Source organism: Mycobacterium sp. AZCC_0083 (genome assembly GCF_014202335.1).
Classification (GTDB): domain Bacteria; phylum Actinomycetota; class Actinomycetes; order Mycobacteriales; family Mycobacteriaceae; genus Mycobacterium.
Map to the genome: position 1 here is coordinate 57672 of NZ_JACHGP010000003.1, position 113157 is coordinate 170828.

Annotated in this window: 114 protein-coding genes and 2 tRNA genes (1 of these 116 cut by a window edge); 52 read left to right on the forward strand and 64 right to left on the reverse strand. The window is 64.5% G+C overall.

Annotated features, from left to right (window positions below):
* Positions 1 to 428 carry the 3' portion of an oxidoreductase gene (locus HNP02_RS07300; protein ID WP_184436721.1) on the forward strand. Its footprint begins 517 nt before the window's first position, so the window shows 428 of its 945 coding nt (coding positions 518-945); its start codon lies off the left edge, out of view; it ends in the stop codon at positions 426 to 428.
* A gap of 1100 nt (positions 429 to 1528) precedes the next feature.
* Here the strand turns inward: HNP02_RS07300 and HNP02_RS07305 are convergent.
* The 13 genes from HNP02_RS07305 to HNP02_RS07365 all read right to left on the reverse strand — a co-directional run bounded on the left by HNP02_RS07305 (position 1529) and on the right by HNP02_RS07365 (position 16138).
* A complete protein-coding gene (locus HNP02_RS07305) occupies positions 1529 to 3010 on the reverse strand; it encodes an MCE family protein (protein ID WP_184436724.1) in 1482 nt (493 codons plus the stop codon).
* Between the two features lies 1 nt (position 3011).
* Positions 3012 to 4178: an MCE family protein gene (locus HNP02_RS07310; RefSeq protein ID WP_184437696.1), complete on the reverse strand. Its 1167-nt coding sequence runs from the start codon at positions 4176 to 4178 to the stop codon at positions 3012 to 3014.
* Positions 4178 to 5575 (reverse strand): MCE family protein, encoded by a 1398-nt coding sequence (locus HNP02_RS07315; RefSeq protein WP_184436725.1) that lies wholly within the window; start codon positions 5573 to 5575, stop codon positions 4178 to 4180. The genes HNP02_RS07310 and HNP02_RS07315 overlap by 1 nt, the downstream gene beginning before the upstream one ends.
* Positions 5572 to 6963, reverse strand: a complete 1392-nt coding sequence (locus HNP02_RS07320; protein ID WP_184436726.1) for an MCE family protein — start codon at positions 6961 to 6963, stop codon at positions 5572 to 5574. Before HNP02_RS07320 ends, HNP02_RS07315 begins: the two co-directional genes overlap by 4 nt.
* Positions 6960 to 7943 (reverse strand): MCE family protein, encoded by a 984-nt coding sequence (locus HNP02_RS07325; RefSeq protein ID WP_375373651.1) that lies wholly within the window; start codon positions 7941 to 7943, stop codon positions 6960 to 6962. The genes HNP02_RS07320 and HNP02_RS07325 overlap by 4 nt, the downstream gene beginning before the upstream one ends.
* Positions 7944 to 8059: 116 nt before the next feature.
* Positions 8060 to 9634 (reverse strand): MCE family protein, encoded by a 1575-nt coding sequence (locus HNP02_RS07330; protein ID WP_184436728.1) that lies wholly within the window; start codon positions 9632 to 9634, stop codon positions 8060 to 8062.
* A gap of 5 nt (positions 9635 to 9639) precedes the next feature.
* Positions 9640 to 10491: an ABC transporter permease gene (locus tag HNP02_RS07335; RefSeq protein ID WP_184436732.1), complete on the reverse strand. Its 852-nt coding sequence runs from the start codon at positions 10489 to 10491 to the stop codon at positions 9640 to 9642.
* Positions 10488 to 11198, reverse strand: coding sequence for an ABC transporter permease (locus HNP02_RS07340; protein WP_184437698.1), 711 nt, complete (start codon positions 11196 to 11198; stop codon positions 10488 to 10490). Before HNP02_RS07340 ends, HNP02_RS07335 begins: the two co-directional genes overlap by 4 nt.
* 1034 nt (positions 11199 to 12232) lie before the next feature.
* Positions 12233 to 12964 (reverse strand): SDR family NAD(P)-dependent oxidoreductase, encoded by a 732-nt coding sequence (locus tag HNP02_RS07345; RefSeq protein ID WP_255506311.1) that lies wholly within the window; start codon positions 12962 to 12964, stop codon positions 12233 to 12235.
* A gap of 15 nt (positions 12965 to 12979) precedes the next feature.
* On the reverse strand, positions 12980 to 13396 hold the full coding sequence (locus tag HNP02_RS07350; protein WP_184436734.1) for a MaoC/PaaZ C-terminal domain-containing protein: 417 nt from the start codon (positions 13394 to 13396) through the stop codon (positions 12980 to 12982).
* Positions 13393 to 13899, reverse strand: a complete 507-nt coding sequence (locus HNP02_RS07355; RefSeq protein WP_184436735.1) for a MaoC family dehydratase N-terminal domain-containing protein — start codon at positions 13897 to 13899, stop codon at positions 13393 to 13395. The genes HNP02_RS07350 and HNP02_RS07355 overlap by 4 nt, the downstream gene beginning before the upstream one ends.
* Positions 13899 to 15158 (reverse strand): acyl-CoA dehydrogenase family protein, encoded by a 1260-nt coding sequence (locus HNP02_RS07360; protein ID WP_184436736.1) that lies wholly within the window; start codon positions 15156 to 15158, stop codon positions 13899 to 13901. Before HNP02_RS07360 ends, HNP02_RS07355 begins: the two co-directional genes overlap by 1 nt.
* The gene (locus HNP02_RS07365) at positions 15155 to 16138 is read right to left on the reverse strand and encodes a hydroxymethylglutaryl-CoA lyase (RefSeq protein WP_184436738.1); all 984 of its coding nucleotides are present in this window, start codon (positions 16136 to 16138) and stop codon (positions 15155 to 15157) included. Before HNP02_RS07365 ends, HNP02_RS07360 begins: the two co-directional genes overlap by 4 nt.
* Positions 16139 to 16435: 297 nt before the next feature.
* Between HNP02_RS07365 and HNP02_RS07370 the strand changes: the two genes are divergently transcribed.
* From HNP02_RS07370 to HNP02_RS07400, 7 genes are all read left to right on the forward strand, one after another.
* Positions 16436 to 17764: a TetR family transcriptional regulator gene (locus tag HNP02_RS07370; protein ID WP_184436740.1), complete on the forward strand. Its 1329-nt coding sequence runs from the start codon at positions 16436 to 16438 to the stop codon at positions 17762 to 17764.
* Between the two features lie 374 nt (positions 17765 to 18138).
* Positions 18139 to 19572 carry an OB-fold domain-containing protein gene (locus tag HNP02_RS07375; RefSeq protein ID WP_184436748.1) on the forward strand — a complete coding sequence of 478 codons (1434 nt, stop codon included), beginning with the start codon at positions 18139 to 18141 and terminating at the stop codon, positions 19570 to 19572.
* Between the two features lie 2 nt (positions 19573 to 19574).
* Entirely contained in the window at positions 19575 to 20786 is a 1212-nt protein-coding gene (locus HNP02_RS07380; protein WP_184436750.1) for an acetyl-CoA acetyltransferase, read from the forward strand.
* Positions 20787 to 20929: 143 nt separating this feature from the next.
* Positions 20930 to 21625 (forward strand): hypothetical protein, encoded by a 696-nt coding sequence (locus HNP02_RS07385; protein WP_184436752.1) that lies wholly within the window; start codon positions 20930 to 20932, stop codon positions 21623 to 21625.
* The gene (locus HNP02_RS07390) at positions 21609 to 22223 is read left to right on the forward strand and encodes a cytochrome c oxidase subunit 3 (RefSeq protein ID WP_309241459.1); all 615 of its coding nucleotides are present in this window, start codon (positions 21609 to 21611) and stop codon (positions 22221 to 22223) included. The genes HNP02_RS07385 and HNP02_RS07390 overlap by 17 nt, the downstream gene beginning before the upstream one ends.
* Positions 22224 to 22233: 10 nt before the next feature.
* On the forward strand, positions 22234 to 22491 hold the full coding sequence (locus HNP02_RS07395; protein WP_375373646.1) for a cytochrome C oxidase subunit IV family protein: 258 nt from the start codon (positions 22234 to 22236) through the stop codon (positions 22489 to 22491).
* Positions 22492 to 23013: 522 nt separating this feature from the next.
* Positions 23014 to 23184: a hypothetical protein gene (locus HNP02_RS07400; protein WP_184436756.1), complete on the forward strand. Its 171-nt coding sequence runs from the start codon at positions 23014 to 23016 to the stop codon at positions 23182 to 23184.
* 236 nt (positions 23185 to 23420) lie between these two features.
* Here HNP02_RS07400 and HNP02_RS07405 read toward each other — a convergent pair whose 3' ends face one another.
* Together HNP02_RS07405 and HNP02_RS07410 are read right to left on the reverse strand one after the other, a co-directional pair.
* Positions 23421 to 24515, reverse strand: coding sequence for an AAA family ATPase (locus tag HNP02_RS07405; RefSeq protein ID WP_184436758.1), 1095 nt, complete (start codon positions 24513 to 24515; stop codon positions 23421 to 23423).
* Positions 24516 to 24562: 47 nt separating this feature from the next.
* Positions 24563 to 24647 (reverse strand) — tRNA-Tyr (locus tag HNP02_RS07410).
* Positions 24648 to 24856: 209 nt separating this feature from the next.
* Between HNP02_RS07410 and HNP02_RS07415 the strand changes: the two genes are divergently transcribed.
* Both HNP02_RS07415 and HNP02_RS07420 read left to right on the forward strand, forming a co-directional pair.
* Entirely contained in the window at positions 24857 to 25900 is a 1044-nt protein-coding gene (locus HNP02_RS07415) for a hypothetical protein (protein ID WP_184436760.1), read from the forward strand.
* Positions 25901 to 26016: 116 nt separating this feature from the next.
* Positions 26017 to 27990, forward strand: a complete 1974-nt coding sequence (locus HNP02_RS07420) for an AAA family ATPase (RefSeq protein ID WP_184436762.1) — start codon at positions 26017 to 26019, stop codon at positions 27988 to 27990.
* A gap of 53 nt (positions 27991 to 28043) precedes the next feature.
* Here HNP02_RS07420 and HNP02_RS43985 read toward each other — a convergent pair whose 3' ends face one another.
* From HNP02_RS43985 to HNP02_RS07440, 5 genes are all read right to left on the reverse strand, one after another.
* On the reverse strand, positions 28044 to 28118 hold the full coding sequence (locus HNP02_RS43985) for a hypothetical protein (RefSeq protein ID WP_375373652.1): 75 nt from the start codon (positions 28116 to 28118) through the stop codon (positions 28044 to 28046).
* 78 nt (positions 28119 to 28196) lie between these two features.
* Positions 28197 to 29417 carry a hypothetical protein gene (locus tag HNP02_RS07425; protein ID WP_184436764.1) on the reverse strand — a complete coding sequence of 407 codons (1221 nt, stop codon included), beginning with the start codon at positions 29415 to 29417 and terminating at the stop codon, positions 28197 to 28199.
* Positions 29418 to 29551: 134 nt separating this feature from the next.
* Entirely contained in the window at positions 29552 to 29866 is a 315-nt protein-coding gene (locus HNP02_RS07430) for a hypothetical protein (protein WP_184436766.1), read from the reverse strand.
* Between the two features lie 182 nt (positions 29867 to 30048).
* Positions 30049 to 30741, reverse strand: coding sequence for a hypothetical protein (locus tag HNP02_RS07435; RefSeq protein WP_184436768.1), 693 nt, complete (start codon positions 30739 to 30741; stop codon positions 30049 to 30051).
* Positions 30738 to 30911 carry a hypothetical protein gene (locus tag HNP02_RS07440; RefSeq protein WP_184436770.1) on the reverse strand — a complete coding sequence of 58 codons (174 nt, stop codon included), beginning with the start codon at positions 30909 to 30911 and terminating at the stop codon, positions 30738 to 30740. Before HNP02_RS07440 ends, HNP02_RS07435 begins: the two co-directional genes overlap by 4 nt.
* Positions 30912 to 31189: 278 nt before the next feature.
* Here HNP02_RS07440 and HNP02_RS07445 point away from each other — a divergent pair, with 278 nt between their 5' ends.
* On the forward strand, positions 31190 to 31822 hold the full coding sequence (locus HNP02_RS07445; protein ID WP_309241460.1) for a hypothetical protein: 633 nt from the start codon (positions 31190 to 31192) through the stop codon (positions 31820 to 31822).
* On the opposite strand, the gene HNP02_RS07450 is transcribed toward HNP02_RS07445, so the two are convergent.
* A complete protein-coding gene (locus tag HNP02_RS07450) occupies positions 31819 to 32418 on the reverse strand; it encodes a recombinase family protein (protein WP_184436772.1) in 600 nt (199 codons plus the stop codon). The two genes, HNP02_RS07445 and HNP02_RS07450, sit on opposite strands and share 4 nt — an antisense overlap.
* A gap of 354 nt (positions 32419 to 32772) precedes the next feature.
* On the opposite strand from HNP02_RS07450, the gene HNP02_RS07455 reads away from it, so the two are divergent.
* The 3 genes from HNP02_RS07455 (at position 32773) to HNP02_RS07465 (ending at position 34633) form a co-directional block, all read left to right on the forward strand.
* Positions 32773 to 33015 carry a hypothetical protein gene (locus HNP02_RS07455; RefSeq protein ID WP_184436774.1) on the forward strand — a complete coding sequence of 81 codons (243 nt, stop codon included), beginning with the start codon at positions 32773 to 32775 and terminating at the stop codon, positions 33013 to 33015.
* Positions 33016 to 33036: 21 nt separating this feature from the next.
* Positions 33037 to 34059: a hypothetical protein gene (locus HNP02_RS07460; protein WP_184436776.1), complete on the forward strand. Its 1023-nt coding sequence runs from the start codon at positions 33037 to 33039 to the stop codon at positions 34057 to 34059.
* Between the two features lie 334 nt (positions 34060 to 34393).
* Complete coding sequence (locus HNP02_RS07465) at positions 34394 to 34633, forward strand: hypothetical protein (RefSeq protein WP_184436778.1); 240 nt, start codon at positions 34394 to 34396, stop codon at positions 34631 to 34633.
* Between the two features lie 146 nt (positions 34634 to 34779).
* Here HNP02_RS07465 and HNP02_RS07470 read toward each other — a convergent pair whose 3' ends face one another.
* The 4 genes from HNP02_RS07470 to HNP02_RS07485 form a co-directional block, all read right to left on the reverse strand.
* A complete protein-coding gene (locus HNP02_RS07470) occupies positions 34780 to 36312 on the reverse strand; it encodes a PIN domain-containing protein (protein ID WP_184436780.1) in 1533 nt (510 codons plus the stop codon).
* A gap of 108 nt (positions 36313 to 36420) precedes the next feature.
* Positions 36421 to 36690: a helix-turn-helix domain-containing protein gene (locus HNP02_RS07475; RefSeq protein ID WP_184436782.1), complete on the reverse strand. Its 270-nt coding sequence runs from the start codon at positions 36688 to 36690 to the stop codon at positions 36421 to 36423.
* 599 nt (positions 36691 to 37289) lie between these two features.
* A complete protein-coding gene (locus tag HNP02_RS07480; protein ID WP_184436784.1) occupies positions 37290 to 37427 on the reverse strand; it encodes a hypothetical protein in 138 nt (45 codons plus the stop codon).
* An 861-nt stretch (positions 37428 to 38288) separates the two neighbouring features.
* The gene (locus HNP02_RS07485; protein WP_184436786.1) at positions 38289 to 38897 is read right to left on the reverse strand and encodes a hypothetical protein; all 609 of its coding nucleotides are present in this window, start codon (positions 38895 to 38897) and stop codon (positions 38289 to 38291) included.
* Positions 38898 to 38954: 57 nt separating this feature from the next.
* Here HNP02_RS07485 and HNP02_RS07490 point away from each other — a divergent pair, with 57 nt between their 5' ends.
* The gene (locus tag HNP02_RS07490; RefSeq protein WP_184436788.1) at positions 38955 to 39470 is read left to right on the forward strand and encodes a hypothetical protein; all 516 of its coding nucleotides are present in this window, start codon (positions 38955 to 38957) and stop codon (positions 39468 to 39470) included.
* A 138-nt stretch (positions 39471 to 39608) separates the two neighbouring features.
* Here the strand turns inward: HNP02_RS07490 and HNP02_RS07495 are convergent, their stop codons facing one another.
* The 5 genes from HNP02_RS07495 to HNP02_RS07515 all read right to left on the reverse strand — a co-directional run bounded on the left by HNP02_RS07495 (position 39609) and on the right by HNP02_RS07515 (position 43072).
* Positions 39609 to 40451 carry a hypothetical protein gene (locus HNP02_RS07495; RefSeq protein ID WP_184436790.1) on the reverse strand — a complete coding sequence of 281 codons (843 nt, stop codon included), beginning with the start codon at positions 40449 to 40451 and terminating at the stop codon, positions 39609 to 39611.
* A gap of 250 nt (positions 40452 to 40701) precedes the next feature.
* The gene (locus HNP02_RS07500) at positions 40702 to 41622 is read right to left on the reverse strand and encodes a hypothetical protein (protein ID WP_184436792.1); all 921 of its coding nucleotides are present in this window, start codon (positions 41620 to 41622) and stop codon (positions 40702 to 40704) included.
* A 201-nt stretch (positions 41623 to 41823) separates the two neighbouring features.
* A complete protein-coding gene (locus tag HNP02_RS07505) occupies positions 41824 to 42222 on the reverse strand; it encodes a hypothetical protein (RefSeq protein WP_184436794.1) in 399 nt (132 codons plus the stop codon).
* A gap of 2 nt (positions 42223 to 42224) precedes the next feature.
* Entirely contained in the window at positions 42225 to 42875 is a 651-nt protein-coding gene (locus tag HNP02_RS07510; RefSeq protein WP_184436796.1) for a hypothetical protein, read from the reverse strand.
* Positions 42872 to 43072, reverse strand: a complete 201-nt coding sequence (locus HNP02_RS07515; protein WP_184436798.1) for an AlpA family transcriptional regulator — start codon at positions 43070 to 43072, stop codon at positions 42872 to 42874. The genes HNP02_RS07510 and HNP02_RS07515 overlap by 4 nt, the downstream gene beginning before the upstream one ends.
* 106 nt (positions 43073 to 43178) lie before the next feature.
* On the opposite strand from HNP02_RS07515, the gene HNP02_RS07520 reads away from it, so the two are divergent.
* Both HNP02_RS07520 and HNP02_RS07525 read left to right on the forward strand, forming a co-directional pair.
* Positions 43179 to 43718 (forward strand): helix-turn-helix domain-containing protein, encoded by a 540-nt coding sequence (locus HNP02_RS07520; protein WP_184436800.1) that lies wholly within the window; start codon positions 43179 to 43181, stop codon positions 43716 to 43718.
* Positions 43715 to 44956: a site-specific integrase gene (locus tag HNP02_RS07525; protein ID WP_184436802.1), complete on the forward strand. Its 1242-nt coding sequence runs from the start codon at positions 43715 to 43717 to the stop codon at positions 44954 to 44956. Before HNP02_RS07520 ends, HNP02_RS07525 begins: the two co-directional genes overlap by 4 nt.
* A 6-nt stretch (positions 44957 to 44962) precedes the next feature.
* Here the strand turns inward: HNP02_RS07525 and HNP02_RS07530 are convergent.
* Positions 44963 to 45045: transfer RNA gene (locus HNP02_RS07530), tRNA-Tyr, on the reverse strand.
* 108 nt (positions 45046 to 45153) lie between these two features.
* Between HNP02_RS07530 and HNP02_RS07535 the strand changes: the two genes are divergently transcribed.
* The gene (locus HNP02_RS07535; protein ID WP_184436804.1) at positions 45154 to 45645 is read left to right on the forward strand and encodes a YajQ family cyclic di-GMP-binding protein; all 492 of its coding nucleotides are present in this window, start codon (positions 45154 to 45156) and stop codon (positions 45643 to 45645) included.
* Between the two features lie 4 nt (positions 45646 to 45649).
* On the forward strand, positions 45650 to 45868 hold the full coding sequence (locus HNP02_RS07540) for a hypothetical protein (protein ID WP_184436806.1): 219 nt from the start codon (positions 45650 to 45652) through the stop codon (positions 45866 to 45868).
* On the opposite strand, the gene HNP02_RS07545 is transcribed toward HNP02_RS07540, so the two are convergent.
* Positions 45865 to 47106: an acyl-CoA desaturase gene (locus HNP02_RS07545; protein WP_184436808.1), complete on the reverse strand. Its 1242-nt coding sequence runs from the start codon at positions 47104 to 47106 to the stop codon at positions 45865 to 45867. The two genes, HNP02_RS07540 and HNP02_RS07545, sit on opposite strands and share 4 nt — an antisense overlap.
* Before the next feature lie 181 nt (positions 47107 to 47287).
* Here HNP02_RS07545 and HNP02_RS07550 point away from each other — a divergent pair, with 181 nt between their 5' ends.
* The 3 genes from HNP02_RS07550 (at position 47288) to HNP02_RS07560 (ending at position 52035) form a co-directional block, all read left to right on the forward strand.
* Complete coding sequence (locus HNP02_RS07550) at positions 47288 to 48313, forward strand: NAD(P)H-dependent glycerol-3-phosphate dehydrogenase (protein ID WP_184436810.1); 1026 nt, start codon at positions 47288 to 47290, stop codon at positions 48311 to 48313.
* 76 nt (positions 48314 to 48389) lie between these two features.
* Positions 48390 to 51176, forward strand: a complete 2787-nt coding sequence (locus HNP02_RS07555; RefSeq protein WP_184436812.1) for a LuxR family transcriptional regulator — start codon at positions 48390 to 48392, stop codon at positions 51174 to 51176.
* Between the two features lie 22 nt (positions 51177 to 51198).
* On the forward strand, positions 51199 to 52035 hold the full coding sequence (locus HNP02_RS07560) for a DUF5995 family protein (RefSeq protein WP_184436814.1): 837 nt from the start codon (positions 51199 to 51201) through the stop codon (positions 52033 to 52035).
* On the opposite strand, the gene HNP02_RS07565 is transcribed toward HNP02_RS07560, so the two are convergent.
* The 4 genes from HNP02_RS07565 to grcC1 form a co-directional block, all read right to left on the reverse strand.
* Positions 52032 to 53729: an FAD-dependent oxidoreductase gene (locus tag HNP02_RS07565; RefSeq protein ID WP_184436816.1), complete on the reverse strand. Its 1698-nt coding sequence runs from the start codon at positions 53727 to 53729 to the stop codon at positions 52032 to 52034. The genes HNP02_RS07560 and HNP02_RS07565 overlap by 4 nt on opposite strands.
* Positions 53730 to 53761: 32 nt before the next feature.
* Positions 53762 to 54304: a hypothetical protein gene (locus tag HNP02_RS07570; protein ID WP_184436818.1), complete on the reverse strand. Its 543-nt coding sequence runs from the start codon at positions 54302 to 54304 to the stop codon at positions 53762 to 53764.
* Positions 54305 to 54461: 157 nt separating this feature from the next.
* A complete protein-coding gene (gene htpX / locus HNP02_RS07575; protein WP_184436820.1) occupies positions 54462 to 55343 on the reverse strand; it encodes a zinc metalloprotease HtpX in 882 nt (293 codons plus the stop codon).
* A 75-nt stretch (positions 55344 to 55418) separates the two neighbouring features.
* Positions 55419 to 56426, reverse strand: coding sequence for a nonaprenyl/(2E,6E)-farnesyl/geranylgeranyl diphosphat synthase (grcC1, locus tag HNP02_RS07580; RefSeq protein WP_184436822.1), 1008 nt, complete (start codon positions 56424 to 56426; stop codon positions 55419 to 55421).
* A gap of 20 nt (positions 56427 to 56446) precedes the next feature.
* Here grcC1 and menJ point away from each other — a divergent pair, with 20 nt between their 5' ends.
* Complete coding sequence (gene menJ / locus HNP02_RS07585) at positions 56447 to 57664, forward strand: menaquinone reductase (RefSeq protein ID WP_184436825.1); 1218 nt, start codon at positions 56447 to 56449, stop codon at positions 57662 to 57664.
* 79 nt (positions 57665 to 57743) lie between these two features.
* On the forward strand, positions 57744 to 58235 hold the full coding sequence (locus tag HNP02_RS07590; protein WP_184437704.1) for a hypothetical protein: 492 nt from the start codon (positions 57744 to 57746) through the stop codon (positions 58233 to 58235).
* Between the two features lie 15 nt (positions 58236 to 58250).
* Here HNP02_RS07590 and HNP02_RS07595 read toward each other — a convergent pair whose 3' ends face one another.
* The 9 genes from HNP02_RS07595 to HNP02_RS07635 form a co-directional block, all read right to left on the reverse strand.
* A complete protein-coding gene (locus tag HNP02_RS07595) occupies positions 58251 to 59753 on the reverse strand; it encodes an MCE family protein (protein WP_184437706.1) in 1503 nt (500 codons plus the stop codon).
* The gene (locus HNP02_RS07600) at positions 59753 to 60883 is read right to left on the reverse strand and encodes an MCE family protein (protein ID WP_184436828.1); all 1131 of its coding nucleotides are present in this window, start codon (positions 60881 to 60883) and stop codon (positions 59753 to 59755) included. The genes HNP02_RS07595 and HNP02_RS07600 overlap by 1 nt, the downstream gene beginning before the upstream one ends.
* Complete coding sequence (locus HNP02_RS07605; RefSeq protein ID WP_184437708.1) at positions 60880 to 62133, reverse strand: MCE family protein; 1254 nt, start codon at positions 62131 to 62133, stop codon at positions 60880 to 60882. Before HNP02_RS07605 ends, HNP02_RS07600 begins: the two co-directional genes overlap by 4 nt.
* A gap of 32 nt (positions 62134 to 62165) precedes the next feature.
* Positions 62166 to 63248, reverse strand: coding sequence for an MCE family protein (locus tag HNP02_RS07610; RefSeq protein WP_184436830.1), 1083 nt, complete (start codon positions 63246 to 63248; stop codon positions 62166 to 62168).
* Positions 63241 to 64257, reverse strand: a complete 1017-nt coding sequence (locus HNP02_RS07615; protein ID WP_184436832.1) for an MCE family protein — start codon at positions 64255 to 64257, stop codon at positions 63241 to 63243. Before HNP02_RS07615 ends, HNP02_RS07610 begins: the two co-directional genes overlap by 8 nt.
* The gene (locus HNP02_RS07620; RefSeq protein WP_309241461.1) at positions 64254 to 65459 is read right to left on the reverse strand and encodes an MCE family protein; all 1206 of its coding nucleotides are present in this window, start codon (positions 65457 to 65459) and stop codon (positions 64254 to 64256) included. Before HNP02_RS07620 ends, HNP02_RS07615 begins: the two co-directional genes overlap by 4 nt.
* 6 nt (positions 65460 to 65465) lie before the next feature.
* A complete protein-coding gene (locus HNP02_RS07625; RefSeq protein ID WP_184436834.1) occupies positions 65466 to 66323 on the reverse strand; it encodes an ABC transporter permease in 858 nt (285 codons plus the stop codon).
* A 5-nt stretch (positions 66324 to 66328) separates the two neighbouring features.
* Positions 66329 to 67138: an ABC transporter permease gene (locus tag HNP02_RS07630; RefSeq protein WP_184436836.1), complete on the reverse strand. Its 810-nt coding sequence runs from the start codon at positions 67136 to 67138 to the stop codon at positions 66329 to 66331.
* 181 nt (positions 67139 to 67319) lie between these two features.
* Positions 67320 to 67925: a TetR/AcrR family transcriptional regulator gene (locus HNP02_RS07635; protein ID WP_184436838.1), complete on the reverse strand. Its 606-nt coding sequence runs from the start codon at positions 67923 to 67925 to the stop codon at positions 67320 to 67322.
* A gap of 118 nt (positions 67926 to 68043) precedes the next feature.
* Here HNP02_RS07635 and HNP02_RS07640 point away from each other — a divergent pair, with 118 nt between their 5' ends.
* The 3 genes from HNP02_RS07640 to HNP02_RS07650 are packed head-to-tail and all read left to right on the forward strand — an operon-like array spanning position 68044 to position 70295.
* Complete coding sequence (locus tag HNP02_RS07640; protein ID WP_184436840.1) at positions 68044 to 69615, forward strand: NAD(P)/FAD-dependent oxidoreductase; 1572 nt, start codon at positions 68044 to 68046, stop codon at positions 69613 to 69615.
* 1 nt (position 69616) lies between these two features.
* Entirely contained in the window at positions 69617 to 69961 is a 345-nt protein-coding gene (fdxA, locus tag HNP02_RS07645) for a ferredoxin (RefSeq protein WP_184436842.1), read from the forward strand.
* Positions 69962 to 70007: 46 nt separating this feature from the next.
* A complete protein-coding gene (locus HNP02_RS07650; RefSeq protein WP_184436844.1) occupies positions 70008 to 70295 on the forward strand; it encodes a hypothetical protein in 288 nt (95 codons plus the stop codon).
* Here the strand turns inward: HNP02_RS07650 and HNP02_RS07655 are convergent.
* A complete protein-coding gene (locus HNP02_RS07655; protein ID WP_184436846.1) occupies positions 70292 to 70978 on the reverse strand; it encodes a demethylmenaquinone methyltransferase in 687 nt (228 codons plus the stop codon). The two genes, HNP02_RS07650 and HNP02_RS07655, sit on opposite strands and share 4 nt — an antisense overlap.
* Positions 70979 to 71078: 100 nt before the next feature.
* On the opposite strand from HNP02_RS07655, the gene HNP02_RS07660 reads away from it, so the two are divergent.
* Positions 71079 to 71903 (forward strand): SDR family oxidoreductase, encoded by an 825-nt coding sequence (locus HNP02_RS07660; protein ID WP_184436848.1) that lies wholly within the window; start codon positions 71079 to 71081, stop codon positions 71901 to 71903.
* Here the strand turns inward: HNP02_RS07660 and HNP02_RS07665 are convergent.
* Positions 71900 to 73027 (reverse strand): glycosyltransferase family 1 protein, encoded by a 1128-nt coding sequence (locus tag HNP02_RS07665; RefSeq protein WP_184436850.1) that lies wholly within the window; start codon positions 73025 to 73027, stop codon positions 71900 to 71902. The two genes, HNP02_RS07660 and HNP02_RS07665, sit on opposite strands and share 4 nt — an antisense overlap.
* Positions 73028 to 73134: 107 nt before the next feature.
* On the opposite strand from HNP02_RS07665, the gene HNP02_RS07670 reads away from it, so the two are divergent.
* Positions 73135 to 73827, forward strand: a complete 693-nt coding sequence (locus HNP02_RS07670) for a thioredoxin domain-containing protein (RefSeq protein ID WP_184436852.1) — start codon at positions 73135 to 73137, stop codon at positions 73825 to 73827.
* On the opposite strand, the gene HNP02_RS07675 is transcribed toward HNP02_RS07670, so the two are convergent.
* The 9 genes from HNP02_RS07675 to HNP02_RS07715 all read right to left on the reverse strand — a co-directional run bounded on the left by HNP02_RS07675 (position 73788) and on the right by HNP02_RS07715 (position 84031).
* Positions 73788 to 74285 carry a DUF3592 domain-containing protein gene (locus HNP02_RS07675; protein WP_375373653.1) on the reverse strand — a complete coding sequence of 166 codons (498 nt, stop codon included), beginning with the start codon at positions 74283 to 74285 and terminating at the stop codon, positions 73788 to 73790. The genes HNP02_RS07670 and HNP02_RS07675 overlap by 40 nt on opposite strands.
* Positions 74286 to 74323: 38 nt before the next feature.
* Entirely contained in the window at positions 74324 to 75973 is a 1650-nt protein-coding gene (gene menD / locus HNP02_RS07680; protein WP_184436854.1) for a 2-succinyl-5-enolpyruvyl-6-hydroxy-3-cyclohexene-1-carboxylic-acid synthase, read from the reverse strand.
* A gap of 23 nt (positions 75974 to 75996) precedes the next feature.
* Entirely contained in the window at positions 75997 to 76779 is a 783-nt protein-coding gene (locus HNP02_RS07685; protein WP_184436855.1) for an alpha/beta fold hydrolase, read from the reverse strand.
* A 71-nt stretch (positions 76780 to 76850) separates the two neighbouring features.
* Positions 76851 to 77591, reverse strand: a complete 741-nt coding sequence (locus HNP02_RS07690; RefSeq protein ID WP_309241497.1) for a DJ-1/PfpI family protein — start codon at positions 77589 to 77591, stop codon at positions 76851 to 76853.
* Positions 77592 to 77599: 8 nt separating this feature from the next.
* Complete coding sequence (locus HNP02_RS07695) at positions 77600 to 78568, reverse strand: GlxA family transcriptional regulator (RefSeq protein ID WP_184436859.1); 969 nt, start codon at positions 78566 to 78568, stop codon at positions 77600 to 77602.
* Positions 78569 to 78637: 69 nt separating this feature from the next.
* Positions 78638 to 79783, reverse strand: coding sequence for an LLM class flavin-dependent oxidoreductase (locus tag HNP02_RS07700; protein WP_184436861.1), 1146 nt, complete (start codon positions 79781 to 79783; stop codon positions 78638 to 78640).
* A 75-nt stretch (positions 79784 to 79858) separates the two neighbouring features.
* A complete protein-coding gene (locus tag HNP02_RS07705) occupies positions 79859 to 80821 on the reverse strand; it encodes an o-succinylbenzoate synthase (protein WP_184436863.1) in 963 nt (320 codons plus the stop codon).
* Positions 80822 to 80827: 6 nt separating this feature from the next.
* Positions 80828 to 82393 (reverse strand): long-chain-fatty-acid--CoA ligase, encoded by a 1566-nt coding sequence (locus tag HNP02_RS07710; protein WP_184436865.1) that lies wholly within the window; start codon positions 82391 to 82393, stop codon positions 80828 to 80830.
* Between the two features lie 30 nt (positions 82394 to 82423).
* Complete coding sequence (locus HNP02_RS07715) at positions 82424 to 84031, reverse strand: amidohydrolase (protein ID WP_184436867.1); 1608 nt, start codon at positions 84029 to 84031, stop codon at positions 82424 to 82426.
* A gap of 150 nt (positions 84032 to 84181) precedes the next feature.
* Here HNP02_RS07715 and HNP02_RS07720 point away from each other — a divergent pair, with 150 nt between their 5' ends.
* The 11 genes from HNP02_RS07720 (at position 84182) to HNP02_RS07765 (ending at position 94199) form a co-directional block, all read left to right on the forward strand.
* A complete protein-coding gene (locus HNP02_RS07720) occupies positions 84182 to 84607 on the forward strand; it encodes a YciI family protein (RefSeq protein ID WP_184436869.1) in 426 nt (141 codons plus the stop codon).
* Between the two features lie 135 nt (positions 84608 to 84742).
* Complete coding sequence (gene fadD8 / locus HNP02_RS07725; protein ID WP_184436871.1) at positions 84743 to 86347, forward strand: fatty-acid--CoA ligase FadD8; 1605 nt, start codon at positions 84743 to 84745, stop codon at positions 86345 to 86347.
* A 213-nt stretch (positions 86348 to 86560) separates the two neighbouring features.
* On the forward strand, positions 86561 to 87319 hold the full coding sequence (locus HNP02_RS07730) for an SDR family NAD(P)-dependent oxidoreductase (protein WP_184436873.1): 759 nt from the start codon (positions 86561 to 86563) through the stop codon (positions 87317 to 87319).
* A gap of 81 nt (positions 87320 to 87400) precedes the next feature.
* The gene (locus HNP02_RS07735) at positions 87401 to 89035 is read left to right on the forward strand and encodes a GMC family oxidoreductase (protein ID WP_309241463.1); all 1635 of its coding nucleotides are present in this window, start codon (positions 87401 to 87403) and stop codon (positions 89033 to 89035) included.
* Positions 89032 to 89514 carry a hypothetical protein gene (locus HNP02_RS07740; protein ID WP_184436875.1) on the forward strand — a complete coding sequence of 161 codons (483 nt, stop codon included), beginning with the start codon at positions 89032 to 89034 and terminating at the stop codon, positions 89512 to 89514. Before HNP02_RS07735 ends, HNP02_RS07740 begins: the two co-directional genes overlap by 4 nt.
* A gap of 152 nt (positions 89515 to 89666) precedes the next feature.
* Complete coding sequence (locus tag HNP02_RS07745; protein ID WP_184436877.1) at positions 89667 to 90398, forward strand: GntR family transcriptional regulator; 732 nt, start codon at positions 89667 to 89669, stop codon at positions 90396 to 90398.
* Positions 90391 to 91044 (forward strand): cyclic nucleotide-binding domain-containing protein, encoded by a 654-nt coding sequence (locus HNP02_RS07750; RefSeq protein WP_255506317.1) that lies wholly within the window; start codon positions 90391 to 90393, stop codon positions 91042 to 91044. The genes HNP02_RS07745 and HNP02_RS07750 overlap by 8 nt, the downstream gene beginning before the upstream one ends.
* Positions 90941 to 91321: a putative nucleotidyltransferase substrate binding domain-containing protein gene (locus HNP02_RS42570; protein ID WP_309241465.1), complete on the forward strand. Its 381-nt coding sequence runs from the start codon at positions 90941 to 90943 to the stop codon at positions 91319 to 91321. Before HNP02_RS07750 ends, HNP02_RS42570 begins: the two co-directional genes overlap by 104 nt.
* Positions 91318 to 91962, forward strand: coding sequence for a 3'-5' exonuclease (locus tag HNP02_RS07755; protein ID WP_309241466.1), 645 nt, complete (start codon positions 91318 to 91320; stop codon positions 91960 to 91962). Before HNP02_RS42570 ends, HNP02_RS07755 begins: the two co-directional genes overlap by 4 nt.
* Before the next feature lie 189 nt (positions 91963 to 92151).
* Positions 92152 to 93045 carry a dihydrodipicolinate synthase family protein gene (locus HNP02_RS07760; RefSeq protein WP_184436879.1) on the forward strand — a complete coding sequence of 298 codons (894 nt, stop codon included), beginning with the start codon at positions 92152 to 92154 and terminating at the stop codon, positions 93043 to 93045.
* Between the two features lie 116 nt (positions 93046 to 93161).
* Positions 93162 to 94199 (forward strand): proline racemase family protein, encoded by a 1038-nt coding sequence (locus tag HNP02_RS07765; protein WP_184436881.1) that lies wholly within the window; start codon positions 93162 to 93164, stop codon positions 94197 to 94199.
* Here the strand turns inward: HNP02_RS07765 and HNP02_RS07770 are convergent.
* The 4 genes from HNP02_RS07770 to HNP02_RS07785 are packed head-to-tail and all read right to left on the reverse strand — an operon-like array spanning position 94196 to position 99578.
* The gene (locus HNP02_RS07770) at positions 94196 to 95629 is read right to left on the reverse strand and encodes an aldehyde dehydrogenase (RefSeq protein WP_184436883.1); all 1434 of its coding nucleotides are present in this window, start codon (positions 95627 to 95629) and stop codon (positions 94196 to 94198) included. The genes HNP02_RS07765 and HNP02_RS07770 overlap by 4 nt on opposite strands.
* Positions 95630 to 95673: 44 nt before the next feature.
* Positions 95674 to 96807 carry a mandelate racemase/muconate lactonizing enzyme family protein gene (locus HNP02_RS07775; RefSeq protein ID WP_184436885.1) on the reverse strand — a complete coding sequence of 378 codons (1134 nt, stop codon included), beginning with the start codon at positions 96805 to 96807 and terminating at the stop codon, positions 95674 to 95676.
* A 28-nt stretch (positions 96808 to 96835) separates the two neighbouring features.
* Positions 96836 to 98083: a D-arabinono-1,4-lactone oxidase gene (locus HNP02_RS07780; RefSeq protein ID WP_184436887.1), complete on the reverse strand. Its 1248-nt coding sequence runs from the start codon at positions 98081 to 98083 to the stop codon at positions 96836 to 96838.
* Positions 98084 to 98114: 31 nt separating this feature from the next.
* Positions 98115 to 99578, reverse strand: a complete 1464-nt coding sequence (locus tag HNP02_RS07785; protein WP_184436889.1) for an APC family permease — start codon at positions 99576 to 99578, stop codon at positions 98115 to 98117.
* Positions 99579 to 99891: 313 nt separating this feature from the next.
* Here HNP02_RS07785 and HNP02_RS07790 point away from each other — a divergent pair, with 313 nt between their 5' ends.
* On the forward strand, positions 99892 to 100590 hold the full coding sequence (locus HNP02_RS07790) for a GntR family transcriptional regulator (RefSeq protein ID WP_184437719.1): 699 nt from the start codon (positions 99892 to 99894) through the stop codon (positions 100588 to 100590).
* 67 nt (positions 100591 to 100657) lie between these two features.
* Here HNP02_RS07790 and HNP02_RS07795 read toward each other — a convergent pair whose 3' ends face one another.
* Positions 100658 to 101047 (reverse strand): DUF1801 domain-containing protein, encoded by a 390-nt coding sequence (locus HNP02_RS07795; protein WP_184436891.1) that lies wholly within the window; start codon positions 101045 to 101047, stop codon positions 100658 to 100660.
* A 247-nt stretch (positions 101048 to 101294) separates the two neighbouring features.
* Between HNP02_RS07795 and HNP02_RS07800 the strand changes: the two genes are divergently transcribed.
* From HNP02_RS07800 to HNP02_RS07810, 3 genes are read left to right on the forward strand one after another with little or no spacing between them, the layout of a single operon-like run.
* Positions 101295 to 102506 (forward strand): RNA polymerase sigma factor, encoded by a 1212-nt coding sequence (locus tag HNP02_RS07800; protein WP_184437721.1) that lies wholly within the window; start codon positions 101295 to 101297, stop codon positions 102504 to 102506.
* A complete protein-coding gene (locus tag HNP02_RS07805; protein WP_184436893.1) occupies positions 102503 to 103189 on the forward strand; it encodes an HAD family hydrolase in 687 nt (228 codons plus the stop codon). Before HNP02_RS07800 ends, HNP02_RS07805 begins: the two co-directional genes overlap by 4 nt.
* Before the next feature lie 9 nt (positions 103190 to 103198).
* Positions 103199 to 103654, forward strand: coding sequence for a nitroreductase/quinone reductase family protein (locus tag HNP02_RS07810; RefSeq protein WP_184436895.1), 456 nt, complete (start codon positions 103199 to 103201; stop codon positions 103652 to 103654).
* 4 nt (positions 103655 to 103658) lie between these two features.
* Here the strand turns inward: HNP02_RS07810 and HNP02_RS07815 are convergent, their stop codons facing one another.
* On the reverse strand, positions 103659 to 103934 hold the full coding sequence (locus HNP02_RS07815) for a hypothetical protein (protein WP_184436897.1): 276 nt from the start codon (positions 103932 to 103934) through the stop codon (positions 103659 to 103661).
* A gap of 102 nt (positions 103935 to 104036) precedes the next feature.
* On the opposite strand from HNP02_RS07815, the gene HNP02_RS07820 reads away from it, so the two are divergent.
* The 5 genes from HNP02_RS07820 (at position 104037) to HNP02_RS07840 (ending at position 108874) form a co-directional block, all read left to right on the forward strand.
* Positions 104037 to 104951, forward strand: coding sequence for a 1,4-dihydroxy-2-naphthoyl-CoA synthase (locus HNP02_RS07820; protein ID WP_184436899.1), 915 nt, complete (start codon positions 104037 to 104039; stop codon positions 104949 to 104951).
* A 71-nt stretch (positions 104952 to 105022) separates the two neighbouring features.
* Positions 105023 to 105598 carry a helix-turn-helix domain-containing protein gene (locus HNP02_RS07825; RefSeq protein ID WP_184436901.1) on the forward strand — a complete coding sequence of 192 codons (576 nt, stop codon included), beginning with the start codon at positions 105023 to 105025 and terminating at the stop codon, positions 105596 to 105598.
* A 227-nt stretch (positions 105599 to 105825) separates the two neighbouring features.
* Positions 105826 to 106509 carry a M24 family metallopeptidase gene (locus tag HNP02_RS07830; protein WP_184436903.1) on the forward strand — a complete coding sequence of 228 codons (684 nt, stop codon included), beginning with the start codon at positions 105826 to 105828 and terminating at the stop codon, positions 106507 to 106509.
* A 53-nt stretch (positions 106510 to 106562) separates the two neighbouring features.
* Positions 106563 to 108071, forward strand: coding sequence for an APC family permease (locus HNP02_RS07835; protein ID WP_255506318.1), 1509 nt, complete (start codon positions 106563 to 106565; stop codon positions 108069 to 108071).
* A gap of 38 nt (positions 108072 to 108109) precedes the next feature.
* The gene (locus HNP02_RS07840) at positions 108110 to 108874 is read left to right on the forward strand and encodes a type 1 glutamine amidotransferase (RefSeq protein ID WP_184436905.1); all 765 of its coding nucleotides are present in this window, start codon (positions 108110 to 108112) and stop codon (positions 108872 to 108874) included.
* A gap of 35 nt (positions 108875 to 108909) precedes the next feature.
* Here the strand turns inward: HNP02_RS07840 and HNP02_RS07845 are convergent, their stop codons facing one another.
* Together HNP02_RS07845 and HNP02_RS07850 are read right to left on the reverse strand one after the other, a co-directional pair.
* On the reverse strand, positions 108910 to 109419 hold the full coding sequence (locus HNP02_RS07845; RefSeq protein ID WP_184436908.1) for a pyridoxamine 5'-phosphate oxidase family protein: 510 nt from the start codon (positions 109417 to 109419) through the stop codon (positions 108910 to 108912).
* Positions 109416 to 110447 (reverse strand): AraC family transcriptional regulator, encoded by a 1032-nt coding sequence (locus tag HNP02_RS07850; protein WP_184436910.1) that lies wholly within the window; start codon positions 110445 to 110447, stop codon positions 109416 to 109418. The genes HNP02_RS07845 and HNP02_RS07850 overlap by 4 nt, the downstream gene beginning before the upstream one ends.
* 72 nt (positions 110448 to 110519) lie before the next feature.
* Between HNP02_RS07850 and HNP02_RS07855 the strand changes: the two genes are divergently transcribed.
* From HNP02_RS07855 to HNP02_RS07865, 3 genes are all read left to right on the forward strand, one after another.
* Positions 110520 to 111518, forward strand: a complete 999-nt coding sequence (locus HNP02_RS07855; protein ID WP_184436912.1) for an SDR family NAD(P)-dependent oxidoreductase — start codon at positions 110520 to 110522, stop codon at positions 111516 to 111518.
* Between the two features lie 70 nt (positions 111519 to 111588).
* Positions 111589 to 112074, forward strand: coding sequence for a hypothetical protein (locus HNP02_RS07860; RefSeq protein ID WP_184436914.1), 486 nt, complete (start codon positions 111589 to 111591; stop codon positions 112072 to 112074).
* A 20-nt stretch (positions 112075 to 112094) separates the two neighbouring features.
* Positions 112095 to 112979 carry an SDR family oxidoreductase gene (locus tag HNP02_RS07865; protein WP_184436916.1) on the forward strand — a complete coding sequence of 295 codons (885 nt, stop codon included), beginning with the start codon at positions 112095 to 112097 and terminating at the stop codon, positions 112977 to 112979.
* The last annotated feature ends 178 nt before the right edge of the window (positions 112980 to 113157 follow it).

Genomic DNA, 113157 nt, shown 5'->3' on the forward strand with positions numbered 1-113157 from the left:
TCGCTCTCTCGCGACGCTACCGGCCGTTCGCGGCCTACGCGCAGTCCAAGCTCGCGCTCGTGTCGTTCACCATCGAACTCCAGCGCCGCCTCGACAAGGCCCAGGCCCCGATGAGGGCGCTGGCCGCGCATCCGGGTGGCGCACGCACCGAGCTGGTGCGCAATGATCTGCCCGGCGCACGCCAGGCGATGATGCGCAGGGTGGGGCAGTTCCAAAGCGCCGCGATGGGAGCGCTACCGACGCTGCGGGCCGCTACCGACCCCGACGCCCCCGGTGGTGTTTGCTTTGGTCCCGGTGGGTGGATGGAGCTCAAGGGCCATCCCGACGTCGGCCGCGTCAGCAGACGATCCCGGGACAAGGAACTTGCCGCGCAGCTGTGGCTGACGTCCGAGATGGCTACGGGGGTGGCTTTCCCGCTGCCGGCATGACGTGCAGTGAGCGTCAGCAGACGAGCACGGGACGACCCACGCGGCAACGGTGACCGCGCTCCCGCCCAGAGGGCGCAGGCGCGAGACACTTCGCCCGATCGACTTGGCCAATACCCGTACTCGCATTCGACAGGCTCGAGTCCGACCGCTTTCCGTGAAAACCATCCCGTAATACCCAGGTTGGACATTTGTCTGTCACGAGATCTCTGGCCCGCCTGTCACGCAGTTTTCCAAACCATTTTAGATTCCGGTCGTTGCGCTACCGATAATGGCGATACGATGCTTGCATGATTCGATTGCTCGCCATTTTGTCGGCATCTCTTGGAATCGCACTGACCGGCGCCTATCCCGCGAGCGTCTCGAATGCTTCGCCTTCGGACGAAGGAGGTCAATGTGCCTTCGTCCTCACACCACCAAAAGTGGTGCAGACTTCTGGCGTGAGCTACGCGAGGGCGACTATGGAACCGGGAGTGTGCGGCGAAGTCAACCCTAATTTCTCGGAGGTATGTCTTTCCATAGAGGGAGAGGACACGGCCGGGCAGTGTGCGTCTAATAACGGTCCAGACCCGGCGATACTCGACTACATCTACAAGCCGGGCGCAACATATGTCGTGAAGGGCGAAGGATGCGTGGACAAATTCACGCCCCCGTACACGATCTGTCAGAATTACGGTCCATCGCGAGTCACCCTTTAGAGCTCGCAGCAAATCCGACCCGGATCCGGCGCCGAACTACATTGGGTGAGCCCCGGAGATCAGATTACCGACCTTGACCGGGGTGATCCGCACGCTGGGAGTCGTAGCCGCGGGCAGATCGGTGCCGATCACGGCGGTCTCGTTGACGAAGGTCAAGGCACGGCCACGACTTGTTTGAACAGGCCGTTACCGAGGCAGCGGGCACGGCGGCGACCGCAGGTCAGTATTTCCCGCTGTGCGCCCCTGGAACGATGACGTCAAGGATCAGCCGGTATAGGACTCCCGGAAGATGCCGGCCAAGCGGTCTCGCGCCGCCTCCGAGTTGACGTTCGCGTGCTATGCAATTCTGAAGAACGCGCGCCAGCGTGATGCCGGTTTCCGACGAATCCTTCTCGGCATACTGACTCAATTCCCCGGCGCCGGGAACAGCATCTCCTGCCATGTTGGTTTGGTGTCGGCACCACGGGCCAAGTTCGATTGCGTGTACACCTTCCCGTCCGGTCCCACGTAGGTGCCGGTGTTGGGGTCATATTCAGCCGCCGCAATTGGCAACGGCGCCTGTTCATTGCGCGGCGGCGGCGGGGCAGGTGAACCATCCGGCAAGGGGTCCCCCTGGTCGAACTGCGGGACACCTTGCCCCGTCAATGTCGCATTGGGATCGCCCTTCCAGTTGAAGCCGTCGTTAAGCGGAATGTAGGGCTCGTCGCTTTCGCATTGCTTCACCGTGGCAGCACGCCTGCCAGGCCGAGTCTCACACGGAAGATTGCGCGCGCCACGCACGGCGGTAAGAGTCGAGTCCTGCGGTATCCGGCAGTACACGTTGCCCTTCGGACGATCCGGGTAGTCCTGGAAACTGGGGGCTCGCTGCTGCTGGATCGGAAAGAACCCCGTGGTGCAGGGTGGCGGATAGTTGAGGTTGAGATTGAAGTCCAGGAAAGCGCCCTTGTAGTCCTGTTCGGTGTTCTTGTTGGGCACCTGGATCCCCTGGATGGCGGCCGCACCCTGTGGCAGCAGCACCAGGAGTGCCTCAAGATTGTCACGGTAGGTAACGGCAACCTCGCCGACGCTGACCAGATTGGCCAGCATTATCGGCAGCGTCGGCTGTAACCGATCCAACAGCGCCCCCGTCTCGGCCAGGGCCTGCGGACCGTTCTGCAGGATGCCCTTGACGGCGGAGTCGTTGGTCTGCAGCTGCTTCGTGACGACCGCCAAGTTGCCCGCCCATGCTTGAATCGAATCCGATGAATCGGCTTGGCTGTCCAAGAGGGGCTTTGACTGGTCGATCACGGTGACGATTGAGTCGAGGTTCTTGCGGGCATCGCTGGCCAGAGTGGCAGTGCCGCTCACGAGCCGGGACAGGTCCGGGCCCAGGCCCCCGACGGCTGTATAGGCCTCATCGACCACGGTTCGAAGGTTGTCGCGCGGAATCGCGTCCAGGCCGCGGTTGGCTGCGGCCAACAGCGAGTTGATGTCCGGCGGAAAGGTGGTGCGGTCGGCAGGAATCACGTCGCCGTCCTTCAGCGGTGCGCTGCTGCCGTTGCGCGGCAGCAGCGACAGGTACTGCTCGCCCACCGCCGAGACGCTGTGGACCTCGATGTTGAGATCAGAGGGGATATTGGTATCCGAATTTAGCTGAAGTACCGCCTCGGCGCCCGTGTCAGTTAGCCGCACATCGTTTATCCGGCCGACATCAACGCCACGATAGGTGACGTTTCCTCCTTCATACAGAGTGTTCGCCTGGGATAACTCCACCTTCACCGTGTACACGCCAACGTCGAAGAATCTGCTCTGTAGTTGATAGTAATAGCCAAATACGGCCCATAACCCAACCAGAATGATGATCGCGAAAATCCCCAACTGGATTTTGATCCGCCTAGTCAGACGCATGTCACGGCCCCTGGTTGAAATGGTAAGGAATGACCAGCGGATTACGCGCGGTGTAGGGACTGGGAAGCTGGCCAATGGTGCGGCCCCACTGCAGCTCCAGCTCTGTCAACTCGCCCTCCAGAGCAGTGCCGGTGAGGAAAGCCGCGTCAAGCCGGCTCAGCGTCAAGTCGAAGACACCGGTCAAGTTCCCATAGTCGCCCCTGTTCCATTTTGCGAGCGTTGGCTTGGGGAAGGGGAAGGTCGCGTAGAAGTCCAGCGAACGGGTCAATGCCGGTCCGGCATCGGCGAGTGATTGCAGTACTGGACCGAGATCTTTCAGTTCCTTGACCAGGTTTTCCTTGGTCTGGTTCACCGAGTCTGCCGCAAGCGCGCTGAATTTGCCCACCTGACCCAACGCGTCGGCGAGGTTTTCGCGCTCATCGCTTAGCACCGCCAGTGCGTTCGGAATGGTTTTCAGCGCCTTGTCGATGACCGGCTTCTGAGCGGCGAATTGACCAACCAGATGATTCAGGCTGTCGGTCGCCGCGATGATGTCGTCTTTTTGGTCGTCGAGGTAGGCGGTGAACTTGTCGAGTTGATGGATTAGGCTCTTCACTTCCTCGCCTCGACCCGAAAAGGCTGTGCTAAACGCGTCGGTAATGTCCTGGAGCTGACTCACCCCGCCCCCGTTGAGGACCAGCGAAACCGCACTCAGCGTCTTTTCGGTGGACGGATATGCGCCCGCAGACGACAGAGGGATCACTGACCCGTCGCGAAGCGTCCCTTCTGGCGGAACGTCTTTGGGTGACGCCAGTTCGATGTGCAACGAACCCAGCAGGCTGGTCTGCCCGAGCGTGGCAGTCGCATTGCCCGGCAGGTGGACGCTGCCGGGCAGGACCATGGTGACCAGCGCATGCCACCCTTGGCGTTCGACCTTGGTCACATTGCCGACGGCCACATCGCCGACTCGGACCCGAGAGTTCTCTTGCAGGTTCTGGACGTCGGGCATCTGCGCCTGAACGGTGTAGGAATCTGGCCCGCTGCCCTTGGTGCCCGGCAGCGGCAGCGAGTTCGCGCCCCGGAAATCACGCAGGCCAGCGCAGCCGGACAGTGTGACCACGGCCAACACGGTCAGAAGTGCCGCGCCAGCGCGGCGCAGGTACCTGGTTCGGGTCACCGAGCGGCTCATCATCCTCCACTACCTTCAGGTGGCACCATCAGTCCCGGCAGGCCGGTGGCCGGATCGGTTGGAACTGGGTTCTCTGGCCTGCCCGGCACGAACGGGGGGTCCCCGTGATTCGGATCGGCGGGCTCACCAAAATAGGTGTAAATGTCGTTCGGTTGCGGGAGCGGCCCGCTGGGGGGCGGTGCCAGGGTCCCGGACGGCGCGTCAGTCGGCGTGCCCGCCGGCGGCGGGATGTAGTCCGGCCGCAGCCAGTCCTCGCTGTAAGTGATTTCGTTGGGACGCGCACTGGCACCGACGAACGGGTTTAGCCCAAGCGGCGGGAAGTTGTATTGACGGTTCTTGATGATCGGCGCCAGATACTGCGCGCACAGTTTCGCCGATTGTTCGGCGCCCATGCGTGATGCGGCCTGTATCGACGAGCACAGGAACTGGGTCGTATCGGCAAAGTTGTTGAACGCCAACGCACCGGAGAGGGCTCCCTGCGCGGGTTCGTAGATGTTGATGAAGTTCTGGAACGCCGTCGGGGCGATGTGCAGAGTCTGCTTGAGGTCATCGAGGCTCTCGACGACTGCATTGGACACCGAGGCGAGTTTGTCCGAGGTGGTCCCTAGCGACTCACGGTTGTCGGCCACGAAACTCGTGAGGTCGCCGACCAGGCCGTTCAGATCCTTGACGGCGTTCCCCACCTCGTCGGGGTCGTTGGCCAGCTGCCCCGTGACGTCCGCCAAGTTCCCGTTCAGTTGTTGTAGCAGGTCGCTGCTGTCGTGCAGCGCCGACACCAGAACTGACAGGTTCTTGACCGTGCCGAACAGGTCGCTGCTGTGGTCGCCGAGCGCCGAAATCGCCTGCGACAGTTTCAGGATGGTGTCACGGATGGTCGCACCCTGGCCGCGCAGATTGTCGGCCGCGGTGTTGACGAACGCCCCAAGCGTGCTGACGCCGCCCGGCTGGGTCGGCTGCAGTGTCTGCGTCAATTTCTCAAGCTGTTCGCGGAGATCGTCCCATTCCACCGGGACCGCAGTGTGTTCCCGCGGGATCACCGCGTTGTTCTGCATCACCGGGCCGTCCGTGTACACGGGCGTCAGCTGGATGGCCCGAATCGTCACCAGTCTCGGGGACAGGGTCATCGCCTTGGCGTCTGCGGGCACCTTGTATTTGCTGTCGTACCAGAAGGAGATCTTGACGCGATCTGGTTCCGCTTCGATCTTGTCGATCTTGCCGACGGGTACGCCGAGAATGACCACGTCGTCGCCGACGTAGATCCCATAGCTGTTGTCGAAATATCCGACGACGTTCGTGTGGCCTACACCGCTTGCGGACCGCACTACCGCGACGACGCCGCCGATCAACACGAGCACCAGCCCCAAGGCGAGGCCGATTTTCACCGTACGGCTATTCACTGTCCATCACCTTCAGCTGGCTGATTGGGGCCGGGCGGCAGAGGAAGAGGCGCTGGCGGTGTGTTCGACGGCGTCTCCCCCGGCGCCGGTCGCGCGACCGGATCCGACGGCAACGGGATTCCAGGTCCCGGACCCACCGCGGGCGGTCCGGGTGGTGGCCCGCCCGGCGGTGGCGCCGCTGGCGGCTCACGGTAGGGATAGCAGCCGGTGGGGCCGGGCAGTGGCAAGCCAGGCGGACCGCACCCCGGATCGCCGGGATTGCCGGTGATGGCGTCCGGGATGGTCAGCCGCGGTTCGCCGCCCTGGCCAGTCCGCGGAAAGGGCACCGGCAGCGGCGGGGTTCCCGGCTGGCCGACCTGCGGATCGGAATTCTGCGACGGCAACCGGGTGCTTGGATCCACGCCGAGGTCGGAGAAAGCCGCGTCGATGAACGGTTGCACGAACTGCCCGGGCAGCAGGTTGACGATGTAAGCCTTGAAGAACGGTCCCGACGCCACCGCCTCACCCAACCCACCCGCATAACCGTTGAGCCCTTTGATCGCCTTCTGTATTTGTCCCTTGCGGTTGTCGAGGATGGTTAGTACCCCGTTTAGCTTGTCCAAGGCGGGCTTTAGCGCTTGGCGGTTCTCGCCGATGAATCCCTTCAGCTGCTGTGCCGCCGCGGAGAGATTGTTCGCGATCTGGTCCAATGAGCCGCGTTCGCTTCTCAGTTGGACAAGCAGCGCGTTGGTGTTGGTGATGAGCTTGACCACCTCGTCGCTGCGCTCAGCCAGCACCTTGGTCGCCTTGTTGGCGTTGCTCAACAGGTCTCGCAGCTGACGGTCGCGTTCATCCAGCGTCTGGGAGAACTGAGAGACACCCTTCAGCGCAACCTTGAGAGCCGGTGGCGTACCAGAGAACTCGTTGGCAAGCACCGCCAGCGACTTCGACAACTGGTCGGTGTCCAACCCTTCGATGGTCGACGACAGATCGCCCAGCGCATCAGGCAGCTGGTAGGCCGGGGTCGTCCGGTCCAGCGGTATTGGCCCAGTCAGCTGTCCCTCTCCGCGTGGCGTGACCTCCAGCAGCTTGCTGCCGAGCAGCGTCCGCAAGTTGACTGCCGCCTCGGTGCGGTCGCCGAGCCGGACGTCACTGTCGACCTTGAACTCGACGAGTACGCGCGTTCCGTCCAACGCGACACTGGTCACCTGACCGACCTTCAAACCGTGAACCTGAACGGGGTTCCCCGATGCCAAGCCGCCCGCCTCGGCGAAATACGCCTGGTACTCCTTGCCACCGTTTATGAACGGCAAGCTGTTGGCGTTCAAGGCCACGAAAAGCAGACCGACCGCCACGACGATGCCGATGGCGCCGACCTTTAGGGGATTGCGATCCGCGAAGGGTTTCATCGGGGCGCGCACCTCCCCGTGTCCTGACCGGCCACCTTTACGTACACCGGCTGTCCGCCTTTTCCATTCAGTTTCAGCACCACCTCGCACAAATAGAAGCTGAAGAAATCGCCGTAAAGGCCCTGCCTTGCGAGCATTTGGTAGGCGTCGGGCAAGGTGTTGAGCAGGTTGTCAACAAATTCGTGATCGGCCATCACTTGTCCCGCGGTCCGATCGGCCTCGTGCACGACCTTCGTGAGCGGCGGCCGGGCCTGAGTCAATAGATCCGCGATCGACCCGGCAGCGGCATTGGCATACGCAACCCCGTTGCTGATGTCCTGTTTGCGGGCTTCGAGTCCGCTCACCAGTTCAGATAGAGAGTCAACTGCCTTGGCGAATTGGTCGCTTTGACCGCCAAGCGAGCCGAGCAGGGTGTTCAAATTGTTGATGACGTCACCAATTAGTTGATCCCGGTCGGCCAACGTACTGGTCAGCGTGGCGGTCTGATTGAGAAATGATCCGATCGTCGCACCTTGACCCTGGAAGGCGGTGATCAGCTGACTGGTCAGCGTATTGATCTGGTCGGGGTTCAGCGCACGGTACAGCGGCCGCAAGCTGCCGATCAACGTGTCTAGGCTCAGCGCCGGCTCGGTCTGACTCAATGGGATGGTTCCGCCGGGATTGATCGTCTTCGATCCCCCGGCGCCCTCCTCCAGCGCCAGATATCGTCCGCCGATGAGGTCGTCGTAGCGGATGAGCGCTCGGTTGCCTTCGGTCAGCACGACCGACTTGTCTGCTGAGAATTCGACGCGAACGGTGTCGTCGGGTTGGATGGTGATGCTTTTGACCTTGCCGACCTCAGCGCCAGCGATGCGTACGAAGTTTCCGCCCTTAAGCCCGGAGACATTCGAAAATACGGCGTTGTAGGTGTTCGAGTTTTCGAAGCGAATCTGGGCTATCACCATGAAGAGAAGTGCCATTGCCGACAAGCACACCGTCATGTAGATGGCGAGACGCGTGAGAGTACCTTTCCTGGTTGCTCGCATGTCTGCCTTTCGTCATCGCTTCGTCAGCGCTCGTAACGCTTCGTATCGGTTCGTATCGGTTCGCCAAAATCTCAAGGTGGCGGTGCAGTGTCCGCCGGTAGTTGTGAAGGCGGCGGTGCTGTCTCCGCCGGTAGTAATGAAGGCGGCGGTGCCGTGTCCGCCGGTAGCAGTAGTGAAGGTGGCGGTGCATTTTGTGGCGGTAGTGGGAGTGGCGGCGGTTCCGGTGTCGGCAGCGGAGTCGGTTGCGCCCCTGGGTACGCGGGGGTGAACGGCTCCGACCCTGCCGGCGCCGGGCCGACTTCCCGTGGCCTCCCGGGCGGAGGTGCCGGCGGCAGCCCTGGATAGAGCGGCGTCCCGTCTGGGGCGTACCTAGGCGCACCGTAGGGTGGCGCTCCCGGGTATGGGACGGGACCGGGCGCCGGGCCTGATGGGTGGCGAATGCTCGGTGGTTCGGGTGTACCGCGGGTGGCGGGGAGGTAATTGGCGTAGCCCGGGAAGCCAATGCCCGGGTTTGGCCTCACGTCGATTCCAGTGCCATATCCGGAATTGGTAACCATGTACCGCACCGGCCAGTTCTGGGTGACGTCCGGCAACGAACCACAGCTGGGCGTTCCACCTGGGCCGCCCTTGATCCCGTTGATCGGCAGATTATCCGGGTATCGATACGCGTCGTCGCCGAACAGTAGGGCGGCGTCCACGATTAGCGACTTTCCGTTGTGACCGCCAGCCTGATCGACGAAGTCATCGAGGGCCTTTTGCCCACCGACCAACATGCAAGTCAATTCGGGATTGTATTTCATCAGTAGGCGCGTCGTGGGCTCGAGCACGTTGATGGCGTGGGTCAGGTTGTCCTTATTCAGGCCGAGCAGTTGAATACCGCTGTTGGATAGCCCGACAACGTTCAGCAGCAGCGAATCAAGTTGCTTTGAATTGTCGGTGATGGTCGTGCTCGTCGTGTTAAGCGCGTCCAGCACCTTCACTAGGTCCGGCGCTGCGCCGCTATAGGCATCCGCGAAACCCTTCACCGCGCGGAAGTCACTCCGAATCGTCTCGCTGCGAGGGTTAATCGCCATGAGGACTTGATTGGCATCGGTTATGGCATGGCCGAGAGCCTCACCCTTTCCGCGAAAGCCCTCACCCAACGCTGAAAGCACTCCATTGAGCTTGGCAACGTCGACTTGGTTCAGTACCCCGACCAGGTTCTGGAATACCGTGTTGACTTCGATGCTCACGTTGCGCGATTGCAGCACCGCCCCCGCAGCCAGCCGCGTCGGACTTGGGTCGCCGTGGGTGGACAGCTCCACGTACTTGGCACCAAACGCGGTGGGTGCGGCGATCTCGGCGTCGACATTCGCCGGGATGTACTTGAGCTGGTCCGAATACATCTCCAGCTGCAGTTTGGCGGTACTGTTCGGCTGGACCGCCAGCGACGAAACCCGGCCGACCTGGACGCCGCGAAATTTCACCTTCGCGAATGGCTCCATCACCAGACCTGCACGCTCTGACGTCACGGTTACAGGGGTGTACGACCTCAGGTTCTCGTTGAACGCACTGATCGTCACTATGAAGGCGACGACGGTGAAGACCACCAGGATCAGGGTCCACCACCCGGGATGCAGGCCGGCGCTCCGCCGTTTCGATGGCATCGCCGCTATCCCGACAGGTGAAATCCGCCGGAACGGCCGAACAGAGCCAGTCCCGTCATGAAGCCGACAACGAGCGTCACGGCCAACGACAAACGCACCGCACGACCGGTCGCCTCACCAACGCCAGCCGGCCCGCCCGAGGCGTTGTAGCCGTAGTAGACGTGGATCAGCATGACGACAATTGTTTGAAAAATCACCTGTACAAATGTCGTGACCGAATCCATCGGCCTCAGATAAGTGTGGAAGTAGTGGTCGTAGCCACCGGCCGACTGACCCATAGCAAAGACAGTGAGAACGTAACCAGCTATGAATGCTGCGACCATCCCAGTGCAATACAATGGGATCACGACGATCATGCCGGCTATCACTCGGGTGGCACCCAGATAAGCGACGGTGTCGATCCCAATCACTTCGAGCGCATCGATCTCTTCGTTGATGCGCATCGCGCCGAGTTGCGCGGTAATCCCAGCACCAACCGTGGAAATGATGCCCGCGACACATATGAACGGAATGAGTAGGCGTGGGCTGGCATAAGCGGAGAAAAACCCAACCAGCCCCTCTATGCCGATGTTGCTCAATTGGTCGTAGCCGAAGATGCTGACGATGGCGCCGCCGTTGGCAACGATGACGGTGATCACCGCGATGGAGCCCCCGATCAGAGCAATCGCGCCGACGCCCAAGGCCATTTGGATGACCTGTCGCATCGTCTCCGTCCGGTATGTGGTGACAGCCAAACCGATATTGCGGAGGATTTTGGCGTAAAACGCGGTTTGTTCCCCGATGCGATTCCATCCGTCGATCCCGGACCGCACGTTGCGGGTTAGCCGCGGAAGTCGTGAGCTCGCTGGCTGGCTCATCGCTTCACCGCATTGCCGACGGTAGTCAAAATAGTACTGAGCAAGAAGAGGGCCATAAAGGTGAAGACCACTGTCTCGTTGACGGCGTTGCCAACCCCCTGCGCGCCGCCTTTCACGTTGAGACCCTTGTAACAAGCAATCAGACCGGCGGTTACACCGAAGATCAAAGCCTTGACGATTCCGATGATCAAGTCGGTAAGGCCGGTCAGCAACGTCAAGCTGGCCGCAAAGGAGCCGGGGCTCACTGCCTGGAAATAGACGGAGAACAGATATCCGGTAACCAGACCGACTACACACAGCAACGCGTACAGCAGTACTCCGTTGAGCGCGATCGCCGCCACTCTCGGCACCACCAACCGCTGCACTGGATCGATGCCCAATACCCGCATGGCGTCAATCTCTTCGCGGATGGTTCGCGAACCGAGGTCGGCGCACATGGCCGTGGCTGCGGCACCGCCGAGGACCAGAGTCGTGGCAATCGGCCCAGTCTGCGAGATCAAGGCGAGCGCCGCGCCCGCGCCGCTGAGATCGGCGGCTCCGATCTCCACCAACAGAACGTTGAACATGAAGACTGCGAGTACGCAGAAGGCGAGCGTCATCACGCATCCGGGCAACGTCGACACTCGAGCAACGAACCAGGTCTGGTCGATGAACTCCTGAAAGGCGAAACGCCTTCGGACTAGTGCTACCAGGGCGTCCGCCGACATCGCGAAGAAACCCCCGATTCCACGGACCGGCGTCGCTAATCGTTCTGTTGTGGCTGTTGCGATCACTTTCGCTTCTCTTTGCGTCTGACGCTGGTCGGCATACCGGTGAACTCCCTTACGTAGGACGCCTCGGTCGCTTGTCCGATCGCGCCGCAACACCTGGGCTGGTCTTGCCGGTGCGCATTTAGATTCTGCATCGGATTAGAACCACGCTGTTTGTATCGTGCTCCCGCTGTGATGTCAAGCACTTCACGCACGCGCGGCTCCACTCGCGCAAGACCGGTGCGAGGGCCACCCGTCGAGGTTGCCACCGGCGGATGGCGGTCCGCTACCGCCTGAGGCGGTTGCGACACGGCGGTTGCGCGAGGGTCTTGACGTCGCTCGAGGAGATTGTTATAGCTGAGAATCATTGCACCACTGCGGAATTGACTCATCTACCGCCGACATGTCGCCAGAAGCCGAGGACCGCTGTGGAAGGTGGTCGACGAGCCCAAGCCACTGCCCCTTCCAGTGCCTGCGGGGCGTGGATGGAGACTGGGAATTACCTTCGAGCGATTGCCCTCTCCACGGCATTCCGCCCGTCCGCTTTTGCCGGACCCCCGGTAGTCCACTTGTCGAAATCGTACCTAATTCTTATCAGAAAACCTTGAACCCGCCTCACCTCGCGGCGGGTTCATCTATACTCCTCGCTCTGGACGGCCCCGACGTTCTCGCGCTCGACTGGCGGCAGCGTTCCGGCGCCGGTTGTAGCGCCCTCTTGAGCCAGGGCCTTGGCGGTGGCAAACGATGTGGCGCTGACATCTCTTGTGAGACTCGGTGGCGACGTTGTCGATCCGCGACCCGACGCGGCCGTCGACTCTCGGATCCGAGCTTCTACCTTAATTTCGCGAAATCGCCTGCGGCGGAGGTCGATCCGCGATCGAAGTAGCAGATCACCTCGTCGGCACCGCGGGCCGCGCACATTTTCATACGTCGCCATGCGTCGGTGTGGGACGCGGTCGCCGAGTCGATGAACCCGTGGACTGACCTCTGAGTCAGACCGAGTATCCGCCGTCGACCCGCAGGGTCTGGCCAGTGACGTAGGACGACCGGCGCCCGGCCAAAAACGCCACCACGTCGGCGAGCTCCTCCGCCGAGCCGAACCGTCGCATCGGAATCGCCCGCCGGGCCGCCTCGAGCGCCTGTTCGTGGTAGTCGCCGCTGTCGATCAGATCGTCCATCATCCCGGTCGCGATTACCCCGACGCCCACGCAGTTGGCGCGCACCCCGTTCTTGGCCTCCTCGGCGGCGATGGCCCGCACCAGTTGTTCGACGGCGCCCTTGGGCGCTGCGGACAGTAGGTCGCGGGTGGCATAGCGCAGCAGGGCGGTGGTCACCAGCGCGACGATCGAACCGTGGCAGGTCCGCACCCGCTCGATCGCAGGTTGCAGAAGGTTGAAGCATGCGCCGGCGTCCGCCAAGAGCTGATGGGAAAACTGCTGTGAGGTGAGTTGGGCCGTGTAACCCATCGGGATCGGTGGTCCGGCGGCATAGACGACGGCGTCCAGTCTGGGCAGCGCGCGGACTAGGGCCGCCGTGGCCTCGGCGTCGGTGAGGTCGAGCTGATGCATCCACGCCTTGGCACCGACATCGCGCACGGCGTCCGCTGCGCGCTCGGCGGCCTCCGCGTTGTGCCGGTAGGTCAGCGCCACGTCGAAACCGTCCTGGGCCAGCGCCAGACAGATTGCTGAACCGATACCCCCGCTGCCGCCGGCGACTAGCGCCAACTGTTCCGCCATCTGCTACGCGAGCTCTCGCAGCCGGGCGTAGCCGGTCATCACCGGTTCACCGTTCTGATTGACCGTCGACACCTCCAGCTCGACCATGCGCGCCCCCTCCTGGTCTTCTACGGCGCTGACGGTGGCAGTCGCAGTCAGGGTGTCACCGGGCCAGACCTGGCGCTTGAAGCGCACTCCGAAACCGCTGAGCTCGCCGTCGTCGATCCAGTCGGTGATCACTTTGGCGGTCAGTCCCATGGTGAGCTGGCCGTGGGCGATGACGCTGGGGTAACCGGCCACTGTCGTGGCGTACACCTCGTCGGTGTGCAGCGGGTTGTAATCACCGGAAGCGCCTGCGTACATCACCAGCTGGGTTCGGGACAGTTCCTCCACCACGGGTATCTCGTGGCTGTCGCCGATCGTGAGTTCGGCGAGCTTCATGGCGTCACTGCCCGCTCGGTGACCACCCTCACCCGCCGAGCCGTCACGGCAAGCTCACCGCGCTGATTGACGAAGCGCGTGATCTCCTCTGAGAACTTCAACACGCCCCCGCGTGCACTGTCCTTCTCCCACGTCTTGCCGGCTTCCCTGGAGACGGTCAAGACGTCGCCGGGACGCAGCGGGACATGGAATTCGTAGTGCTGCTCAGCATGCAAGCTGGTGCCGCCGCCAGAGGAAGGCGGGGCGAAGCCTGGCCCGCGGCCCGAGCCGTTCCACGCAATGCCAGGCCTGGGCCGGTAAGGCCACTCGGGGTCGAACTGCGCCGCGCTGGCCACGAACGTCGGCGGTGCAACAACCCCGCCACGTCGGTGGGTGTTGTCGTCGCCCTCATCGAAGTAGATCGGATTCTCGTCGCCCAGCGACCGCGCAAAGGTCAAGATGTGCCCGCGTTCAACGGGGAAACGGAAGGTGTCAACGGCTGACGACGAAGCAGCGGGGGCCATCAACTCTTCCCTTCGAGCACGCGGGGTTCTCGGGGCAGACCAAGCACATGCTCCCCGATGATGTTGCGTTGCACCTCACTGGTTCCGGCATAGATCGTGCCGGAGTGAGCGACCAAGAATGCGTCCTGCCACGGCCCGAGTGGGTAGCCGGGACCGGGTGGACGCAGCGTCGCGGACGGACCCGCGATCCGCAGGGCAAGTGCCGCCAGCCGCAGGTGGTATTCGCTCCACCCCAGTTTCCACGTCGACATTTGCCGTCCAGGTTGCAAGCCAGCGGCGACCTCGGCCACTGTGCGTTCCCAGCTGCTGCGCATGATGGTGACCTGCGTCTTCGCCCAGGCCAGCTCGCGACGCACCACTGGGTCTCGATGAAGTCCTTGTTGTCGCGCAAATTCGACTAGCTGTTCGAGTTCGCGTTCGCGGCCCTGAAGCACCATCGTGGTGGCGCGGCCAGCTCCGCCGCGCTCGAACCCCAACGTGGACTGCACGACCTGCCAGCCCTTTCCGAGTCCTCCGATGACCCCGGACAGCGGGGCCTTGGTGTCGCCGAAGAAGATCTCGGCGAATTCCTCGGCGCCGGTCATCTGCCGGATCGGACGGACCTCGATGCCGTTGTGTCCCGGTGTGAACTCCGTGATCGCATACGACAGCCCCCGATGCTTGGGCGCGGCCGGGTCGGTGCGGCACAACACGAAGATCATGTTTGCCGTGGTGAAACGCGACGTCCACACCTTCTGGCCGGTGATCAGGAGATGATCATCCTCGATGACGGCGCGCGTCCGGACTGAGGCCAAATCCGATCCCGATCCAGGCTCGGAGAATCCCTGGCAGTAACGGTGCTCTCCGGAGATGATCCGTGGCAGGTAGTACGCCCTCTGTTCCTCCGTGCCGTGCAGAATGATCGACGGACCGACCATCGACTCGCCCTGCACGCGGTCGACACGCGGCACGCCGGCTCGGTAGAACTCTTCGTCGAGGATCGTCATCTGCGGGGCGTCCCAGCCGCGTCCGCCATATTCGGTGGGCCATGCCGGGCAGATCAGCCGCGCCGACGCACACCGCCGCTCCCACTCCTTGAACAGCGGGTCGGCGTGAGCGCTGGCAAGCTCTGATTCACTCTGCAGACTGCTCACCGAACCGGGCAGATCCGCCCGAAGACGCCAGTCGATCACATCCGTCAGCCCGGGCGGTGCGTTGTCGCTGATCCAGTCGCGCACCCGAGGCCGCAGCTCCTCGAGCGCGACGTCGAGCCCGCTCATCGGGCGACCGCTGCGGTTTCGCGGTCCTCTTGTATCTGTGGAGAAGACCTCCCGGCCAGCGCCTGCACGGTGCGTGACACACACGGCTTGCCGAGTCGTTCGGACATCCACACGCTGATCGACACCAACTCGTCGAGGTTGACGCCGGTGTCGATGCCCAGGCCCTCCAACATCCACACCAGATCCTCGGTAGCCAGGTTGCCGGCCGAACTTTCCGCGAACGGGCACCCACCAAGTCCGCCCGCCGAGGAGTCGATGGTGCTCACTCCCGACTGCAACGCCGCAAGCACGTTGGCCAACGCTTGTCCGTAGGTGTCGTGAAAATGCACAGCGAGCGAGCCGACGTCGATGCCCGCGGCCAATACCGCCTCGATCAGCGCTTTGATGTGGCCGGGCGTGCCGACCCCGATCGTGTCCCCGAGTGCGAGCTGATCGCAGCCCAGATCCATCATCCGCATGGCAACGTCGACGACCTTGGCGATGGGTACGGTTCCTTCCCAGGGATCTCCGCAGCACATCGAGACGTAGCCGCGCACGCTGACCCCGGCCTCACGCGCCCGCGTCACCACCGGAGCGAACATGGCCAATGACTCGTCGATGGTGCGGCCGAGGTTGCGCTGCGAGAACGTCTCGGTGGCGCTGCCGAACACGGCGATATCGCGCACGCCACGACTGAACGCTCGGTCCAGCCCACTGATCGTCGGCACGAGCACTGGATAGCGCTGGCCGGCATCGAGGTCCAGGCCCTCGATCACCCTTTCGGCGTCGGCAAGTTGGGGTACTCGTCCCGGATGCACGAAGCCCGCCGCCTCGATGGTCTTCAGCCCAGCGGCTCCAAGCCGCTCTATGAACGCCACTTTGACGTCCGTAGGGATGACGCCCTTTTCGTTTTGCAGGCCATCTCGAGGTCCCACCTCATAAATCGTCACCCGAGAGGGCAGCCCGGCGACCGGCACGCGGCTTGGCAGATGCATCACCATGGCCGCCTCCCAAGCTCCACTACACGGACGCCCTCTAACAGCTTGCTCATGTGGCGTAGGAATCCTTCCGACTGGGACCCTTCTGGGCCTGTTGATCCTAACCAAATTTAGATTAGAGTCAACGGAGCAGTCAATCCTTTGCCGCTGGTGCCGGGAGTTCAACGCTTGAACACAAAAGCCGCTCGATGCGGTAGCGGTCACACCGCATGTGATCCGTGTACCGGCCAAAACTCGCATAGAATCGGCGACAATGTGGTGACGGCCGTGTTCGGAAGGACTGTAGCGTGAGGTTCGCTGATGGCTAACAAACCCGCTCGGACCGGCAAGAAGGGCGTTGCCACTCGGGCACGCATCCTGGATGCGGCCGCCCTCACCTTCCGTAACAAGGGGTACGCCGGTACTCGGTTGTCCGATGTCGCCGCGGCCGCTAATACCCAGGCAGGAAGCCTTTACTACCACTTTCCGTCACGCGAAGAACTTGTGGAAGAAGTGCTGCGGGTCGGTCAGGAACGCACCAGCGGATTTGTCAGACGACGCGTCGCCGCCCTTCCCAAGGACGCCACTGATCTCGACAGGCTGCGTGAGGCGATCTCCGCACACCTCGACACGGTTCTGGAAATCGGCGACTACACCGCCGCGACAATCAGGATCATCGGCCAAGTCCCCGAAGAGATCCGGGTGCGCCGGATTCACGAACAGCGCGAATACGGTGAGTTCTGGCGTTCCCTGGTGGATAACACGCAGGCATCGGGTCAATTCCGCACCGACCTCAACAGTTCCGCGCTGCGGATGCTCCTGTTCGGAGCGATGAACTCGGTACCCGATTGGTTTAGGCCGCGCGCTGATGGCATGTCGACCGCCGAGCTCAAAGCGCAGTTCGATTCTCTGTTCCTCGATGGCCTTGACGTGCATCGGAGAGCGATCCGGTCGATCGACGACAATCTGGCCGCCATCGCCGTAGCGGAGGAGAAGGTTCTCCACATGAGCCAGGACGCCCACGCCAAGGCTGGAGGCGCCCAACGAATCCTCGACGCCGCCGCCAACGTTTTCCGGGAGAAGGGCTATGCCGGCACACGGTTGGCCGATGTGGCGGCAGCCTCGGGCATCCAGACCGGCAGCATGTATTACTACTTCAAGTCGCGGGAGCATCTCGTAGTCGAGATGGTGCTGGTCGCCTGGAAACGCACCGATGACCTGGCACGCTTCAGCGTCGACGCGCTGGCCGCCGATGCCACAGCGCTGGACCGGCTCTCCACCGCGTTGATCGCCCACCTGCTGTCGGTGCTCCGCAACACCATGTACACCTCCGCACTCGTCCGCATCCTCGGTCAAGTCCCCGACAGCGTGCGGGAGCAGACCGATACCCATCAGCGGTCCTATCTGGAGTACATACGCGGCCTTCTCGAGGATGCCATGGCCTCCGGTGAGCTCAGAGCCGACATCGATCCGTCGGTCACCACGATGCTGATTTCCGGCGCTCTGAACTGGGCCGTCGAGTGGTACCGGCCCGATGGCGCGTTGAGTCCTGAAGACCTGGCACGTCAAGTTGCCACCCTCGTTTTCGATGGGGTCACCAAGCTCTCCGCCGATGAACGCAGCCAGCAGTCCTCGGTAACACCCGCCTGATTACACGCCGGCGACGAAGCGCCGCCGTTCAGCGGTCTTTGGACACTTCGCCGGCCTTGAAGACCCAGGTTGCGCCCGATTAGGTCTTTCCTGATCGCGGCGATACCCGAAGATGGTCTGAGTTTGGTCGTCCACATAGTTCCTTGGCCGTCCGTCCGGTCCACCCGTGCATCGAGCACCTGCGCCATCAGCACCGCACGACGAACCACCGCTAGCCCACGGTTGTGCTTGCCGATAGCGATCGTACCGACGCCACGATTCGGTCCTCGGCCATGTCTACTCGTTGCCGTCACGCATCGTCCCCGAATCCCATCCTTGAAGTCTAACCAGAATTAGATTAGATTTCGTGGTATGTCATCTCAGCATGGAGCGCAATGACCGGTGTGATGGCGTGCGCGGCGTACCTTCCCAACCACCGTCTGCGGCTAAGCGAAATCGGATCTTTTTTGGGCGGCGCGCAGCCCTCCGGCGCCCGTTCGGTGGCTTCCTACGACGAGGACACCACGTCGATGGCGGTTGAGGCCGCCCGCGCAGTTCTGCGCGGGATTCCCATCGCATCGACGCCGCAGCGGTTGTACTTCGCCACGACCCAGCCGGCCTACGTCGACAAGTCCAATGCGGCGATCATTCACGCCGCACTTGGCCTTCCCCGAGGCGCTTTGGCAGTCGATTTCGGCGGGGCACCCAGCTCAGCGGTGGGTACGCTGCTCGCGGCCGCCGACTGCCCCGAGGGGGCGCTCGCCGTATTGGCCGACACGCGCACCGGCCTACCCGGCGGCGCCGACGAGAAACAGGGCGGCGATGCCGCCGCGGCGGTCTTGTTCGGTCCCGGAACCGCCGAAGCCCCGATACTGGCCGAACTCATCACCTCTGCCTCGGTCACCGACGAGTTTCTCGATCGCTGGCGGTCCCCAGGCGCCCCGACCTCGAGGGTGTGGGAGGAGCGATTTGGCGAACACGTCTATGTCCCGTTGGCCATGGAGTCGTTCTCCGCTGCACTCAAGCAAGCCGATCTGAGCCCGTACGAGGTCCATCACCTAATCGTCTGTGGCCTATCGCCGCGAGCCAACCGGCAGTTCGCCACGGCAAGCGGCGTGCCGCGCGAAGCCGTCACTCCCGACCTGACGAAAGCGATCGGCAACCCAGGAACTGCTCAATCCGGTGTCCTTCTCGCCGATGTACTCGAACGTGCGGAACCCAATCAAGTGATCGCCCTTGCCGTGCTGGCCGACGGCGCCTCGACCCTGATCCTGCGTACCACCGACGCCGTCGCAACCCGCCAACCTTCGGCGCTGACGGTGGCCAATCAAATCGCCACCTCCGACGACTCACTCAGCTATGGCACCTTCCTCACCTGGCGGGGCATGTTGCCGCGTGAGCCACCACGCCGACCCGAGCCCGACGCTCCCGCCGGCCCGCCGAGTCATCGATCGGAGAACTGGAAGTACGGGTTCGTCGGGTCTCGCTGCGAAGAATGCGACACCGTCAGCCTGCCGCCGGTTCGAATCTGCTTCAAGTGTGGCTCCGACGATCGGATGCATCCCCAACCGATGGCTGACACTCCCGCGCGGGTGGCAACCTTCACCTTCGACCGTCTCGCCTACACGCCTAGCCCGCCCATGATCGCGGTGGTCGTCGACTTCGAGGGCGGCGGCCGTTTCCGCTGCGAACTCACCGACGCCGGTCCCGAAGTCGCGATCGGCGACCAGGTCGAAATGACGTTCCGGCGCCTGACCACGTCGGAGAGCGGCGTGCACAACTACTTCTGGAAAGCCCGCCCGGCGCGCCAGACGACCGAAGGGAGCTGACCATGGCCGCACGTGGAATCTGTGACCGTGTTGCCATCGTCGCGATGGGCTGCACCGACTTTGGGGAACACTGGGACCGCTCGGCCGACGATCTATTGATCGACGCGGTGAGCTCCACGACCTCAAGCGCCGGCGTGACGCCCAGCGACATCGATGCCTTCTGGCTGGGGACGTACTTGTCAGGCATTTCTGGGCTCACCTTAAGTCGGCCACTGCGGTTGCACGGCAAGCCGGTCACCCGCGTGGAGAACATGTGCGCAACCGGCTCGGAGGCGCTGCGCGGCGCGAGCTATGCGGTAGCCAGCGGCGCCTGCGACATCGCAATGGCGGTGGGCGTCGAAAAGCTCAAGGACTCGGGCTTCTCCGGTCTGCTGCGGCCCTCCGTACCATCCGACGGCACCGGCGGCACCCTCGGGACCACAAGCGCGCCAGCCAATTTCAGCTTGCTTGGTCCCGCATACGCCGACAAGTACGGCGTCGACCCCGCGGAAATCAAAGAAGTCATCACCCGTATCGCGTGGAAGAATCATCAGAACGGCGCACGAAACTCCCGCGCGCAGTTCCGCAAAGAGGTGTCCACGGAAACGATCGCGTGCTCACCGCTGGTCGCCGGACAACTCGGGATCTTTGACTGCTCGGGGGTTTCGGACGGGGCCGCCGCCGCCATCGTCGTACGTGCCGAAGACGCCCACAAATACACCGACAAACCGCTCTACATAAAGGCACTCTCGTTGGTTTCGGGAGCAGCGGACGGAAACGTCGACCCAGCCTACGACTTCACGACGTTTCCAGAAGTCGTCGCTTCAGCGCGCAACGCCTACGCCGAAGCCGGGCTCGTCGATCCACCAGCGCAGATAGCCATGGCTGAGGTCCATGACTGCTTTACCGTCACCGAACTGATCCTCATGGAAGATCTCGGCTTCGCCGAGCGCGGCACCGCCTGGAAGGCCGTGCTCACAGGCACGTTCGACCTCGACGGCACCTTGCCGGTCAACCCCGATGGCGGACTCAAGGCATTCGGTCACCCCGTGGGCGCCAGCGGCCTGCGAATGATCTTCGAGTGCTGGCTGCAGCTTCGCGGCGAAGCCCCGGAGGACCGAAGGATTCAAACAGTCACAGCCGGCAAGAACATTGGCCTCGCCCACAATCTCGGCGGCGGACCCGGAGAGTGCGTGTCCTTCGTATCACTCGTCGGCACCGAACCCAACTCCTGAGCGATGAGAAGCCTTCGCGCAAAGACAACGACCCCGCCGCGAGATGGCACATGTCGAACCCACATTTCATCGCAAGCTCAAGGCAAGGACGAGAGACCATGAACGCGAAGACTCAGCGCATTTGTCTATGGTGCGGACCCTTGTTGACCATCGTGTTCTTCATAGGATTCGGGCTGATCGCTCGCTACATTCCTCCACCCGACCCTGCACTGAGCGCCGCCGATATTGCTGACATGTATCGGCAGCACTCCGTGCGTATCCGCCTCGGAATGCTGCTGTCCATGTGGGCGGGCGTCCTCTGCGTTCCGTGGGTGATCGTCATCGGACTGCAGATGAAGCGGATCGAGGGCCAGTTCGCGCCGCTGGCCTACGTGCAGATGGCCCTCGGGTTACTGTTGCCAATGGAATTCATCGTGCCGTTGTATTTCTTCCAAGTCGCGGCGTACAGGCCGGGCCGATCCGTCGAGGTTGTGCAGGCGCTCAACGACCTTGGATGGCTGCCGTTCACCGGGTTGGTCTACACGGTGGTCGGCCAGGCAATCGTGATCGGCGTTGCCATATTGACCGACAAGCGCACGACACCGGTCTTCCCTCGCTGGGCCGGTTACTTCAGCATCTGGGCCGGTCTGCTGATGACGCCGGCCAGTCTTGACGTCTTCTTCATGGATGGCCCTTTGGCGTGGAACGGTGCGATTGCCTGGTGGGTACTTCTTGTCACCTTCTTCGTGTGGCTGATCGTTCTGACAGTGGTCACGTTTCAGGCCATCGGCAGCCACGAGACGGAGCATTCAGCGCCAAATCTCGAATCGAGTTCCGGGGCGCGTGCAGCTAACGCCTAGCGACCAGGGCGGACCACTGACGGCAACGACGAGTCGCGGCCCGCGAAAGATCCCCGGGGAGGCCGGGATCTGGGTCTTCATCTTCGGCGATCTCCTATTCTTCGCCTACCTGTTCCTGCTCTACCTCTATTACCGAGCCGGCGACCCTGAGCTTTTCGCACGTTCACAGCGACACCTCAACACCGGCTTGGGCGTCGCATACACGCTCTTGCTGCTGACCAGCTCGCTGTTTGCGGTGATCGCGCTGCGGCTGATCCGTGCCCGGAGCGCCGGGGCGGCAACGTATTTCGTCCTGGCCGCGATGGGTTGCGGTGTCGCCTTCGTCGGCATGAAAGTCGTCGAGTACTACACCAAAGTCAATGCCGGAGTCACACCAGGCACCAATTACTTCTACCTCTTCTACTACGTACTGACCGGCCTGCACTTGGCGCACGTGGCGATTGGACTCGGCGTCTTGGTCTTCATGTGGTGGCTGGCGCGGCACGCACCACACCTCTCGGCGCTGCAGCTCTCCTTGGCCGAGGGGTGTGCTTGCTTCTGGCACATGGTCGATTTGTTGTGGCTCGTCATCTTCCCACTCCTCTACCTAGTGAGGTGACATGCGCATAATGCGGACGGATCCAGCCGTCGTCGTTTGGTTGGTGCTGGTGCTGGCTACGTTTCTGTCTTGGTGGTTGGCGACCGAACGTTGGCACGGTGGCGACCTCGGGGCGGTGGCCATCTTGATCGTCGCCGCCGTCAAGATCCGGCTCGTGGGATTGCACTTCATGGAGCTTGCAGATGCACCACCTCTCCTTCGCGCAATGTTCGAGCTCTACGTGGTTGCTCTGCTCGCAGGTTTGGTGGGATTCGTCCTAGCAGCGTGAATGCCGCGGTTGGTTAGGGGACGTCACCAAATGCGAGTTGACTTTGGGGGCGGGGTCCCTCGCCGTGAGCCGGACGCGAAATTGGTTACAGCTGGAGGACATTCGTCGACACCAAGCTCGTTCGCCCACCTCAACATCTGCGGCACCTACCACTGTTGCGTGTCTTGGCCACCACCCACGCCATCGGTGTTAGTACGTGAGTCGCGCACGCAAGTAAGCCGGATTGACTGTCGCCGACAACGGGTCACTCGGCAGCTGACAGTCGATAACCGCGTCCGCCCGACGGCCGAGGACGGTCAAATGACAGAACAGGACGATGATGGCGCCAGGCGGCTCATTCGAGACGAAAGCAGGTCAACGATGGCCCGTGCGCTACCGGACTCCGGATGGGGGCCAAACCGAAAAGCGGGGATTCACGACCAAGCGCGACGCAACGAGTTGCAGCGGCAGTTGAGGTCCTCAAGGCCACTGGCGATTTTGTGTCGGCGTCGGCGGGGCGCGTTACCGTCCCACGCGCCGCACGTGTGCTTTATCGGGTCCCTGTCGGGTCAACGGTGCGCTCTCAAGCGCACACTCGGCCACGGCAGTGCCAAGGTGATACTCGACGTCGACGCCAGCCTGTTCGACGCCGACCTCGACGAGGTCGCGATCGATCTGCACACCACGTGCGCGCGGGACAACGTCGGCGCATAGTTGGTACGGGGCGCCTGAACGCGTTCGGTGAATTGGGTCCATGCGCTTTATCAGCGGCGTTGCGTCGGCAGCGGCCATGACTTCGGATGAATGGAAAGTCGGAGTTAACGGCGCCATGATGGACACAGTGGCCGGCAGGCCTAGCAGAGCACCTTGAGGTTCGTCGGCGTCACGTGCCGCGGACCTGGCCCACGCCCGCGCTGGAGAAGCACCGGTCGATGTCGTCGTCGGACGATCTACAGGTCGAGTCCACCAATGTGGCGGCCACGTTGCGCGATCAGCAAGTCGGCGGTGATGCGTTCGTAGGCGGTGCGGAAGTCTTCTGTGGCGGCGGCGTGTTCCCGCCACGCGTCTGCTCGGGCGGTCAGGCGTTGGTCGTGGCGTCCCAGGACGCGGCGAATGATGTCGCGGAGGTGTTGGGCTGCCGAGTATTTGGTGCCGCGACGCGGGTGGTGGATCTCGCCTTTGGCGAGCGGATCTTGGTGACTTTGCTCGGCTTCTGTGGTGTCGGGGGTGTAGATGTAGGCGTGGTTGCTCTCGCGGCCGCGGGTCATGGCGACGTAGGCCATGGACCGGGTGGCGCACTCGCTGATGATGGCGTGGGCGGTGTCGGTAGTGACGCCCTGGGCGGAGTGCACGGTGACCGCGTAGCCCAGGGTGACGTGCTCGGCGAAGTAGTCGGTGTCGAAGACGACGCGGGCGTCGTCGGTGAGGCGTTCTGCGGCAATCCGATTCGCGTTTGAGTCGATGGCGGTGACGCGCCACCGGTTGCCGTTGCGGACCTGCCCGGCCGCGTCGGTGTGCCGATGTGCGGCACTGGGTCGCACAACAGTGGTGGCGTCGTTGTGCCGGCTGATGACGAGGTCACCCACCCGAACCTGCTGGCCGCGTGCCGCTCTGGCGGTGGGGCCGTCGGTGGTGAGACTGTCGTGCAGCCGGCGGTTCAGCGCGTCGGCCATCTCCCAGGTGTCGCAGATCAACAGGGAATCCTTCCCGGTCTTCTGGTCGGTGAGGTACCCGGCCAGAGCGTCGGAGGCCATCGCGACCGGATCCCCGGTGTGGAGGCGGTCGTGGGTGCGGTACCAGCCAATCGCCTTGCGGAGGTGGTTGCCGCGCCCGGACCGCAGCGCCAACGAGGCGTCGCGCTCGCCAGGATCGCGCATGCGCCAGACCTCTGAAAGGTGTTGGGTCCAGGGCAGCTCGTCGCAGAGCTGCTCGAAAATGCCGCCGCGGGCCTGCACCGGCCTGTCGAATCCACCGAGATCCGGCTCCGACCCCGAGTGTGGGCGCGCAGAGTTACGCGCGACCTGTGACAATCCGTGACAATTCACTGCCCTTCGAACAAGTCAGGCCCCCTCGAAAGGGGGCCTGACCAGCGTGGCAGGTACAGGATTCGAACCTGTGTAGGCGTAAGCCGACGGATTTACAGTCCGCTCCTATTGACGTTTGCAGCGATAAGCTGCGTTGGTAGTTCGATGACATTGCAGGTCAGGCAGTTGGCTGTGTTGGTGCCAACAAGGTCCGGTTAGCTCTACTGCGGACGGTCTGCGGACGATTCATGGACGCAAGGCCCAGGGACGAATTAGATAGTGCACTTCGTTGTGTCGAACGCATTCGGTGATGCGCGCGAAAGCCCGGGAGGGATAGTGGTCGGTCGATAAGGTCGAAAGCCGTGCCGTACGACGAAGGAATCTCAGACTGGCGCGTCTACTCAGCCGAGCACGCTGTGGGCCACGATCGTCAACTGGATGCCGAGGAGTGCCAGGCCCTTGTCGAGAAAGCCATGTCGAGCGACTGGTTTCATGACTGGTTCCCGGATGCTCCGCCCATCGAGATGATCGTCGGCGGCCAGGAGACGCCAGAGATCGAGCACATCTGGTCTTACGCGCAGCCGCATGGCTACCCACGCCCGACGAAGTGGACGATCTCGCTGCACCCCAGAATGCTCACTGCCCGAGTCGTGCTGCACGAACTCGCGCATTGCGTGGCACCGATCTACGTCGAGGAAGAACTCAAGAATCCCGGACGTCGTCGGGGCGTGCCTGATGCCATGATGCGGAGGAAGCACCGAATTCACGGCGAGTTCTTCACGGCAGCCCTGGGCGTCATTACCGACAACATGCTGCCGGGCGACGACGGTCAACTCGCCAGGGCCTACCGCCATTACGAAGCGCCGATCTCGACGCTGCACGCGCTGCGCGAGCAGCTCGCCGGTCAGCCCGCGATCCTCCAAGACGAAGAGGCGTTCCACGACGAACTCGCCAAGGACAGCGCTGAGATTGACGCCACGTACGAGGCGGAGCACGGCGAGCCACCGAAATGGGTCATTCCGAAGACGCCCTGGGGGTTCAACCTAGAGATGCTGCGTCGGGATCGTCGCCGTCGGATAGACGGTCGGCTGATCTCCAAGAAGCTCGTCGCCGAAGGAATCGCAAAAGTCACGCCGTGCACGCCCGCCCACATCACGGCTCTGGAGAAATCCCGCGAACGTCCCGAGGACCCCGAGCAACTGAAGCGCGCCATGCTGATGGCGATCTTCTTGGCGACCGACCCAATCTGGGTCCGGTACAACATGCGGCTCACCAGATGGGACTGCGGCGGCATCACAATGAAGCAGGCGCGGACGGTGAACTGGCGCTGGGCCAAGATGGTCACCCACATGAACAAGCTCCAGCGAGAGATGCCGCCCCGCTGGTACGTCGAGGGCGAACGTTAGCTGGGTCATCCAGATTCAGTAGGCATGTCGTCCGCCACGCCGGAGTGTCAGGAGGGCATGCTAGGTCTTTAATGCCCACGGGGTCGTTAGAAATCACCAGGGTCTAGGGAGGAATCGTGAAACTAGATGCCGTTACGGTGAAGCTGTTCCGGAACATCGTCCATGCGCAACGAGTCGTCATTGAGTCGGACGTGACCTGCCTAGTCGGTAAAAACGAGTCAGGAAAGACAACAGTGCTGACAGCACTTCATCGACTCAATCCGGCGAACGCTGACGAAGCGGAGTTCGATCTCACAATCGAGTATCCCAGGTGGCGACTTGCCCCGGATCGCCGATCGAATTCTGATCTTGGCCGCACTGAGTCCGTTGTGGGCGAGCTTGCCCTCGACGAGCAGGATCGTGCGGCTCTCGACGAGGCATACGGCATCGCTATCCCCGAGTCTGCAATCTGCTGGGTGTCCTGCGACTACACCAACACCCGTACCGCTTGGCTTCAGTGTTCAGTTGAGGACGCAGTCAAAGTCGTTGCGGCGAAAGTCGCGATAAGCGGACAAGACCTGGCAACGATCACCACTGACGGGTCGATCGGTGATGGTGTAGCCAGTGCGAAGGCGCTCGCGAAGGAGCATCGCGAATCTGGGGAAACAGCCCAAGCCAAGGTCGCCACTGCATTCGCGAATGAACTGGAGAAGTACGAGGTAATCGTCGCTCGCGGTGTTGCCACCGATGAGCAGACCCAGGCGCTGTGGGAACGGATTCCGAAGTTCTTCTACTTCTCGAACTATGACACCCTGCCGGGCGAGATCAACCTCACCAAGCTCGCCGACAGGATTGCGAACGGACAGGCCCTTCGTCGCGGCGAGCGCACTGTCGTTTCACTCCTCGCTCACGCGGGCGAAGAACCCGCCGACTTCCTCGACGACAACTACGACAGCCGAAAGGCCGAACTCCAGTCAGTGAGCATCGACCTCAGCCAGCAGGTGTTCAAGTATTGGAAGCAAAACACCGATCTTGCAGTGGTGTTCGATACGGACAACCGCATCGTCCAAACCGATCCAGACGGCAATCACACTGCCAACCGATTTCTCAAGATTGAGCTTCGCGACGGACGCCACGGCGACGTCGAGACCAACTTCGACACCCGGTCCTCGGGTTTTCAGTGGTTCTTCTCCTTTTTTGCCGCATTCAGCGAGTATCAGAACGCTTCGGATTCCGTGATCGTGTTACTCGATGAACCGGGGACCAGCCTCCACGGTGATGCTCAGCATGAGTTCGTGGAATACATCTTCAACGAGCTAGGCGCGTCCAAACAGACCATCTACACCACGCACTCGCAGCACATGGTCGATCCAACACGCTATGAGAAGCTGCGCGCAGTTCACGATCGCTCCACCCGGAGCAATCCCGACCTTGGCGTGAGCGTGACCCTGCCGAACCTCGCCGCAGATCGAGCGACGCTTCTGCCTATTGAGTCGGCACTCGGGTATTCGGTGAGCCACCATCTATTTCTGGGTTCTGGGCAGCACCTCGCCGTCGAAGGTAGTAGCGACTTCGTGTATCTGCAACGGCTCACCGAGTTCCTCGACAACAAGGGGCAGGTCGGTCTCGACCCGCGTTTGGCCATGATCCCGGTCGGCGGTGTCGACAACATGCCTGCCTTCGTAGCCCTTCTTGGCCGTCGCCTGAAAGTGTCTGCACTCGTCGATGGCGCTCGCACCACCACACGCCTCGCACGCATCAAGTCTGCTGCTAAGGACAACGGCGTTCCGGAGTCATCAATCGTTGCGTGCTCCGATGTTGACGGCCTGCCATCAAACGCCGATATCGAGGACTTGTTCGCAACTGCCGACTATCTCAGGCTCTACAACTGGACCTTCGGCGAGAACGTCAGCGCGAGCGACCTCCCCGATACCAGCGAACCCATCCTCAAGAAGCTCATCTCCTACAAGGGTGGCACCGACTTTGATCACGCCTTACCCGCCCACGAACTGACCAAGCGGCGTGGCGAGTTCTTCGGGCAGATTGACCCCAAGACGGAGCAGAACTTCGTTGCGCTGTTCAAGCTTCTGAACGCCACGGTTGACCCGTAGCCTCATCGCGATAGGCCGTGTTCCAGGCGCGTGGATGAATATGCGCTACGCGGCTAGTTCGTCCGAGAGGCACGGTAGACGGTTGCCCGGGAGACCCTGAGCATCTCGGCGATGTCGGTGGTGTTTATGCCCTATGTCCCGCAGGCTCCGTGCCTTGCCCAATGCTCGTTGGCCCCCCTTACACGCTACGTGGCGCGCCCCCAGGGTCAGGCGCTATCAGATTTTTCTTCTTTCTCCGTGAGTACCTTCAGTTCGGCGCGCAGCCGTTTGGCCTCTCGCTCCACCTGCCTGAGGCGGGCAGCCTTCAGCTCCTTTGGAGACTTGTGCTGACGCGGCTTGCGTGGGGGCTTCGGTGGTGGCACCAGCCAACCCAGCGGTTCGTAGACCACCGGCTTGCGCACGATGGGGCATAGGCTGCAGTCCATTTCGAGCGCGTCATCTGGCCACCCTGCAGCGAGTGACTTGGCGATCCACCCGCTGGGCTCTACGCCCCGCCTGGCGTGCCGCGCACGTATGTCGGCCACCGTTTCGGGCGACCGGATGACGCCCTGGTCCGGTGTCCAGTGGAGATCCTTCTTCGTCTTCATGCCATGGCCACACGTCAATGTCGCCGTCCACTCGGCGACGATCTTCGGTTCGGCTTGCCGAACGTCCGCCCAATTCTCCTCCGGCTCGGCGTCGAACTTTTCGCCCGTGGCGGCCTTCTTGGCGATGATCGCGCCCCACCAGTCCGGTGGTTCGACAGGGTCAGCGGGGATCACCTTCTCGCCGAGGCGCTCGTCCCAGGATGCAACCTCACGCAATGGAAGATCCGGCCTGGAATGCGAGCCCTTGCAGAGGTATTCGCCCGGCGGCAGCTTCTTCTTGCCATCCAGGAAGTCGAACGGGTTGTGCCGCGTGGCATCGAGCAGCGATTGCGGGTTGTCGGAGGTGTTCAATCGTTCTTCGATGCAGCCGCAGTCGAACTGGACGCGCCACCGGAATAGGTCCTCGGGCGAGGTGTGATAAAGCGAGTACATCGGGCTCCTCGCCAACCCCTCCTCCCACTCCGTGCGCACCGATGCAAGCACCTCCCCGTTGGAGCGTTCCGGCGTACCAGACAGGCTGCGCTTGGTGAGCCCCGACGGCGGCGGCGCGCTTGCCGGATGGGGTTGGCGTTCGGACCGCTTCTTGGCTCTGCTGCCCTCGACGTCGAAGATCCGCGCTATTTCCAGTGCCTGCTCAGGCGACAACGGCGGCATGTCGGTTTTGGCCACGTAGTCTTCAAGCGCGCGCTTCTGTTCATGGTCACTGCACCAGGTCTTCGCCTGCGACAACTCGGCGAACATCCCGCCGTTCACCGGCATGTCCACGTGCCACTTATCATCCTCGGCGTGAATCCGGTACAGGCCGGATACGTAGTCAGGGCCTGTTTTCGTCCACCTCATCGTCAGATTCTCCGTCCCCGGAGCAGTTTCGTCGCGGCACCGGTGGACCTCTTTCGTCACGCCGTCGTCGCTGACTGTGCGTCGCCTGTACTCACGGCTTGCGAGCCGCACGTGGTGCGGGACACGCTGCGGTCCTATCCGAGCTGATCCAACTGCATCGCGGGCAATTCGGCCAAGGTCGCCACGATGTCGCGTCGCCATTCCTCATTGATTTCGGCCAGCGTCGCGAGGAACTCCTGTCGCTCCGGGCTAGCTTCAATCCCGCGCAGTATCTCGATCAACTCGGCGTTGGACTTTTCCACCGCATCCCAGAACGGGGCCATCCGCTCATTTTCCTCGGCCTGCATCTCGGACAGCGCCTCGGCGAGGCCGTCATCGTGCGCTTCGGAAAGCAACCCAACCAACTCGGCGTTAGCAGTCGCGATCAGGGCGGCATCCTCTGGGTCCATGCGTCCATTCTCCTCAGGGCGTGACAGGTGGCGGGATCGACACACCGGAGATGAAGAAGCCCTGGACCTCCGTCCGGTCGAGGCGTCCACGAAGCTCATCCTTCGACACGCCTAAGTCAGCCCTGAGTCCCAGTCCGCTGCTCGGCGCTTTTCAAGCTGGGCTGAGCCGCTGCCCGGCGCTTCTAGAGTGCCTGCAGCGTGCCCAGGTCTCCCTTCGCACGGAAGAGCGCGCACTCGACGTCCTCGGGCCGGACATCGAGTTGAGCAGCGCAAAGGCGGACGTCCTCAACGTACGCTGCATACCTCGCTGCCCGGCTACGGTTCCCGCCTGCAGCTTCAAGGCTGTTCCAGCCGAACGTACCTAGGCTCTTCCACACCAGGAGATCGAGGACAAGGCAGCATTTTTCCGGCGTCGAAGCCGTTGCCGCCCATAGCCATTTGGTGAAGAACGCCGCCTGCAGGCCCGGCAGATTCCAGGCCTTGTATGCCTCCGCGACTCTGCCAGCTTGCGCAAGCTCAGCGGTCTTGGCGAGCACTTCGTCGCGGCGATCATGCGTGAGGGTTCTCAGGATCGGATCGCGCATCCGGGCGTTGCTCTTGCCCCTGCCCCAAACGAGCACAGCGATCAGCAGAGCAAGTCGGTCATCGGGAGTGGCCGTGCTCGACGCCATCACGCGAACTTGTTCGCGGGGGACCTGGTTGGGACCTACCGATGCGAACACATGCTCGACCAAGTTGGCGTCGATGTTGCCGAGGTCGAGCCATCTGCGCCATGTCGACTCGATGAACGGGACGGACTGTCTGTCGGCGCAGCCTGCGATGCGGTCGCGGTGCGGTGCCAGTGGCTCGACGAGCCGATCCTTGAGCGCAGTCATGACTGCTCCTCGTGGTTGACCATCAGGTCCCCCCAGTTGTCGAGGCCGCACGCGCCAAAGAACCACTCGTAGCTGAACGCAGGGTCGTCGGCACGGAAGATGTCGGCGGCCTTCCGGCTAAATGCAGCGACCTTCTCGCGTCTCGGATGCGCGGGTTTTGAGTCCGTCATCGTCGCCCTAATGGTCTCTGCGCACTCGCGGTATAGATCGCGCATTCTCGGTGCCCTCCCCCGTCAAGAGCAGCGTCTCACGGATCACCGACAACATCCGGACCGGACATGGCGCAGGCGCATGTTCCCTCGGTCGACGCCAACAACTCTTTGTTCGATGCGTCGGCCCGCCGTCACCGGCGATAACCGCAGTTGCGGAAGGAGGCGCAGTTTGCGATGCGGCTCGCCGCGCGGGAATGAGACAACATGTCGACGCCACCCGATGCCACACTGGATCGGTGGTACGGACCGGCGCTCGGGCGAACGCACTGCAAATTCTCTTTAGCCAGGTTGGGCACAGTGCGATGTCAGATGCCCCTCCTGTGCCGAGGCTCGATACCCTTCCACCGAACGCTCGCGAAGAAGTGCTCGACCTTTTTCGAGCGCTGGGCGGACAGACCCCGATGCCGCCACTCCGGCCCGGCGCATGGGATTTGGTCTTCGCTGATGGGCTGGTGGTGGAACTGGACGAAGAATTGCACTTCAACCGATACCGGGCGCAGAGTTTGCAACCCACCTGGGCGACCGACCTGCCTTGGTATGACGTCTATCTCGGCCTGTGTCGTGACCGCGAACAGGAGTGCCTTGCCGCAGGCAAGTGGGGAAAGCGCTGGACGAACCCGTCATGCGAAACCATGTTTGGCTCACCATCGCCGCCGGGTGTGCTGGACGAACATGGCTCTCCACGCTGGAAGCAACGCGCGCTCTACGACACGATCAAGGACATCGCCGCGCTACACTCCAGCGTCTTCCGACTGTGCCGACTATCGGTGTGGGACTCCGTCGGCGACACCATGGTCGGCGACGCACTGGCCGGAGCAGCCATCGAGCGTGAACACCTCGCTGACTTCATCGGACGGCGCACGATTTAAGCCGCTTGGTCACCCAGATACCGGTACAGCGTCGCCCGGCTAACCCCGAGGTACTTGGCGATGTCCTTGGCAGCGTGGCCGTCGATTCTCATGCGCTTGGCGGTGGCGATGTGCTCGGCGTCGGTGACCTTGCGTGGTCGCCCGAACTTGACGCCACGTGCGCGAGATGACACCCGCTTTAACGCAGTTCGCTCTTTGGTCAACTCACGTTCGTACTCGGCAAGTGAGCCGAGGACTCCGATCATCATCCGCCCGGCGGGTGTGGATGAGTCGATGCCGTCTGACGTCGACACCAGGGTCACGCCACGCTCGGTGAGCGACTTGACCGTCTGCAAGATGTGCCACAAGTTGCGGCCAAGGCGGTCGAGCTTCCAGACCACGACGGTGTCGCCGTTGCGAACGTAGGACATCAGCTCAGCGAGTCCGGGCCGGTCATCGCGTCCGCCCGACATCACGTCGGAGAACACCTTCGTGACTCCTGCTGCGATGAGTGCCTCGTTCTGCTGATCGAGAGTCTGGGCCACGGTCGAGACCCGGGTGTACCCGACACGGCTACCGGTGGTGGGTTGGGCGATGCGCTCGGCATTGTGTCTCATAATGGCCCAGAACGCAGATACGAGACAGTCCATTCCGAGACGGACATTCGAGACAGGGCAACCTCTGCGAATCGGAGCGTGGCTGCCGCCTCACCAGGGGTCTCGTATGTGGTCACATCTGAGACTGTGACGATGGCGTTCGTACGGCTTTTGGGTATCTCGTACGCCTTGTGAGTATGTCCCCCAACGGGCGGCAGGCCAGCACCGGCGAGTGGCATGTCGTCAAGCCATGGACCGTACGGCATGGTTAAATACGGCAACTTGGCGCGACGGAGATATCCGTGACAAGTAGGGGAGGGCTGCAGAGTGACTGCACTGTCGTCAACGGTCGAAGTCGGGGTCGGGATCGCCCTGATGATTCTCGGCGTGGTCGTGCTCTTCTTCGGGGTTGGCGGCGGGATCGCGAAGATGATCAGAGATCTCAGGACCGAACCATCGATTGCAGAGAATTTTGACCCGTTCGCCGGACTAGCGAAGCTGCTGAAGGCGCTCACTGCGTTCTTGAAGGCCGCGACCAAGGCGCCGATCTGGATTTTTTTGATCTTCGTCGGGTTCGGCCTGGTTGGATTCGGCGCTTGGCTCATCGGCCAGGCGTAGACGAGGAGATATCTTCTAGCCATGTTCTTTGCCAACGAGTTCGGCCAGGGGAAGCGCGGGTCGCTTCGCGAGGCTCTTGAGTGGGCAGAAGTGCTGGAAGAAGCGGTGGGCAGGTGGGCCAACTTCGGCGGTTCAGACGAAGATCGACGTGCCGTTGGCGACCAAGAACCCGGACAACACTGGATTGGCACGGGAGTTGCGTCCCGGAGTGGATCGCCGGATCCTCTCAGGGACGAGTGGACGGCGGTCGTGATCGTCGAGCACCTACGTGTGTTGAGAACGCCGAAGGGCCGTAGATTCAAGCAGCTCGCCGGCGCTTTCATGAAAGCTCATTCAGCGTCGTTTTCGACTCTTGTCGTGGGTTCCGTGCTAGTTGCAGCGGATGCCGCCGTCGTTGGTGGCTCAGTGAGCGTGCCCGGCGGCCCCGGCGGCACACTCGGCGGCACTCTCGCCGCTGGAAGTGGGCGCACCGCAGTGACCGCAGGGCACATTGTTTGGTCAGGACTGAGGGGCGGAATTGCAGAGCAATCGGCCCCGTCCATTGGCGTTTCACAGCGAGAAATAGGTCACGTCATAGGGTGGTCGCACATCCGTCGGAAGCACAACAAATCCGACCTCGGCCTGATTGACCTGCACCCTCAGTGCGACGATGGAACGCGGACTGGGTTCAGGGAAGTTGATCCTGACGACCTAGCTGGATTGCGGGTCCGGAAGACGGGATCGAGGACCGAGACTACCTTTGGACACGTAACGCTCATACGGACGAAGGGAATCGGCGTTTCCTACCACGGGAAGCGCAGACTTTTCGATGGGTTGTTTGCCGTCGAAGGTGAGCAGGAGAAATTCGCGTGGTACGGCGACTCTGGGGCGCTCATCTATCCCGGCGAAACACCTTCAGACGGCGACGTGGCGATCGGAATGATCACCGCAGTGTCTATGACCTCAAGAGGGTCTGGTAAGCCCGTGTGTTGGGCAGCAGGTTCGACGGCGTTGTCGGATACGATGAAAGAGATCCTACAAGGCAGCGGTCGATCGAAAGCGTGACGGAATGCCTGGTCAAAGTATTGCCGACGCCGAATCGGCGCGGGATCAGCTAATGAAACTGATGAGCTGGACTCAACGGCGCAAGATGAACGGTACTGGGCTTGAGCGGCTTCCCGACGGGGGCTGGGGCATCGTAATTCTGCTCGATCATCGGCTGCGGAGGCCGCTCGAGGTGCCGACACACGTCTCAGGTATCCCTATTCGCGTAAAGGAAATCGGACCGACCGAGGCGCTTGCGTAGAGCCGCGCGGGTAGGTCGGGATTGCTGAGCCGTATCTAGCGATCAAAGAGTTACTTGGCGGCGGCTGCGTCGACGGCGTCTGGGGAGCTAGTGGTGACGAGGAGCACTGACCCCCTGTGCATCCCCGGTCGTGGCCACATTCACCTGGTCATGCCCGACGACGGCGATGGCGACAGCAACGGCGGCTACAGCGAAAATCGCCACGATCAGCGCCCATTTCCGCCCGATCCCAGCTGCCGTAGGACCCTGAACCCGGCGAACGTCTCCCCGATCGTCAGCGGCATGAGTTCGGATGCTAGCCCGTACATGTCGACGGAGAGCGGGTTCGGATAGGCGGAGCTTGCTGACTCTCAGTTGTGATGATCGCGACGGATGTCGTTAGGCCACATAATCTGGCCGAGGCCGCGCGTCATACCCGCCGAGTCTCTTCAAACGATCGTTTCGCGACGGATGAGCGATGGCCCTGCTGAGCTGTTGCTCTAGGGCGACGCCACTGGCCCTCCGTTGTCGAGGGCGTCCGCGTCTTCGCCTAAGTCGGAGTCGCCATTACCCGGGTCCGCATCTCTGGAAGCTCCGATCATCTCGGCGGTACTGGGTTTGCCGCCGAACAGGACGCGACGCATGGTCTCGGCGGTCTCATTGGCCTGGGCGTTGAGGGCCTCGACAATGTTCGGTGAGCCGCTGAAGAGGATCTTGCGCATGGTCTCGGCGGTCTCATTGGCCTGCCGGCTGATCATCTCGGCGGCACTGGGCGAGCCGCTGAAGAGAGTCTTGCGCATGGTCTCGGCGGTCTCATTGGCCTGGGCGTTGAGGGCCTCGACAATGCTCGGTGAGCCGCTGAAGAGGATCTTGCGCATGGTCTCGGCGGTCTCATTGGAGTGAACGCCGACTAGTCCGGCGATGCCGGAAAGCGGTGGGTCGACAGAGTGTCGTTCCGCCCTTCGATCCCGGCGGGCGCGCATGGGATCTCCAGGCAGCGCTACGGCGGAATCGACGGTCATCTCAAGCACCTCGCCGCTTGGTGAGACTCTGACTTGGCCGGACAGTCGCAATTCCTTGGTGTACTCATGGCCGGCGAACTGAGTGTCTAGCGCAGCGATGTCGACCTCTGCGTCAACGCTGAATCGTCCTGTCCAGCCGGCGTCGCCTCGCCTAGCCCCTTCGGTGAAGATCCACCCGCCGACTTCCTCACGTGCGCCAGCGACTTCGGCGACTTGTACTTCCAATGGAAGGGCGGCTTGGTCGGGATCCAGCACCAACCCGGCAAGGACCTCGATCAACTTGTTGTCCAAAGCGTCATCGTCGAGTATGTCGACCAGCCGTTCAAGCGTCTCGGCATCGATCGGTGAGAACTGGCTGGCGAAGTGTTGCTCGATTCGGTTCAGACTGAGCACGTAGAAGACTCTTTCGGAGAGCCTCCGCTCGGTCAGCTCCGCAACCAACTCCTTGTGGAACAGGATGGGGCAAGCATCGCGTGTTCCCTTGCCGTCGCTGGTCCAGTTACCGGCTTTGGGTCCGAAATCCGTGTGGTTATCGCTCACCAACCACACTTCGGTTTCGGGGTTGGCTTGCGCTGCTGCCAGGACCGAGTGCCAAACCAGCGTGTCGCGAAACCCATCCTTGTCGCCGCCTCCATATGGCGCGCGACTGCCCGACGCGCGGCGGGCGATGTCCATGTAATCGATCGCCGGCGTCGGCCAGACCTTGACACCCATGGCGTTCAACCTGGTGCGCAGCGACATCTCGTATGCGCTAGACACTTCGTCAATGCGTGACACGATCGCAGCCTTTGCGTCGTCAAGGCCGAACACGCCGAGGTTCAGGTCGACGACTTTCTGACGGCTGCTTGCCCAGCCGCGCTGAACGACATTCACCGTTTCCATCACAACGACTTCTGGGACGACCACTTCGATGTCCCACTCTGCGGCGTGATCCGTCAGGGAGCGCCACGCTCGGCTCTCTAGAAGGGGTGATGCAACAAGGATGTTCGTGTCGACGACGATCACTGCCACCCGCGCGATTGTCCTCCTTGGTGGCACGATCCGTCCGCCAGGGGGACCGTTATTGAGACGGGGAGCGCGTGCACCCCCGACGGCACTGTCACCAGAAGCGCACGGTGGTCAGCCTCCGGCTGATGATCCTGGAGGGACTGGCAAACCGCTCACCAACTCTCCCGCATCGGTGGCGAGGCCGTCGGCGATCTTCACGATCGTCTCCAGGCGCAAGCTGCGCTGACCACGCTCGACCTTGCCCAGCTGCGTCCAGTGGATGCCACATCGTACGGCGGCGGCCTCCTGGCTGAGGCCCAACGATTGCCGACGATCACGCACACGCTCACCGAAGACACGGGTGGTCTCATTTAGGGCGGGCTTGGATCGTTCGTCGGACATGATGCCCAACCACATACGGCCAGTGCGCAATGGGCCAGAGTGTCAAATACGCATGTGCATCGCACCCATGTCTAATCGGCCTAGTATTGTCGAGCTGTTGCCAGCCGGAACGCGGGAGACCGCTTGGTGGCGGATCTGTAGCAGCGTCGCAGGTTTGAGGGGGCACCATGCTTGAGCGCGTCGGCGCGTTTTGGAGTCGGCTTAGCACCGGGGGCCGCGTAGGCATTGCGACTGCTGCAGGCGTGGTGATCATCGGGATCATCGCGGCTGTGATTACACAGGTTGGACACAGCGACTCATGGAAGTACGGCTACGACCACGCTGGTACAGCAATATCGTTGGTGAGGCAGGGAGTGTCAGCCGAGTCAGGTTGCAGATCGGTGGTGGGAATCGCTGCGGGCTACGCCACCGAAGCCCAGAGCAAATCGGACGACTACGGCGACATGTACGACGGGTGCATGGCGGCGGTCAAGGACAATTCCGGGTAATCGATCTTCCGGACGACACCCCCGATCGGTCGGGCAAGGATCGGTCAATTCCCTCTGAGACGTGGAGGTCAGCGACTGCCTCGGCGGACTGGTTCGGTGAGAACCCAGCCTCTACAAGTCGTCTAACCGCTTCTGCTGCATCTTGATGCGGCCCAGATGTCCGAACTTCTGCTCGACGCGGTGAATCTCCCTCGCCTGCGCTAGTGAGATGAAGGGGTTGGCGTGCCGCGACCCGGCGCGGCCACTCATGAAGCTCAGGCAGGTCAACGACGGTCACGTACTCGAAATTCCAGCAGCCACAGCCCGCTTGACATCATCGCCTGACGCCCTACGCGACGTCAGAGCTGACCCTAAGAACCTGGTGTTGGTTAATGACGATTCACCGAGTACCTCAGAAGCTGAACTGAATACGCATTCGCCGTGGTTGAAGTGTCGACGCATGGCGCAAGTGCGAGGCGGTAAGCCGATTCAGACCTTGGAACAACTCAACAATTTGTCATCCTCTACAGGCTGATCGGACCAGCCAATCTTCTTGATCTGCAGTCAGTTAGGAAGCCGCGTGCGCGCCCCGCGACTCCTAGCCCAGTCCTATGCGACCCCGTGACTGCCAGTGGCTTCGACCGGACCATCTGGTGCTGTCACCGGCTTGGTGCGTGACCGCCGCTACCTTCGCCAGAAACCCAGCTCGTAGCTTCACCCGCGAGTACAACCGCTGGCGTGAAGCCGCTGCTTTGACAGCCGAGAGCACCTGTTGTTTCAGTGAACTCAGAATACACCACGACCGCAACCAATCTGCAGATCGATTATCAACCTATAGTGTTGCTACAGTATATATTTCGATGCTCACCAGCGTCGTTGCCACGCGGACTGGGCGCGAGACCGACCACTGCTCCTTGGTTGTCGGATTTGCCTAGGCCATGCGGAGATTCTCTGGTCACGGTGTGCGCGTGCGAGAAGGCCGACCATGGCGAGGTTCAGCCCGTCGGACTCCAGGGATCTGAACCCCATACCGGGGTCACTTGGCCGAGTCGGCGAGGATCCGTAAGTTAGCTTGTGCGCGTGAAAGTTTCTTCACCACTGCGTGAGCCGCTATGAATGGGGGAACCTTGTCTAGTCTCCGGGCTCGTTGACGTCCGGAAGCTGTGCGAGTGGGCCGGGTAGGACATAGAAGAACCGTTGGGACAGGCCGAGGTAATGCTGGATCGGATAGCCTTGGAGTTCCAAAGCGCGACCGCGTATCTTGCTCAGCTCGCGCCCCAGTGTCAATTGCGTCTTCCAGGGACTCCAGGCCAACCGAGACAGAACTTCAGCTGTGTCGCGGACGAGAGTGTTGAACGCAGTCGGGGGACTCCCCCAGAACTCTTGATCGACTGGATCGAAGTCCACTGCGTCGCCGCTCAAATAGCGGGCGGCGCGAGCGAAGACCACGTAATGCTGCAATGCACGTCTAGGGATGCGGGCTAGTAGGCCAGCCGTTTCCAGGTCACGGATGGCAGTGACGAACTCGGGGAAGTCCTCGCCATTCGCAGTCCTTGAGAAACGTGCCTCCTCGACCGCTGCCACTGCTTTCAGGAACTCGCTGCGGATCTCGCGGCGTGCTCCGGCTGCTCCAACGTATTGCCCGATCGCACCGCCAACGCCCAGTGCAGCAATCAATGAGGCGAGCGTCGACACATCCACCGCGCCAACATATCGGTTGGAGCAGTCGAGGGTCGGCATCCGGGGCACTTGTGAACTGGTACGGCTCAGAGGCACGCCTGGGGCAAGCTGATCACCGTGACTGACGATGTGTTTCCACTGCAGATACCCGAGGCTGGCTACCTGAACAAGGTCGGCCTGGTTGTGTTCCTTGTGGCCGAACTCGAAGGGTTAATCATTACCGACCTGGTGCGGTTCCATCCTCTGCTTCCACCGCAATTGGACTTCGCGACGTTGCGAGGCATGAAGGTGGCTGGCATGACCACATCCAACATGGGCCAGTACTTCCTGGCTCACGCCCCGCGAAGCACCGACGAGGGGGTCGCTGAGTATTACCGCGCGGGTGGGCAGGCGCTCATCGAGATCGGGCCGAAGCGCAACGCGATGTTGCACGCTCGCCCTGGTGTCGATGGCAATGACCCCCAACAGAAGCTGAGGCTGCTCAGGTGGCGGCCCGACACGGATCATGAAAAGTCCGAGGCCCACATGATCGACGACGAGTGGATCGATGACCTCATCAGCACGATCATCGAGATCCGGACCAGTGTGGTCGCATCAAGACCACGGCAGCCACGGCTCGACGGCCTTCAGTAGATCGATCCACGGCGCGCGTCTTTTTTGAAATTTAACAACTGTCCTGCACCTGCTGTGGACATAATCCATTGAAGCGCAGTGGAATTCGACTATAGGCACACTGTAGGGCGACAACCACGTATCCGCAGGCTCTGCTGGTCAGATTGACTCTTCGTTTCCCTCGGCCCAGCTGTCCCATTCGCTGACGGCTAGTAGCAGGCTGGTTGCAAGCATCACTGCGATCGTCGCGTTGCGTTCGGTCAGTTGCTCAGGCGACACAAAGTGCGCGGTGCAGTGACGGCGCAGTCGGGCCGCTGGAGGATCACCCGGATTCCAGGGGACGTAGAACTGCAAAACGGGTCGAAAGGCCAGAGAAACACTGAGCAGCTCGTCGCCTAAACGAGACTCGTCGATCGTCTTGACCATCTGCGAGTACGGACGTCGTGGCGGCATCGTGCCACGAATGATGGTGTCACACAGGTTCGCAGCCAGGCTCTGCGCGCCTGCGAATCGACGTTCGGCGAGAAGCGTCAGAGCCTCCCTGACGAAGTCGCCGAGGTCGGCCACCGAAGGGTGAAGCTGCGTCGCGTTGATCGCTGTTCGGCAGTCGTCTATGACGTCATCGCGCCTTCCAACGAGCACTCGGACGCGATCGGCATAGTTCTCTGCGTCGAGGACGGCCTGGACGATCTCAGCACGCGGAACGTAGACGAGCGGAAGGCCGTCTTCCGTCAGTACCGCCCAGACGCCGTTCAGCCTGCCGTCGCGGGGCCAGTTGATCGGAAGGCTCTCGCGCAAGCGGGTGCTCATGTACGCAGCCGCGCGGATGGCCTGGTCGATCAGTTCTTGAAATCGTGGTCGCGATATCAGAAGGGCGTCGACGACCTGCTGACTGGCGGCGTCGACCTCGTCTTGCAAACGCTGCATGACCCCGACCAACGAGCTGATTGTGGTGAAGTCCAGATTGAGGCCCTCGGAAGGACTGTCGGAAGCGTCGGCCATGAGCACAAGGTATCCCGATGGGGGAGCGCACTCCGTTTTCAGTCGTCGTTTCTGGGGCCTCAGCGCCACGCTGAGCGACTTTGAGGGCTTCTGGCTCCGATCCCCCTGGCCACGTCGGTCATGTTGTCCCTGAAGACGTTCCAGCGGAGATCTGCTGCCTGAGTCTGAGTCTGCTCAGAGATCTGGTCCAGGCAAGCACGCTCGGCCTGAAGCTGAGCGGGACCGATCTTCTCGTTCCAAGGACGACGCCTCACCGGTGCTCCTCCAGACGGCGGCGAAGATTGATCAAGTCGATGTTCCACGAAGGAGTCTCGGGGAGCTGAGGAGGGGCAGGCTTGCCGAGCTTCGTGGACTCCAGGAAGTACTCGTACTCATCGCGGATTTGCTTGAGGTTGGTGATCTTCTCGGGACCGTGCCTCTTGTCCATCAGGCCCTGACCGAAGACGTAGCCGATGACCTCAAGGACCTCTTCAAGGGAATGGCCGTCCTGGAGCAGCACTCTGGCACTGGTGTGCCAGCCCCTAATCCGCTGCTGGTTCTTGACTTCGCGCTGAGTCGCTTCCTCGATGGAAGCGTGGAAGGTCTCGACGATCTCGTTGGCCTTCGTGAACCTGGAGAAAATGTTGTCTCGTCGCATGCGAGCGGAGCGAGCACCCACAGGGACTGCCTGCTGACTGCGAGCGGAGCGAGCGCCCCCAGGCTGATCCAGGTCGGCCAAGGTGATCACGGTGTCCCGATCCCTATCGACTTTCCCTGGCTCCACCGCTTGGAGATCCGTTGCTTCCTCGCGCAGCGAGGCCCTGGACTCGCCCCCAAGATCTGTATCTGGATAACTCTTCTTCGGAAGAACTACTTGGTTATCTACTACTTCTTGGTTCTTCTTGTCTTTATCTACTTGATATATATAACTATTCGGCTGCTCACTATGAGCAGGGGGCTGCTCACTGCGATCAGGCTTGGCGGAGGTCGGAATCTGATAGAGGTTGGCTTGCTGCCAGTTGTCCTGGAAGACCGCCTCGGCCTTGAGTAGACCAGCATCACGCAATGTGTCGATCGCCCGGCGGACCTTGATGACGGGCATGTTGGTCAGTTTGGCGAGGCGCTTGTGGGTCAGCTGCATGCCGTCGCCGATGTCATGGGCCACCAGGACGGAATGGACGATGGCTGGCACCGGTCCGACCTCTTGCAGTATCTCTGGGTCGATGACGTAGGCCTTCGGCGTCCTCTGGTGAATCTCATTGCGAGGTACCATCAAAAGGTCCTCCTGTTCTTGTGGGGAATGGTTGTGGTAGTCCTTCGTCGGGACTCTTCCCGTGGCGGCAAGCGATGGGGGCCTCGGTTTCCCGCGCCAAGGCCCCCATCGCATTCGCGGTCATTTGGCCGAGCGGCGCTCGATCGGATACTTGGTTCCGTCGACACGTCGGCAATAGTCGAACTTCGCTGCACAGTCCTCGACCTCGTTCTCCGACTTGGCGTTCGGCATCTGCCTGCGTTGCAGCTCGAACCCGGCGATGGCTTGGCGGAGCATGTGGATGTCGACCTCGCTGAAGTCGTACGGGCCGATCTCCAGTCCGAGGCCGATGCACTCGTTGAACACCAGCCGGATGGGTAGCCGCACAAAGGTGCCCTCGGGGTTCTTGTGCGGGTACGGAGCCGGATAGTCGTCGAGTACGGTCCTGCTGATGTCGAAGCCGTCGACCCTGGGGGCGTCGTCGATGGGCGAGTTGTCGTAAGCCACGCGAAACATCGTGTTGTCGTCGAAGTTGGTCATGGTCAATCAGGCCCCGAAACTTCGCGATCAGCCAGAAGCTGCTCGATCCTGGCTCGCATCTGCGGCGTCACGGCGGGGCCCTTGTCGAGGATCTCGGCCACTTTGTGGACGACGGACGCCTCACACATACCGTCGGACCCGACGGAACTAGCAGTGCACAACGTCGAATCAGGTCCGGTAACTGCATGGCTGCTGGCGTGTGCGCAGTTCAGCGTCGCCTCATCGCAGTCGAGATCCACCAATCGGTGCTCAACCGGCTGACGACCCAGCCGCTCAGCGCCAGCGAGGACGTGAACATCCTTCTCAGGCGTTCGATTAGTCTTCGGGCGGCCACTGTTAATTGCCGCAACAGCAGCGTCGGACGACTGCCGCTTGATCTCATCCCGTCGCTTGAAGTCAGCGACGCTTCGATCGATCTGCTGCTGTCGCTGTTCGGAGTGGTGGGCTTCTTGCTCGGCCCACCACTGTGCGATACCGGCAACTTTACGGCTGCGCCGCCTTCCGCTGGCGTTTCGCGCTTCACGATGGCACCAGCTGGTCGCGGTGCTGACATGGGGGTCGTTCTCAACGCATTCGTCGAGCATGGGCAGTCCGATGTCCTCCATGGCATCGCGCTCGTTCTGACAGACCTGCGGGCGGCGGGAGGTGATCACGCAGCGTCACCGCCCGTGCTCGTCGCGGCCTCCTGCGCGGCAATCCACGCCAGTGCCTCTACCTTGCGCCAGACCCTGCGCCTGCCCAACTTGAAGCTGGCTGGTCCGGTTCCAAGCATCGCCCAATACCGCCAAGTGCTCGCCTTGGTCCCGGTCAGCTTCTCGAGATCGGGCGCGCCGACAAGTTCACTATCCACTGTTCCCGCCTCCTTCCTATTTTCGTAGAACTAACTTTTCTGGTACTACGCCTAGTATCAACCGTGTTGGTTGCGTCGAGCAATACCAGAAAGTAAAGTTGCGAAAATGGGAATTCAAAAGTGGAGTGATGACCGTTTCGGGGAACGAGTTAAGCAGGGGCGCACCGACGGCGGCTGGTCGCAGGCGGAAATGGCAAAACTTCTGGCCGACAACGGTGTCCAGCCGATGCACGCCACGACGATCGCCAAGATCGAGGCGGGCGATCGGTCGGTTCGCATCAACGAGGCGGTCGGTATCGCTGACCTCTTCGGTGTCTCCCTTGACACGCTAATGGGGCGGTCGGTGGGTCCTGCGGACGCCGACTTTGCCTTCGCGTTGCGGGTACTGCGCGACACCGCCAGGCGCTCATCAGACCAGGCGCTGGACGTCACTCGCGAAATCCAACAACAGGCACGTCACATCGCAGCCGCCTTCGATTACGACGGCCTCCAAGGTCTGCAGAAGCTCGCCGACACGGCGTGTCGCCGCCTCAACAGCGCATACGACGCAGTCGAAGAACTGGCACTGGAGACCGAGGAAGCGTTGAGGGCCAAGACAGCAGCCGCGCGTAAGCAGCCGAAGGTCGCGAAGGTGGTGAAGGCATGAGCGGTGCCGTGAAGCGTAAGAGGCGGGCCGGTGTCGAGGACAGATGGAACAAGTCCCTTCGGGACCTTGAGGGCAACGAGCAGAAAGTGCCCAGTGCAATGCACGGCAAGGGCAGCCGCTGGCGCGCGCGGTACGTCGATGACCATGGCCACGAACACGCCAGAGGGTTCGCCCGCAAGGTCGATGCGCAAGCCTGGCTCAACCAACAGGTGAGTGATCAAGTCACTGGCACCTGGACCGACCCCGCGCTTACGGCGGTGACGTTCGGAGTGATTGCCGAAAAGTGGCTGTCCACCAAGGCACATCGGTCGGCAAAGACGGTAGCGGGCTATCAGTCGTTGCTCGACACCATCGTGCTCCCACGGTGGAATGGCGTCCCCTTGCGCGAGATCCGATACGACGATCTTCAGGTGTGGATCACCCGGCTGACCACAGACGGGTCAGTGCGATTCGTGGGCGCGGGCTTGAGCGCCTCCAGAGTGCGGCAGGCACACCAACTCATCGGTGCCGTGCTGAAGTTCGCGGTACGTTCCAAGCACCTGGCAGCCTCCCCCGCCGACGGTTTGGAGCTACCAACCCTGCCCGAGACCGAGCAGCGATACCTCACTCACGAACAGCTGCACCGAGTGGCGATAGCGTCAGGTCGTTTGCGGACTCTTGTATTGGTGCTTGGCTACTGCGGTCTGCGATTTGGGGAGGCCGCCGCGTTGCGCGTCGGCGACATCGACATCGACAAGCGCCGGATTCGGGTGCGACGGTCAGTCACCTACGTCCGCAAGACCGGCCTCGTCGAAGGCCCGACGAAGAATCACACCTCTAGGACCGTGCCGGTGCCCCTGTTTCTGTCCCGGTTGCTCACCACCGAGATCGACGGACGGGGCGACACGGCGTTGGCCTTCCCGTCCGCTCGGGGTGGCGGGTTTCTCACCGTCGGTCAGGCGAGGTACGGGTTCCAGAAGGCCACGGCGGCGGTCGACGGGTGCGACGGCGTCCGCCTGCACGATCTGCGTCATACGTGCGCATCGCTGGCGATCAGCGAGGGGGCCAACGTGAAGGTGGTCCAGAAGCTCCTCGGACACAAGACTGCCGTCCTGACTCTGGACCGATATGGCCACCTTTTCCCGGACGATCTGGATGCCGTGGCTTCTGCGTTCGACGCGGCTGCTGCAACTACTGCGGACGCACTGCGGACGATCAGCCCCCACAACGCAATCAGGCCCCCTCGAAAGGGGGCCTGACGTGCGTGGCAGGTACAGGATTCGAACCTGTGTAGGCGTTAGCCGACGGATTTACAGTCCGCTCCCATTGGCCGCTCGGGCAACCTGCCGGGGTTTTGACCTCCCCCGAGGTGGTACCCGGGTTTGGTGCGATAAGCAGGGTACAACGAGGATGGTCCCAAGACGAAAACGCACACAACAGAGGAGGAGGGGGTCCAATGGCGGATTCAAGCTTCGACGTCGTCAGCAAGGTCGATCGCCAGGAGGTCGACAACGCGCTCAACCAGGCCGCCAAGGAGCTGTCCACCCGCTTCGACTTCCGCGGCACCGACACCACCATCGAATGGCAGGGCGAGGAGGGCATCATCCTGGTCTCGTCCACCGAGGAGCGGGTGAAGGCCGCCGTCGACGTCTTCAAGGAGAAGTTGATCCGACGGGACATCTCGATGAAGGCCTTCGACGCGGGCGATCCGCAGGCCAGCGGCAAGACCTACAAGGTGATCGGCAGCATCAAGCAGGGCATCAGCAGTGAGGACGCCAAGAAGGTCACCAAGCTCATCCGCGACGAGGGACCCAAGGGCGTCAAGGCTCAGATCCAGGGCGACGAGATCCGCGTCAGTTCCAAGAAGCGCGACGACCTCCAGGCCGTTCAGGCACTGCTCAAGCAGGCCAGCCTCGACGTCGCATTGCAGTTCGTCAACTATCGGTAGGTACATGGCTACGAAGAGAACCATTCTGACCGTCGCCGCGGCTGCGGCGACGCTGCTGGGGTTGGGCGTCGTCGCGGTGCTGGTGCGCGAGACGCTGACCAAGCAGCCCACCACCCGGGACCGGACCGACGACGTACGGGGCCGGCATCCAGAAGTACCCGCCACCGAGTTCGCCCCGCGGTCGCACGGCACCCAGAGTGGAGACGCCGGCGGGCCCAGCTAGAGCACGGTGGTTCTGGCGCGTCGAACGCTTCGGCGAAGGCCGACACCGTGGCGCAGCGCCGTGCGGAGTCCGCTTCGCTGCCCCGCGATCGAGCCCAGCCGGACGGCCGACCCTGCCCAGAACTTCCGCTCCGACGCGGTTTCCGGAGCGTCGTCGGACGTCGCACGCAGGAGGCCGTCGGGTAGCGCCAACTTGTGAATGGTGCGCAGCGTCAAGAAGTACTGACGCACCAGAGAACCACTCGTGTAGGGCAGGTCGTACTTGTCGCACAGCGCCCGCACCCGCACGGCGATCTCCCGGTAGCGGTTGCTCGGCAGGTCGGGGAACAGGTGATGCTCGATCTGGTAACACAGGTTGCCGGTCGAGAACGCCAGCAGCGGGCCGGCATCGACGTTCGCGGCCCCCATCATCTGGCGCAGATACCATTCGCTGCTGGTCTCGTCCTCGAGCACGGCCTCGGTGAACTTCTCTGCGCCATCGGGGAAGTGGCCGCAGAGGATCACCACGTTCGTCCAGATGTTGCGCAGCAGGTTGGCAGTGGCGTTGGCGCCGAGGGTTCGGCGCCAGCGACGCCCGCTCAGCGCGGGCACGAACACGTAGTCCTTGGCGGTCTGGCGGGCGATCTTCTTGAGCAGCAGCTTGCCCTCGGCGGACTTCTTCTCCTCCGTGTCGGCCCGGTCCCGCTCCGAATAGAAGTCATGAAGCGCGATGCCCCATTCGAATGTGACTGCCAGCAACAGGTTTCGCAGCGGCTGCATGAGGTGTTCGGGTTTCCACTGTTGATCGCGGGTCACCCGCATCACGCCGAAGCCCAGATCGTCGTCCACTCCGACGACATTGCTGAACACGTGGTGGCGGTAGTTGTGCGAGTACCGCCACTGCGACGACGGCCCCACCTGGTCCCACTCCCACGTCGTGGAGTGGATCTCCGGATCGTTCATCCAATCCCACTGCCCATGCGAGATGTTGTGCGCCAGTTCCATGTTCTCGACGCACTTCGCGTACGCCAGCGACGCGGTCCCCACCAGCCAGCCCGTCCTCGAGCGACTACCGGCGATGAGCAGTCGCGCCCCGATGTCGAGCGCCCGCTGAAACACGATGGCACGCCGAATGTAGGACGCGTCCTTCGCCCCGCGCGATTCCTCGATGTCGCGGCGAATGGTGTCGAGTTCGGCCCCGAGGGCCTCGATGTCCGTTGGGCTCAGATGCGCGTACGCCGCGATATCGGTGATGGCCATCTAGTTCTGTTCCCTCGGCTCGTCGCGTCGTACAGCGGCAGAGTCTGGGCCACCTTGATAGACCCCTCCACCCTAGCCTCGCTGGCAAGGTGCGGGCGTCTGCGCTTCACACCAGGGTCGACGTGCACGCAGTTCGCCAACTGCCGGTGAAACGGCAGGTGTCGGACCTACCCTGATCGGCATGGCATCCGCTCAACGCGAACCCAACGTCGTCGTCCTCGGTGGAGGCTCCTGGGGCACGACCGTGGCTTCCATCTGTGCGCGGCGCGGGCCGACGCTGCAGTGGGTGCGTTCCGAGGACACCGCCAAGGACATCAACGACAACCATCGCAACTCCCGTTATCTTGGCGACGAGGTCGAGCTGTCGCCGACGTTGCAGGCCACCACCGACTTCTCCGAGGCGGCAGGAACGGCCGACGTCGTCGTCATGGGCGTGCCGTCGCACGGCTTCCGCGGCGTGCTGGAGCAGCTGAGCAAGGAGCTGCGGCCCTGGGTGCCGGTGGTGTCGCTGGTGAAGGGTCTCGAGCAGGGCACCAACAAGCGGATGAGCCAGATCGTCGACGAGGTGCTGCCAGGACATCCGGCGGGAATCCTGGCCGGGCCGAACATCGCCCGAGAGGTCGCCGAGGGCTACGCCGCCGCCGCGGTGCTCGCCATGCCCGACACGAAGTTGGCCGCCAATCTCGGAAAGCTGTTCCGCACCAAGCGGTTCCGCACCTACACCACCGACGACGTGGTCGGGGTGGAGATGGCCGGTGCGCTGAAGAACGTCTACGCGATCGCCGTCGGCATGGGCTACTCGTTGGGCATCGGGGAGAATACCCGGGCCATGGTGATGGCCCGCGCCGTGCGCGAGATGTCCAAGCTTGGCGAGGCGATGGGCGGGCACCGCGACACGTTCGCCGGCCTGGCTGGCATGGGTGACCTCATCGTCACGTGCACCAGCCAGCGCAGCCGCAACCGCCACGTCGGCGAGGAACTCGGTTCTGGCAAGACGATCGAGGAGATCATCGCCTCGATGAACCAGGTCGCCGAGGGCGTCAAGGCCGCCAGTGTGATCATGGAGTTCGCCAACGAGTACGGGTTGAACATGCCGATCGCCCGCGAAGTCGACGGCGTGATCAACCACGGCGCCACCGTCAAGGACGCCTACCACGGCCTGGCCGCCGAGAAACCCGGCCATGAGGTGCACGGTTCCGGCTTCTAAGCCAGCAAACGCAGAACGCCGACGTATCGGCCATTCGATCGACACATTCGGTCGTTCGCTGCCAAGATCAACAACCATGACGGGTGGTGGACTCGGCCGGCCGGCCGAACGAAACGCCATCGCTGACTTCCTGACTACCGCCGAATCGGGCCAGGCCGGCCTGATCATCGAGGGTGAGGCAGGCATCGGCAAGACCAACCTGTGGTTGGACGCCGTCGAGCAGGCCCGCACGCGCGGGTTCCGCGTCCTCGCCGCTCAGGTAGGCGAAGCCGAAACGGTCCTCGCCTACGCCGCGGTCGGAGACCTGCTCGGCGACATCGAGACGGCCACGCTCGACGGACTGCCCGAAGTGCAGCGACTGGCCGTCGACCGGGTACTGCTGCGGGCCGCAGGCGACGGGCTCGTCACCGACCAGCGGGTGGTGGCAGCGGCGCTGTCCTCCATCGTCGACGCGCTGTCCCCTACGACGCCCGTGCTGGTGGCCATCGACGACGTGCAGTGGCTGGACCCGTCGAGCCACGCGGTCGTGGCGTTCGCGGCGCGTCGGCTCCGCGGCCGGGTGGGCGTGCTGCTCAGCGAACGGTGCGAACCCGACAAGGGCACCGCGTGGTTGCGGATCGGCGAGCCCGACGACTTCACCCACATCCGGCTGGGTCCGATGAGCCTGGGTGGCCTGCATTCGATCATCATGGCGAATCTCGGCAAGCCGCTGTCCCGTCCGGTCATGGTGCGCATCGCCGAACTCTCGGGCGGGAACCCGTTTTACGCGCTGGAGCTGGCGCGGGCGATGGGCGGGCGACCGTTGCAACCGGAGCCAGGACTGCCGCGCACGCTGGCCGAGCTGGTGCGTCTGCGGATCGGGCGCCTCGACGGCGACGTACGCACCGTGCTGCTCGCGGTCGCATCCGTCTCCGCCCCGACCGTTGATCTGCTGGCCCGCGTCAACGACACCACCGCGGAACGGATCGTCGACTTGCTGGAGGGTGTTGAGGCGGACGGCATCGTCGGCATCGTCGGCAACCGAGTCCGGTTCTCCCATCCACTGCTTGCCCGCGGCGTCTACACCGACGCGACCCCGGCGAGCCGCCGCGCCATGCACCGGGCGCTGGCGGCCATCGAGGCCGAGCCCGAACTCAGGGCCCGCCACCTCGCCCTGGCGACGGCCAGCTCGGACGACACCACCTTCAAGGCGCTCGACGCCGCGGCCGACGCCGCGCGGGGCCGTGGCGCACCGGCCGCCGCTGCCGAACTGCTCGACCTGGCGATCGGGCTCGGCGGCGACAAGCCGTGGCGCCGGATTCGGGCGGCGGGAGACCATTTCTACGCAGGCAACACCGACCACGCCGAGAGCGTGCTCACCCCGATGGTCGATCAGTTGCGACCGGGGATGCTGCGCGGTATCGCGCTGAACCTGCTCGCCGCGATCCGCATCTACGACAACAACTTCGTCACGGCCATGGATCTGCTCGCCCGCGCCGTCGACGACACGCAGGACGTTGCGCCCATCCTCGTACAGACGTTGTTGAACCTCTCCTTCACCCAGGGCATGGGCGCCTTCGCGGAAGGCACACCCGCGCACGGCACGTTCGACGAATCGATGACCAACGCCCGCAGGGCTGCCACCGTGGCGGAGACCACCGGCATCCCCGGGTTGGCGAGCCAGGCTCTGGCCCATTGGGCCCACACGCAATTCATGTACGGCCACGGCATCGACGAGGCGAGCCTGACCCGCGCGCTCGAGCTCGAACAGGTCAACGACGACGTCCCGATGCCGTTCAGCGCCAGCGCAGTCGAGGCGCTCATCCTGGCGTACACGGGCCGGATCGACGAGGCCCGCACCCGAATGCGCGCCGTCTACGAACGCTGCGTCGAACGCGGCGCGGACCGAAACGTGTTGGTCGTGGCCGAGTATTGCGCCCTGATCGAGATGTGGAGCGGCAATCTCACCGAGGCCGCGGTGATGGCCGACGCGGCCATCGAACGTGCGCAGCAGCTCGGTGGCGGGACCGTCGACGTCATCGGGCTCAGCATCCGCGCCGCGGTGCACGCCCACGCCGGCCACGGGACCGAGGCGCTGGCCGATGTCGACGCGGCACTGCGGGCCGCCCAGGCGTGCGGGGCGCCCCGAATGACCGAATGGCCCTTGATGGCAAAGGGATTCATGGAGGTGTCACTGGGCAGGTACGACGACGCAGTGGTCACGTTCGCGCCCATGGTCTCGCGGCTCGGCATCATCCCCGGTACCGAGATCATGAGCGGCTGGTACCTGCCGAACGCCGCGGAGGCAATGGTGGCACTGAGCCGGCTCGACGAGGCCGAACCGCTGATCGAGGCACTGGAGCGCAACGGAGCAGAACACGACCGACCATGGATGCTCGCGGCGGGCGCCCGCTGTCGCGCGTTGTGGCTGGCGGCCAACGGCGACGTCGACGCCGCCCTCGAGTCGGTGAACCGCGCGATGGCCGAACACGACCGCACGCCGATGCGTTTCGAGCGGGCCCGCACCCGACTGCTCCTCGGCAAGCTGCAGCGCAGGCGTCGGCTCAAGGATGCCGCCTCCAAGACCCTCGCGGAAGCGCTCGCCGAGTTCGAGGAAGTGGGTGCGCCGTGGTGGGCCGACCACGTTCGCGCCGAGCTCGCCCGTACCAACGTCCGGCCCAACTCGGCTGTTGCGCTCACTCCGTCCGAACAGCGGGTGGCCGACCTGGCCGCCTCCGGCATGACCAACCGCGACGTCGCCGCGACGCTGTTCATCGGGATCAAGACCGTCGAGCACAACCTGAGCCGGGTCTACAACAAGCTGGGCATCCGCTCCCGCGCCGAACTCGGCAGGCGGATGGACCAGTTGCGCGACGCCGAGTGACGCCGGACGCGATACTCCCAGCATGCCGCCGAAGAACGTGCCGCCGCCACCGCCGCTGAAGACCGCGCAGACCCTGCAAGAGTCCATCGCGAACTTCGATGCGGTCGTCGCCTGGGCGATCAACGCCCCGAGCGGCATCGGCTACTTCGCGACGATCTACAAGCGGGCGACGATCGCGGTGAGCAACGCGATCGACACGGGCAAATTCCAGCACCCCGAGGTGATGACGCGATTTACCTTGACCTTCTCGCAGCGCTACTTCGACGCCCTCAACGCCCACTTCCATCCGAGCGACTACACGGGGCCGACCCACGTGTGGCAGTGGGCGTTCGACGGCGTCGACTACGCCGAACCGATCATCTTCCAGCACCTGCTGACCGCGGTCGACGCGCACATCAACCTCGATCTGGGGATCACGGCCGCTCAGGTCGGCGCTGGGGCCATGGACGATCTGCATCACGACTTCGACATGATCAACGCGATCCTGGGCAGTCAGGTCCAGGGTGTGTTCGACGCACTGGCGGAGGTGTCGCCGCGAACACACACCATCCGTAATCTGCTGCCCGGCGACGAGGTGGACGAGATCAACGCGCTGCTGATCGTATTCCGTGATCTCGCATGGAAGTTCGCGAACGTGCTGGCCGATTCACCGGACGACTTCCAAGAGTTGGTCGACCTCCAGGATTCCAGGGCATGCCTGTTGAGCACCTGCTACCTCTATCCGCCGGACAAGATCCGCTCGGTGGTCGACTGGATCGCCGACAAGGAGAGCCGGGACGTCGCACGGAACGTTCGCGTGCTCGACGTCGCCGCGGCGATACCGAACGAGCTGAACGAAGCCTTCCTCCGTCCGCTTTAGCGGTTCGCCAGCTTGACGGCGGTGAGTATGCCGCGCGCGGCGAGATCGGTCCCCTCCAGCTCGCCCGACTCCGTCACGCGCACAGGTGATTTCTTCGGGCCGCGGCAACCCAGCCGCCACTGCACGGCGTCGGCGAACCTGAAGGGCGCCAGGATGAGTGGTTCCTTCAATTCGAACACCCGACAGGGCTGATGCGGTGAACCCTCTTTCGCGAGGATGCCGTTCACGGCCCTGCGTGCCCCTTCGTTGGCGCCCTCCATCGTCGCGAGATCGGTGTTGGTGCGCACGAAGTCGGCGGCCAGCACCAGGTTGGCGATGGCCGTCACCGCCTCGGGCCGGTTCTTCCACGACCCCGCGGTGTTGATCAGCAGCGGCTCGGCGTTGGTCGCCTCGGACGGATTCGGGAACTGGATGCCCGGATCGAGAAACTTGTGAACCACGTTCTCCTCGTTGATCTCTCCGTTGTCGAAGTGGACTTCCATCTGCTTCCAGACCTCGGCGAAGATCTCCTCCTGTGTGCACGCGTTGGCGGCCTTCTGGTAGATCAGGCCGGGCTGATCCCAGTCCGAAACGTCCACCGAGATGATGTCCCTGACGAGTCCGTCGGCGCGGTTCTGGAGGTCCTCAGTCCAGAACTGCTGCTGTGCGAGCGCGGTGAGCGCCCACGGCGCGTCGATGAAGATGATGTGACCGTTTGGCAGATTCGCAGGCACGTCCAGGTAGAACATCGCCCCGTTCATCCACCGCGTGGTCAGGCTGTCGATGTGGGCCAGCTGCGGATCCGCGGCACGGATGTCGTTGGTGAGCAGGTTCTGCAACCGCTCGACCGGCATAGCCGCGAGGTAGTAGTCGGCCTCGATCACCGTCGGACCGTCCGGGCCCACGACGGTCACACCGGTGATCGACTCTCCGTCGCACTGGATTCCGGCGACCGGGTGACGGCCGTGCAACACCACGCCCAACTCGTCGCGCAGGTAGTCGAGCCACGGGTCGATCCAGACCTCACTCGTCGGCCCGTTCAGTACGCGATCCGTTTGCCCCCCGATGTCGGCGCCGACCTGGAGCAACTGGGTCAAGACGGCGCAGCCCGTACGCGCCGACATCTCCTCGGCGCGGGCGGCGACGAGCGTACGGGTCATGCCGATCGCGATGAACTTCCGATACGCCTCCGACTTGTTCTTGCCGTCGGTGAACTCCCACCAACTCTGCGACTCGAACTCGGCGAGCCGACGTTCGTCGCACGCGGTGAGGTAGGCCAGGATTCGCTCGAAGAAGAACAGGAACTCGTGCAGGGGAATGCCGAGCGTCGCGACGAGATCGAACATGAACTTCACCATCTTGGTGAGATCGTCGACGTCCGAAGGGAACGACATCGGCGCGATCAGTTCATTGGCCCCGCCCGCCTGGGCCATCATGGTCTCGGTGGCCTGGACCAGGTTGTCCTTCACCGTGCGGCCCTGATAGGGAATCTCGGCCATGGTGGCGTCCAGGTGCCGATAAAAGCCTGGGAAGAACCGGAAGCCGTGCTCGCCTGGCAGCGGATGCGTACCCGTGTCAGGCACCGGTATCGAGCGGGCCTTGCCGCCGAACACCTCGCGCGCCTCGTAGACCGTAACCTCGAACCCCCGCTTGGCGAGTTCGTGCGCAGCGCTCAGTCCGCCCACTCCACCCCCAAGCACCGCAACGGATGCCATTCGGTGATGTTAAGTGGGACGGCCCGGTGCCGTCAGTTGAAGTACGGGTTCTTGCCCGCGCCAGTGTTCAGCAGCAGCGGATTGTTGGGCTCGAGGATGAAGCTGCCCCCGGGGCTGAGGACGAACCCCGCTCCGTCGTACGTGTTACTGCACTCGGTGATCGTGCCGTCGGTTCCACACGTGACGTTGCGGAAGCTGATGCGCGTGCCGGGCAGTAACCGGTTGGGCAGGCCATCGAAGATGAACAGCGGCCGATCGGTGTTGGCGAAACCCGGCGGGCCCTGCTGTGAACCGGTGACCGCGTTGGCGTCGCCCGGTGCCGCAGGCAGTGGGCCACTGCAGCCGTACTTGCCTGATGCGCGGCTGATGCCGCACACGATGTCGCCGGGCACCGCGAAGCCGTAGTACTCGCTGTTCGGTATCGCGAAATCCGACGGCTTCGCTGACGTGAGCGCAGGGAGGTTCAACGGCGGTGGAGGAGGCGGCGCGGGTTCGGGATCGGCGCCGGCCACACCGGGCACTCCGATCACAGCTGCCCCCGCAGCCACCACGCCGATCAGGATTCTGGTCAGCACAGGCCCACCTTAGAGGTTGCCGGCGTCACTCGCACTACTACGGCAACACGAGCAACGCCCGCCCAGCGTGCGCAGAGGGCGGGTCCCGGGCCGGATTTCCGCCATGGGCGCACATTGGGCGCGGGCGGGGCCGATGACTCGGGCTCGGCGACGACGCTCAGTACTGACCGGGTCCGCGGCCGGCCATCAGCTCCAGCCGCGCGATGCGTTCGGCAACCGGCGGGTGCGTGGAGAACAACTTGCCGATCTTCTCGCCGGCCCGGAAGGGGTTGGCGATCATCAGATGAGCCTGGTCGGCCAACTGCGGCTCGGGCGGCAACGGGGCCTGCTGCACCCCGACGCTGATCTTGCGCAGGGCGCTCGCCAACGACAGTGGATCGCCGGTCAGCTCGGCGCCGGACTGGTCGGCCTGGTACTCCCGCGACCGGGACACCGCCAGGCGGATGACCGTCGCCGCGATCGGGCCGAGCAGCGAAACCAAAAGAATGGCAAAGGGATTGGTGCCGCCGTCGCGGTTCCCGCCGAACATGCTCGCGAAGAAGGCCAGGTTGGCCAGCGCAGTGATCACCGACGCCATCGCGCCGGCGACACACGAAATGAGGATGTCGCGGTTGTAGACGTGCGACAGCTCGTGGCCAAGCACGGCGCGCAGCTCGCGCTCGTTGAGAAGCTGCAGGATGCCCGAGGTACAGCACACCGCGGCGTTGCGCGGGTTGCGGCCGGTGGCGAATGCGTTGGGCGCGGCGGTGTCGCTGATGTAGAGCCGGGGCATCGGCTGGTGCGCGGTGTTCGCCAACTCGCGGACGATCTTGTACATCAGCGGGGCTTGCAGTTCGTTGACCGGCTGGGCGTGCATCGCCCGCAGCGCCATCTTGTCGCTGTTGAAGTACACGTAGGCGTTCATGCCGACGGCGAACAACACGGCAAGGCCGAGAATGGCCCTGCTCTGGAACAGCGCCCCGATGAACACGATCAGCGCGGAGAACCCCACCAGCAACACGAACGTCTTCAGCCGGTTCGCGTGTGGATGCCACGTCATCGTTTGCTTCTTCCTATGAAACTGGGGAAGTCTTCGCTGACTGAACGCCGGGCGGCCTCTCGCCGTTCCCTGCCGTCAACCGTGGCGGTTGACCGTGTAGTCGACGAGGTTCGCCAACGCCAGCCGTCCCGGAACGTCGGGCAGTTTGGCCAGCTCATCGCGGGCTTCCGCCGCATACCGGAAGACGGTCTCCTTGGCCTGGGCGATGCCGCGTGACGAACGCAACAGCTGCAATGCCTCGGCCAGGTCGTCGTCGTTGTCGACGGGACCGGCCAGCAATTCGCGCAGCCGGTCGGCGTCGGGGCCGCCGTCGCGCAAGGCATAGAGCACCGGCAGCGTGTGCACGCCCTCGCGCAGGTCGGTGCCTGGCACCTTCCCGGACTCGTCGGGATCGCTATCGATGTCGATGATGTCGTCGGAGATCTGGAACGCCGTGCCGACGATGCCGCCGAGCCGGAACAGCCGCTCGATCTGCTCGTCGTCGGCGCCGGAGAACGTCGCGCCGAACCGTCCCGACGCGGCGATCAGGCACGCCGTCTTCTCGTAGACCACCTTGAGGTAGTGCTCGACGGAGTCGGCGCCCTCGACCGCGCCGCGGGTCTCCCGCATCTGTCCGGTCACCAACTGCGCGAAGGTGTCGGCGATGATGCGAACTGCCTCTGGCCCGAGCCGCGACACCAGCCGCGACGCCGTCGCGAAGAGGTAGTCGCCCGCGAGGATCGCGATGTTGTTGCCCCATCGGGCATTGGCGCTGTCGGCGCCGCGTCGCACCTGCGCCTCGTCCATCACGTCGTCGTGGTACAGCGTGGCCAGGTGCACCAGCTCGATGACCGCACCCGCGACGGTGACCTGCCACGCGTCGGGTTCCGGCCCGAGCTGCGCCGACAGCACCGTGAACAGTGGACGGAACCGTTTGCCGCCGGCCTGGAACAGGTGCTGAACGGCCTCGGCCATCAGCTCATCGGCTTTGCCCAGCTCAGTGGCCATCAGCTCTTCGATGCGCGCCACCCCGTCGCGGACCTCCGCGGCGAACGCGGCGTCACCAAAGTCCACGCCCGCGACCACGGTCGCTGGTGTCTTCATTGCTCCAACATACTGGGGGGATGAAGCGGTCCGACGTGGTGGTGATCGGTGCCGGACCCGCGGGTTCGGCAGCCGCCGCATGGGCCGCCCGCAACGGCCGCGACGTGCTGGTGATCGACTCGGCCCAGTTCCCCCGCGACAAGGCATGCGGTGACGGATTGACCCCACGCGCGGTCGTCGAACTCGAACTCCTCGGCCTTGGCCCGTGGCTGGACGGCCGGATCCGCCACCACGGTCTGCGGATGTCGGGTTTCGGTGCCGACGTCGAGATCGGCTGGCCGGGTCCGTCGTTCCCTTCGTCGAGCAGCGCGGTGCCCCGCACCGAGCTCGACGACAGAATCCGATCGGTCGCCGCCGACGACGGCGCGAAGATGCTGCTCGGCGCCAAAGCGGTTGGAGTCCAGCATGATTCATCGGGCCGGGTGACCTCGGTGACGCTGGACGACGGCGCGGAGATCGGCTGCACGGACCTGATCGTCGCCGACGGCGCGCGGTCCACGCTGGGGCGCGTACTGGGCCGAACGTGGCACCAGGAGACGGTGTACGGCGTGGCGGTCCGCGGCTACATCGCGACCCCGCGCAGCAGCGAGCCGTGGATCACGTCGCACCTCGAGCTGCGCTCCCCCGAAGGACAAATTCTGCCCGGCTACGGGTGGATCTTCCCGCTGGGCAACGGCGAGGTGAACATCGGCGTCGGCGCCCTGGCGACCGCCAAACGCCCCGCCGACGCCGCGCTGCGCCCGTTGATGTCGTACTACACGCGGCTACGCCGCGAAGAGTGGGGATTCACCGGTGAGCCGCGGGCGGGACTGTCGGCGCTGTTGCCGATGGGCGGCGCGGTGTCGGGGATCGCCGGGCCGAACTGGGTGCTGATCGGCGACGCTGCAGCCTGCGTCAACCCGCTCAATGGGGAGGGCATCGACTACGGGCTCGAGACCGGACGGCTCGCCGCCGAGTTGCTCGGCACGGAAGACCTGTCGCAGGTGTGGCCGGACGAACTGCGGCGCCACTACGGCCAGGGATTCTCCGTGGCACGCCGATTGGCGCTGTTGCTGACCATCCCCCGGTTCCTGCCGGTGACCGGTCCCGTCGCGATGCGCTCGGAGTTCCTGATGGGCATCGCGGTCCGGGTGATGGGCAACCTCGTCACCGACGAGGACGCCGACTGGATCGCGCGGGTCTGGCGTCGCGCAGGCGCGGGCTCGCGTCGCATCGACCGCCGCAAGCCGTTCAGCTGACGTAGCCGAGCGGCAGCTGACTTCGGCCAAAATATGTCAGTACTGACATATTTTGTGTTAAGAAGTGACCGTGAGCGACATGCGGATGGCGTTCGGCAGCGCCGTGCAGATCACGCTAGCGACGGGTGCGCTCCTCTTGGGATTCGGCGAGGCACCTGCGGCCAACGCCACGGAATGGCCGACGCTCAATGGGACCTATGCCGCCACGTCCGATGGCCAATGGGCCAAGACGCGCGACGTCTATCACGACGAAGCCACGATCACCAGCACGTGGACCATCTACTCGACGTGCACCACTCACGTCGACTGCACCGGCACGGTCACCAGCGACCAGGGTTGGAGCGCCGGCGCGCACTACAACGGTGGCCTGTGGTTCGTCCAACACGACCTGCCCGCCTGGCAGCCGTGCGGCGACGGGGCGACGGCACCCGGTGAGCAGCAGTTCAGTTTCTACCGCCTCGACGCCACGACCCTGACGGGGAAGGACAAGACGACGGGCCCAAGTGGGTCCTGCGGCGTCAGCGCTCTGCTCACGATCGAAATGCCGTTCAAACTGAGCAAGATTGGGTGACGCGCCCCGGCTGATTCAGATCGGCAGCATGTCCCTCCAGGTCTTTGGCGCGGCCCTCTGGGCGGCCAGGTCGAGCTGCCGGGAGGCGTGGCCGTCGGGAGTCACGTACTGGCCGGTGCTCGGGCTGTACTGAGCGACGGCGACCGACGGCCCCGGGTCCCCCGCACTGCTGGGGAAAGCACTCGGTGCGACGATAGCGGGGCCGGGTGGCGGCGGTGGCGTGCCTTCGGTCGGCCCGAAGATGTTGTCGCCGAAGGTAGTCCGGTCGTCGGGCGGGACACCCTGCGAGATCAGGTTCGGATCCAGTGGGTAGGGGCCGAGTACGTGTTGGCGCTCCGCCACGGGCTCGAACGGCTTGTCGCTGTCGCACATCTGGACGGTCGGCGCACGCTTCCCCGGGTGGCCCATGCAGGGATAGTTTCGTGCACCACGAACGGCGATCGGTGAGTTCTGCGGGAGCTTGCAATAGAGACCTTCGGGGGTATCGATCGTGGTCGTGTCTGCCGGGGACCGCCAGGACGACGGCGGCAGGTAACCCACGGTGCAGCCCGGCGGGTCGCCCATGCTAAGCCTGAACTCGCCCAACGCTATTCCGGTGGGGTTGTTGCCCGGCAATGCCGCCTGAACCGCGGCGACGAACGGCGGCAGCAAGACCAAGAGCTGTTCCAGGGAGGCGTTGTACGTGACGGCGATCTGTCCCACCGTGGTCAGGTTGGCGAGCAGCACCGGCAGCGTGGGCTTCACCTGGTCGAGGAGCCGCGCCACCTCCTGGGCGGCCCCTGGCCCGGTCTGCAGCAGCGTGCGTACCTGGGCGTCGTCGGTCGTCAACTGCTCGGTCACGTTGGCGAGGCCGTGGGTCCAGGTCCTGAGCGCGTCGGCGGTTTCTGCTTGGCCGTCGAGCAATGGCGCGGCGTCCTCGACGAGCCCGCGGGTGGGATCGGCGGCCCCGTCGAGATCGCCGGTGACCGTGCTGGCCGAATCGATCAGCGATCCCATGTCGTATCCAGAACCGTTGAAGGCCTTGAACGATTCGTCGAGTAGGTCACCGAGCTCGTCCTTCGGAATGCTCTTGACCAGCGCGCTGACTTGATCCAGCATCGGCCCAACCTGCTGGGGAATCTTGGTGTCTTGCATTGGGATCACCGAACCGTCGCGCAGGTAGGGCGGGGTGTTGGTACGCGGCCGAAGGTCGACGTACTGTTCGCCAACCGCGGACACGCTGCGCACTTCCGCTTCCAGGTCCGCAGGTATGTTCGGCGACGTGTCAAGGGACAACGTCGCCGTGGCACCGTCCCGCGTCGGGGCGACGCCGGTGACCTTGCCGATCTGCACGCCGCGGTAAGTCACGTTGCTGAAGCGGTACAGCCCGCCGGTCGCGGGCAGCTCCAGGGTTACGGTGAGCTTGCCGATGCCCAACAGGGTCGGCGCCTGGATGTAGGAGAAGACCAACACGAGCACACCGACGATCGACGCAATCGTGAAGATCGTCAACTGGATTCGGACGAAGCGCGTAAGGATCAGCCGCCCCCGTTCGTCGCGGCGACAGCGGCGCCAAGCGGATCCTGCGAGTAGTACGCGTCGTACCCGGGGTCGCCAGGCGCAGGCACCAGCGGCATGTCTGGCTGGCCCCAGCGAGTGCCGAGGAGCAGTCCTCGCTTGAGCCGGTTGACCGTCAAGTCGACGACGAGGTAGTAGTTCATGTAGTCGCCCCGGACTGCCCTGTCGATGAGGTTCTGGCCGTACGGAAAGGTCGTCCCGTACGCCAGAGCGGTGTCGAGGTCCGGTCCGACGTCGGCGAGCGCGCGGAGCGTCGGGTCGAGGTTCTGCAGGTTCTTGACGAGGTCGGCTTGGGTGTCATCGACCAGCCCGGTCGCGGTATCGCTGAACACGCGCAGTTTGTCCAATGCCGTGGTGATGCGCGGGCGTTCTGCCAGAAGCACGTCGAGCGCGGGTGGGACCTCGATCAGCGCACGACTGATGACGTCGCGCTGTCCGGCGAGCTTCGACGCGAGTCGATCCAACGCCTGAATGGAGGCAATGACGTTGTCCCGCTGACGGTCGAGGATGCCGACGAAGGTATCCAGCCGGGTGAGCAGTTCGCGAATCTCGTGCTGGTTGCCGGACAGTGCAGCTCCGAGGTTGTGGATGATGTCGCCGATCTGACCGAGCCCGCCGGCATTGACGACCGCCGACAGTGATGACAGAGTCGCCTCCGTCGACGGATAGGTCGACGAGCCGTTCAGTGCGATGGTGGCACCCGGTTCGAGTCGTCCGATCGGCGGCTGTCCCTGCGGTGGATTGAGCTCCAGGTGACTGGAACCGAGCAGGCTCGTCTGGCCGACGCTGGCCACCACGTTTGCCGGGATGACGACATCCGACTGTACCGTGAAGGTGACGTCGGCATGCCATCCCCGTACGGTCATCCTGCCCACGCTGCCGACCACGACGTCGTCGACCATGACGGGTGAATTCGATTCCATCGTACCGACGTTCGCGATCTCGACGTGGTAGACGTTGGCGTCGGGCGCCTGCCCAACCGTGCCGGGTAGCGCCAAGGAGTTCAGCCCCTGGAATGCACATCCGGTGGCAGTGAGCACGACGCAGCCGCCGATGGCGAGCACCCGGTGAATCGCACACCAGCCGATCATGATGGTGGATTCCCTTCGGTGGGTTGCGGTTCCGGCTGCTCTGGTGGGGGCGGAGCTTGCGGGGCCTCGGCGGGGAGCAGCATGTCCCGCAACGTCGGCGGTCCCGCGTAGATGATGTTGTCCGGGCTCGGCGCCTTGGCGAGCAGCGGGTTGGTCGGGATGGGGAGGTAGTTGAAGTTGAGCAACCGAAGTGCCGGACCGAGGTACTGCGAGCACAAGCTGGCGGTCTCCGGCGCGGTGGCGTTCTCGATCGCTCCGATCTGAGAGCAGACGAACTGCACGGGGTTCGAGAACCCGTTGAGCACAGTCGCTCCGGTGAACTCGCCAGTGTCGGGGTTGTACATGTTGTAGGCATTGGCGAACGAATTCGGCGCGACGTGAAGGAGTTGTTCCAGATCGGTGCGGTGATCGACCAGGTTCTGGGTGACGTCGGCCAACCGCTGAATCTGCTCGGATGTCCTGTCGCGGTACTTCGCGACGAACCTCCGAACCTCGCCCGCAGCGGCCGACAGATCCTTCAATGCGGCGTCGAGGTCGGACTTGCTCCCGTCGAGAACACTGGAGAGCGTGGCGAGGCGGTCCTGAAACTGCACGATCTGCTGGTTGCTGTCTCGGAGAGTAGTCACGAAGTGCTGCAGGTTCTTGATCGTGTCGACGATGTTCCCGCTGCCATCGGCCAGGACTCGTCCCGCACCGGAGAGCTGGGCCAGCGTCTGGCGCAGCTTGTCCCCGTTGTCACCCATCGCGTTGGAGGCGCTGTCGATGAGCCGTGCCATCGACGGTGTGGACACCGCCCTAGTCGGGCCCAGATCCGTTGCCAGTCGGGTCAGTTGGGCCTTCACTTCGTCCCACTCGACGGGCACGGCGGTGTGCTCGATCGGTATCACGGCACCGTCACCCATAGTGGGACCATCGGAGCGGTAGGCAGGAGTGAGCTGGACGTATCGCGCCGATACCAGGTTGAGGGCGACGATCACCGCCTTCGCGTCGGCGGGAATGGCGACGTTGCGATCGATCTTCATGACCATCCTGGACTGCGTGCCGTCCGGCTTGATGGCCTCGATGCGGCCGACGGGGACACCGGAGACACGTACCTCATCACCGGGGTAGATCGCGGTGGTGGTCGCGAAGAACGCGGTGATGACCTTCGGCGCGAACCACGTCTGGCGCACCAGCACGGTCGCGCCCACCGGGAGCAGACAGAGCAGACCGACCGCGAGCACAGGGCGAGCGAAGCGACGGGGCGCCATTAATGCGGCGCGAGCGGAGCGACGGGATGCCATTAGTGTGGCCCTTGCGGAATTCCGTTGCGCGGCCACGGGAATTCGGCCCGTGGGCCGGCGTTGTCCGGCGGCTGCCCAGCGTCGACGCCCCTTCTGAACCCAAACGCGTAGTCCAGGAACGGCTGCAGCATCTGCCCTGGCAGGAGGTTGGGCACGAAGGCGTTGTAGTACGGGCCGTTGGCGACGGTCTCTCCAAGGGTGAGTTGATATTTTGCGAGTCCTGGCAGCGCCTTGGCGATGTTGTCGCGGTTGGCCTGCAGCATCGCAGTGACCGAGTTCAGCTTGTCCAGCGTCGGTGCCAGCTCCTCCTCGTGATCGGCCACCAGTCCAGAGAGTTGCCTCGCGACTGCGGACGTATTGGCCAGCAGTGTGGCGATCTCGTTGCGCCGGTCTACCAGCACGCTGAGCAGATCGTTGGCGTTGAGGATCAACGTGTTCACCTGTTGGCTGCGGTCTGACAGGATGCCGGTGACATTGCTGGCGTGCTCGAGCAGATCGCTCAGTGTTTCGTTGCGGCCGTTGAGCGTTCGCGACAGCCGGGTGAGACCGTCGAACGTCGGCCCGAGTTGGGGTGCGATCTGGTCGATCGTCTCCGATAGCGCGTCGAGTGACTGGTTGAGCGATGCGGTGTCGGTCGCCGCGACATTCGTCGTGAGCTCACTGACCGCCTCGGTGAGCGAGTAGGGCGACGACGTCCGCGACACCGGTATCGGGTCGGTTGACCGGATCCTGTCACTGCCTGCGGGCTTCAAGATCAGCACGCGCTGGCCGAGCGCAGAACCCGTCGCGATGTGCGCGGTGGTTTCCGACCCGAGGTGAACCGTGCCAGAGACGGTGAAGCGGACCAGTGCATCGCCATGCCACAACGAGATGTCCGACACCGTACCGACCTTCATCCCCGAGACGGTCACGTCATTGCCGGTCGTCAGCCCGCCGGCGTCGGAGAACAGCGCCTGGTAGCGCAGGGAAGTGGCCATGGACACCAGCCGCTCGGGTGCAAGCCCGACGGCGATGACGAGAACGCCGAGGACGACACCGATGAAACCCACGCGAATGAGGTTGTTGCCGCGGTACTTAAGCATCGGGTTCAGCGCACCTCCCGCCTTCTTGCTTGATCCACGGGAAGACGGCGGTCCGGTTCTGCAGGTCCGAGACCCGCAGGCTCAGCCCGCAGACGTAGAACTGAATGAAGTTGCCGTATGCGCCGAGCCGCACCAACTTCCGGTAGTTCTCCGGCGCCTTCTTCAGCGCGGCGTCGATGCGGTCCTTGTCCTCGTCGAGCAGCGGCGCCAATCGGCCGAGCTGGCCGAGCGCGGCGTTGAGCGGTGGTCGGGTGTTGGTCAGCAGATCGGCAAGGGATGCGGTTCCATTGTCCAACGAGTCGATCGCGGCCCCGATCGGATCGCGATCAGCCGACAGTTCGGTGGTCAGCCGCTCGAGCCTGTCGACCGCACCCGAGAACTCGTCCCCCTCGTCGTCGAGTGTCGCGACCACGGTGTCGAGATCGTCGATCAACTTCTGGACCACGTCGTTGTTGTCGGCCATGGCATTCGAGAAGGACGAGGTCTTCGACAGCAACGACTCCAGCGTGCCGCCCTGGCCCTGGAAGACCTCCAACAACGACGACGTTAGCGCGTTGACGTCCTGCGGGTCGAGGCCCTGGATGACGGGTTTCAAACCCCCGAGGAGCAGATCGAGGTCCAGCGCCGGGGACGTGCGGTCGTCGGGAATCTCAGCGCCTTCCGGCAGCCGTCTGGTCGAGCCTGGGCCGTCGATGAGCTCCAGGTAGCGATCGCCCACCAGGTTGAGGTACCGGACCGCGGCCTTGGTACCGCTGGTGAGCACGATGTCGCGGTCGGCGTCGAACGTCACCACGACTTCGTTGTCGGGGCGCAACGACACCGTCCGCACGGTGCCGACCCGGATGCCTGCCACCCGGACCGACTGCCCCGCGCTGAGCCGCGACACATCGGTGAACACCGCTGAATACGCGACGGTCGAACCCGTTCGGTACTGGCCGAACACGAAGAACAGTGCAGCGGTCAACATCGCCATCACTACGGCGAACGCCGTGAACTTGGTGGCAGTCATCCAGGTTGTCCGATCTCCGCAGTGTTACGCGGCGGTCCGTCGATCGCCCCGAACAACAACTGCTTGAGGCCGTCGGAGTTGAGCAGGAGGTTCTGGTTTGCGTAATCCCATGGGCTGGTGCCAACGTCGGCGACCACGAAGGGCGGATGCTGCCCGTATCCGAGGCGCGGCAGGTCGTGACACTGCGGTCCTCCGGTTGCCGCAACCTTCGGCAGGTCGCCTGGGAATCGATAGCGTTCCTGGCCGAACAGCAGGCTCACCGACGCCATGACACCCGGTTCCGGCGAAGGCGGGGTGTTCGCCGCCGGGACGATGCCCGCGAGCGCGCAGTACAGCGCGTCGTGATACTCGTTGGTGAGATCGGTGGTCGGTACGAGCAGGTGCAGGACATCGGTCAGGCCCTTCCGGTTTCCGCCAACCACGTCGTTGCCGATGTCGGCCAGACCGATCACGCTGACCAGGAGTGCATCGAGGTTGTGCTGCTCGTCGACGATGGTTCGGCTGATCGTGGCGGCGCTGTCGGCGATCCGGATCAGGTCCGGCGTCGCGTCGGCATAGGCTCCGACGACGTCCGGTGCGACGGCCAGGTCGTGATCCAGGGCGGGAAGACCCGGATCCAGCTTGGCGAGAAACGAATTCAGATCGGTCATGACCTTGCCGATCTCGTGACCGCGTCCGTTGAAGGCTGATGCGAGGGCACCGAGCGTCTGGTTGAGCTTGACCGGATCGATCGTCGACAGCACCGAGGTGAGCTGTTGGAAGATGGTGTTGATCTCGACGGTGACGTGCCGAGAATCGATCACCTGACCCGGGCGCAGGGTGTGCGGTGACGGCTCGGCGGGGTCGGTCAGCTGAACGTACTTGGCACCGAAGACGGTGGTAGACGCGATGTCGACGAGCACGTTCGATGGAATCAGCTGCAGCGCAGAAGGGTTCATGGCGAGGTGAAGGGCAGCCTGCCCGTCCGGCAGTGCTTCGATCGACGTGACCGTGCCGACGTCTGCACCGTGCAACTTGACCTTGGATTCCGGATCCATCACCAGCCCGGCGCGCTGCGACAACACCGTGAGCGGCACGCTGTCGACGTAGCCGCCGCGGAACATCGTCACGGCGACCGCGACCACTCCGATGATCGCCGCAAGGGCCGCAAGGCCAGATGCCGTACGGACGAAGGCGCTGCCCGGCAAGATGTTTCGCGTCACTGGTTGCTATCCCGACAGGTTGAAGTTGCCGTTGGAGCCGTAGACGGCCAGTGATACCAGCAGTGTCACCGAGACCACCACGACCAGTGAGGTCCGGACGGCGTTGCCCACCGCGGCACCCACACCGGATGGGCCGCCAGTGGCGAAGAACCCGAAGTAGGTGTGAATCAGCAGGACTGCCAAGGCCATCAGCACCGCCTGCAGGAACGACCACAACAGGTCGATCGGGTTGAGGAAGGTGTCGAAGTAGTGGTCGTACAGACCAGCGGACTGGCCAAGCAACACCACGGTGGTGAATTGCGACGCGACGAACGACAGGATCACCGCGATCGAATACAGCGGGGTGATCGCGATCATCCCGGCCACGATCCGGGTGGAGACCAGGTACTCGACCGGCTGAATCGCCATGGACTCGAGGGCGTCGATCTCCTCGTTGATCCGCATCGCCCCCAGTTGCGCGGTCACCCCGGCACCGAACGTGGCCGCCAATCCAATGCCTGCCACCACGGGCGCCGAGATCCGCACGTTGATGAACGCGGCGAGGAAGCCGGTCAGCGCCTCGATGCCGATGTTGCCCAGTGAGCTGTACCCCTGGATGGCCAGCACGCCGCCGGTGGCCAGGGTGAGGAATCCGACGATCACCACGGTGCCGCCGATCATCGCCAACGTGCCTGCGCCCATGGAGATCTCGGCGATCAGCCGGATGATCTCGCGGCGGTAGTGGAGGGCGGCGTAGAGCGTCCCAAACAGTGCCTTGCCGTAGAACAACACGTGGTCGCCGATGCGTCCGAGTACGAGGATTGGCCGGTTGAACTGCCGGGTCATGCGCGGATAGGCCGAGCGGAGGATCGTCGCAGTGCCCATACCGTCTAGCCCGTGGTCAATCGGATGCCGATGGCCGTGACGACCACGTTGATCACGAACAACGCCATGAACGCGTACACCACCGTCTCGTTGACCGCGTTACCCACCGCCTTGGCCCCACCACCGGACACGGTCAAGCCGCGATAGCACGCCACCAACCCGGCGATCAGCCCGAACAGCGCCGCCTTCACACACGAGATGATCACCTCGGGCACCCCGGTCAACAGCGTGATCCCGGCAGCGAACGCCCCGGGATTGACGTCTTGAATGAACACCGAGAAGAAGTAACCACCGAGAATCCCGATGATCACCACCAGTGAGTTCAGCAGCAGCGCCACCAAACCCGACGCCAACATCCGCGGCGCCACCAAGCGCTGCACCGGGTTGATGCCCAGAACCTCCATCGCGTCGATCTCCTCGCGGATCGTGCGCGACCCCAGATCAGCGCACATCGCCGTCGCCCCCGCACCAGCCACGATCAACACCGTCACCAACGGACCCACCTGGGTGACCGCACCGAACGCCGCCCCTGCCCCCGACAGATCCGCCGCCCCGAGCTCGCGCAACAGGATGTTCAGCGTGAACGACACCAGCACCGTGAACGGAATCGCCACCAGCAGCGTCGGCATCAACGACACCCGCGCCACGAACCACGACTGCTCCAGAAACTCCCGCCACTGAAACGGCCGCACGAAAACGAACTTCACCGCATCTGCCGACATCGCGAACAACCCTCCGACGGCCTGCATCGGCCCAGAGATGCCGCGCCCCAGGGCAATACCAGGAGACCAGCGTCCGGCGTTGCCATCGGCCATATCGATCCTCAGCCCCTCTCCGTCGCGCCCGCTACTACTCCTACCACAGATCATGTCAGGACTGACATGATTTTGCGAGAAGGTTGACGAGAGCGTTCAGATAGCACCCAGGGCGTGGGTTACTCGCACTTCTGCACCGCAACCGCTATCTCAGCGGTGTCGGTGCGGGCGATTCAGTGCGTCAGGACAGCAGCGGTGCCAGGCCCGAACGGAGGAGGTCGACACTGGCGACGACGATCTCGCGGATGTCGCCCTTGCAACCGCCACGGCCCCAATTCTCCACCGCTGCAACGAGAGCCGCGGCCAGCGTCGCACCCGCGACCTCTGCAACCAGATCGACGTCCTGCACGTCCGCGTATCGAGTCTTGACGAAGTCGGTCAGCGCCGAGGCGAACGACGCCTGCACGACGCGGAGATGGCTGGCGATGCGTTCGGCGTTGATCAGCTCCGTCCGTGCCGTCGCCGCCTGGCGCACGACCTCGAGCTCGTGCGGGAAGGTCTCGACGCTGGCCAGAACCGCTTCGAAGAGTGACTCCGAGGAGGGTCGCTGCGCGAGCGCTTCGGAGAGCCACTCCAGATGGGTGTCGTAGTCCTGAAAGAGCACGGCTTCCTTCGTCGGAAAGTGCCGAAAGAAGGTGCGCTCGGTAACCCCGGCCTCTCGTGCCAGCTCGGTAACCGTCACGTTCGAGAAGCCCTTGCTCGCGAAGCTCGCCAAAGCAACTCGTCGAAGCGCTTCGTGCGTCGTCCGCCGGCGAAGCTCGTGGAGGTTGGGCTTCGTGGGCGTCATAACCCGGCGATCGTATCTCACCCCTTCCAAAATATGTCAGCACTGACATCTTCCAATTGTGTCAGTACTGACATATTGTTCGATCGAGTACTCGCCTACCGAGAAGGAGAACTGGGCAATGAGCGATTACGACGCGATCGTCGTAGGTGCCGGTCACAACGGACTGACCGCGGCGGCACTCCTGCAACGCGAGGGCCTGAAAACGGTGTGCTTGGAGGCCAACACCTACACCGGCGGCATGGCGGCGACCGTTGAGCTGATCGACGGATTCCGTTATGAGATAGCCGGTTCGGTGCAGTTTCCCACGTCCAGCGTGATCGCCAAGGATCTGGGATTGGACACCCTCGCCACCCTCGAGCCGGAAGTCATGTCGGTCAACATCGGGGAGGGCGGAGAGGAGCCGATGATCTTCTACCGGGATCCGATGAAGCTGATGGCACACCTCGGTGAGAGGCATGGCGCCGAAGCCATGATGGGGATGACCGGGCTGATCGAGTGGAGCCAAGGCCCGGCGCGCGCGCTCGGCCGCTTCGACGTGCGCAAGCCGCCCAAGACGCTCGACGAGATGTTCGCCTGCGCCTCGAACGAAGCCGAGCGCAAGGCCATTCACGAGATGTTGTTCGGGTCGGCGATGGACGTCATCGACCGCTATCTGCCCGACAAGGACAAGCACGCGGTGATACGCGGGATGATGGCCTTCCTCGCCGTGAACTCCACATACCGCGGGCCGTACACGCCTGGCAGCGCAACGTGTCTGGCCTTCGCGCTGGCGGTCCCCGACGACACCACGGCGATGATGACCAAGCTGGACGGTGGCATCGGCGCACTGACCCAGCACCTACACGAGCTGTTCCTCGCCACCGGCGGCGAACTCCGACTTCGCACCAAGGTGGACAAGATCCTCGTCGAGAACGACCGCGTCACCGGGGTACGGCTGCGCGATGGTTCGGAGATCACCGCGTCGGTCGTCGTGTCCAACCTATCCCCCGACGTGACCCTCCTCGACATGGTCGGAGTCGAACATCTACCGTCGGATCTGGTCTCCCGCCTGACCGGTCGTGACCACCGCGCGGCGTACATCCAGATGCACTTCGCCCTCGACGGCCTCCTCGAATACGCCGCGCCCTACGAATTTCTCAACGAACCGGGCATGCAGCAGTCGGTCAGCATCTTCGGCACACCCGAAGAACAGCAGTGGCAATGGGAGATGTGCGCACGTGGCTTCCTGCCGGACAACCCGTCACTGGGCCTCCAGATCCCGTCGGTCACCGACCCCCAGCTCGCGCCTCCCGGCAAGCACGCCGCAAGTGCATTCGCGTACGCCTTCCCCGTCGAGGTCGACCGCGAACAACACGGTCGGCTCAAGAACGAGATGGCAGAGCGGGTCATCGACAAGATCACGCAGTTCGCCCCCAACTTCAGGGACATTCAGATCCGGCACATCACCTTTGCGTCGTATCACATGCAGACCATGTTCGGAGCGCCTGCTGGCGACTTCTGCCATGGACTGCTGCACCCGGATCTGATGGGTCAGAACAGGCCCGGCCCCAAGGGATTCCTCGACCTACCCGTGCCGATCGATGGGCTCTACCTCGGCGGCGCCGGCTGCCACGGCGGTCCAGGAATCACGTTCACCCCCGGCTACAACGCCGCCTACCAAGTTCTCGACGACTCGCCGGCCACTCGCTGACATGACGTATTCGATCGCCGAACCCTGCGTCGACATCAAGGACAAGGCGTGCGTCGAGGAATGCCCCGTCGACTGCATCTACGAGGGTGCTCGCATGTTGTACATCCAGCCCGACGAGTGCGTGGACTGCGGCGCCTGCGAACCGGTCTGTCCGGTGGAGGCCATCTTCTACGAGGATGACATTCCCGATGAGTGGAGCGGCTACACCCAGATCAACGCCGACTTCTTCAGTGAGCTGGGATCACCGGGCAGCGCGTCCAGGACGGGCATGACGGCGAACGACCCACAGATGGTGATGGACCTGCAACCGATGGGCAGGACCGCTGACGGCAGCCGTCATTCTTAGGGTAAACCCCGATTTCATTCCCGCGAATGACGGCTAGCGTGCGGTCATGACCACGGCACTCCCCGTCGCCACTCGCTTCTTGGTGGAGTGGTACCGACCAAACCTGACGCGGGAGTTGATCGACGGCATGGTCGCCGGGCTCAACGCGGCCATCGCGATCCTGTCCGCCGAGGGGTCACCGGTGTGGCTGGTGATGACGGTGGCGGTACCCACCGACGAGGTGCTCTACGGCGTGTTCGCCGCCGACACACTGGACCTGGTGCGGGCTGCCTGCGAGCGGGCCGGGTCGGTGCCCGAGCGGATGAGCGTCGACATCGACGCCCGCACCTTCTAGGGCTTGCTTGCGGCGTGCAGGGCGACGATGCCGCCGGAGAGATTGCGCCAGCGCACCGCCGACCATCCGGCAGTCGAGATCTGCTGCGCCAGTTCGGGCTGATCGGGCCATGCGCGGATCGACTCGGCGAGATACACGTAGGCGTCCGGGTTCGACGACACTGCGGTGGCAATCCGCGGCAGCGCCTTCATCAGGTACTCCTTGTAGACGGTGGCGAACAACCCGTTCGTCGGCGTGGAGAACTCGCACACCACCAGCCGGCCACCGGGGCGCGTCACCCGCGCCATCTCGCGTAGCCCGGCCTGGTGATCGACGACGTTGCGCAGTCCGAAGCTGATCGTCACGGCGTCGAACGTCTCGTCGGCGAAGGGCAGCCGCGTGGCGTCGCCCGCGACCTTGGGCACGTCCCTGGCTGCGCCCGCTGCGAGCATTCCCACCGAGAAGTCGCACGCCACGCACGCCGCCCCCGATGCGGCCAGCTCCACCGTCGACACCGCGGTCCCAGCCGCCAAGTCGAGCACGGTGTCGCCTGGGCCGATCTGCAGCGCAGCGCGGGTCGCCCGTCGCCAGTACCGGTCCTGACCGAGTGACAGCACGGTGTTGGTCAGGTCGTACCGTCGCGCGACGCCGTCGAACATGGACGCCACTTCGTGCGGGTCCTTGGCCAGCGTCGCCCTGTTCACGGTGCCGACGCTACCTGTGAATGTGCACGTGGCGGGAATGGGTAACCCCCTCACGCGTTGGTACCCCGCAGGAGGCACACGGAACGAAAGAGGAGAAGGCATGGCTGACAAGGTTTGGTTCATCACGGGTGCGTCGCGTGGCTTCGGCAGGGAGTGGACGATTGCGGCCCTGGAGCGCGGCGACAAGGTGGCGGCGACGGCGCGGGACACCGCGACACTCGACGACCTGGTCGCCAAGTACGGTGACGCACTGTTGCCGATCAAGCTGGACGTCAACGACCGCGCGGCCGACTTCGCGGCGGTCCGGGCGGCCCACGACCACTTCGGTCGGCTGGACATCGTCGTCAACAACGCCGGCTACGGCCACTTCGGCTTCATCGAGGAGCTCACCGAGCAGGAGGCCCGCGACCAGATCGAGACGAACGTCTTCGGTGCGCTGTGGGTCACCCAGGCCGCGCTGCCCTACCTGCGGGCCCAGCGCAGCGGCCACATCATTCAGGTGTCGTCGATCGGCGGCATCACCGCATTCCAGAACGTCGGCATCTACCACGCCTCGAAGTGGGCGCTCGAGGGCTTCTCGCAGTCGCTTTCCCAGGAGGTCGCGCCGTTCGGCATCCACGTGACGCTGATCGAGCCTGGCGGGTTCTCCACCGACTGGGCGGGCTCGTCGTCGAAACGCTCCGCGCAGCTGCCCGACTACAAGGAAGCGCACGAGGCGGCCGAACGCGCCCGCAGCCAGCGCGTCGCCACGCCCGGTGACCCGCAGGCATCCGCCGCCGCGGTGCTCAAGATCGTCGACGCCGAGAAGCCGCCGCTGCGGGTCTTCTTCGGGTCTCTGCCGATCCAGCTCGCGAAGGCCGACTACGAGAGCCGGATCAAGACCTGGGACGAGTGGCAGCCGGTCGCCGAGCTCGCGCAGGGCTAGGCGGCCTTGCGGCGGGCCTCGCCCATGACCGCGTCGTAGTGGCCGAGCAGCTGATCGCACACCGCGGGCCAAGTGCGGTTCAGCACGCTACGGCGGGCGGCCACCGAGTAGCGTGCGCGCTCGGCGATCAGGTGATCGACGGACTCGGACAGTCGGGCTTCGAACTGGCTGACGGGCAAGAGCAATCCGGTGTGCATGGGCGTGACCAAATCACGCGGTCCGCCCGCATCGGGAGCGACGACCGGTAGGCCGGACGCCATCGCCTCCTGCACCGCCTGGCAGAAGGTCTCGTGCTCACCCGCATGCACGAAAACGTCCATGCTCGCGTACGCGGCGGCCAGTTCGGCACCGTACAGCGCGCCGGTGAAAACAGCTGAGGGCATGAGGGATTCGAGCTTGGGTCGGTCGACGCCGTCACCGACGACGACCACCCGAAGGTCCCCGCGGGCGGCCAAGCCGGCCAACCGTTCGACGTGCTTCTCCGGCGCAAGGCGGCCGACGAAGCCGATGATCGGCTTGCCGTCGGGCGACCACCTGGCACGGAGCGCGCCGTCACGCGCGGAGGGCACGAAGCCCGTCACGTCGACGCCTCGTCCCCAGTGATGCACCCGCGGGACGCCATGTGCGACCAGGTTTTCCATCGCCGACGTCGATGGCGCAAGGGTGCGGTCGGCGCGCGAGTGCAGATGACGCGTCCACGCCCATGCGACCCGCGACATCATGCCGACGCCGTAGCTCTCTGCGAAACCCGCGATGTCGGTTTGGAATACGGCCACCGTCGGCACGCCAAGGAAGCGCGCGGCATGCAACCCGCCGTAGCCGAGCAACGCGGGCGATGCGAGGTGCACCACGTCGGGCTTGAATCCCCGCAGCACGCCCACCATCCGCGGCCGGGGCACACCCAGCGGCAATGAGGTGACCTTGGGGAACATCCGCGACGGCACCCGATGAACGCGGATGCCATCGTGCAGACGTTCGGCGGGCTCCTCGCCGCGCGGTGTGTCCGGGGCGATGACGAGCGCCTCGTGGCCCGTGCGACGGAGATGCTCGATCACCCGAAGCACCGAGTTGGAAACACCGTTGACGTTCGGGAGGAAACTCTCTGCGACGATCGCAACGCGCACAACGGAATAGTGACAGCGTCGACTGTCGAGGAGGTTGCGTAGAGGAATACGACACGCAAAGAGTCGCCCCCGCATACTGGAGGGGTCACATCAACGAGGAGGCACCAATGCGGGTTGTGCGAACGGCGCTGGTGGTCGCCTTCAGCCTCGTATTGGTGGTCACCGGGTGCAGCCGTCAGATTACCGGGACCGCCCAGGTGGACCCCAACCAAACGCTGGCCAGCATCACCAAGGACGGGTTCGGCATCCGCGCGGGCTCCGAAGAGGCGCCAGTGCAGGTGGAACTCTACACCGAACCGCAGTGCAGCCACTGCGCCGACCTGCAACACGACTTCGGCGATCAGATCGCCTACTACATCGGCATCGGGGCACTCGCGGTGACGTACCGCCCGGTGACCTTCCTCGATCAGGTGCCCGACGGATACTCCGCGCACGTCGCCAAGGCGATGTTCGCGGCCGCGGCGCCCGGTGGTGCCGAGGGCACCGACGGCACGACCGCACGCGCGTTCCAGCACTTCGTCCAAGACCTGTGGGGACATCAGGATCTCGGAGGGCCAGGCCCCTCGGAGAACGACATGGCCGACATGGCGCAGAAGTCGGGAATCCCCGCCAGCCAGGTCGACGCGATCGCGAGCGGCGCGTCGGACGTCGACACGAAGAACATGACCGACACCAACATGGAGTTCCTGTTCGAGATCGACCAGGTGAACACCGGAACGCCGACGATCTACGACCTCAAGAAGGACGAGAAGATCGACATCTACGACAACGACTGGCTTTCCAAGTTGATGGCGTCCTGACGATCCAGGCGCCGCTGCACGACAGCCAAGCCGAATAGGGCCGCCCAGGCGATCAACCAGCCGACCACCGCGATCGATCCGGCGGGGATGATCGCCAGCGAGGCGTTGCGGTGCTGCACCCGCACCAGGTCGGGGTTGGTCTTGTCGTACTCCACGTAAATCCGCATGCCCGTGTCCAATTCGGACGGATAGAGCACGCCGAGCTCCGGCCGGTACGTGACGCGGTCTGGCGTGACGAACTCGATGGTGGAACGGCGCGGGCCCGCATCGAGAACCTCGGCGGCGGCCACTCCCATGTTGTGTTCGATCTGACGGTCGTTGCGCCACGCGCCGAATACCAGGAGCAGCGACATCAGGGTGACCAGGAACGCCGCGATGACTACCCCGATGCGCGTCCAACGAATGATGCGCTGCGGGCGCGTCTCGCCGGGTTCGCCGTACAGGTGCGGAATCACGATGGCGCGCACCGCGTTCAACCGCGCAGTGATCTCCTTGATCACAGTGCGGCCTTGATCGACGCGTGCAACGCCCGCAGCGATGAGCGGTCGGCCTTCACCTCCAGCACCCGCATGCCGTCGAATTCCTCGGTCAGTGCGGCGGAGAGATCGTCGGCCTCGACCTGACGGCTTTCCACGTGATACGCGCGGCACAGCGCGCCGACGTCGACGTCGTGCGGGGTGCCGAAGATCCGTGCGGACACGTCGGAGAACCGGGGGTCGCCCTGCTCGAGCAGTTCGAAGATGCCGCCGCCGTTGTCATTGGACACCACGATGGTCAGGTTCTTCGGGGTCGGCTCGGTGGGGCCGATCAGCAGGCCCGAGCTGTCGTGCACGAACGTGAGGTCGCCGATCAGCGCGATGGTGCGTCCGCCCGTGCGGTCATGGGCCAGCGCCGCGCCGATCGCCGTCGACACCGTTCCGTCGATCCCTGCGACGCCGCGGTTGGACCGCACCTTGATCTTGGGGGCCACACCTCCCGGGTGAATCAGGTCGACCAGCGCGGCGTCGCGGACCGGGTTGGACGCGCCGAGCACCACCTGGTCGCCGTCGCGCAGACCCTTGGCGATGGCGGCCGCGACGTGCAGCCCCGTCGTCAGCGGATGCGCGGCGAGTTGCGCGCGGACCGTCTCGACGGCCTTGGCGTTCGCCGCGGCGCACCGCTTCAGCCATTCGGGGTCGGGCGTTCCCGAAGTCACGGCGCGGGTGCCGGTGGCCTGCGAGTTTCCGGACACGTCGGGCCAGCGTGGCCCGGTGGTCAGGGCGAACACCGGAACGGACGAATCGGCCAGCAGCGTGGACACCTGCCGGTGCAGCGTCGGGCGCCCGAGCATGATCACCTGCTGAGGGCGCAGCGACGGCAGCGCCAACGGATGCAGCGGGTTGGCCGCGGGCGGTGCCGTCGGCTCGGCGACGGTCGGCAGGTGCGCGAGGTTCTGCTGCACGCCGGCACCGTGGCCGGCGATGACGACGGTGTCGGGGGTCAGGTCGATGTCGAGCGGCTGATCGAACGTCACCGGCGGCGTGTACGTCCAGGACTTCCCGTCCGGCCTGCCTGCCGGAGCGTAGTCCCCGGTGGAGACGGCGTCGGGCACCAACGGCTCGCGCAGCGGGATGTCGAACTGCACCGGTCCTGCGTTCGCGCTGCGAGACCCCTTGGCGGCCACCAGGACTCGACAGGTCGCCGAACGCCACTGGGCGTTGAGTTCGTTCAAGTGCTCAGTCGCGCCCTCGGCGAGGCCGAGACTGATCGTCTCCCGCATCTGGGTGCCGAAGTAGCCGAGCTGTTCCATCGTCTGGTTGGCGCCGGTGCCGAGCAGTTCGTAGGGCCGGTTGGCGCTCAGCACGATCAGCGGCACGCGCGCGTAGTTGGCCTCGATGACCGCGGGCCCGAGGTTGGCCACCGCGGTGCCCGACGTCATCGCGACGCAGACCGGCGCTCCCGCCGCGACGGCCAGCCCGATCGCCAGATAACCGGCCGTGCGCTCGTCGATGCGGACGTGCAGCCGCAAGCGGCCGTCGCGGTCGGCGTCGTGCAGGGCGAAGGCCAGCGGAGCGTTGCGCGAACCGGGGCACAACACGACGTCGCGGACGCCGCCGCGAACGAGTTCGTCGACGACGACGCGGGCCTGCGTCGTCGAGGGGTTCATGATGCCGCCACTAGATCACTGTGTCATACGGCCGCAGCGAAGAACTCCAGCGCTGCGGCGTTCACGGGCTCCGGCCGCTCGAGGAAGCCGAGGTGTCCGGTATCGGGTATCTGCAGGTAGCGGCCGTTCGGGAGGGCGTCGGCGACCTCGCGGGCCAGATGGGGCGGCAGCACGATGTCGTCTGAGAAGCCGACCACCAGCACCGGCGCCGTGATGTTCCGGTAAGCAGGCAACCGGTTGCCCTCCGGCGCGATCCTGTTCTGGCTGCGCAGCCCTGGCGTCGGCTTGGTGGGCCACATGGTGAACATGTCGATCCAGTCGCGCACGGCCTGATCGTCGTTGAGCGTCTTGCGCGAGAAGTTCTCCAGCAGCCTGACCCGTGCGTCGTACTTCGGAGGGAGCTCGACACCGGACTCGAAGAGCTCCTCCTCGGCGGCGCGGAAGAAGTCGCGGGTGCGGTCCTCGCGGCCGCGAGTGGCCATCAGCACCGCTGCGGATACCAGGTCGGGGCGGGCCAGCATTAGCTCCTGGGTGACGAACGATCCCATCGAGTTCGCCACGATGCGGACGGGGCCCGCCGCGAGCTTCTCGATCAGCGCCGCGGTGTCGCTGACCATCTGCCCTGTGGTGAAGCCCTGGGCGTTCTCGGTCGCGCCGACACCGCGGTTGTCGAACGTGATGATGCGGTAGCCGGCCCGCAGGAAGGCCGGTACCTGGTGCAGATGCCAGGTCCGGCCCGCTCCCCCGCGGCCGGCGATGAACAGAACGGGCTCCCCCGAGCCGCGGTCGTCGTAGGCCAGATTCACCCCGGCGACCCTACTCGACGGCGGCTTGTGTGCGCGCGGTAGCGGTGAGAGCGTTACCGGGCGTGCACAAATCACCGGGTGGCGACGGGCTGGCGTTTCTTGCCGCGGCCGCGGGCGGCGCGAATGGCCTGTTCCCACAGCAGCAGGGTGGTGTGCTTGAGCAGGGTGGGCGTGATCAGTTCCTTCGAGAACAGGGCTGCCGCGGCTGCCTTGGTGGCGACCGAGGCCTTGGACAGGTGCCCGGAGTCGAACGGCGGCTGTGGGTCGTACTCGATGCCCAGCTGGATGGCCTTGGCCTTGGCCTCTCCGCCGATCTGGCCGGCCAGCCACAGCCCGAGATCGATGCCCGCCGACACGCCTGCGCACGTGACGATCGACCCCTCGCGCACGATCCGTTCGTCGCTCACCGGCGTCACGCCGAAGGCCTTCAGCGTCGGCACCGCCATCCAGTGCGACGTGGCGCGCTTGCCCTCGAGCAGCCCCGCTGCGGCCAGGATCACCGAGCCGGAGCACACCGACGCGGTCCAGTCCGCGGTCTGGTTGGCCTGTCGCACCCAGGCGAGCAGCTTCTCGTCGCGGGCGTGCTCGAACGTCGTCATCCCACCGGGGATGAGCAGCAGGTCGGGCGAAGGGGTTTCGTCGAACGAGTGGGTGGCTCCGACGAGGAGCACGCCGGAGTCCGCGGCGATCGGGCCCGGCTCATGCCAGACGAACCGGACCTCGGTGTCGGGCAGGTTGCGCAGCACCTCGTAGGGACCGATGAAGTCCAGCGCGGTGAAGCCGGGGTAGAGCACGATGGCGATCTGCATGATTCTCTCTCCTAAGCGAAGGTCTTGCGGTACTGGTCGGGTGATACGCCGATGCGTCGAACGAAGTTGCGCCGCATGGTTTCTGCCGTGCCGAAGCCGCAGCGTGCGGCGATTACGGTGACGGTGTCGTCGGTCTCCTCCAACTGCCTGCGCGCGGCCTCGGTGCGGACGCGCTCGACGTAGGCTCCTGGTGCCTCGCCGACCTCGACGGTGAACACCCTGGTGAAGTTCCTCGGGCTCATCGCGGCGCGACGGGCGAGATCGGTAATGCTGTGCGCGCCACCGGGTTCGGACTCGATGGCCTCCTGGACGTCGCGAATGGGTGCCCGCTTGGCGCGCGGCATCCACACCGGCGCGGCGAACTGTGTCTGCCCGCCAGGGCGGCGCAGGTAGAGCACCAGCCACCGGGCGACGGTCTGCGCGGCGTCGGTGCCGTAGTCCTCCTCGACCAGCGCGAGGGCCAGGTCGATGCCCGCGGTCACCCCTGCCGCCGTCCACACGGATTCCGAGCTGCGCACGAAGATCGGTTCGGGATCCACGTCGACGTCGGGGAACTCGCGCGCCAGCTGCCCGGCGTACGCCCAGTGCGTGGTGGCGAGACAACCGTCGAGCAGTCCGGCCTGCGCGGCCAGGAACGCTCCGGTGCACACGCTGACGACGCGCCGCGACGTGGTGGCAGCCACCCGGACCCAGGCAACGGCGCCGGGGTTCTGGCGCACCGCGTCGATGCCGATGCCGCCGGGAAGGACGACGGTGTCGATGGGGCGCCAGGGGTCAGGCAGCGGCTTGGCGACGAGCTCGAGTCCGGTGCCGGTACTGACCGGTTTTCCGTCGAGCGACGTGATGGTGACGTCGTAGCCGTCGTCCTGGCGGCCGCGGCTGAGCAGGTACAGCGTGGCGCCGGTGAACACCTCGAACGGGCCAACCAGGTCGAGGGCCTGCACGCCCTCGTATGCCGCGATGACCACCGACCGCTTCACAGACTTCAGTGTTCGCGACGCAGGCCTTGTCGTCTATGCCACGCACCCCACAGATCAGGACAGCGTGGCTTAGAGTCTCTTCAATCCGCGCATGATCTTGAAGAACGGCCCCATCGCTGCCAGACCGTTGCGCAGGCTCCTCTGCATGACGCTGCAGTGCAGCAGAACCACATGGCGGACCCCGCAATCGCGCCACTCCGCTGCCTGTTCGATGACCTCACCCGCCGTCCCCACCAGCGCCATGTCCCGAACCAGTGACGAAGGGATGGACTTGATATACGACAGCGCCGTCGGCTCATCCCAGTCCTGGGGCAAGATGTCTTGCGCGCCCGCGAAGCCGACCCCCAACGGGTGCTGTGCACCGTGTTGAGCAAAGAACTCGTCCGATGCGTTCAACGCGGCCGCCTTGACCATTTCTGACTCCAATGCCTCATCCACCTCCCCGCGGGTACGGCCCGTGAGGACGGGCAAACATATCGCCGGAACGATCGACATCGGGTCGCGCCCCGCATCCGAGGCAGCCGCTCGAACCACTTCCAGGCGCCGCGCATACTCCTCCGGCTTGTGTGAGAAGGCCGGGAAGAAGCCATCCCCGTAGCGTCCGACGGCGCGCAACATGCGCGGACCGTGCCCGGCGATCCAGATCTCGGGCCACTTGCCCTTGTACCGCGGCAGATCGAATACTGCGTTGTGCAATGGGAAGTACGGCGAATCCCGGTTCACCAGTTCACCGTTCGAGTCCCACAGCGCGCGGATCGTGGCCATCGCCTCCTCGAATCGCGCGACCGGCTTCGACCAATCCACCCCGTAGGGCTCGTTGCCCTCGCGTTCACCGGTGCCAATGCCGAGGATGGCCCGACCTCGGGTCAACAGGTTCAAGGTCGCGGCGGCCTGCGCGGTGACAGCCGGGTTGCGGCGACCGGTATCGGTGACAGCCACGCCGAGGGGGATGCGACCAATGCGGTTGCGTGCGGCAATGTGCCCGAGCATCGTCCAAGGCTCCATGTAGGCGTCCGCCGAAGGCAGGATCTTGGCTGCGCCACAGTATTTCGGTTGCCACAGAGCCCGAGGGAACAACGCGTTGAGATGGTCGGGCACCCAGAACGAGTCGAGGCGGCTGGCGACAGCACTGAGATAGCTGGCTCGGGTGAAGGTGTCGGCCGCTGGGCGGCCGGCGATGATGAAATCCACTAGGCCTACACGAAGTCCGGACATGTCTGAGCCTCTCGTCGATACCGATCGATCCGGCTCAGTGTCTCGCCTTGCACAGCGGCGGCCTCGAGTAGTCGGCTACTCGAAAATCAGCGGGTAGCAGGCCGTCACGCGCTCGATCCACCACTGCCGTCGCTCAGAGCGTGCGGCCAACGCGGCCAACCGCGCGGGATCCGGCGCCACCGGCCCGACCGGCAGATAGCCGTCGACCGGCGGCGACGGGTCGGTCACGTCCTCGACGAACAGCCCGCCGGTGCCCAGCCCGCAGGCGTGCCGCAGGTCGGGCAGGCACGCGGCGGCCAGCAGTCCGCGTGACATGCCGATCGCCGAGTCCAGCGCGCTGGACACCACGATCGGCACGTCGATCTGGCCTGCGATGTCCAGCAGGCGTGCGACACCGCCCAGCGGGGCGACCTTGACCACGGCGATGTCGGCGGCCTTCGCGCGTACCACCAGCAGTGGGTCGTCGGCCTTGCGGATGCTCTCGTCGGCGGCCACCGGCACGTCCACCAGGCGCCGTACTTCGGCAAGCTCGGGCACCGTCGCACAGGGCTGCTCGAGGTACTCGAGCGGTCCGTCGGCGGTCAGTGCCCGTGCGGCCGCGACTGCTTCCTGCACCGTCCAGCCGCCGTTGGCGTCGACCCGGACCAGAGGCACCAGGGCGCGCACCGCGTTGACCCGAGCGACGTCGTCGGCCAGCGTCTGGCCCGGCTCGGCCACCTTCACCTTGGCCGTCCGCGCGCCGGGGAACCGGGCGAGCACGTCGGGCACCCGGGCCGCGTCGACGGCGGGCACCGTGGCGTTGATCGGGATGCGCGTCCGCAGCGGTTTCGGCGGCTCGGTGTAGGCGGCCTCGACGGCGGACGCGAGCCAGTGCGCGGCCTCGACGGGTCCGTACTCGAGGAAGGCGCCGAACTCCCCCCAGCCGACGGGACCCTCGAACAGCGCCACCTCGCGAACGTCGATGCCGCGGAACCGAACTCGCATCGGAAGCGCGACGACGTGCAGACGCGCGAGCAGGTCGTCGAGTGATGGCGTCATACGGGCCTAGACCGCGCGGCCGCTGCCCTCCCAGTGCGGTCTGCGGAGGTCCTTCTTCAGGATCTTGCCGGTGGGGTTGCGCGGCAAGGCGTCCACGATGTCGACGGTCTTCGGGCACTTGTAGGCGGCCAGCTGCTCGCGGGCGAACGCGATGATCTCCGCCTCGGTGGCCTCGCCGTCAAGCGCCACAACGGCTTTCACCGCCTCACCCCACTTCTCGTCGGGCACGCCGATGACGGCGACCTCGGCGACGGCGGGATGCTCGGCCAGCACCCGCTCGACCTCGATCGAATACACGTTCTCGCCGCCCGTGATGATCATGTCCTTTAGCCGGTCCTCGACGAAGATGTAGCCCTCTTCGTCGACGCGGCCGATGTCACCGGTGCGGAACCAGCCGTCCTCGGTGATCGCCTCGGCCGTCGCCTCCGGCTTGTTGTGGTAACCCTTCATCAATTGCGCTGAGCGGAACCACAATTCGCCCTGCTCGCCCTCCGGTACGTCCTCCAAGGTGTCGGGGTTCACCACGCGCACCTCGGCGTTGGGGATGAGCGTCCCTGCACTCGACAGCCGCTCCTCCTTGCCGGGATCGCGGTGGGCCTCGGGAAGCAGGTGGCTGATGACGCCGCACAACTCGGTCAGCCCGTAGGCCTGGATGAAGTCCGTGTTCGGCCATGCCTTCAGCGCCGCACGGAGCAAGGGCAGCGGCATGGGTGATGCGCCATACGAGTAGGTCTTCAGCGCGCCGAACAGCTTGACGGCGTCCTCCCCCGATTCCAGCACCTTGGCCAGCACCGCGGGCACCAGGAAGGTTCGGTTGGCGCCCTGCAGGATCGCACCGGCAAGCGCGGCGCCGTCGACGTCGCGCGTCACCACACTTGGCACCCCGTTGTGGATGCCGAGCTGGGCGTAGGACGAGCCGCCGACGTGGAACAGCGGCATCGACACCATGTTCTTGTCGCCCTCGTCGAACTCGAATCCCTCCTGCCCGTTGACCGTGTGGGCGATGAGGTTGGCCTGGGTCAGCAAGACGCCCTTGGGACGCCCGGTGGTGCCCGACGAGTACATGACGATGCAGACGTCGTCCGATTCGACGTCGGCACCCCGGCCGACCGGAGTCGCAGAGGCCAGCACGGCCTCGTACTCGTCGCCGTCCGCTCCGTCGGGCGTGACCTCGATGACGTGTTCGACGCCGCCGAGCTCGTCGCGGATCTTGTCGATCGCAGGCTTGAGGTCCGTCCCGACGATGAGCAGCTTGGCGCCGGAATCGTTGAGCACGTAGTCGAGTTCGTCGGCGGCGAGCCGGAAGTTGATGATCGCGTTGGCCGCGCCAAGCGACGCGGCGGCCAACGTCAGCTCCAGGCAGGCGGGGTGGTTCTTGTCGAGGAACGCGACGACGTCACCGCGCCCGACGCCGCGTTCGACCAACGCCCCGGCGAGGCGGCGGATGCGGTCGTCCCACTGTGCCCACGTCCACGTGCGGCCGAGATAGGTGATGGCCTCGGCGTCGGGTGTGACGTCCGCCCAGTGCGCCGTGCGTTCATCGAGGAATCGGGGATCGGCCAGCTCTGACATGACTCGAGCGTAGCCACGGCCGCGATCGTGTCAGTCGCCTTTCGCGTAAACCTGACGACCCGCGAGGTACGTCGCGCGAACCTCCAGGTCGGCGATGTCCTCGGGCGGCACCGCCCGCGGGTCGGCCGCCAGCACCACCAGGTCGGCGTACTTGCCGACCTCCAGCGAGCCGATCACGTCGTCGGCGAACAACTGGTACGCCGCGTCGATGGTCTGAGCGCGGATGGCCTGGTCGACCGTCAGCCGTTCCTCGGGCGCCATCACCCTGCCGCTCGGCGCGGTGCGCGTGACCGCCACGCTGATGTTGCGCAGCGGTTCCTCCGGCGTCACCGGCGGGTCGTTGTGCAGTGAGATCCGCATACCCGTCTTGACCGCGGATCCGCATGGCATCCAACGGGTTCCGTGTTCGGGGCCGAACAGGCCGTCGACGATGATGTCGCCCCAGTAATGAATCTGGTCGACGAACAGGCTGCACGTGACGCCCATGTCGTGGGCGCGCTGCAGCTGCTCGTCGCGGATCGCGCCGACGTGCTCGAGCCGCAGCCGGTGGTCGTCGCGGGGCCAGCGCCGCAGGGCCTCTTCATAGATGTCGAGGATCGTGTCGATGCCTGCATCACCCATGACGTGGCACGACATCGGCCAGCCCTTCGGGAAGTAGGCGCCGACGATCTCGGTGAGCTGCTCGGGCGTGTAGTTGGCGTGACCGCAGGATCCGGGCGTCACGCCGATGGTCCGGGTCGCGTCGGTGTCCAGATAGGGGAACGACAGGTCGATGTTGCCGATCCACGGTGAACCGTCGACCCAGATCTTGATGCCGACCTGCCGGAACAGGTCGTCGCCGTTGGCCGGAACCATGTCGGTGGACAGCTGGGTGTTGGAGATCTCGTAGGCCCGCAGCCGCACCGTGAGGCCGTTGCGCATCTGCTCGACGATCGGCCGGAAGACCGGGTCGAACGCCATCTCCGAACACGTGGTGAGCCCAGCACGGTTGAGCCGGGCGAGCTCGGCGCGCAGCATCGCGGGATAGTCGCTTGGCGTGATCGCGCCCCCCAACAGGCCGAACACCGCACCCGTTTCCTCTCCCGTGCCGTCCAGCTCGCCGTCGGCGTCGTGCCCGAACTTGGCGCCCTTGGGGTCGGGAGTATCGCGGGTCACCCCGGAACGTGCGGCCGCCGCGGCGTTGAAGAACACCTTGTGCCCGGAGTTGTGCACGATCACCAGCGGGGTGTCGGGGGCGATGCCGTTCAGCCAGGCCAGCGTCGGCTCGGGCAGACCCACTTGCAGCAGCGGATCCCAGCCGTTGAGGTAGGCGCCGTCGGCCCCGCGCTTGGCGACCTCGGAGCGGATCGCGGCGACGACGGCGTCCGGGTCGCGAACGGTGACCGGGCGGATGTCGACCATGCGGTCGGACAGCACGACGGCCTCCATCAACGGATGCCCGTGTGCCTCGATCAGCCCCGGCATGATGCAGCCGTCGCCGAGCTCGACGACGTCGGTGTCGGGCCCGATCCACACGTCGACGTCGGCCCGACTCCCGACCGCGACGATCCGCCCGTCGGCGACCGCGAGCGCTTCGGCGGTGGGACGCGCCTCGTCCACGGTCAGCACCGTCCCCAAAAGGACCAGCTCAGCAGGCATTAACGCAGCGATTCGCAGTCACGCAAAAGATTCTTCAGAAAAGTTTCGCGGCCCGTGTCGATTTCGGGGGGTTGCCAGTCGACGTCTAGTACGAGGGGCACTTGAACAAGAATGAACGGGCCCCGCCCACAACAACAAGGAGACAGAGAAATGGCGCGTTACATGCTGATCCTGCGGTCCACCCCTGCGGCCGAAGTGGCGATGGCGGAGCAGAACATCGACTTCGACCAGATCATCGAGTCGATGGGCCGCTACAACGAGGAGCTGATCAAGGCCGGCGTGATGCTGGCAGGCGAGGGCCTCGCCGGTCCCGAGGAGGGCTTCGCGGTCAACTTCGATTCCGAACCGCCAGTGGTCACCGACGGCCCCTACACCGAGGCCAAGGAGCTGTTCAACGGCTTCTGGATCCTCGACGTGTCATCGGCCGACGAGGCCAAGCAGTGGGCGCTCAAGTGCCCGCTGGGCACCGGCGCCAGGCTCGAGGTTCGCCGGGTGTCCGAGACCGAGGAGTTCGACCAGGACAACGAGTGGATCCAGAAGGAACTCCAGTGGAAGAAGGACGGCGTCTGGAAGTAAGCGTCCGCCGCCAACGCAAAATCCAGACACAGTCCCCGGCGATGTGACCCATCGCCGGGGACTGCGGCGCCCACGCGAGCGCACGATTGGTCCGGTACCGGTGACCGTTTCTGTAACACGTTCTAGTCTGTCCTTATGAGTGACGACCTGCTGCGCCATCCGATCCACTCCGGGCACATCACGGTGAGCGCGCTGAAGCGCCACAAGGACAAGCCGGTGCTGTTTCTCGGTGACACCACACTGACCGGCGGGCAGCTGGCAGAACGCATCAGCCAGTACATTCAGGCGTTCGAGGCGCTCGGCGCAGGCACAGGGAGCATCTCCGGCCTGCTGTCGCTGAACCGACCCGAGGTGCTGATGATCATCGGCGCCGGCCAGACCCAGGGCTACCGACGAACGGCACTACACCCTCTCGGCTCACTCGACGACCATGCCTTCGTGCTGTCCGACGCCGAGGTGACGTCGTTGATCATCGATCCGAATCCGATGTTCGTCGAGCGGGCCTTGGGCCTGCTCGAGAAGGTGCCGTCGCTCAAGCAGATCCTGACCATCGGCCCCGTGCCCGACGCATTGGCCGGGCACGCGGCCGTCGATCTCACCGCCGAGGCCGCGAAGTACGAGCCCAAGCCACTGGTGGCCGCGGACCTGCCGCCAGATCACATCGGCGGGATGACGTACACCGGCGGCACCACCGGCAAGCCCAAGGGCGTCATGGGTACGACGGGGTCGATCACCACCATGACGACCGTTCAGCTCGCCGAGTGGGAGTGGCCGGAGAACCCGCGGTTCCTGATGTGCACGCCGCTGTCGCATGCGGGCGCAGCGTTCTTCACGCCGGTCATCGTGAAGGGCGGCGAGCTCATCGTGCTGACGAAGTTCGACCCCGCCGAGGTACTGCGCGTGATCGAGGAGCAGAAGATTTCGTCGACCATGTTGGTGCCGTCGATGATCTACGCGTTGATGGATCACCCCGATTCGCACACCCGCGACCTGTCGTCGTTGGAGACCGTCTACTACGGCGCGTCGGCCATGAACCCGGTGCGATTGAAGGAGGCGATCAAGCGGTTCGGCCCGATCTTCGCGCAGTACTACGGCCAGTCCGAAGCGCCGATGGTGATCACCTACCTGGCCAAGGGCGATCACGACGAGAAGCGGCTGACCTCCTGCGGACGGCCCACGCTGTTCGCTCGCACTGCCCTGCTCGGCGACGACGGCAAGCCCGTCGCGCAGGGCGAGGTGGGCGAGATCTGCGTGTCCGGCCCGCTGCTGTGCGGCGGCTATTGGAAACTGCCAGAAGAAACGTCCCGAACTTTTCATGACGGCTGGATGCACACCGGCGACCTGGCGCGCGAGGACGAGGACGGCTTCTGGTACATCGTCGACCGGACCAAGGACATGATCGTCACCGGCGGGTTCAACGTGTTCCCCCGTGAGGTGGAAGACGTTGTGGCAGAACATCCTTCGATCGCGCAGGTGTGCGTGATCGGCACGCCGGACGAGAAGTGGGGCGAGGCGGTGACGGCCGTGGTGGTGCTGCGGCCCGACGCTCCGACCGACGAGGCGTCCGTCGCAACGATGACCTCCGAGATCCAGTCCGCCGTCAAGGACCGCAAGGGCTCGGTGCAGTCACCCAAGCAGGTGATCGTCGTCGACTCGGTGCCGGTGACCGCCCTCGGCAAGCCGGACAAGAAGGCCGTGCGCGCGCAGTTCTGGGCGGGTGCGGGCCGCGCCGTCGGCTAGCTTTCCCCGCGAGCAGTCGCAAATGGCCCTCATTTGGGCCGATTCAGGGCCATTTGTGTCTGCTCGGCAGGGCGTTCGGCTGCTCCGTCAGTCAACGCCCCATTGACGGCGATGCGTTTGCGAGTCACACTCTGGTGGCATATTGTCGACAACAGAACAATTTCTGTCCACGCATTTTCTGGTGGCATTCACACGAAACGAGGATCAAACCCCATGGGCGAGTTGCTGGCTGGAAAGACCGTCATCGTCACTGGTGCCGGCGGAGGGATCGGACTGGCGACGGCGCTGCATCTGCTGGAGGAAGGCGCCCAGGTGGTCGCCACCGTGCACAAGGAGTCGTCGCTACCCGAGCTGAAGGTCGACAACGACAACCTCGTCGCCCGCGTGGTGGACGTCGCCGACGAACAGCAAGTCAAGGACGTCATCGCCTTCGCAGTGCGAACGTTCGGCAAGCTCGACGGCATTGTGAACAACGCCGGTGTACTCATCCCCGGCACCATTCTCGACGCCTCAGTGGAGGACTACCAGAAGACCTTCGACGTCAACGTCAAGGGCGTCTTCCTTGGCTCGAAATACGCGATCCCCGAGCTGATCAAGGCCGGCGGTGGGTCGATCGTGAACTTCGGCTCGATCAACTCGATCGGCGCCGAGAAGCTGCTAACGACCTACACCGCCAGCAAGGGCGCCGTCCTGACGATGACGAAGGCCATCGCACTGGACTTCGGCTCGCAGGGGATCCGGGCGAACACGCTGTGCCCTGGATTCGTCGACACCCCGCTCAACGTCCCGCACTACACCGCGCTGGGTGGACGCGAGGAGCTCGAGGCTGGATTGCCCGACTTCCAGCCGATCGGGCGGGCGATCCTGCCCCTCGAGATCGCCCACTCGGTGGCCTTCCTGCTGTCGGATCATTCGACGGCCATCACCGGCACCGCGTTCGTCGTCGACGGCGGCGTCCTCGCCGGAGCCTGAAGCGTTGCGCTGGAGCACCATTGAACTATCCCGGCGGTCGGCCGGCCGGCCGCCGGGGCCGAGACGATTGAGGGGTCGACAGTGACATCGAATATCAGCGACGCCGATGAGCCCACCGTCGACGTCCTAGTCATTGGCGCCGGCCCCTCGGGCGCCGTGGTCACCCACACCGCCGCCGCAGCGGGCCTCAGCGTCATCTGTCTCGAGCAGGGCGACTGGGTCAACCCCAGCGACTTCCCTGCCAACCATCCCGAGTGGGAGCTGCTGATTCAGCACGACTGGGCCCACGACCCGAACGTGCGCGCACTGCCCTCGGACTACCCCGTCGACGTCACCGACTCCGATATGTGGCCGGTGATGTTCAACGCCGTCGGCGGGAGTTCCATCTTCTACGGCGCCGAGTGGCCGCGGCTGCTGCCCTCGGACTTCCGCGTCAAGACACTCGACGGCGTGGCTGATGACTGGCCGATCAGCTACGACGACCTCAAGCCCTACCACGACGAGGTCGACGAATTCATCGGCGTCTCCGGCGTGGGCGGTGACACTGCCTATCCCGAAGGTCTGGACTACCCGCTACCGCCGCACCCCCTTGGCAAGCCCGGTATCAAGGCCGCCGAGGCCGCGAACAAGCTTGGATGGCACTGGTGGCCCGGAACCAACGCCATCCCCAGCCAGAAGTACAAGACCCTTGAGCAGTGCGGGCGTTGGGGTGTCTGCGAATGGGGTTGCCCGCAGGGGGCCAAGGCGTCCTTCGACCTGATCTACATGCCGCAGGCGCAGCAGGCCGGTGCCCAGGTCATCACCGGGGCGCGGGTGCGCAAAGTGGTCACCGACGACGAGGGCAATGCCACAGGAGCGGAGTGGGTCGATCGGGATGGCACCGTTCGGTTCCAGCCAGCCCGGTCGGTAGTGCTGTGCGCCAACGGGATTGGTACCCCGCGGCTGCTGCTGCTCTCGGCCGATGACCATCACCCCGACGGCTTGGCCAACTCTTCGGGGATGGTCGGCCGCAACCTCATGCTGCACCCCAACTGCACCGCCATCGGTTACTACGACGAGAACCTCGAAAGTTGGCGCGGCCCAGCAGGTCAGCTGATCCACTCCATGCAGTTCTACGAGACCGACAAGTCCCGAGGCTTCGTGCGCGGCGCCAAGCTGCACGCGCTGCCGACTCCCGGACCGCTCAACACCATCGAGGCGCACCGGGAATTGGACTTCGACGATCTGTGGGGCCCCGCCATCCACGACGTCGCTCGCCGGTCCTCGAACGGCATCCTTTGGGCAGCGAACTCCGAAGACCTTCCCGATCCCGACAACCGGGTGAGGCTATCACCGGAGCAGGTCGATTCAGACGGCCTCCCAGCCCCGAAGATTCACTACACCGTCAGCGAGAACACCCGCAAGATCCTCAAGTTCACGGTCGAGCGGATGGTCGAGGCGCACGAGGCAGCTGGCGCCACCCGGGTCATCACCCAGGAACTGTGGGTGGATCAGCCGGGACACCTGCTTGGGACCGCTCGCATGGGTGACGATCCCACGACCTCGGTCGTGAACTCCTACGGCAAGGCCCATGATGTCGACAACCTCTACATCGCCGACGGCAGCATCTTCGTCACCTCCGGCTCGGCGAACCCGACCTGCACCATCAGCGCCCTGGCGCTGCGGGTGGGCAAGAAGGTCGTCGAGAACGTTTCGGCCCGAAAGGCACAGTCATGAAGGCCGCCCGCCGTCTATCGGTCCCGGTCCGCGACACCCACCCGCCGCGGGAGATGAGCCACGACGAAGTGGCCACATTGCTGCGGATCGCGGACTGCCTGATCCCCGCCGCCGGACCGAACCCGGCGGCCAGCAACGCCGAGAACTATCTCGAGTTTCTGCATCTCGCGCTGGCGGCGCGGGCGGATGCGTTCGACGCCGTGATGGATGCCGTCGCCACCCTCGCCGCGGTTCCCGACGAGGAACTGCGAGCGGCGCTCAAGCACGTGTGGGCCACCGACAAGGCGACCTTCGATCCGCTGTCGGCGATCCTGGCCGGCGCCTACTTCATGACCCCCCAGGTCATGGCACTCATCGGTTACCCCGGTCAGCACCGCGACCCCGCCGGCCTGGAAGACGCGGCCACCGAGCTGGAGACCGGGATCCTCGAGCCCGTCCTGGAGCGCGGGTCCATCTACGTCTCCGCTGCGGGCGAGTGACCGAACACGAGGCGGGACTACGGCTCCGGCGCGCCCAGTCGGCCGGGCGAGGTCCGGGTCAGGTCACTGGGAACAGCTATTGTCGACAATTAGGCATACCTGGTGGCGCGGGTTCGACATCCCCGCGCGGGCTTGATGCGAAAGGACTTCCAGTGTCTGAACCTACGACCGGAGCGTTCGCTGCCACCTTGGGCCGCAACGCCTCCAAGAAGGTTTCCTTTGGACCGATCGAGCAACGCACCACGCCGGGGTCGGTCGCCCACGTTCTGCGCACGGCGATTCTCGACGGCACTTTGGCACCCGGCAGTCAGCTCCGTGAGATCCCCCTGGCCGCCGATCTTGGTGTCAGCAGAGCTCCACTGCGAGAGGCCCTCGCGATGCTGGCCGACGAAGGCCTCATCGTGAAGTACCCGTACCGCGGAGCGTTCGTCGCCGAAGTCAGCGCCACCGGGATGTCGGAGATCGCAAGCCTGCGCAAACGCCTAGAGCCCTACGCCATCGAACTGGCGATTCCGCGATTGACCGGAACCAACCGGATCAAGGTCACCCGGCCCTTGGAAGACATGGCCATCGGCGCCGACAACAACGACCTGACGGCGACGATCGACGCGCACATGGCCTTTCACCGCGCCTTCTACGAGCTGTCCGAGCACAAGCTGCTGCTGGACTTGTGGAAGAGCTGGGAGGCGCAGCTGCAGATGTTCTTCTCCGCCGATCATCAGGCATTTGCCGACCTGCACGAATTGGTCGCCGAACATGAACGGCTGCTGAGCATCATCGACCGCGGCGACGTCGACGAAATCACCCGCGAGATCGCGGTGCACGTCCACAGTCCCTCAGCCGAAGAGGTCGCGGCCGAATCGACCGCGTCGACGGATGCGTGAGTACGTCGACTTCCTGGGTGCGCAATCCCCCTACGATGCCCTCGACGCCGCGGACCTCGCCGCCCTCGCGCGTCTGATCGAAGTCGAATACTTCGCCTCGGGAACCACCATCGTGGAAGCCGGCGGTTCGGCGTTGACCCACTTCTACGTCATCCGCACCGGCGAGGTCGAAATTCTCGACCGCGGCCGGGCCGTCGACGTGCTCGGGTCCGGTGAGACCTTCGGTCAAATCTCGGTACTGTCGGGGCTGCCGCCGCCGCTGAGCGCCCGAGCTGCCGAGGACACCCTGTGCTACCGGTTCCCCAACCCCCGCCCCGCCCTCCAGCACCCCGAGCGTCTGCAGTTCAGCCACTACGGGTCGCTGGTCACCCGGGAGCGGCTCGCCCGGTCCGGGTTGGTCGACCAAGCCCTGCGCTCTGCGCGCAACCAGATGCGTCCGGTGGTTTGGTGCCCGCTGCAGGCCACCGTCAGTGAGGCGGCCGCGGTGATGACCTGTTGGGGCACAGCGTCGTCACCCGGTGGGGTTCGTGCGGAACTTCGTCGTGGAGCACTCCGGGGAGCACCGCGGCCGGCTGGATCTGAAGGCCGGCGGCCTGGTGCCGATCGCCTCACTGGGGCGCTGGATCGCGGTGGTGAGCGGAGATGACCGCGGCTCTACCGTGACCCGCTTGCGTCGAGGTGAACAGGCCGGCCTGCTCACCGTTGATGAGACCGAAACGCTGGTGCGGGCCTTCGAGTACGTCTACGGATTGGTCCTCGGCCGGGAGATCGAGGCGATCCGGGCCGGTGACACCGCTGCCACCACGTGGATCGCGCCCAATCAGCTCGACACGTTGACCCGTCGCTATCTACGTGAGGCGTTCCGCGCCGTCGCCGAGGTGCAGAACCGTCTCGACGGCGAGTGGGTGGCCCGGTTGTCGTGACACGACGCTGGCGCGGCCCTCGTGAACAACCGCTGGCTCGGCCATGGCGGGAGGCCGAGTACGTCGTGGTGGACGTGGAGACCACCGGGCTGGACCTCAAACGCGACGCCATTGCTTCTTACGGAGCAGTGGTCATCCGTGACGGGCGAATCATGGTCTCGGAGAACACCTATGGACTAGTCAGCGTCGGCTGTGAAATGACGGCAGCGTCGACCGCGGTCCACACTCTGCGTCGCGTGGACATCGCCGACGCCCCACCGCTATCGCACGCGGTGGCGGTTCTCGACACCCTGCTGCAAAACCGGATCCTGGTCGCCCACGCCGCCTGGATCGAGCAAGCATTCCTGAGCCGGGCCTTCGCCGCGCACGGTGCCGCGCTGTGCTGCCCCGTCATCGACACCGCCGCTTTGGCGCGCGCCGAGGGTATCGCCCCGAGGTCCTCGCGCAGGGAACCCAATCTGGAATGGCCGGCCGAGGCGATCGGGCTGCCGGTGGTCAACCCGCACCACGCCCTAGGCGACGCCACCACCACTGCTCAAGTATTCCTCGCCCTGACCTCGCGGCTGGGTCGGCTCGGGTACCGCACAGCCCTGGACTTCGTCGACCTCACCGCCGGAGATCGAGCTCTCCAACGGAGGTGAGCACCGCGCCCTCCCGAGTCAACGGCTTTGGCTCCGCGCGGCTGGGCTGCATCCCGCGCTTGTGATTCATGCCCCAATCAAATCGTTCTCTTGTCGACAATCGCCAATATCAGTATGGTGGTGACCAGAGCGCCCGACCAATCGAGCGGCGCCCGCACCGAATCCCCGACGTCGAAGGAACTCCGAAACATGACCAAGAAGCTGGGCGGCATCCTCGCTGCCGTCTCGACTCCATTCGCCGCTGACGGCAGCGTCGACGAGGGCGCCCTACGCGGCCACGTCGACTTCCTCATCGACAACGGTCTGCACGGCCTGGTTCCCGGTGGCAGCACAGGCGAATTCGCCGCTCTGACCTCCGATGAGCGCAAGCTCGTCAACAAGGTGGTCATCGATCAGGCAGCCGGCCGAGTCCCCGTTGCCCCGCAGACCGGGTCCACCAGCACTGCCGAGGCGATCAATCTGTCCAAGCAGGCCGCCGACGACGGCGCCGACGCCGTGCTGCTGGTCCAGCCGTTCTACGAGGCGCCGACCCGCCACGAGGTCATCGAGTACTTCGCCACCGTCGGTGAGGCCGCCGGCGTGCCCGTCATCGCCTACAACCTGCCCGGCGCAACCGGCATGAACCTCGACCGCCCGTTCTACCGCGAGCTGCTCGAGCGCACCGACGCGGTGAAGTACATCAAGGACACGTCCGGTTCCATCGAGCAGGCCTTCGACCTCATCTTCAACCTCGGTGACGCCATCGAAACGTTCGTCGGCTGGGACACCATCGTGCTGCCCGCCTTCTCTGCGGGCGCGGCTGGATCCATCTGGGGCGCACCGAACTTCGCGCCCAAGGAGTGCGTGGCGATCTTCGATCTGGCCAAGGAGGGCAAGACCGCCGAGGCGTTCGTCATCTTCAAGCGGCTCTGGAACGTCTTCGACTTCCTTGGCAAGGAAGGGTATGCCGTCTCCACCAAGGCCGCCGCACAGGCCGTGGGCGTCGACCTCGGCTACGCCCGCGCGCCCTACGGCCCGCTGTCAGCCGACAAGCAGGACGAACTGACCAAGCTGATCGCCGAGACCGGTCTGAACTACGCCTAGCTCGACCAGCGCATGGATAACAGGCCGGCAGCGGACATCCCGCTGCCGGCCTGACGCATCATCAATGACACCGCCTCGGTGGCGACGTCGCCGAAGCACAACCGAAGGGACCGGCGATGCGCTGGAGTCGAATGGTCAACGTGGTGAAGTGCCACGTCGGCGGCGAAGTCAACAACGTGGTGACCGGAGGCATCGGCGACGTCCCTGGGGCGACGGTGTTCGAGAAGATGAAGTTCTTCCGCGAGCACCGCGACGACCTGCGCCAACTGCTGTTGCACGAACCGCGCGGCGGCGTGCACCACTGCGTCAACTACATCGTCCCGGCGACCGACCCGCAAGCCCAAATCGGTTACGTCATAGCCGAATCCACCGAATATCCGGTCATGTCGGGCAGCAACACCATGTGCGTCACCACCGCGCTCCTGGAGACCGGGATGATCCCGATGGTCGAACCGGTCACCGAGCTGATCCTGGAATCCCCCGCCGGACTGATCCGCATCCGGTGCACGTGCGAGAACGGCAAGGTCACCAGTGTCGAGTTCGAGAACCAGCCCGCCTTCGCCTACGCGATCGGCGTCCCGCTGGAACTCGAGGGCTATCCGACGCTGACCGTCGACGTCGCCTGGGGTGGCATGGCCTACGTCCTGGCCGACGCCGCCGAATTGGGCATCGGGCTGACACCCGATGACGCCCGCGAACTCTGTGACCTGGGGCAACAGCTGAAGATTGCTGCCGCCCAACAGATCCCCGCGGTTCATCCTACGAACCCCGAGTTCGCCGGCATCACTCAGACGGAGATCGTCGGACCCCTGTCCCGCACCGACGACGGTGTCCTCACCGCCCGCAACGCGGTGATCGTCTCACCGGGACGTCTGGACCGATCCCCCTGCGGCACCGGCACTTCCGCGCGGCTGGCCGTGCTGAAGGCCAAGGGGCAGATCGGCGTCGGGGAGACATTCGTCCACGAATCCGTGATCGGATCCACGTTCACCAGCCGCATCGACCGACTCATCACCGTCGGCGGTTACGACGCCGTCGTCCCCCGTGTCGCCGGCCAGGCGTTCATCACCGAGCTGAGCCAGGTCGGACTCGATCCCGCCGACCCCTATCCCACCGGTTACCGACTGTCGGACACGTGGCCGACCATGCCTTAGGTAATGCTGAGGGTGACCAGCTTCGTGCGGGTGAACTCTTCGAGTCCGGCGAGGCCGCCTTCCTTGCCGAGCCCCGACGCCCGGAATCCACCGAGGGGAACTTCGGGCCCGACGACCATGTGCGTGTTGACCCAGACGATGCCGGTATCGATCGCGTTCACGCAACGCAGCCCCCTGGCCAGGTCGCGGGTCCACACCGAGGACGCCAGGCCCTGGGAGACCGAGTTGGCCTTGGCGATCGCGTCGCTCTCATCGGTGAAGGTTTGCACGGTAGCCACGGGGCCGAAGATCTCCTCGGTAACCAGTTCGTCGTCGTCGCTGAGTCCTGAGATCAGGGTCGGCTGGAAGAAGAATCCCGGACGGTCGACCGCGGATCCGCCGGTCACCACGGTCGCCGAAGGCGGCCTGTTGGCGACGAGCTTGGCCACCCGGTCGCGCTGAACTTCTGAAATCAGCGGCCCCAAAGTCGTCGCGGGGTCGGAGGTGTCGCCGATGACTGCTTGCTCGAGGCTTGCGGCCAGCTGTTCGACGAATTCGTCGTGCAGTGACTCGGCCACCAGAATTCTCGTGGCCGACATGCATTCCTGCCCGGCGTTGAACAGAATCCCGTTGGTCAACGAGGGCAGCGCTTGGGCCAGGTCGACGTCATCGAAGACCAGCACCGGGGAGTTGCCGCCGAGTTCGAGCACCACGCGTTTGGCTTGCGCTCCTGCGGTCGAGCCGATGCTCTCACCGGCGCGCGTCGAACCGGTGAAGGAGACCAAGTTGACGTCGGGATGCTCGACCAGGGCCGCTCCGGCGACGGGGCCGCGGCCGTTGACGACGTTGACGACGCCCGGGGGAAGCACTTGTTGAGCCAACTCGATGAAACGACTCGTGGACACCGGCGTGTTCTCCGCGGGTTTGATCACGATGGTGTTGCCCGCGATCAGCGCGGGCGCGATCTTCCATACCGCCTGCCACAGCGGGAAATTCCACGGCGTGATGCCGGCGACCACGCCGACGGGCTCGCGCCGCACGTAACTCGTGGTGCCGGCGGCGAACTCTCCGGCGGCCTGGGCGGCCAGTACGCGACCGGCTCCGGCGAAGTGCCGCAGCGCTCCCAGAATTCCTGGCAGTTCTTCTTCGGTCGCCGCGGTGATGGGCTTGCCGGCGTCGATGGATTCGATCCGGGCGAACTCGGCCAAGTTCTGCGCGAACAGATCGGCCAGGGCGTGCAGCGCCTCGGAGCGCTTGCCGGGAGACTTGGCCGCCCAGGCGGGGAAGGCGGCCTTGGCCGCTTGGACCGCATCGTCGACATCGCCGGGGGTCGATTCGGTGAAGCGGGCGATGACTTCACCGGTGCTGGGATCGAGGACCTCGAGCGTGTCGGTCGAGGAGCCGGCCACCGATTTGCCGTCGATCACGTTCGGCACCGTCAGCAGGGTCATGGGTCTACCTTTCGGGGTTGTCTACTTGCTGTTGTGGATCGGGTTCACAGCTCGGTGCTGGTCAATACGAAGCTCGGCTCGCCGAAGAGTTCCTCGTCGACGGACACGCCGAGGCCGGGGGCGTCGTCGAGTACGACCTTCCCCGCCGTGAGGACGGGTCCCGTTGCGCCCGGGTCCTTTTGGTAGGACATCGTCATGTGATGGCCCATGAAGTAGGAAACGCCGAGGAATCGTTGGGGGTCGATGCTGGCGGCGAGTTGCGCCATCGCGCCGGTGGCCAGGTCGGCGCCTTGGGGTTCGTCGACCATGATCATGATGCCGGTGGCTTCGGCGAGGTCGCGGATGCGGGCGGCCTTGGTCAGTCCTCCGACTCGGGTGATCTTCAAGTTGAGCGCATCGGTGATGCCAAGATGGTGCCCGGTCAGCACGTCGTCGTAGGTTTGGCCGCTTTCGTCCATCATCAGGGGCAGGGGGCTGTGCCGCGCGACGAGGGCGAGTTCGGTCATGCTGGCGCAGGGTTGCTCGACGTAGGTGTCAACGTCGCGGATCGCCTGCAGGTAGCGCTTGGCTTGAGCGACGGTCCATCCGCGGTTGGCGTCGCTGGTCATGAACTCCGACACTCCCGCCACCGCGCTGGCGACGGCGTGCGTGCGCTTGGCGTCGTCTATCGGGTCGTCACCCAATTTGAGCTGAAAGCGTCGAAACCCCAAGTCCACGAAGGACAGGGCTTCTTCGGCCATTCCCTGCGGTGAGGTCAAGCTGACCGCTTGGAAGGCGCCGAGTTCACGTTGCTTGATACCGCCTAGCAGCGTGGCCACCGGCAATCCGAGGAGCTTGCCGCGCAGATCCCACATCGCAGTGTCGATCGCCGCCTTGCCGGGCAGGTGCCCGATCAGCAGGGCGTCCATGCCGTCGGCGAGCACGCCGGCGTCCATTGGATCGCAGGTGAGCACGAACGGCGCGAGTTCCTTGACGGTTTCGCGTGCACTGCCAGGGAATCCGTTGAGGTAGTTGCCCCCCAGGGTGCCGGCTTCGCCCCAACCGGTGGTGCCGTCGTCGGCGGTCACTTTGACGACGGTGGCAGGGAAGGCGCTCAGGTCGCGCCCGTGCGACATGACGTAGGAACCGCCGGCTGCGGGGATGTCGACGGAAAAGCAGGAAATGCTGTGCAGCTTCATGGCCTCATTCTCTGTGATGAAGGGGCGGCTAGGCGAAAAGCGTTGATAAGTAAGGGGATAGGAAGGTCCCTTGTGGGTCCAATTCCTGCCGAACCGCCTCGAAGTCGCCGAGCCTTGGGAACAGTCGCGCGATTCGCTCGCGCGTCATGAAGTTGAGCTTTCCCCAGTGTGGGCGCGCGTCGAAGTCGTCGAGGGTCGCGGCGACGTCGGCCAGAAACCCCATGTAGTCCTTGTCCTCGTGTCCGCAGATGGAGATCGAGATGGAAGGGCGTTGGTAGAACGGAGAGAGGTAGGCGTCGTCGGCGGCGATCGACCGCACTTCGATGGGGTAGAGCTGGTCGGGGTACTTGGCCAGGATCAGCTCCCGCAGCGCCAGGAACGCGTCCTTTCCGTCCTCGTAGTGCACGAAGTACTCGAGTTCCCTGTTGACGATGACGCCCTCGAAATCAGGATCGGGATAGATCCGGTACGGCCGATCGACCCGCCGGTATCCGGGGTCCGGGGTGGAACTGAACGATGACTGCGGCACCTCGTCGTAGAGCTTGACCAAGGCACAGTCACCCGGGCCGACTGACGCAGGCCAGTCCATGAACAGCGATCCCGGGGAGCCGTCATAGGGCATCCAGAAGAACGAGAAGTGGCGCCGGTGCGCCATTTCGTCGTCGAAGCGCTCGAGAACCTGTTCGACAGGCCAGTATTCGAGGTTTTCAGCCAGGCCGAACGCCTCGCGGACATCGAGCTCGACCTCGGTGACGACGCCGAGCATTCCCATCGCCACTCGCGCTGCCGCAAGCCTGCGCGGATCGTCGGTGCTGACCTCGCGAACCTCGCCCGTGGCAAGGACGACGCGGAACTTCGTGGCCATTGCCGAGAAGCACTGCTGTGCCGCACCAGAGCCGTGCGTGGCGGTGCCGATCGCGCCGGCGATCTGTTGTGCGTCGATGTCCCCTTGATTCTTCAGACACAACCGGGCCGCCCACAACGGGTCACCCATCTGCCGGATCGTCGTCCCTGCCAATACCCTGACACGGTGGCGGGCAGCGTCCATCTCGGTAACCCCGGTCATCCGGTCCATGCACAGAATCACGCCGTCGGTCACCGACAGTGGCGAGAAGGAATGCCCCGTCCCGACGACCCGCACTCCCAGACCCTGGTTCGCGGCGTCGGTGACGGCGTCCTGAACGTCGGCCTCCGTGCTCGGATGCAGGACCCGCTGAGGCGCGCACTGCTGATTGCCGGCCCAGTTCGACCACTGCGAACGCATGATGCCTGCCATGCCTACGTTGACTCCATTTTGGTCCGATGACTCAACGATGCCCAGGTGCGACGTCGCGGGAGGCACCCCGACGGCTCTTCGGGATGCACATATAGATGACGCAGCCGGCCACGACCACTCCGACGAGGCCCAATCCGACGTGAATCGGGTCGGAGACCACCAAGACGATGCACAGCACGACCGACCAGACGATCGCCGCCACGAAGATCACCGGGGTGAACTTGCCGTAGTGCCACGGGTGTTCGGGCAGCTTCTTCTTGATCACGGCCCAGAAACCGACGGTGACCACGACCGTGTAGGCAAATCCCCAGGCCAGCGCTGTCATCGCGGCGAGCACCGAGAGCAACGAGGACCACAGACCAAACAGTAGGGCCATCGCGAGGATCGTCAGGGTGGCGTTGATCGGGATTCGCTGCTTGCTGACCTTGCGCATCCAGCCTGCCGCCGGCATCTGACCATCGCGCGCCTGCGACCACAGGACACGTATTCCGGTGAGCTGCAACATGGCGATGGTGGCCAGCAGCGCTACGATCGCGACCGCTTCGATCACCGTGGCGAACGTCTGGCCGATCGCGCTGTCGAGGATGTCCTTCACGGGCACGGAGCTGCCCATGATGGCGGGAAGGTCTTGAATGGCCAGCAGCAGCAAGGCAATGATGATTCCGCCGGCCAGGTAGGCCGAGGTGTTGGCTACGACGGAGGCCATCGGCGCCATCTTGTTGGCGTTCTTCGTTTCCTCCGAGGCATTCCCCGTGGCGTCGAAGCTGGAAATCAGATAGGCGGGAAGAATCATCGCGAAGAGCGCGGGCATCAACCAGTGGCCCCCATTGGTCGTGCCACCGCTGTCGGTCAGGATGCTCAGCGGTTGGGTGGGGTGCTTGACCAGGATCAAGCCACCGATCAGCAAGACGACCACGATGATCTCGGCGATGACGCCGACATTGTTGAGCAGCGCGGCCACCTTGACCCCGGCGATGTTGAACAGGGTCACGAACACCATGATCCCGGCGGCCCACGCGAAGGTTTCCAAGTTGGAGTCGACGGTGACGCCAAACCAGCCAGCCAGGAACGGGACCATGCTGGTGGATACGGCGGTCACGGATACGGTGTGTGCGATGACCAGAAGCCAGCCCGTTTGCCAGGCCAGCCACGGGTTTCCGGTGATCCGACCGGTGATCTGGTAGACGCCGCCAGCGAGTGGATACGCCGAAACCAGTTGTGCGACGGCGAGTCCCACGGTGAAGACCTGAAGTGCACCGCCAATCACGTACGACCAGAATGACGCCGGGCCAAAGAAGCTGAGGCCGACGATCAACGTCGTGAAGGTCGACGATGCGACCGCGATGGACGAGAACTGGATGCCGAAGCTAGAGAAGAACCCCAACGACCGGCTCAACTCCTGTTTGTAGCCCATTTTCTCCAGGAGCGCTTCATCAGTGTGTAGCTGCTCGCGGCCGGACTCTGGGACTGCTTCGGCATCTGGAGATATGGCCATGACTACCTCGCTCAGGAGTATCGAATTGGTAAGGACGGACGGATCATGGACGACGACATTGGTGATTGCTGATTGTCGACAATGGTACACACGACCACCTCATTGATGTCAACCACTTCGGCCGTTTCGCCCAGCGGCCAGTGGCGGGATGGGCTTGCTGCCGCGGCTATCGGAAGTCGCACCAATCACGGCGCAGCTCGGCTCATGTAACATTGTCGACAAGTTGTCTATATCGACGTAAGAGGTCGGCACGCCCCGACCGACTACACGAGAAGCGTCTACGCCAGATCCGCCCACGGGGGTCTTTGTGTCCATGCCGAGCCTCGGCGCCACCAATGATGTCTCACTGGGCCGTATCGAACAGCGGACCCGACCGGAGTCGGTGGCGCAGGTCCTTCGCAATGCCATCCTGGACGGCACGCTGCCTCAAGGCAGTCAGTTGGGCGAGACGCACCTGGCCAGCGATCTTGGAGTAAGTCGTGCGCCGCTACGCGAAGCACTCGGCACGCTTGCCGATGAGGGTCTCGTCGTGAGGATTCCTTACCGCGGGGCGTTTGTCGCCGAGGTGAGCGCGCGGGGCATGTCTGAAATCGCCAGCCTGCGAAAACGTTTGGAGCCCTACGCCATCGAGTTGGCGATGCCCCGACTGAAGGGAGCCGGGCGGGACAGAGTGCAACGTGCTCTCGACGCAATGCGCAAGAGCGCCGATGACAACGACCTCAGCGCCACAGTTCTCAACCACATGACGTTCCACCGCGAATTCTACGAACTCTCGGAGCACAAGCTGTTGCTGGATTTGTGGAGGAGCTGGGAAGCCCAACTGCAGATGTTCTTCTCCACTGATCAGCGGGCATTCTCCGACTTGCACGACCTGGTTGCCGCACACGAGCGTCTGCTCTCCATCATCGAAGGCGGGGACATCGAGGCAATCGCGCGAGAACTGGCCGTGCACATACACAGCCCGTCCCCCGCCGACATCGAAGCCGACGGAGGCAATCCCGTCATCCGCTGAGTCGACTCCATCGAACTGCTTACTCCTTCAGGGTTCTGCACTGCGTGGGCGCGGGCCGAGCCGTCGGCTAGGGCTTCAGCTTGCGCCAGCCTCCGGCCCGGTTGTTGGCGATGATGGCGACGAACATCTGTTGCAGTGCCTCGGCGTCGATTGGCCGGCCCTCGTAGATCGCGACCGTGCGGCCGGTCTTGTTGTCGTGGCCGCCGGTGACGATGTCGTGCGGGTCCGGCACGATGCCGCCGTCGTAGAGGAACACGTTGACGTGATCCTTGGTGGCCAACAGCGCACATACGTTGCCGTCCAGCACGAAGTACGGCTGCACCGTCCGCTTGATCGTCTCGGCTACCTCGGGGTCGGCGGCGTGTACGAGGTCGCGGACGTGTCGGCAGATCCGCTGCTGCCAGTCGGGCAGGGCGTCGATGTACGCGTCGACTCTGGGGTCCTTCAGGTAGTCCACACCCCGAGGATCACACGCGTCCCATCCGTCGCGGAACGGAACCACTAGTCGAAGTGCCCGCCTCGCAGCGAATCAGAGCCTTCGCGCGGGCCCGGGCCGCAGTGTTGGTTAGGCCCCGCCCGCGAGCGCGCGCAAAGTCGGCATACATCTCCGCGTGTCGCCCGCAGACACGCGCGCTCGCGGAGGTTGGGACAATGGTCCGGTGAGCTCCGCCGATCTGCGTCAAACCGTTGACGCGGTGTGGCGGATGGAAGCGGCGAAGATCGTCGCCACGCTGACCCGCGCTACCGGTGACATCGGACTGGCAGAAGACCTGGCTGCCGACGCGCTCGTCGACGCACTGGAGCAGTGGCCCACCACGGGCGTGCCGCGCAATGCAGGCGCCTGGCTGACGACCGTCGCCAAGCGCAAGGCGATCGATTACTGGCGCCGTCAGGACCGGCTCGACGCCAAGTACACGACGCTGGCCCACGAACTGGAGACCCACGTCGACGAGTCGTGGGACCCCGACAGCATCGACGACGACGTGCTGCGGCTCATCTTCATCTCGACGCACCCCGTGCTGACGCGCGAGAACCAGATCGCCCTGACGCTGCGCGTAGTCGGCGGATTGACCACCGAGGAGATCGCGCGGGCATTCCTCGCGTCGAAGGCCACGATCGCCCAGCGCATCGTGCGGGCCAAGAAGACGTTGGGCGACGCAAGCGTGCCCTTCGAGGTGCCCGACCCGGCCGAATACCCGCAACGCCTGTCGGCGGTACTCAACGTGATCTACCTGATCTACAACGAGGGCTACTCGGCGTCGTTCGGTCAGCGCTGGATTCGCACCGAATTGTGCACCGAGGCATTGCGTCTGGGCCGTGTCCTTGCCGCGCTGATCCCGGACCAGGCCGAGGTGCACGGACTGGTCGCGCTGATGGAGTTCCAGTCATCGCGCTTCGGGGCCCGCACCGACGCCGACGGGCAGCCGGTGCTGTTGGAGAACCAGGACCGGACGAAGTGGGATCGCGCCCAGATCCGTCGCGGCGTCACCGCCCTCGAACGCGCGGCGGAGACGTTGCAGCGCAAGGGAATCGGATGGGGACCCTACGGGCTGCAGGCGGCATTGGCCGAATGCCACGCCGTTTCGCCGACCGCTGCCGACACCGATTGGAAGCGCATCGTCGCGCTGTACGACGGGCTGCTCAAGATCTCGCCGTCGCCGGTGATCGAACTCAACCGCGCCGTCGCGGTCGCCATGGCCGAGAGTCCCGCGGACGCGCTCGCCATCGTCGACGGGATCGCCGGCCTGGACGACTCCTATCTACTGCCGAGCGTGCGCGGTGAACTGCTGTCGCGGTTGGGCCGGAACGCCGAGGCGGCCGACGAGTTCGACCGTGCGGCGGCAGCCAATCAGAACGACTTGGAACGAAACGTGCTGCAGGACAAAGCAGCCAGGGCAAGAGAGGCGATCTCATGACGACGTTGCGCGCGGTCCTGTTCGACTACTCCGGGACGCTGTTCCGGCTGGAGGAGGACAACAGCTGGTTCACCGGGATGCAGGCCGACGACCAGGAGATCACGGGTCACGTGCAGGCCGAACTGATGCGCCGGATGACCGCACCGACCGGGCGCTCGGTACAGATGACCGACGACCAGTACCACGCGTGGGTGAATCGTGATCTGGCCCCCCATTTGCACCGCGAGGCCTACCTGCACGTGCTTCGCGAGTCGGGGTTGGCCGACCATCACGCCGACACGCTGTACCGCCTGATGATCGACCCGGCCACGTGGACTCCCTATCCCGATACCGCCACCGTCCTTGCAGGGCTGCGCGGGCAGGGCATCGCGACCGCCGTGGTGTCCAACATCGCGTTCGACGTGCGGCCGGCGTTCGACGCCATCGGCGCGGCCGAGCACGTCACCGAGTTCGTGCTGTCGTTCGAGGTCGGCGCCGTCAAGCCCGCACCCGAGATCTTCGAGACCACGTTGGCACGGCTCGGCGTCGACGCCGCCGACGCGCTGATGATCGGCGACAGCGAGGAAGCCGACGGCGGCGCCAGGGCCGTCGGCTGCCGGTTCGCGCTCGTCGATCCCTTGCCGACCGACCAACGACCGGACGCATTGATCGAGGCACTGAAGGCCAACGCAATCACGGTCTAAGCTCGAAACATGGCCAATGCGAACATCAAACCGCCGTTCTGGCTCAAGCCGATGAACAAGGTGTTCATGTTCATGCTCCGGCTGGGCCTGCCGATCTCCGGCAAGGAGGGGCCCATCGTGCTGACGGTGCCGGGCCGCAAGTCGGGTCAACCGCGGTCGACGCCGATCACGCCGATGTACGTCGGCGACCTGCGCTACGTCGTGGCCGGCTTTCCCGGTGCGGACTGGGAGCGCAACGCCCGCGCCGCGGACACCGCGACGCTGACGGCGGGCAAGAAGTCCGAGACGGTCCGGATGGTGGAGCTCAGCGCCGACCAGGCCCGTCCGCTGCTGCGCCAGTTCCCGACGCTGGTCCCGACGGGGGTCAGCTTCATGAAGCGTTCCGGGCTGGTCACCGAGGGAACGCCCGACGAATTCGAGGCACTCGCCGGGCGCTGCGCGGTGTTCCGGTTCGACCCCGCGTGACTTTCTATAGGTGCGGCGCTTCCTTGATCTTGCTGTCCTGCGTGCCCACCGTCTGACAGAACGCCAGCACCGACAGGCGCGTACCGGTGGTCTCGAGAGTGGCTGGGTTGCGCCCCTTTTCGTCCTTCAGCATCTTGGCGACCGCTTCCTCCTGGGTCTGCTGGTCCGCGCCGCGGAAGTCCTTGCAGGAGGTATCACCGCCCATCACGGCCGGCGAGCAACCGACGAGCATCACGCCCACCACCAAACCCGAAATCAACACACGTCCTGACCGTGTCATCGTGACCCTCTCTGTTCACGGCGCAAGACGCCTGTCGCGGGACCGGTACCCCTGGGCGATGCCTGTGAAACTCCGCGGCGGCCCATCTCTACAGTCAATCAGGTGAGTGATGAGAATCCGTTCGACCCGTCGCTGTGGCAGCCCGTTGCGGGCTTCGACCTAACCGACATCACCTATCACCGCCACGTCGTCGACGGTGCCAAGCAGCCGACGGTCCGGGTGGCGTTCGACCGGCCCGAGGTCCGCAACGCGTTCCGGCCACACACCGTCGACGAGCTGTACCGCGTCCTCGACCATGCGCGGATGTCGTCCGACGTCGGCGTCGTCCTGCTCACCGGCAACGGGCCGTCCCCCAAGGACGGCGGCTGGGCCTTCTGCTCGGGTGGCGACCAACGCATCCGTGGCCGCACCGGCTACCAGTACGCGTCCGGGGACACGGCCGACACCGTCGACCCCGCACAGGCAGGCCGGCTGCACATCCTCGAGGTGCAACGGTTGATCCGGTTCATGCCCAAGCCCGTGATCTGTCTTGTCAACGGGTGGGCCGCAGGCGGCGGGCACAGCCTGCACGTGGTGTGCGACCTGACGTTGGCCAGCCGCGAGCATGCGCGGTTCAAGCAGACCGACGCCGACGTCGGCAGCTTCGACGGCGGCTACGGCAGCGCGTATCTGGCGCGTCAGGCCGGGCAGAAGTTCGCCCGTGAGATCTTCTTCCTCGGCAGGCCATACACCGCGGAACAGATGCACGCGATGGGCGCGGTCAACGAAGTCGTCGACCATGCCGATCTGGAAACCGTTGCGCTGCAATGGGCCAAGGAGATGAACGGCAAGTCTCCTCAGGCCATCCGGATGCTGAAGTACGCCTTCAACATGATCGACGACGGACTCGTCGGGCAGCAGATCTTCGCCGGTGAGGCAACGCGTTTGGCCTACATGACCGACGAGGCCGTCGAGGGCCGCGACGCGTTCCTTGAGAAGCGCGACCCCGACTGGTCGAACTTCCCCCGCTATTTCTAGCGCTTGCGTCGTCCCGACACTCAACGCAACCACAGTTGTCTGCCAGACAACAATTGCCTAGGGTTGCCGACATGGCCGCCAACGTTGATCTGGAAATCGTGGGCCAACGCCTGCGCGCCGCCAGGGACAAATGCGGGCTGACGTTAGCGCAGCTGGCAAGTCTGACCGGCCTCACCAAGGCGCATTTGTCGCGCCTCGAGTCAGGTGAGCGCCAAGCCTCGATCGGCGCCCTGGTGGGGCTGTCCAGCGCACTGGGCACGAAAGTCAGTGCGCTGCTGGGTGAGGACGTGGATGCGTCGCCGCTGACCGCGTACACGGCAGACGTGCCCAGACATCACGTCAATGGTTTGGAGATCGCCTCGTGCAGCGGCTTTGACGAGTCCCACATCCTCGAAGCGATGCGGGTCACGATCCGAGTCGACCGTCGCCCGTCGGCGCCTGTGCAGCACATTGGCGAGGAGTGGCTCTACGTTCAGAGCGGCACCGTCGACCTCGAGTACGACGGCACTCTCTACGAGCTCGCCAAGGACACCGCCGTGCACTTCGACGCCAGTCGTCCGCATCGGATGATGACCCGCGACGTCGCAGCCGAGCTTCTCCTGGTATCTGCGAAGAACGCCAGCAGGCTCGGCCAGATCCACCACTAAGGCCGCCGTTTCGGCATCGAGATTCGCTGCTCCCCAAGATATCTGCGCAACTGCCTTGTCTCGTCGCGTCGCGCCGACGGCTAGGGGGCGAACCCGCACGGGTGTAACCAGCAGATTAACTCAGACAACAAAAGTTGCCTGTTAGACAACACCCGTTCTAGGCTCCGTTCCGACAGCCGTTAACCGCCGGGGCAGCCCCTCCGGCAGGACGAGGGAGATTCTCCGACATGGAAACCGATGTCGACATCGAAGCGACCGGAGTCAACTTCTCGGTCTCAAAGCAACTCGACGTTCGCGCCCGCACCCATAAGGCACTGCGCCAGATTGCAGCCAACATCACGCCAGGGATGGTCGAAGAGGACGCTGCCGCCATGGCGCGAGATGTCCTGGGAACCATGGACATGCGCAAGGGATGGCACCGCGTAATCGTCCGGTTCGGCCCCAACACCACCAAGGACTTCGAGGCCAAGTCGGAGCCCGGCGTGGTCCTCGGAGAGCAGGACATCTTCTTCATCGACATCGGCCCGATCTATGGGGACACCGAAGGCGATGCCGGCGAAACATTCGTCTTCGGCGACGACGCCGAACACCACAAGGCCAAGCACGATGTCCGCGCGCTGTGGGACGACGTGCGAAACCTGTGGCGAGACAAGGGACTAACCGGTCCAGAACTCTACGACTACGCGACCAAATCGGCCGCGGAACGTGGCTGGGAGCTCAACCTCGATCTGTCCGGCCACCGGCTGTCGGAGTTTCCCCACGAAGCGCACTACGACGGTTCGCTCGCCGACGCCGATCTCTACCCCAAGCCCAACCTGTGGGTCCTCGAAATGGCGATCCGGCATCCGACCCGTCCGTTCGGCGCGTTCTACGAAGACCTGCTGCTCGACGATCAGTCGTTCGACGACTAGGCACGTTTCTGTTCAGGCCCTGCGCGAGATTAGTTGGGTCGCACCGCATCCCGTTGCCACAGCCTGACCACTTCGACCCCAAGGACTTCACCATGGCCACCTCCACCACTCCGGCAGGCGCACCCGCCGCCAGCGCCAAACCGGTCGGGCTACGCGTCGGCGTGCTGGGATTCCCCACGCTGCTGGCACAGTCGATCGCACTGATCTCACCGACGATGACCGCAGTCCTCATCGTCCCGCTCGCCTTCTCCGACGCCGGCAACGGGACCTGGCTGGCGTACCTGTTCGCCACGGTGATGCTGTCGTTCGTCGTGATGAACCTCAACCAATTCGCCCGGCGGTCAGCCTCACCCGGCTCGATGTACGCCTACATCGGTCGGGGCCTGGGCCCGCGGTGGGGAGTGCTGTCGGGCTGGACGCTGCTGTGGTCGTACGCCTTCATCGCGATCGCCGGATTCACCGGGTTCTCGATATTCGTCGACCAATTCCTCGACGCCATCGGCATGCACCACCATCCGCCGGCAGTGGTGTGCTTCGCGATCAGCGCTGCGATCTGTTGGTTCATCGCGTGCAAGGACATCCGAGTCTCCTCACTGCTCACGCTGGTCCTCGAGGGGCTGTCGATGGCGGTCATCCTGGGGATCTGCATGGTCGTGTTGTTCCGCGGCGGCAGCCCCGTCGACACCGCGCAGCTCTCACTACACGGTGTGGATGCAAAGAGCACGAGCCTGGCGGTTGTCATCTGCATCTTCAGCCTCGTCGGTTTCGAAAGCGCGACCGCATTGGGCGGCGAAGCCAAGAAGCCGCTCGTCAATGTGCCGCGGGCGGTGGCCTGGAGCCTGGCGATTACTGGACTGTTCTTCGTCTTCGTCAGCTACGTCGAAGTCCTCGGTTCGGCGCACGCCGGATTGTCACTGTCTGACCTTGCTGCGCCGGTCAACGCGCTCGCCGACGCCTACCACGTCAGCTACCTGCAGGCGCCGATATCGCTGGGCGCGATGGTCAGCTTCTTCTCTTTGTCGTTGTCCTGCATCAACGCCGGCGCCCGCATCCTGTACCCGATGGCGCTGCACGGCGCCTTCCCCCGCGCAGTCGGCAACAGCCACGACCGCAACAGAACACCTCATGTGGCCATCACCGTGTACACCGTTGTCGTGGTCGCAATCCCCGCCGTCATGCAGCTGTTCACCGACCCGCTCACCACGTTCGGCGACGCCGGCACGCTAGCCGCATTCGGTTTCCTGCTGGCGTACTACCTCATTTCGATTGCGGCGCTCGTATATTTGCGCCGCCGCGGCGAGATGACCCGCAAGACCATCGCCGTCACCATCACCGCGCTGCTCTGCCTGCTGGTCCCGACGATTGGCAGTTTCTATCCGCTGCCCCCGGTTCCGGTCCGGTACTTCCCGTATTACTTCCTGGCCTACATGCTCGTCGGCGTGGCGTGGCTGGCGGTCCTGCATCGGCGCGATCGGAACGTGCTCACCGCCATCGAAGCAGACCTCGAGGCCACCGTCGACGCGCGTGACCATCCGATCGCCGACTCCACCGTCAAAAGCTGAGCGCCCAAAAGCTGAGTGCCTCAGTCACAATGACGTGCGTGACTACAGTAGACGCGCACGAAAGCCGCCCCTTGCTCGTCGTCCAGCACGTGCCCTGGGAAGGCCCGCACCTCATCCTCGATTCGTTCCCCGACGTCGCGGTCCAGGTACGGCACCCACTCGACGAGCCGCACCGCATCCCCCTCCCCGATCCGGCGACGGTCTGCGGCTCGATCTTCATGGGTGGCCCGATGAGCGCGAACGACGCGGACACGCTGCCGCCGCTCGCCGATGAGATCGCCTGGCTGCGGCGAGCATTGGCCCAGGAGATCCCGGTACTCGGAATCTGCCTGGGCGCACAACTTCTCGCCAAAGCGGCAGGGGCGGCCATCACGGCCGCGCCACACCCCGAGATCGGGGTGGCGCCGGTCACCATCACCGAGCGGAACGATCCGCTCATCGGACATCTGGCTCCCCTCACACATGCCATGCATTGGCACGGCGAACAATTCACCCTGCCCTCGGGTGCGGTGCCACTCGCCCATTCGGCCCAGACTGCCTTGCAAGCGTTCAGGATTGGCAGCCGCGCCTGGGGGATGCTCTTCCACCTCGAAGTCGACAACGACCTACTCGACACCTGGCTGGCAGAGCCGACCATGGCGGCCGAGGCGAAGCGAGCGTTGGGCAGCGGCTACAGGGAACAACTGTACGGCCGCCTTCCGCGCCTTCGTGCCGAGAAGGCGCGTGCCGTCTTCGATGAGTTCGCCAAACACTGCGCCCAGCGCCACACCGCATCCAAAGCCCTCACCGGTGGACCCATCTGAGTGCACCACCCGCTCGCGCACAGATTGGGTGGTGATCAGCGGTCGATGGCGGCCGAGATGAACCTCGTCTGCCCGTGGGGCGACTTCGCGAACGCCAGTACCTTGCTCGGCGTCACGCGAAACACGTGCGCGCTGGTGCCATCGGGGTCGAAGACCTCGTCGTCGACGGCGAAGTCCCAGTCGTCGCCGTACTTGGCCCGGTAGACGTCGGCCAGCGCCTTGAGGTTCTGCGCTCCGGCGACGCGTACGGTCGCCCCCTCGACGACGACGTCGAGCCCCGCCTGCCAGGTATTCGTTCCGGTGACGACGGTGAGCGCCGTCTGGTGCTCGAGGTTGCGCGCCTTCTGCTCGGCAGGCCCGGTGCAGAACACGAACGACCGATCGACCCACACGCCAACCAGCGGGGTGGTGTGCGGTCGGCCACCCTTGCGAACCGTGGTGAGCCAGTACAGTTCTGCGGTTTCGAGCACTCGGTTGACGTCGGCCCACTCAGTCGGCTCGGTGGCTGCGCTGAATCGGGTGTCGAGGGTGCCTGTGATCGTCATACCGGTACCGACTCGGCGCGAGCCGACAACTCATCGCGCACCCGCGACCGGTAACGCAGCGGCGACACCCCGACCTCGCGCTTGAACGCATTGCTGAATGCACTCTCCGACGTATAACCGAGCTCGACCGCCAAGGGTCCGACGCGGATGTCGCCGTCGCGAAGCGCACGCTGCGCCAGCAGCATCCGCCAGCGGTTGAGGTAGGTCAGCGGCGGCACGCCCGCCACGTCCCGGAATCTCTCGGCGAAAGAGGTACGCGACATCGCCGCGGCGCGCGCCAGTTCGTCTAGCCGCCAAGGCTTTCCGGGCTCGGCATGCATCAGCCGCACGGCAGGACGTAGCCGTTCGTCGGCCAGCACCCGTAGCCAGCCGGCAGGCAGCTCGTCGGCCTGGGAGATGTACGCGCGCAGGACCGCGAGCACGAGGAGTTGGGAATGTTGATTGATCGCGAAGCCTGCGCCGATTCGATCTTCGATCACCTCGTCGTACAGGCGCTCGATGAGCCCTCGCAGCTGCGCCGCAGTTCCCCCCGTCGCTTCGCTCGCCCCCGCAGTTCCCCCCGTCGCTTCGCTCGCCCCCGCAGTTCCCCCCGTCGCTTCGCTCGCCCCCGTGCCCGTGCCATGCACGTGCACCACCGGTGGCAGTGCGGCGACCAGCAACTCCGTGCCGACGCGGTTGACGTCGATGTGACCGCCGATGACGACATCGTCGTCGCGCCCGTCGACCGGCAGGAACATGTTCGCCTCGGTGATCGTGAATTCGGCGGCCAGCCCGTCGCCCTGCCCGCCCGACAACATCCCCCAACGTCGACTGTTCAGTACCACGACGTCGCCCATGCCCAGTTCGATCGGAGCGACGATGCCGTTGGTGCGCAGCACCGCACTGCCCCGCACCATCGCGATGAACTTCAGCGGCATTTCGAGCTCGAACCGCGTCGTCGTCCACTTCCCACCGACCGCGAACCCGCCCCCGATCGCGCCACGCGCTTCAATCAGCCGCAACACCTCGGAGAGCTGATCGGGCGGCATGTCTGAACTATTGCGCAGAAAATACGGACGCACAACCATGCATAGTCCGGCTTCGAGGCGTTGTTTGGAGGCATGACACAAAAACAACAGCCACTCGGATCGAGATTCACCGCCGCCTCCACCGCCGCCGACGTCGTCAAGGGAATCGACCTGTCGGGCCGCAACGCCATCGTCACCGGCGGGCACGTCGGGCTTGGCCTCGAGACCACACGCGCTCTCGCCGCCGCAGGAGCGTCGGTCGTGGTCGGCACCCGCGACCCAGGCCGCGCCGCCCCTGCACTCGAAGGCATCGAGCGCGTGGAGGTCGAACGACTCGACCTGACGGATCCCTCGTCGGTCGACGCCTTCGCCGCCCGATACACCGCAACGGGTCGGCCACTGCACATCCTCGTCAACAATGCGGGCGTGATGGACACTGAGCTGGTCCGCGACGCCCGCGGGTACGAGAACCAGTTCGCCACCAATCATCTCGGCCACTTCCAACTCTCCAACGGACTGCTTCCTGCGCTACGTGCGGCGAGCGGCGCCCGAGTCGTGACGCTGTCGTCCTGGTCCCATCACCAATCCGACATCAATTGGGACGATGTGCATTTCGAGACGGGCAGCTATGACGGCGCGGTCGCCTATGGCCAGTCGAAGACCGCGAACGCCCTGTTCGCGGTGGAACTCGACCGACGGTGGTCGGCCGACGGAATCCGCGGATACTCGGTGCATCCCGGCAGCATCTTCTCGACCAACCTTTCGCTCTCGCTGACCATCGACGATCGGAGGGCCATGGGGATCGCCGACGAAGCGGGCAGCCCGATCATCGACCCGGCCCGGGGCCTGAAGACGTCGGAACAGGGCGCCTCGACGACCGTGTGGGGTGCGACGAGCCCGCTGCTTGCCGACATCGGCGGGGTCTACCTGATGGACAACGACGTCGCGCCGATCGACGAGGCGACAGTCGACTTCGATCTCGACGTCGCCGCGGGCGACGTCGACACGAGTGGCGGCGTCATGCCGTACGCCGTCGACCCGGAATCGGCGCAGCGGCTCTGGGAGCTGAGCGAGCAGCTGCTCAAGGCGTAGCCATCCACCTGGGCCGAATCCGTCCGGCAGGTATGTTAGGGATCGTGTCACTCGATAACATCGCGCGCCCGTGACCCCGGGGACCGCGATCGCCACCGGACTCGAAGCCACGATCACCAAATGGACGATCGCCGGTCTCGGCGCGCTGCTCGTCGCGGTGACGTTGTTTCCGTGGTTCACCGCGAGCAACGACGGCGGATCGGCCCAGATGGCGGGCTGGGGCGCCTGGACCACCACGGGTGACGTCAACGCCAGCCTGAGGCCACTGCCGTTGGCCGTCCTGGTGTACCTCACCGCAGGCGTCATGGTCTGCGGCGCGCTGCGCGGCGCGTTCGGCGTCGCGGTCGTCGGCGCCATGGCCACCTTCGCGGCAGGACTCCTGCCGTTCATGCTCATGCCGCTGGTGGACCGCAACGCACCGGGCGGCAGCGCGGTGGCCGTCGACGTCGCGGCGGCACCCCAGCTCGTCATCGCCGTCGGGCTGATCGCATCGATCGTCTGCTGGATCGGCTACGCCCGCTGCGTCCTGCGCCCGTCGCCGCGGGCCGAAGAATAGACGACCTAAACTCGTGACCCGTGACTAAGAGTCCCCTCCGCCGCCTCGCCGACGGCGTCCTGCTGGCCAGCATGCGGCCCCCGTTGTCCGAACGGCTGCTGAACCTTCGGCCCAACCGCGACCCGATCGATCTCAAGGGCAAGCGGATTCTGATCACCGGTGCGTCGTCCGGCATCGGCGAAGCGGGAGCGGAGAAGCTGGCCCGCGCGGGCGGCAAGGTCATCGTGGTCGCGCGGCGCCAGGAGCTGCTCGACGCCGTCGCCGCGCGCATCACCGCCGCGGGCGGCGACGCCAGAGCACTGACGTGCGACCTCTCCGATCTCGACGCCATCGACGAGCTGGTCGCCACGCTCGAGAAGGACCTCGGCGGGATCGACATCCTGATCAACAACGCGGGCAGGTCCATTCGCAGGCCACTGGCCGAATCCCTCGATCGCTGGCACGACGTCGAGCGCACGATGACGCTCAACTACTTCTCGCCGCTGCGGCTGATCCGCGGCCTCGCACCCGGCATGCGGGAACGAGGCGACGGGCACATCATCAACGTCTCGACGTGGGGCGTGCTGAACGAATCGTCGCCGCTGTTCTCGGTGTACAACGCGTCGAAGGCGGCGCTGACGGCGGTGAGCCGCGTGATCGAAACCGAGTGGAGCAGGGACGGCGTGCATTCGACCACGCTGTTCTACCCGCTGGTGAAGACCCCGATGATCGCGCCGACCAGGGCCTACGACGGGCTGCCTGGGCTGACTGCCGACGAGGCCGCCGAGTGGATGCTGACCGCGGCTCGCACCAGGCCGGTGCGGATCGCGCCGCGCATGGCCGTCACCGCGCACGCCGTCAACAGCTTCGCGCCTGCCGCCGTCGACGCCCTCATGAAGCGCCAGAGGGTGCAGCCCAACGACTAGGTAGTTAGGTTGGCCATGCCATGGGCCGGCAAGACCACCACGATCAACATCCTGTCCACCCTGATCCAACCGTCCACCAGACGCGCGATCGTCGCGGGGCTCGGCGTGACCCTGACGTAGAAACCGGCCCTTCGCGCGCGGAGCGTTACCTCTGCGAGAACCCGACTTCGTGTTAGAA

What these genes read in the sequence shown, in the direction of transcription:
- HNP02_RS07305 (WP_184436724.1), bottom strand. Translation starts at nt 3,010, where the DNA reads ATGCGTCTGACTAGGCGGATCAAAATCCAGTTGGGGATTTTCGCGATC.
- HNP02_RS07310 (WP_184437696.1), bottom strand. Translation starts at nt 4,178, where the DNA reads ATGAGCCGCTCGGTGACCCGAACCAGGTACCTGCGCCGCGCTGGCGCG.
- HNP02_RS07320 (WP_184436726.1), bottom strand. Translation starts at nt 6,963, where the DNA reads ATGAAACCCTTCGCGGATCGCAATCCCCTAAAGGTCGGCGCCATCGGC.
- HNP02_RS07325 (WP_375373651.1), bottom strand. Translation starts at nt 7,943, where the DNA reads ATGACGGTGTGCTTGTCGGCAATGGCACTTCTCTTCATGGTGATAGCC.
- HNP02_RS07330 (WP_184436728.1), bottom strand. Translation starts at nt 9,634, where the DNA reads ATGCCATCGAAACGGCGGAGCGCCGGCCTGCATCCCGGGTGGTGGACC.
- HNP02_RS07335 (WP_184436732.1), bottom strand. Translation starts at nt 10,491, where the DNA reads ATGAGCCAGCCAGCGAGCTCACGACTTCCGCGGCTAACCCGCAACGTG.
- HNP02_RS07340 (WP_184437698.1), bottom strand. Translation starts at nt 11,198, where the DNA reads ATGTCGGCGGACGCCCTGGTAGCACTAGTCCGAAGGCGTTTCGCCTTT.
- HNP02_RS07350 (WP_184436734.1), bottom strand. Translation starts at nt 13,396, where the DNA reads ATGAAGCTCGCCGAACTCACGATCGGCGACAGCCACGAGATACCCGTG.
- HNP02_RS07355 (WP_184436735.1), bottom strand. Translation starts at nt 13,899, where the DNA reads ATGGCCCCCGCTGCTTCGTCGTCAGCCGTTGACACCTTCCGTTTCCCC.
- HNP02_RS07360 (WP_184436736.1), bottom strand. Translation starts at nt 15,158, where the DNA reads ATGAGCGGGCTCGACGTCGCGCTCGAGGAGCTGCGGCCTCGGGTGCGC.
- HNP02_RS07365 (WP_184436738.1), bottom strand. Translation starts at nt 16,138, where the DNA reads ATGGTGATGCATCTGCCAAGCCGCGTGCCGGTCGCCGGGCTGCCCTCT.
- HNP02_RS07370 (WP_184436740.1), top strand. Translation starts at nt 16,436, where the DNA reads ATGGCTAACAAACCCGCTCGGACCGGCAAGAAGGGCGTTGCCACTCGG.
- HNP02_RS07375 (WP_184436748.1), top strand. Translation starts at nt 18,139, where the DNA reads ATGACCGGTGTGATGGCGTGCGCGGCGTACCTTCCCAACCACCGTCTG.
- HNP02_RS07380 (WP_184436750.1), top strand. Translation starts at nt 19,575, where the DNA reads ATGGCCGCACGTGGAATCTGTGACCGTGTTGCCATCGTCGCGATGGGC.
- HNP02_RS07395 (WP_375373646.1), top strand. Translation starts at nt 22,234, where the DNA reads ATGCGGACGGATCCAGCCGTCGTCGTTTGGTTGGTGCTGGTGCTGGCT.
- HNP02_RS07425 (WP_184436764.1), bottom strand. Translation starts at nt 29,417, where the DNA reads ATGAGGTGGACGAAAACAGGCCCTGACTACGTATCCGGCCTGTACCGG.
- HNP02_RS07430 (WP_184436766.1), bottom strand. Translation starts at nt 29,866, where the DNA reads ATGGACCCAGAGGATGCCGCCCTGATCGCGACTGCTAACGCCGAGTTG.
- HNP02_RS07435 (WP_184436768.1), bottom strand. Translation starts at nt 30,741, where the DNA reads ATGACTGCGCTCAAGGATCGGCTCGTCGAGCCACTGGCACCGCACCGC.
- HNP02_RS07440 (WP_184436770.1), bottom strand. Translation starts at nt 30,911, where the DNA reads ATGACGGACTCAAAACCCGCGCATCCGAGACGCGAGAAGGTCGCTGCA.
- HNP02_RS07450 (WP_184436772.1), bottom strand. Translation starts at nt 32,418, where the DNA reads ATGAGACACAATGCCGAGCGCATCGCCCAACCCACCACCGGTAGCCGT.
- HNP02_RS07455 (WP_184436774.1), top strand. Translation starts at nt 32,773, where the DNA reads ATGATTCTCGGCGTGGTCGTGCTCTTCTTCGGGGTTGGCGGCGGGATC.
- HNP02_RS07460 (WP_184436776.1), top strand. Translation starts at nt 33,037, where the DNA reads ATGTTCTTTGCCAACGAGTTCGGCCAGGGGAAGCGCGGGTCGCTTCGC.
- HNP02_RS07475 (WP_184436782.1), bottom strand. Translation starts at nt 36,690, where the DNA reads ATGTCCGACGAACGATCCAAGCCCGCCCTAAATGAGACCACCCGTGTC.
- HNP02_RS07480 (WP_184436784.1), bottom strand. Translation starts at nt 37,427, where the DNA reads ATGAGTGGCCGCGCCGGGTCGCGGCACGCCAACCCCTTCATCTCACTA.
- HNP02_RS07485 (WP_184436786.1), bottom strand. Translation starts at nt 38,897, where the DNA reads ATGCCGACCCTCGACTGCTCCAACCGATATGTTGGCGCGGTGGATGTG.
- HNP02_RS07495 (WP_184436790.1), bottom strand. Translation starts at nt 40,451, where the DNA reads ATGGCCGACGCTTCCGACAGTCCTTCCGAGGGCCTCAATCTGGACTTC.
- HNP02_RS07505 (WP_184436794.1), bottom strand. Translation starts at nt 42,222, where the DNA reads ATGACCAACTTCGACGACAACACGATGTTTCGCGTGGCTTACGACAAC.
- HNP02_RS07520 (WP_184436800.1), top strand. Translation starts at nt 43,179, where the DNA reads ATGGGAATTCAAAAGTGGAGTGATGACCGTTTCGGGGAACGAGTTAAG.
- HNP02_RS07525 (WP_184436802.1), top strand. Translation starts at nt 43,715, where the DNA reads ATGAGCGGTGCCGTGAAGCGTAAGAGGCGGGCCGGTGTCGAGGACAGA.
- HNP02_RS07535 (WP_184436804.1), top strand. Translation starts at nt 45,154, where the DNA reads ATGGCGGATTCAAGCTTCGACGTCGTCAGCAAGGTCGATCGCCAGGAG.
- HNP02_RS07540 (WP_184436806.1), top strand. Translation starts at nt 45,650, where the DNA reads ATGGCTACGAAGAGAACCATTCTGACCGTCGCCGCGGCTGCGGCGACG.
- HNP02_RS07545 (WP_184436808.1), bottom strand. Translation starts at nt 47,106, where the DNA reads ATGGCCATCACCGATATCGCGGCGTACGCGCATCTGAGCCCAACGGAC.
- HNP02_RS07550 (WP_184436810.1), top strand. Translation starts at nt 47,288, where the DNA reads ATGGCATCCGCTCAACGCGAACCCAACGTCGTCGTCCTCGGTGGAGGC.
- HNP02_RS07555 (WP_184436812.1), top strand. Translation starts at nt 48,390, where the DNA reads ATGACGGGTGGTGGACTCGGCCGGCCGGCCGAACGAAACGCCATCGCT.
- HNP02_RS07560 (WP_184436814.1), top strand. Translation starts at nt 51,199, where the DNA reads ATGCCGCCGAAGAACGTGCCGCCGCCACCGCCGCTGAAGACCGCGCAG.
- HNP02_RS07565 (WP_184436816.1), bottom strand. Translation starts at nt 53,729, where the DNA reads ATGGCATCCGTTGCGGTGCTTGGGGGTGGAGTGGGCGGACTGAGCGCT.
- htpX (WP_184436820.1), bottom strand. Translation starts at nt 55,343, where the DNA reads ATGACGTGGCATCCACACGCGAACCGGCTGAAGACGTTCGTGTTGCTG.
- grcC1 (WP_184436822.1), bottom strand. Translation starts at nt 56,426, where the DNA reads ATGAAGACACCAGCGACCGTGGTCGCGGGCGTGGACTTTGGTGACGCC.
- menJ (WP_184436825.1), top strand. Translation starts at nt 56,447, where the DNA reads ATGAAGCGGTCCGACGTGGTGGTGATCGGTGCCGGACCCGCGGGTTCG.
- HNP02_RS07590 (WP_184437704.1), top strand. Translation starts at nt 57,744, where the DNA reads ATGCGGATGGCGTTCGGCAGCGCCGTGCAGATCACGCTAGCGACGGGT.
- HNP02_RS07600 (WP_184436828.1), bottom strand. Translation starts at nt 60,883, where the DNA reads ATGATCGGCTGGTGTGCGATTCACCGGGTGCTCGCCATCGGCGGCTGC.
- HNP02_RS07605 (WP_184437708.1), bottom strand. Translation starts at nt 62,133, where the DNA reads ATGGCGCCCCGTCGCTTCGCTCGCCCTGTGCTCGCGGTCGGTCTGCTC.
- HNP02_RS07610 (WP_184436830.1), bottom strand. Translation starts at nt 63,248, where the DNA reads ATGCTTAAGTACCGCGGCAACAACCTCATTCGCGTGGGTTTCATCGGT.
- HNP02_RS07615 (WP_184436832.1), bottom strand. Translation starts at nt 64,257, where the DNA reads ATGACTGCCACCAAGTTCACGGCGTTCGCCGTAGTGATGGCGATGTTG.
- HNP02_RS07625 (WP_184436834.1), bottom strand. Translation starts at nt 66,323, where the DNA reads ATGGGCACTGCGACGATCCTCCGCTCGGCCTATCCGCGCATGACCCGG.
- HNP02_RS07630 (WP_184436836.1), bottom strand. Translation starts at nt 67,138, where the DNA reads ATGGCCGATGGCAACGCCGGACGCTGGTCTCCTGGTATTGCCCTGGGG.
- HNP02_RS07635 (WP_184436838.1), bottom strand. Translation starts at nt 67,925, where the DNA reads ATGACGCCCACGAAGCCCAACCTCCACGAGCTTCGCCGGCGGACGACG.
- HNP02_RS07640 (WP_184436840.1), top strand. Translation starts at nt 68,044, where the DNA reads ATGAGCGATTACGACGCGATCGTCGTAGGTGCCGGTCACAACGGACTG.
- fdxA (WP_184436842.1), top strand. Translation starts at nt 69,617, where the DNA reads ATGACGTATTCGATCGCCGAACCCTGCGTCGACATCAAGGACAAGGCG.
- HNP02_RS07650 (WP_184436844.1), top strand. Translation starts at nt 70,008, where the DNA reads ATGACCACGGCACTCCCCGTCGCCACTCGCTTCTTGGTGGAGTGGTAC.
- HNP02_RS07660 (WP_184436848.1), top strand. Translation starts at nt 71,079, where the DNA reads ATGGCTGACAAGGTTTGGTTCATCACGGGTGCGTCGCGTGGCTTCGGC.
- HNP02_RS07670 (WP_184436852.1), top strand. Translation starts at nt 73,135, where the DNA reads ATGCGGGTTGTGCGAACGGCGCTGGTGGTCGCCTTCAGCCTCGTATTG.
- menD (WP_184436854.1), bottom strand. Translation starts at nt 75,973, where the DNA reads ATGAACCCCTCGACGACGCAGGCCCGCGTCGTCGTCGACGAACTCGTT.
- HNP02_RS07700 (WP_184436861.1), bottom strand. Translation starts at nt 79,783, where the DNA reads ATGTCCGGACTTCGTGTAGGCCTAGTGGATTTCATCATCGCCGGCCGC.
- HNP02_RS07705 (WP_184436863.1), bottom strand. Translation starts at nt 80,821, where the DNA reads ATGACGCCATCACTCGACGACCTGCTCGCGCGTCTGCACGTCGTCGCG.
- HNP02_RS07710 (WP_184436865.1), bottom strand. Translation starts at nt 82,393, where the DNA reads ATGTCAGAGCTGGCCGATCCCCGATTCCTCGATGAACGCACGGCGCAC.
- HNP02_RS07715 (WP_184436867.1), bottom strand. Translation starts at nt 84,031, where the DNA reads ATGCCTGCTGAGCTGGTCCTTTTGGGGACGGTGCTGACCGTGGACGAG.
- HNP02_RS07720 (WP_184436869.1), top strand. Translation starts at nt 84,182, where the DNA reads ATGGCGCGTTACATGCTGATCCTGCGGTCCACCCCTGCGGCCGAAGTG.
- fadD8 (WP_184436871.1), top strand. Translation starts at nt 84,743, where the DNA reads ATGAGTGACGACCTGCTGCGCCATCCGATCCACTCCGGGCACATCACG.
- HNP02_RS07730 (WP_184436873.1), top strand. Translation starts at nt 86,561, where the DNA reads ATGGGCGAGTTGCTGGCTGGAAAGACCGTCATCGTCACTGGTGCCGGC.
- HNP02_RS07740 (WP_184436875.1), top strand. Translation starts at nt 89,032, where the DNA reads ATGAAGGCCGCCCGCCGTCTATCGGTCCCGGTCCGCGACACCCACCCG.
- HNP02_RS07750 (WP_255506317.1), top strand. Translation starts at nt 90,391, where the DNA reads ATGCGTGAGTACGTCGACTTCCTGGGTGCGCAATCCCCCTACGATGCC.
- HNP02_RS07760 (WP_184436879.1), top strand. Translation starts at nt 92,152, where the DNA reads ATGACCAAGAAGCTGGGCGGCATCCTCGCTGCCGTCTCGACTCCATTC.
- HNP02_RS07765 (WP_184436881.1), top strand. Translation starts at nt 93,162, where the DNA reads ATGCGCTGGAGTCGAATGGTCAACGTGGTGAAGTGCCACGTCGGCGGC.
- HNP02_RS07770 (WP_184436883.1), bottom strand. Translation starts at nt 95,629, where the DNA reads ATGACCCTGCTGACGGTGCCGAACGTGATCGACGGCAAATCGGTGGCC.
- HNP02_RS07775 (WP_184436885.1), bottom strand. Translation starts at nt 96,807, where the DNA reads ATGAAGCTGCACAGCATTTCCTGCTTTTCCGTCGACATCCCCGCAGCC.
- HNP02_RS07780 (WP_184436887.1), bottom strand. Translation starts at nt 98,083, where the DNA reads ATGGCAGGCATCATGCGTTCGCAGTGGTCGAACTGGGCCGGCAATCAG.
- HNP02_RS07785 (WP_184436889.1), bottom strand. Translation starts at nt 99,578, where the DNA reads ATGGCCATATCTCCAGATGCCGAAGCAGTCCCAGAGTCCGGCCGCGAG.
- HNP02_RS07790 (WP_184437719.1), top strand. Translation starts at nt 99,892, where the DNA reads ATGCCGAGCCTCGGCGCCACCAATGATGTCTCACTGGGCCGTATCGAA.
- HNP02_RS07800 (WP_184437721.1), top strand. Translation starts at nt 101,295, where the DNA reads ATGGAAGCGGCGAAGATCGTCGCCACGCTGACCCGCGCTACCGGTGAC.
- HNP02_RS07805 (WP_184436893.1), top strand. Translation starts at nt 102,503, where the DNA reads ATGACGACGTTGCGCGCGGTCCTGTTCGACTACTCCGGGACGCTGTTC.
- HNP02_RS07810 (WP_184436895.1), top strand. Translation starts at nt 103,199, where the DNA reads ATGGCCAATGCGAACATCAAACCGCCGTTCTGGCTCAAGCCGATGAAC.
- HNP02_RS07815 (WP_184436897.1), bottom strand. Translation starts at nt 103,934, where the DNA reads ATGACACGGTCAGGACGTGTGTTGATTTCGGGTTTGGTGGTGGGCGTG.
- HNP02_RS07825 (WP_184436901.1), top strand. Translation starts at nt 105,023, where the DNA reads ATGGCCGCCAACGTTGATCTGGAAATCGTGGGCCAACGCCTGCGCGCC.
- HNP02_RS07830 (WP_184436903.1), top strand. Translation starts at nt 105,826, where the DNA reads ATGGAAACCGATGTCGACATCGAAGCGACCGGAGTCAACTTCTCGGTC.
- HNP02_RS07845 (WP_184436908.1), bottom strand. Translation starts at nt 109,419, where the DNA reads ATGACGATCACAGGCACCCTCGACACCCGATTCAGCGCAGCCACCGAG.
- HNP02_RS07850 (WP_184436910.1), bottom strand. Translation starts at nt 110,447, where the DNA reads ATGCCGCCCGATCAGCTCTCCGAGGTGTTGCGGCTGATTGAAGCGCGT.
- HNP02_RS07855 (WP_184436912.1), top strand. Translation starts at nt 110,520, where the DNA reads ATGACACAAAAACAACAGCCACTCGGATCGAGATTCACCGCCGCCTCC.